Source organism: Maribacter caenipelagi, assembly GCF_004364175.1.
Lineage (GTDB): Bacteria > Bacteroidota > Bacteroidia > Flavobacteriales > Flavobacteriaceae > Maribacter > Maribacter caenipelagi.
This window is the reverse complement of the sequence record NZ_SNZW01000001.1, coordinates 1-115,343: the sequence shown is the minus strand read 5'-3', so window position 1 is coordinate 115,343 and position 115,343 is coordinate 1. Positions and strand designations below refer to the sequence as shown.

113 protein-coding genes and 1 tRNA gene (1 of these 114 running past the window's edge) are annotated in these 115,343 nt (G+C 34.3%); 52 read left to right on the top strand and 62 right to left on the bottom strand.

Annotation, left to right across the window (positions count from 1 at the left end; genetic code table 11):
- The 3 genes in view from fmt to DFQ03_RS00550 are tightly spaced (at most 1 nt apart) and all read right to left on the bottom strand, a layout consistent with a single transcriptional unit that may run on beyond the window.
- On the bottom strand, positions 1 to 117 hold the 5' portion of the coding sequence (gene fmt / locus DFQ03_RS00560; RefSeq protein ID WP_133671096.1) for a methionyl-tRNA formyltransferase. Its footprint begins 831 nt before the window's first position; only the first 117 of its 948 coding nucleotides appear in the window; it begins with the start codon at positions 115 to 117; its stop codon lies beyond the left edge, outside the window.
- A gap of 1 nt (position 118) precedes the next feature.
- Positions 119 to 2,014, bottom strand: a complete 1,896-nt coding sequence (locus DFQ03_RS00555; RefSeq protein ID WP_133671095.1) for a RecQ family ATP-dependent DNA helicase — start codon at positions 2,012 to 2,014, stop codon at positions 119 to 121.
- Positions 2,007 to 2,582, bottom strand: a complete 576-nt coding sequence (locus tag DFQ03_RS00550) for an AAA family ATPase (RefSeq protein WP_133671094.1) — start codon at positions 2,580 to 2,582, stop codon at positions 2,007 to 2,009. Before DFQ03_RS00550 ends, DFQ03_RS00555 begins: the two co-directional genes overlap by 8 nt.
- Before the next feature lie 81 nt (positions 2,583 to 2,663).
- Between DFQ03_RS00550 and DFQ03_RS00545 the strand changes: the two genes are divergently transcribed.
- The 3 genes from DFQ03_RS00545 to murA all read left to right on the top strand — a co-directional run bounded on the left by DFQ03_RS00545 (position 2,664) and on the right by murA (position 5,016).
- Complete coding sequence (locus DFQ03_RS00545; protein WP_133671093.1) at positions 2,664 to 2,951, top strand: DUF493 family protein; 288 nt, start codon at positions 2,664 to 2,666, stop codon at positions 2,949 to 2,951.
- An 81-nt stretch (positions 2,952 to 3,032) separates the two neighbouring features.
- Positions 3,033 to 3,692 (top strand): DUF4290 domain-containing protein, encoded by a 660-nt coding sequence (locus tag DFQ03_RS00540; protein WP_133671092.1) that lies wholly within the window; start codon positions 3,033 to 3,035, stop codon positions 3,690 to 3,692.
- Between the two features lie 16 nt (positions 3,693 to 3,708).
- Positions 3,709 to 5,016, top strand: a complete 1,308-nt coding sequence (murA, locus tag DFQ03_RS00535; RefSeq protein ID WP_133671091.1) for a UDP-N-acetylglucosamine 1-carboxyvinyltransferase — start codon at positions 3,709 to 3,711, stop codon at positions 5,014 to 5,016.
- Here murA and DFQ03_RS00530 read toward each other — a convergent pair.
- The 4 genes from DFQ03_RS00530 to DFQ03_RS00515 all read right to left on the bottom strand — a co-directional run bounded on the left by DFQ03_RS00530 (position 5,003) and on the right by DFQ03_RS00515 (position 8,397).
- Complete coding sequence (locus DFQ03_RS00530) at positions 5,003 to 5,419, bottom strand: hypothetical protein (RefSeq protein ID WP_133671090.1); 417 nt, start codon at positions 5,417 to 5,419, stop codon at positions 5,003 to 5,005. The two genes, murA and DFQ03_RS00530, sit on opposite strands and share 14 nt — an antisense overlap.
- Positions 5,420 to 6,418: a pirin family protein gene (locus tag DFQ03_RS00525; RefSeq protein WP_133671089.1), complete on the bottom strand. Its 999-nt coding sequence runs from the start codon at positions 6,416 to 6,418 to the stop codon at positions 5,420 to 5,422.
- A 9-nt stretch (positions 6,419 to 6,427) separates the two neighbouring features.
- Positions 6,428 to 6,886, bottom strand: a complete 459-nt coding sequence (locus tag DFQ03_RS00520) for a VOC family protein (RefSeq protein ID WP_133671088.1) — start codon at positions 6,884 to 6,886, stop codon at positions 6,428 to 6,430.
- An 83-nt stretch (positions 6,887 to 6,969) separates the two neighbouring features.
- A complete protein-coding gene (locus DFQ03_RS00515; RefSeq protein ID WP_133671087.1) occupies positions 6,970 to 8,397 on the bottom strand; it encodes an amidohydrolase in 1,428 nt (475 codons plus the stop codon).
- A 259-nt stretch (positions 8,398 to 8,656) separates the two neighbouring features.
- On the opposite strand from DFQ03_RS00515, the gene DFQ03_RS00510 reads away from it, so the two are divergent.
- Positions 8,657 to 9,706, top strand: coding sequence for a DUF6340 family protein (locus DFQ03_RS00510; protein WP_133671086.1), 1,050 nt, complete (start codon positions 8,657 to 8,659; stop codon positions 9,704 to 9,706).
- 2 nt (positions 9,707 to 9,708) lie between these two features.
- Here DFQ03_RS00510 and DFQ03_RS00505 read toward each other — a convergent pair whose 3' ends face one another.
- The 3 genes from DFQ03_RS00505 to DFQ03_RS00495 are packed head-to-tail and all read right to left on the bottom strand — an operon-like array spanning position 9,709 to position 12,207.
- On the bottom strand, positions 9,709 to 11,019 hold the full coding sequence (locus DFQ03_RS00505) for a cryptochrome/photolyase family protein (RefSeq protein ID WP_133671085.1): 1,311 nt from the start codon (positions 11,017 to 11,019) through the stop codon (positions 9,709 to 9,711).
- Entirely contained in the window at positions 11,020 to 11,709 is a 690-nt protein-coding gene (locus DFQ03_RS00500; RefSeq protein ID WP_133671084.1) for an SDR family NAD(P)-dependent oxidoreductase, read from the bottom strand. It lies immediately after the preceding gene.
- Positions 11,710 to 12,207, bottom strand: a complete 498-nt coding sequence (locus DFQ03_RS00495) for an SRPBCC family protein (RefSeq protein ID WP_133671083.1) — start codon at positions 12,205 to 12,207, stop codon at positions 11,710 to 11,712.
- Between the two features lie 172 nt (positions 12,208 to 12,379).
- Here DFQ03_RS00495 and DFQ03_RS00490 point away from each other — a divergent pair, with 172 nt between their 5' ends.
- Positions 12,380 to 13,561: a hypothetical protein gene (locus DFQ03_RS00490; protein ID WP_133671082.1), complete on the top strand. Its 1,182-nt coding sequence runs from the start codon at positions 12,380 to 12,382 to the stop codon at positions 13,559 to 13,561.
- A gap of 89 nt (positions 13,562 to 13,650) precedes the next feature.
- The gene (locus DFQ03_RS00485; RefSeq protein WP_133671081.1) at positions 13,651 to 14,496 is read left to right on the top strand and encodes a DUF2911 domain-containing protein; all 846 of its coding nucleotides are present in this window, start codon (positions 13,651 to 13,653) and stop codon (positions 14,494 to 14,496) included.
- Between the two features lie 72 nt (positions 14,497 to 14,568).
- Here the strand turns inward: DFQ03_RS00485 and galK are convergent, their stop codons facing one another.
- The 8 genes from galK to DFQ03_RS00445 form a co-directional block, all read right to left on the bottom strand.
- Positions 14,569 to 15,726 carry a galactokinase gene (gene galK, locus DFQ03_RS00480; protein ID WP_133671080.1) on the bottom strand — a complete coding sequence of 386 codons (1,158 nt, stop codon included), beginning with the start codon at positions 15,724 to 15,726 and terminating at the stop codon, positions 14,569 to 14,571.
- A gap of 26 nt (positions 15,727 to 15,752) precedes the next feature.
- Positions 15,753 to 17,489 carry a sodium:solute symporter gene (locus DFQ03_RS00475; RefSeq protein ID WP_133671079.1) on the bottom strand — a complete coding sequence of 579 codons (1,737 nt, stop codon included), beginning with the start codon at positions 17,487 to 17,489 and terminating at the stop codon, positions 15,753 to 15,755.
- Between the two features lie 111 nt (positions 17,490 to 17,600).
- Positions 17,601 to 20,132, bottom strand: a complete 2,532-nt coding sequence (locus DFQ03_RS00470) for a PIG-L family deacetylase (protein WP_133671078.1) — start codon at positions 20,130 to 20,132, stop codon at positions 17,601 to 17,603.
- Between the two features lie 80 nt (positions 20,133 to 20,212).
- Entirely contained in the window at positions 20,213 to 20,791 is a 579-nt protein-coding gene (locus DFQ03_RS00465) for a mechanosensitive ion channel domain-containing protein (RefSeq protein ID WP_133671077.1), read from the bottom strand.
- Positions 20,792 to 20,794: 3 nt separating this feature from the next.
- Entirely contained in the window at positions 20,795 to 21,742 is a 948-nt protein-coding gene (locus tag DFQ03_RS00460) for a septum formation inhibitor Maf (protein WP_133671076.1), read from the bottom strand.
- Between the two features lie 23 nt (positions 21,743 to 21,765).
- Positions 21,766 to 22,353, bottom strand: coding sequence for a Maf family nucleotide pyrophosphatase (locus DFQ03_RS00455; RefSeq protein ID WP_133671075.1), 588 nt, complete (start codon positions 22,351 to 22,353; stop codon positions 21,766 to 21,768).
- Positions 22,354 to 22,356: 3 nt separating this feature from the next.
- Positions 22,357 to 22,884 (bottom strand): KdsC family phosphatase, encoded by a 528-nt coding sequence (locus DFQ03_RS00450; RefSeq protein ID WP_133671074.1) that lies wholly within the window; start codon positions 22,882 to 22,884, stop codon positions 22,357 to 22,359.
- Complete coding sequence (locus DFQ03_RS00445) at positions 22,868 to 23,632, bottom strand: Rossmann-like and DUF2520 domain-containing protein (protein ID WP_133671073.1); 765 nt, start codon at positions 23,630 to 23,632, stop codon at positions 22,868 to 22,870. Before DFQ03_RS00445 ends, DFQ03_RS00450 begins: the two co-directional genes overlap by 17 nt.
- 138 nt (positions 23,633 to 23,770) lie before the next feature.
- Between DFQ03_RS00445 and ccsA the strand changes: the two genes are divergently transcribed.
- Complete coding sequence (ccsA, locus tag DFQ03_RS00440) at positions 23,771 to 26,950, top strand: cytochrome c biogenesis protein CcsA (protein ID WP_133671072.1); 3,180 nt, start codon at positions 23,771 to 23,773, stop codon at positions 26,948 to 26,950.
- A 72-nt stretch (positions 26,951 to 27,022) separates the two neighbouring features.
- Here the strand turns inward: ccsA and DFQ03_RS00435 are convergent, their stop codons facing one another.
- Positions 27,023 to 28,294, bottom strand: a complete 1,272-nt coding sequence (locus DFQ03_RS00435) for a M14 family metallopeptidase (protein WP_133671071.1) — start codon at positions 28,292 to 28,294, stop codon at positions 27,023 to 27,025.
- Between the two features lie 279 nt (positions 28,295 to 28,573).
- Here DFQ03_RS00435 and DFQ03_RS00430 point away from each other — a divergent pair, with 279 nt between their 5' ends.
- Entirely contained in the window at positions 28,574 to 29,725 is a 1,152-nt protein-coding gene (locus tag DFQ03_RS00430; RefSeq protein WP_133671070.1) for a trans-sulfuration enzyme family protein, read from the top strand.
- 25 nt (positions 29,726 to 29,750) lie between these two features.
- The gene (gene bshB1 / locus DFQ03_RS00425; protein ID WP_133671069.1) at positions 29,751 to 30,467 is read left to right on the top strand and encodes a bacillithiol biosynthesis deacetylase BshB1; all 717 of its coding nucleotides are present in this window, start codon (positions 29,751 to 29,753) and stop codon (positions 30,465 to 30,467) included.
- Here bshB1 and DFQ03_RS00420 read toward each other — a convergent pair.
- Both DFQ03_RS00420 and DFQ03_RS00415 read right to left on the bottom strand, forming a co-directional pair.
- Positions 30,464 to 32,554: a tetratricopeptide repeat-containing sensor histidine kinase gene (locus DFQ03_RS00420; protein WP_243834379.1), complete on the bottom strand. Its 2,091-nt coding sequence runs from the start codon at positions 32,552 to 32,554 to the stop codon at positions 30,464 to 30,466. The two genes, bshB1 and DFQ03_RS00420, sit on opposite strands and share 4 nt — an antisense overlap.
- 229 nt (positions 32,555 to 32,783) lie before the next feature.
- Positions 32,784 to 34,832 carry a tetratricopeptide repeat-containing sensor histidine kinase gene (locus DFQ03_RS00415; protein WP_133671068.1) on the bottom strand — a complete coding sequence of 683 codons (2,049 nt, stop codon included), beginning with the start codon at positions 34,830 to 34,832 and terminating at the stop codon, positions 32,784 to 32,786.
- Between the two features lie 157 nt (positions 34,833 to 34,989).
- On the opposite strand from DFQ03_RS00415, the gene DFQ03_RS00410 reads away from it, so the two are divergent.
- Positions 34,990 to 35,065 (top strand) — tRNA-His (locus DFQ03_RS00410).
- 139 nt (positions 35,066 to 35,204) lie between these two features.
- On the opposite strand, the gene DFQ03_RS00405 is transcribed toward DFQ03_RS00410, so the two are convergent.
- The 3 genes from DFQ03_RS00405 to DFQ03_RS00395 form a co-directional block, all read right to left on the bottom strand.
- The gene (locus DFQ03_RS00405; protein ID WP_133671067.1) at positions 35,205 to 36,758 is read right to left on the bottom strand and encodes a M28 family peptidase; all 1,554 of its coding nucleotides are present in this window, start codon (positions 36,756 to 36,758) and stop codon (positions 35,205 to 35,207) included.
- An 86-nt stretch (positions 36,759 to 36,844) separates the two neighbouring features.
- Complete coding sequence (locus tag DFQ03_RS00400) at positions 36,845 to 37,534, bottom strand: SGNH/GDSL hydrolase family protein (protein WP_133671066.1); 690 nt, start codon at positions 37,532 to 37,534, stop codon at positions 36,845 to 36,847.
- Positions 37,535 to 37,546: 12 nt separating this feature from the next.
- Positions 37,547 to 37,969 (bottom strand): hypothetical protein, encoded by a 423-nt coding sequence (locus DFQ03_RS00395; protein WP_133671065.1) that lies wholly within the window; start codon positions 37,967 to 37,969, stop codon positions 37,547 to 37,549.
- A gap of 148 nt (positions 37,970 to 38,117) precedes the next feature.
- Here DFQ03_RS00395 and DFQ03_RS00390 point away from each other — a divergent pair, with 148 nt between their 5' ends.
- Positions 38,118 to 38,573, top strand: a complete 456-nt coding sequence (locus DFQ03_RS00390) for a hypothetical protein (protein WP_208295871.1) — start codon at positions 38,118 to 38,120, stop codon at positions 38,571 to 38,573.
- Positions 38,574 to 38,576: 3 nt separating this feature from the next.
- On the opposite strand, the gene DFQ03_RS00385 is transcribed toward DFQ03_RS00390, so the two are convergent.
- Complete coding sequence (locus DFQ03_RS00385) at positions 38,577 to 40,061, bottom strand: S10 family peptidase (RefSeq protein ID WP_133671064.1); 1,485 nt, start codon at positions 40,059 to 40,061, stop codon at positions 38,577 to 38,579.
- A gap of 221 nt (positions 40,062 to 40,282) precedes the next feature.
- On the opposite strand from DFQ03_RS00385, the gene DFQ03_RS00380 reads away from it, so the two are divergent.
- From DFQ03_RS00380 to DFQ03_RS00370, 3 genes are all read left to right on the top strand, one after another.
- On the top strand, positions 40,283 to 41,419 hold the full coding sequence (locus DFQ03_RS00380) for a Gfo/Idh/MocA family protein (RefSeq protein WP_133671063.1): 1,137 nt from the start codon (positions 40,283 to 40,285) through the stop codon (positions 41,417 to 41,419).
- 190 nt (positions 41,420 to 41,609) lie between these two features.
- Positions 41,610 to 43,232: an alkaline phosphatase PhoX gene (locus DFQ03_RS00375; protein WP_133671062.1), complete on the top strand. Its 1,623-nt coding sequence runs from the start codon at positions 41,610 to 41,612 to the stop codon at positions 43,230 to 43,232.
- 78 nt (positions 43,233 to 43,310) lie between these two features.
- A complete protein-coding gene (locus tag DFQ03_RS00370) occupies positions 43,311 to 45,149 on the top strand; it encodes a cytochrome-c peroxidase (RefSeq protein ID WP_133671061.1) in 1,839 nt (612 codons plus the stop codon).
- On the opposite strand, the gene DFQ03_RS00365 is transcribed toward DFQ03_RS00370, so the two are convergent.
- From DFQ03_RS00365 to DFQ03_RS00355, 3 genes are read right to left on the bottom strand one after another with little or no spacing between them, the layout of a single operon-like run.
- Positions 45,146 to 45,910: a TIGR02757 family protein gene (locus tag DFQ03_RS00365; protein WP_133671060.1), complete on the bottom strand. Its 765-nt coding sequence runs from the start codon at positions 45,908 to 45,910 to the stop codon at positions 45,146 to 45,148. The genes DFQ03_RS00370 and DFQ03_RS00365 overlap by 4 nt on opposite strands.
- The gene (locus tag DFQ03_RS00360) at positions 45,907 to 46,464 is read right to left on the bottom strand and encodes a CPBP family intramembrane glutamic endopeptidase (protein ID WP_133671059.1); all 558 of its coding nucleotides are present in this window, start codon (positions 46,462 to 46,464) and stop codon (positions 45,907 to 45,909) included. Before DFQ03_RS00360 ends, DFQ03_RS00365 begins: the two co-directional genes overlap by 4 nt.
- A gap of 9 nt (positions 46,465 to 46,473) precedes the next feature.
- Positions 46,474 to 47,154 (bottom strand): ABC transporter ATP-binding protein, encoded by a 681-nt coding sequence (locus tag DFQ03_RS00355; RefSeq protein WP_133671058.1) that lies wholly within the window; start codon positions 47,152 to 47,154, stop codon positions 46,474 to 46,476.
- 220 nt (positions 47,155 to 47,374) lie between these two features.
- Here DFQ03_RS00355 and folE point away from each other — a divergent pair, with 220 nt between their 5' ends.
- From folE to DFQ03_RS00335, 4 genes are all read left to right on the top strand, one after another.
- Positions 47,375 to 47,974 carry a GTP cyclohydrolase I FolE gene (gene folE, locus DFQ03_RS00350; protein WP_133671057.1) on the top strand — a complete coding sequence of 200 codons (600 nt, stop codon included), beginning with the start codon at positions 47,375 to 47,377 and terminating at the stop codon, positions 47,972 to 47,974.
- Positions 47,975 to 48,055: 81 nt separating this feature from the next.
- Entirely contained in the window at positions 48,056 to 48,355 is a 300-nt protein-coding gene (locus tag DFQ03_RS00345) for a hypothetical protein (protein WP_133671056.1), read from the top strand.
- Between the two features lie 54 nt (positions 48,356 to 48,409).
- Positions 48,410 to 49,630, top strand: a complete 1,221-nt coding sequence (locus DFQ03_RS00340; protein ID WP_133671055.1) for a sulfite oxidase — start codon at positions 48,410 to 48,412, stop codon at positions 49,628 to 49,630.
- Positions 49,631 to 50,128 carry a monoheme cytochrome C gene (locus tag DFQ03_RS00335; RefSeq protein ID WP_133671054.1) on the top strand — a complete coding sequence of 166 codons (498 nt, stop codon included), beginning with the start codon at positions 49,631 to 49,633 and terminating at the stop codon, positions 50,126 to 50,128.
- A 62-nt stretch (positions 50,129 to 50,190) separates the two neighbouring features.
- Here the strand turns inward: DFQ03_RS00335 and DFQ03_RS00330 are convergent, their stop codons facing one another.
- The 8 genes from DFQ03_RS00330 to DFQ03_RS00295 form a co-directional block, all read right to left on the bottom strand.
- Positions 50,191 to 52,464 (bottom strand): TonB-dependent receptor, encoded by a 2,274-nt coding sequence (locus DFQ03_RS00330; protein WP_133671053.1) that lies wholly within the window; start codon positions 52,462 to 52,464, stop codon positions 50,191 to 50,193.
- A gap of 49 nt (positions 52,465 to 52,513) precedes the next feature.
- Entirely contained in the window at positions 52,514 to 52,840 is a 327-nt protein-coding gene (locus tag DFQ03_RS00325; protein WP_133671052.1) for a hypothetical protein, read from the bottom strand.
- A 51-nt stretch (positions 52,841 to 52,891) separates the two neighbouring features.
- Positions 52,892 to 53,209 (bottom strand): DUF6787 family protein, encoded by a 318-nt coding sequence (locus DFQ03_RS00320; RefSeq protein WP_133671051.1) that lies wholly within the window; start codon positions 53,207 to 53,209, stop codon positions 52,892 to 52,894.
- A 30-nt stretch (positions 53,210 to 53,239) separates the two neighbouring features.
- Positions 53,240 to 53,704: a DUF6146 family protein gene (locus DFQ03_RS00315; RefSeq protein WP_133671050.1), complete on the bottom strand. Its 465-nt coding sequence runs from the start codon at positions 53,702 to 53,704 to the stop codon at positions 53,240 to 53,242.
- A 68-nt stretch (positions 53,705 to 53,772) separates the two neighbouring features.
- Positions 53,773 to 54,405 (bottom strand): DUF937 domain-containing protein, encoded by a 633-nt coding sequence (locus DFQ03_RS00310; protein ID WP_133671049.1) that lies wholly within the window; start codon positions 54,403 to 54,405, stop codon positions 53,773 to 53,775.
- Positions 54,406 to 54,474: 69 nt separating this feature from the next.
- On the bottom strand, positions 54,475 to 55,425 hold the full coding sequence (locus DFQ03_RS00305) for a D-2-hydroxyacid dehydrogenase (protein WP_133671048.1): 951 nt from the start codon (positions 55,423 to 55,425) through the stop codon (positions 54,475 to 54,477).
- Positions 55,426 to 55,486: 61 nt separating this feature from the next.
- Positions 55,487 to 56,551 (bottom strand): 3-phosphoserine/phosphohydroxythreonine transaminase, encoded by a 1,065-nt coding sequence (gene serC / locus DFQ03_RS00300; protein WP_133671047.1) that lies wholly within the window; start codon positions 56,549 to 56,551, stop codon positions 55,487 to 55,489.
- A gap of 64 nt (positions 56,552 to 56,615) precedes the next feature.
- Entirely contained in the window at positions 56,616 to 57,686 is a 1,071-nt protein-coding gene (locus DFQ03_RS00295) for an acyl-CoA reductase (protein ID WP_133671046.1), read from the bottom strand.
- A gap of 89 nt (positions 57,687 to 57,775) precedes the next feature.
- Between DFQ03_RS00295 and DFQ03_RS00290 the strand changes: the two genes are divergently transcribed.
- The gene (locus DFQ03_RS00290; protein ID WP_133671045.1) at positions 57,776 to 58,126 is read left to right on the top strand and encodes a 4Fe-4S dicluster domain-containing protein; all 351 of its coding nucleotides are present in this window, start codon (positions 57,776 to 57,778) and stop codon (positions 58,124 to 58,126) included.
- Here DFQ03_RS00290 and DFQ03_RS00285 read toward each other — a convergent pair.
- Genes DFQ03_RS00285 through DFQ03_RS00270 form a run of 4 tightly spaced genes read right to left on the bottom strand, consistent with a single transcriptional unit; the run spans position 58,110 to position 63,705 of the window.
- The gene (locus DFQ03_RS00285) at positions 58,110 to 58,880 is read right to left on the bottom strand and encodes a class I SAM-dependent DNA methyltransferase (RefSeq protein ID WP_133671044.1); all 771 of its coding nucleotides are present in this window, start codon (positions 58,878 to 58,880) and stop codon (positions 58,110 to 58,112) included. The genes DFQ03_RS00290 and DFQ03_RS00285 overlap by 17 nt on opposite strands.
- 59 nt (positions 58,881 to 58,939) lie before the next feature.
- Entirely contained in the window at positions 58,940 to 62,041 is a 3,102-nt protein-coding gene (locus tag DFQ03_RS00280) for a TonB-dependent receptor (protein ID WP_262711546.1), read from the bottom strand.
- Positions 62,042 to 62,056: 15 nt separating this feature from the next.
- Positions 62,057 to 63,070: a FecR family protein gene (locus tag DFQ03_RS00275; RefSeq protein WP_133671043.1), complete on the bottom strand. Its 1,014-nt coding sequence runs from the start codon at positions 63,068 to 63,070 to the stop codon at positions 62,057 to 62,059.
- Positions 63,071 to 63,126: 56 nt separating this feature from the next.
- On the bottom strand, positions 63,127 to 63,705 hold the full coding sequence (locus DFQ03_RS00270) for an RNA polymerase sigma factor (protein WP_133671042.1): 579 nt from the start codon (positions 63,703 to 63,705) through the stop codon (positions 63,127 to 63,129).
- A gap of 202 nt (positions 63,706 to 63,907) precedes the next feature.
- Between DFQ03_RS00270 and ychF the strand changes: the two genes are divergently transcribed.
- Entirely contained in the window at positions 63,908 to 65,002 is a 1,095-nt protein-coding gene (gene ychF / locus DFQ03_RS00265) for a redox-regulated ATPase YchF (protein ID WP_133671041.1), read from the top strand.
- Here the strand turns inward: ychF and DFQ03_RS00260 are convergent.
- Together DFQ03_RS00260 and DFQ03_RS00255 are read right to left on the bottom strand one after the other, a co-directional pair.
- Positions 64,999 to 65,292, bottom strand: coding sequence for a chaperone modulator CbpM (locus tag DFQ03_RS00260; protein WP_133671040.1), 294 nt, complete (start codon positions 65,290 to 65,292; stop codon positions 64,999 to 65,001). The genes ychF and DFQ03_RS00260 overlap by 4 nt on opposite strands.
- 1 nt (position 65,293) lies before the next feature.
- Positions 65,294 to 66,193, bottom strand: a complete 900-nt coding sequence (locus tag DFQ03_RS00255; protein WP_133671039.1) for a DnaJ C-terminal domain-containing protein — start codon at positions 66,191 to 66,193, stop codon at positions 65,294 to 65,296.
- A 238-nt stretch (positions 66,194 to 66,431) separates the two neighbouring features.
- Here DFQ03_RS00255 and DFQ03_RS00250 point away from each other — a divergent pair, with 238 nt between their 5' ends.
- The 4 genes from DFQ03_RS00250 to DFQ03_RS00235 all read left to right on the top strand — a co-directional run bounded on the left by DFQ03_RS00250 (position 66,432) and on the right by DFQ03_RS00235 (position 72,485).
- Positions 66,432 to 68,297 (top strand): DNA topoisomerase IV subunit B, encoded by a 1,866-nt coding sequence (locus DFQ03_RS00250; protein ID WP_133671038.1) that lies wholly within the window; start codon positions 66,432 to 66,434, stop codon positions 68,295 to 68,297.
- Between the two features lie 25 nt (positions 68,298 to 68,322).
- Positions 68,323 to 70,983, top strand: coding sequence for a DNA gyrase/topoisomerase IV subunit A (locus DFQ03_RS00245; protein ID WP_133671037.1), 2,661 nt, complete (start codon positions 68,323 to 68,325; stop codon positions 70,981 to 70,983).
- Between the two features lie 8 nt (positions 70,984 to 70,991).
- Positions 70,992 to 71,420 carry a large-conductance mechanosensitive channel protein MscL gene (gene mscL / locus DFQ03_RS00240; RefSeq protein ID WP_133671036.1) on the top strand — a complete coding sequence of 143 codons (429 nt, stop codon included), beginning with the start codon at positions 70,992 to 70,994 and terminating at the stop codon, positions 71,418 to 71,420.
- A gap of 108 nt (positions 71,421 to 71,528) precedes the next feature.
- Positions 71,529 to 72,485, top strand: a complete 957-nt coding sequence (locus DFQ03_RS00235; protein ID WP_133671035.1) for a sterol desaturase family protein — start codon at positions 71,529 to 71,531, stop codon at positions 72,483 to 72,485.
- A gap of 117 nt (positions 72,486 to 72,602) precedes the next feature.
- Here DFQ03_RS00235 and DFQ03_RS00230 read toward each other — a convergent pair whose 3' ends face one another.
- The 3 genes from DFQ03_RS00230 to DFQ03_RS00220 all read right to left on the bottom strand — a co-directional run bounded on the left by DFQ03_RS00230 (position 72,603) and on the right by DFQ03_RS00220 (position 74,234).
- Positions 72,603 to 73,412, bottom strand: coding sequence for a TerC family protein (locus tag DFQ03_RS00230; RefSeq protein ID WP_133671034.1), 810 nt, complete (start codon positions 73,410 to 73,412; stop codon positions 72,603 to 72,605).
- 6 nt (positions 73,413 to 73,418) lie between these two features.
- On the bottom strand, positions 73,419 to 73,796 hold the full coding sequence (locus DFQ03_RS00225; protein ID WP_243834378.1) for a hypothetical protein: 378 nt from the start codon (positions 73,794 to 73,796) through the stop codon (positions 73,419 to 73,421).
- A 72-nt stretch (positions 73,797 to 73,868) separates the two neighbouring features.
- The gene (locus tag DFQ03_RS00220) at positions 73,869 to 74,234 is read right to left on the bottom strand and encodes a helix-turn-helix domain-containing protein (protein WP_133671033.1); all 366 of its coding nucleotides are present in this window, start codon (positions 74,232 to 74,234) and stop codon (positions 73,869 to 73,871) included.
- A gap of 258 nt (positions 74,235 to 74,492) precedes the next feature.
- On the opposite strand from DFQ03_RS00220, the gene DFQ03_RS00215 reads away from it, so the two are divergent.
- The 3 genes from DFQ03_RS00215 to DFQ03_RS00205 all read left to right on the top strand — a co-directional run bounded on the left by DFQ03_RS00215 (position 74,493) and on the right by DFQ03_RS00205 (position 76,800).
- Entirely contained in the window at positions 74,493 to 75,593 is a 1,101-nt protein-coding gene (locus DFQ03_RS00215) for a M14 family metallopeptidase (RefSeq protein ID WP_133671032.1), read from the top strand.
- 119 nt (positions 75,594 to 75,712) lie between these two features.
- Entirely contained in the window at positions 75,713 to 76,192 is a 480-nt protein-coding gene (locus tag DFQ03_RS00210) for an Lrp/AsnC family transcriptional regulator (protein WP_027066901.1), read from the top strand.
- Positions 76,193 to 76,278: 86 nt separating this feature from the next.
- Positions 76,279 to 76,800, top strand: a complete 522-nt coding sequence (locus DFQ03_RS00205) for a DinB family protein (protein ID WP_133671031.1) — start codon at positions 76,279 to 76,281, stop codon at positions 76,798 to 76,800.
- On the opposite strand, the gene DFQ03_RS00200 is transcribed toward DFQ03_RS00205, so the two are convergent.
- Positions 76,797 to 77,126 (bottom strand): hypothetical protein, encoded by a 330-nt coding sequence (locus DFQ03_RS00200; protein WP_133671030.1) that lies wholly within the window; start codon positions 77,124 to 77,126, stop codon positions 76,797 to 76,799. The two genes, DFQ03_RS00205 and DFQ03_RS00200, sit on opposite strands and share 4 nt — an antisense overlap.
- A gap of 108 nt (positions 77,127 to 77,234) precedes the next feature.
- Positions 77,235 to 78,296: a 3-dehydroquinate synthase gene (gene aroB, locus DFQ03_RS00195; protein WP_133671029.1), complete on the bottom strand. Its 1,062-nt coding sequence runs from the start codon at positions 78,294 to 78,296 to the stop codon at positions 77,235 to 77,237.
- Positions 78,297 to 78,407: 111 nt separating this feature from the next.
- On the opposite strand from aroB, the gene DFQ03_RS00190 reads away from it, so the two are divergent.
- Positions 78,408 to 79,574 (top strand): proline dehydrogenase family protein, encoded by a 1,167-nt coding sequence (locus DFQ03_RS00190; protein ID WP_133671028.1) that lies wholly within the window; start codon positions 78,408 to 78,410, stop codon positions 79,572 to 79,574.
- 6 nt (positions 79,575 to 79,580) lie between these two features.
- On the opposite strand, the gene DFQ03_RS00185 is transcribed toward DFQ03_RS00190, so the two are convergent.
- The 6 genes from DFQ03_RS00185 to porX form a co-directional block, all read right to left on the bottom strand.
- A complete protein-coding gene (locus tag DFQ03_RS00185) occupies positions 79,581 to 79,892 on the bottom strand; it encodes a DUF4258 domain-containing protein (protein ID WP_317128146.1) in 312 nt (103 codons plus the stop codon).
- 148 nt (positions 79,893 to 80,040) lie between these two features.
- The gene (locus tag DFQ03_RS00180; RefSeq protein ID WP_133671027.1) at positions 80,041 to 81,240 is read right to left on the bottom strand and encodes an alanine dehydrogenase; all 1,200 of its coding nucleotides are present in this window, start codon (positions 81,238 to 81,240) and stop codon (positions 80,041 to 80,043) included.
- Between the two features lie 97 nt (positions 81,241 to 81,337).
- Positions 81,338 to 82,009: a hypothetical protein gene (locus DFQ03_RS00175; RefSeq protein WP_133671026.1), complete on the bottom strand. Its 672-nt coding sequence runs from the start codon at positions 82,007 to 82,009 to the stop codon at positions 81,338 to 81,340.
- Positions 82,010 to 82,111: 102 nt separating this feature from the next.
- Positions 82,112 to 82,243: a hypothetical protein gene (locus DFQ03_RS19125; RefSeq protein WP_262711545.1), complete on the bottom strand. Its 132-nt coding sequence runs from the start codon at positions 82,241 to 82,243 to the stop codon at positions 82,112 to 82,114.
- Positions 82,244 to 82,471: 228 nt separating this feature from the next.
- On the bottom strand, positions 82,472 to 82,885 hold the full coding sequence (gene tsaE / locus DFQ03_RS00170) for a tRNA (adenosine(37)-N6)-threonylcarbamoyltransferase complex ATPase subunit type 1 TsaE (RefSeq protein WP_133671025.1): 414 nt from the start codon (positions 82,883 to 82,885) through the stop codon (positions 82,472 to 82,474).
- A 10-nt stretch (positions 82,886 to 82,895) separates the two neighbouring features.
- Positions 82,896 to 84,440 (bottom strand): T9SS response regulator signal transducer PorX, encoded by a 1,545-nt coding sequence (gene porX / locus DFQ03_RS00165; protein WP_133671024.1) that lies wholly within the window; start codon positions 84,438 to 84,440, stop codon positions 82,896 to 82,898.
- Between the two features lie 86 nt (positions 84,441 to 84,526).
- On the opposite strand from porX, the gene DFQ03_RS00160 reads away from it, so the two are divergent.
- The 21 genes from DFQ03_RS00160 to hisIE all read left to right on the top strand — a co-directional run bounded on the left by DFQ03_RS00160 (position 84,527) and on the right by hisIE (position 104,822).
- A complete protein-coding gene (locus DFQ03_RS00160; protein WP_133671023.1) occupies positions 84,527 to 85,756 on the top strand; it encodes an HD domain-containing protein in 1,230 nt (409 codons plus the stop codon).
- A 23-nt stretch (positions 85,757 to 85,779) separates the two neighbouring features.
- Positions 85,780 to 86,796 carry a UDP-3-O-(3-hydroxymyristoyl)glucosamine N-acyltransferase gene (lpxD, locus tag DFQ03_RS00155; RefSeq protein ID WP_133671022.1) on the top strand — a complete coding sequence of 339 codons (1,017 nt, stop codon included), beginning with the start codon at positions 85,780 to 85,782 and terminating at the stop codon, positions 86,794 to 86,796.
- A gap of 2 nt (positions 86,797 to 86,798) precedes the next feature.
- On the top strand, positions 86,799 to 88,199 hold the full coding sequence (locus DFQ03_RS00150; RefSeq protein ID WP_133671021.1) for a bifunctional UDP-3-O-[3-hydroxymyristoyl] N-acetylglucosamine deacetylase/3-hydroxyacyl-ACP dehydratase: 1,401 nt from the start codon (positions 86,799 to 86,801) through the stop codon (positions 88,197 to 88,199).
- 1 nt (position 88,200) lies between these two features.
- Positions 88,201 to 88,986 carry an acyl-ACP--UDP-N-acetylglucosamine O-acyltransferase gene (gene lpxA, locus DFQ03_RS00145; protein ID WP_133671020.1) on the top strand — a complete coding sequence of 262 codons (786 nt, stop codon included), beginning with the start codon at positions 88,201 to 88,203 and terminating at the stop codon, positions 88,984 to 88,986.
- A 44-nt stretch (positions 88,987 to 89,030) separates the two neighbouring features.
- Positions 89,031 to 89,597, top strand: a complete 567-nt coding sequence (gene efp, locus DFQ03_RS00140; RefSeq protein ID WP_133671019.1) for an elongation factor P — start codon at positions 89,031 to 89,033, stop codon at positions 89,595 to 89,597.
- Between the two features lie 33 nt (positions 89,598 to 89,630).
- Positions 89,631 to 90,566, top strand: a complete 936-nt coding sequence (locus DFQ03_RS00135) for a UDP-3-O-(3-hydroxymyristoyl)glucosamine N-acyltransferase (RefSeq protein WP_133671018.1) — start codon at positions 89,631 to 89,633, stop codon at positions 90,564 to 90,566.
- Positions 90,567 to 90,637: 71 nt separating this feature from the next.
- Positions 90,638 to 91,510 (top strand): succinate--CoA ligase subunit alpha, encoded by an 873-nt coding sequence (gene sucD / locus DFQ03_RS00130; RefSeq protein ID WP_133671017.1) that lies wholly within the window; start codon positions 90,638 to 90,640, stop codon positions 91,508 to 91,510.
- 106 nt (positions 91,511 to 91,616) lie between these two features.
- Positions 91,617 to 92,366, top strand: coding sequence for a 3-oxoacyl-[acyl-carrier-protein] reductase (fabG, locus tag DFQ03_RS00125; protein WP_133671016.1), 750 nt, complete (start codon positions 91,617 to 91,619; stop codon positions 92,364 to 92,366).
- Positions 92,367 to 92,430: 64 nt separating this feature from the next.
- The gene (locus DFQ03_RS00120; RefSeq protein ID WP_133671015.1) at positions 92,431 to 94,458 is read left to right on the top strand and encodes a VWA domain-containing protein; all 2,028 of its coding nucleotides are present in this window, start codon (positions 92,431 to 92,433) and stop codon (positions 94,456 to 94,458) included.
- Between the two features lie 9 nt (positions 94,459 to 94,467).
- Entirely contained in the window at positions 94,468 to 95,283 is an 816-nt protein-coding gene (locus DFQ03_RS00115) for a prohibitin family protein (RefSeq protein WP_133671014.1), read from the top strand.
- A gap of 235 nt (positions 95,284 to 95,518) precedes the next feature.
- Entirely contained in the window at positions 95,519 to 96,376 is an 858-nt protein-coding gene (gene hisG, locus DFQ03_RS00110) for an ATP phosphoribosyltransferase (RefSeq protein ID WP_133671013.1), read from the top strand.
- 90 nt (positions 96,377 to 96,466) lie between these two features.
- Positions 96,467 to 97,750: a histidinol dehydrogenase gene (gene hisD, locus DFQ03_RS00105; RefSeq protein WP_133671012.1), complete on the top strand. Its 1,284-nt coding sequence runs from the start codon at positions 96,467 to 96,469 to the stop codon at positions 97,748 to 97,750.
- Between the two features lie 45 nt (positions 97,751 to 97,795).
- Positions 97,796 to 98,842: a histidinol-phosphate transaminase gene (gene hisC, locus DFQ03_RS00100; protein ID WP_133671011.1), complete on the top strand. Its 1,047-nt coding sequence runs from the start codon at positions 97,796 to 97,798 to the stop codon at positions 98,840 to 98,842.
- Between the two features lies 1 nt (position 98,843).
- Positions 98,844 to 99,986 (top strand): bifunctional histidinol-phosphatase/imidazoleglycerol-phosphate dehydratase HisB, encoded by a 1,143-nt coding sequence (gene hisB / locus DFQ03_RS00095; RefSeq protein ID WP_133671010.1) that lies wholly within the window; start codon positions 98,844 to 98,846, stop codon positions 99,984 to 99,986.
- 43 nt (positions 99,987 to 100,029) lie between these two features.
- Entirely contained in the window at positions 100,030 to 100,662 is a 633-nt protein-coding gene (gene hisH / locus DFQ03_RS00090) for an imidazole glycerol phosphate synthase subunit HisH (protein WP_133671009.1), read from the top strand.
- The gene (locus tag DFQ03_RS00085; RefSeq protein ID WP_133671008.1) at positions 100,662 to 101,084 is read left to right on the top strand and encodes a GNAT family N-acetyltransferase; all 423 of its coding nucleotides are present in this window, start codon (positions 100,662 to 100,664) and stop codon (positions 101,082 to 101,084) included. Before hisH ends, DFQ03_RS00085 begins: the two co-directional genes overlap by 1 nt.
- A gap of 4 nt (positions 101,085 to 101,088) precedes the next feature.
- On the top strand, positions 101,089 to 101,817 hold the full coding sequence (gene hisA / locus DFQ03_RS00080) for a 1-(5-phosphoribosyl)-5-[(5-phosphoribosylamino)methylideneamino]imidazole-4-carboxamide isomerase (RefSeq protein WP_133671007.1): 729 nt from the start codon (positions 101,089 to 101,091) through the stop codon (positions 101,815 to 101,817).
- Positions 101,810 to 102,379, top strand: a complete 570-nt coding sequence (locus DFQ03_RS00075) for a DinB family protein (protein ID WP_133671006.1) — start codon at positions 101,810 to 101,812, stop codon at positions 102,377 to 102,379. Before hisA ends, DFQ03_RS00075 begins: the two co-directional genes overlap by 8 nt.
- A 48-nt stretch (positions 102,380 to 102,427) precedes the next feature.
- Complete coding sequence (hisF, locus tag DFQ03_RS00070; protein WP_133671005.1) at positions 102,428 to 103,183, top strand: imidazole glycerol phosphate synthase subunit HisF; 756 nt, start codon at positions 102,428 to 102,430, stop codon at positions 103,181 to 103,183.
- Between the two features lie 145 nt (positions 103,184 to 103,328).
- On the top strand, positions 103,329 to 104,021 hold the full coding sequence (locus DFQ03_RS00065; protein ID WP_133671004.1) for an aspartate/glutamate racemase family protein: 693 nt from the start codon (positions 103,329 to 103,331) through the stop codon (positions 104,019 to 104,021).
- 192 nt (positions 104,022 to 104,213) lie between these two features.
- On the top strand, positions 104,214 to 104,822 hold the full coding sequence (hisIE, locus tag DFQ03_RS00060) for a bifunctional phosphoribosyl-AMP cyclohydrolase/phosphoribosyl-ATP diphosphatase HisIE (RefSeq protein ID WP_133671003.1): 609 nt from the start codon (positions 104,214 to 104,216) through the stop codon (positions 104,820 to 104,822).
- 11 nt (positions 104,823 to 104,833) lie between these two features.
- On the opposite strand, the gene DFQ03_RS00055 is transcribed toward hisIE, so the two are convergent.
- From DFQ03_RS00055 to DFQ03_RS00035, 5 genes are all read right to left on the bottom strand, one after another.
- Positions 104,834 to 105,562, bottom strand: coding sequence for a class I SAM-dependent methyltransferase (locus tag DFQ03_RS00055; RefSeq protein ID WP_133671002.1), 729 nt, complete (start codon positions 105,560 to 105,562; stop codon positions 104,834 to 104,836).
- Positions 105,563 to 105,569: 7 nt separating this feature from the next.
- Positions 105,570 to 105,983: a GNAT family N-acetyltransferase gene (locus DFQ03_RS00050; RefSeq protein ID WP_133671001.1), complete on the bottom strand. Its 414-nt coding sequence runs from the start codon at positions 105,981 to 105,983 to the stop codon at positions 105,570 to 105,572.
- A 43-nt stretch (positions 105,984 to 106,026) separates the two neighbouring features.
- Positions 106,027 to 106,206 carry a hypothetical protein gene (locus tag DFQ03_RS00045; protein WP_133671000.1) on the bottom strand — a complete coding sequence of 60 codons (180 nt, stop codon included), beginning with the start codon at positions 106,204 to 106,206 and terminating at the stop codon, positions 106,027 to 106,029.
- Positions 106,203 to 106,871 carry a hypothetical protein gene (locus tag DFQ03_RS00040; RefSeq protein ID WP_133670999.1) on the bottom strand — a complete coding sequence of 223 codons (669 nt, stop codon included), beginning with the start codon at positions 106,869 to 106,871 and terminating at the stop codon, positions 106,203 to 106,205. The genes DFQ03_RS00045 and DFQ03_RS00040 overlap by 4 nt, the downstream gene beginning before the upstream one ends.
- Positions 106,872 to 107,000: 129 nt before the next feature.
- Positions 107,001 to 107,321: a winged helix-turn-helix transcriptional regulator gene (locus DFQ03_RS00035; protein ID WP_133670998.1), complete on the bottom strand. Its 321-nt coding sequence runs from the start codon at positions 107,319 to 107,321 to the stop codon at positions 107,001 to 107,003.
- A gap of 118 nt (positions 107,322 to 107,439) precedes the next feature.
- Here DFQ03_RS00035 and DFQ03_RS00030 point away from each other — a divergent pair, with 118 nt between their 5' ends.
- The gene (locus tag DFQ03_RS00030; RefSeq protein ID WP_133670997.1) at positions 107,440 to 107,952 is read left to right on the top strand and encodes a VOC family protein; all 513 of its coding nucleotides are present in this window, start codon (positions 107,440 to 107,442) and stop codon (positions 107,950 to 107,952) included.
- Positions 107,953 to 108,031: 79 nt separating this feature from the next.
- Here the strand turns inward: DFQ03_RS00030 and DFQ03_RS00025 are convergent, their stop codons facing one another.
- Entirely contained in the window at positions 108,032 to 109,840 is a 1,809-nt protein-coding gene (locus DFQ03_RS00025) for a glycoside hydrolase family 2 protein (protein WP_133670996.1), read from the bottom strand.
- Between the two features lie 192 nt (positions 109,841 to 110,032).
- Between DFQ03_RS00025 and DFQ03_RS00020 the strand changes: the two genes are divergently transcribed.
- Together DFQ03_RS00020 and DFQ03_RS00015 are read left to right on the top strand one after the other, a co-directional pair.
- A complete protein-coding gene (locus DFQ03_RS00020; RefSeq protein WP_133670995.1) occupies positions 110,033 to 112,441 on the top strand; it encodes a TonB-dependent receptor in 2,409 nt (802 codons plus the stop codon).
- A gap of 4 nt (positions 112,442 to 112,445) precedes the next feature.
- A complete protein-coding gene (locus tag DFQ03_RS00015; protein WP_133670994.1) occupies positions 112,446 to 113,285 on the top strand; it encodes a DUF4249 family protein in 840 nt (279 codons plus the stop codon).
- A gap of 241 nt (positions 113,286 to 113,526) precedes the next feature.
- Here DFQ03_RS00015 and DFQ03_RS00010 read toward each other — a convergent pair whose 3' ends face one another.
- From DFQ03_RS00010 to DFQ03_RS18700, 3 genes are all read right to left on the bottom strand, one after another.
- On the bottom strand, positions 113,527 to 113,943 hold the full coding sequence (locus DFQ03_RS00010; protein ID WP_133670993.1) for a hypothetical protein: 417 nt from the start codon (positions 113,941 to 113,943) through the stop codon (positions 113,527 to 113,529).
- 363 nt (positions 113,944 to 114,306) lie between these two features.
- Entirely contained in the window at positions 114,307 to 115,053 is a 747-nt protein-coding gene (locus DFQ03_RS00005; protein ID WP_133670992.1) for a DUF3667 domain-containing protein, read from the bottom strand.
- Between the two features lies 1 nt (position 115,054).
- Positions 115,055 to 115,222, bottom strand: coding sequence for a hypothetical protein (locus DFQ03_RS18700; protein WP_166637412.1), 168 nt, complete (start codon positions 115,220 to 115,222; stop codon positions 115,055 to 115,057).
- Positions 115,223 to 115,343 lie beyond the last annotated feature (121 nt).

The following is a 115,343-nucleotide window of genomic DNA, read 5'->3' as shown; positions in this document are numbered from 1 at the left end:
TGGTCTGTCTGGGGCCGTAATAACACCCACTATGTTATATTTCTTTTTTACCAACATGTCTAAAATGCCCACGGCAAAATCTGGAGTTCCCATAAATACAATTCTCAATGCTTCCATATTATAATAGTTGGTATTCGTTTATAGCGTTTAATGATACGTAATTGTCTTCTAATAATTCTTGTAAGGCTGCAATAACAATGTCTTGATTAATGTTTAGACGTTTTTCTAATTCTTGCGAACTTGTAGTATTCTGCTTTAAGAGTTGAATGATTTTTATTTTGGCGTGTACAACATCCGTATTACCAAGTTTCTGGCTGATGCATACATCACATATGCCGCATTCTTTTTCTTGAACTTCCCCGAAATAACTTAATAACTGAATACTTCTGCAAACAGTGTCATTTTCAATATAGTTCAACATTTTCGTCACCTTATCAATTTTGAGTTCATTTTGCTCTTCAATATTTCTTGCAAACATATTAATGGTGCGATCATCATCTCGTGGTACTAAAAAAAGCATTTCTAAATCACTAGAAACACTGGTATATTCAATAATTTCATCTTTTGCCAGTTGTTCAAAATTTTGATGTAACAATGATTCTGATATAGCTGTTTTTTTAGATAATAAGTACATATTTATTTGTGTGTCGAATTCAAAGAGTCCGCCGTAAGTTCGTAATACTACTTTTATGAAATCGGCAAGTTTTGAATTTTTGTCAATATACCTATGTAGGGTATCCTTATCTGTTATGAATTTGATCGTAATTTTTTTCGAAAAATTTTCGGACAGTGATATCACCGAGTTTCTATCTAGTAGCTGCAATGCATTATAGGTTAAAAAAGTATTCAGCTTATATATGTTACAAAATTCATTGAAATTTAGATAGAACTTTGCTTCTGTAAATTCTCCGTAGCCAATTTGAAAAAATGTATTTAATTTTTTGTAAATCATTTTTACATAGGCTACATCTGGTAAAATTTCAATGAATTGCTTTTTTACCAACACTTTGTCGGTTGTATTGGTAAGTAGAATTGCTTTAGCAAAGTCTCCGTTTCTACCGGCTCTGCCTGCTTCTTGAAAGTAATTTTCTACACTATCGGGTATTTGAAAATGAACTACCAATTCAACATCTGGTTTATCTATACCCATACCAAAAGCATTGGTGGCGACCATAACTTGAACTTTATCTTCTAACCAAAGATTAAGCCGTTCTGTTTTCATTTTTTGATCAACGCCCCCATGATAGAACGCTGCCTTTACATTATTCTTTACTAAAAACTTAGAGAGTTCTTCTGCTTTTCTTCTACTTCTAACATAAACTATTGCACTGTGTTTTATTTGCTGGCAGTATTGTTTTAAACGACCATTTTTATCTTCGGTCTGTATGACTCCAAATCCTATATTTTTTCTAAAAAAAGAATCTTTTACTACAAATGGATAGTTAAGGTCTAATGAAGATATGATATCATCGCTAACTCTTTTCGTTGCAGTTGCGGTTAATGCAACCATTGGTGGGGTAGGGTGTAATTCGCGTAATATAGAACAGCTTAAATATGCTGGCCTAAAATCGTGACCCCATTGAGAAATACAATGTGCCTCGTCAATAACGAACATAGATACGTTCATGGCCTTTATACGTTCTTGAACCAATTCTTGCTGTAAACGCTCAGGCGATAAATACAAAAACTTATAACTGCCGTAAATACAATTATCCAATAATTTATCTACTTCGGTGAATTTGAGTCCGCCTTTTAGACCTATCGCTTTAATGCCTAGTTTTTGAAGATTGTCTACTTGATTTTCTATTAAAGCAACTAACGGAGATATTACGATACAAATACCTTCTTTCATTAATGCCGGTACCTGAAAACATAGCGATTTGCCGCCTCCTGTAGGTAACAAACCTAAAACATCCTGACCATTAGAAATGGCATTGATGATTTCTTCTTGAGAGCCTCTAAAGCTGTCAAAACCCCAATATTTTGATAAAATTTCTTTTGGTGTATTATTCACCCGTTTTATTTATAAAATCAACTACAAATTGCATACGATTTTCAATAGTGCCAAATGGAACTTCTATCGGAGTATACCCTAAGTCAATATACGCTTTTTCAAGCTTTTCGTGAATGCCACAAGCTTGTTCGAAATTTTCCATTCGTTCATTGTCCTGCACATAAATTTCTTTCCAAGGTGGTAGTATCAATACTTCGTCATACCTATGTTCTAAACATAAATTAGCATAACGTTCTTCTGCAGCTTGACCAAAATAATCCATATAGGCTATAACATCTGGTAACCCGCGATCATAAAATAAATGGTCTTTATGAATATTTTGTCCATTAATGAAATGTTGTAAACGGGCATTGATCAGTTCGTCATTAAAACTTTTAGAATCTTTGACAAAATCAATTGGATTCACTAATTGGTCATCTAATGATACATCGCCTAATGCATCTAATGTCATCGTTCGTATTACTTCATGAAAACAATGGTATCCATTTTCTTCAAGTGATGATATCAATACCGTTTTGCCCGTTCCCGGTCCTCCTGTTACAACAATTCTCTTGCTTTTCAAACTCATGATTTAATTAAGCAAAAGTACATAAACCAACAGTATTAAAAAACTGGTTCATTACACTTATCTTTGCATAAAACACTAGTGATGGACGAAAATAACCCAGTTGAATTCTATAAGAAATTAAAGGAGCAATTAACAGAAACCTCAAAATGGCCTTCTGACTATCTATATAAATTTATTGTAGAGACGAATACAGATAAAGTTGATAAAATAAATACCATTTTTGATAATATGGGAGCGGTTGTTAATTTAAAAGAATCTAAAAATGGTAAATATACCAGTGTTTCTATAACGGTAAACTTAAAGAGCCCAGACGAGGTTATAGAAAAATATAAAAAAGTAGGTGAAATTGAGGGTGTAATATCATTGTAAAATAGCATTTCATCTATAATTTTCTTAATTTGGCATCGTTATAAGAATACTTCTCAAACACATTAAGCTAAAATTTTCAATTTGCAATTAGTAGAAAACCTAGAATATAATACCGAGCGTGAACATTTGATTATACCAGAGTATGGTCGTCATTTTCAAAAAATGGTGAACCATGCGATATCAATTGAAGACCGCGAAGAAAGAAATAAAGTTGCGCAAGCAATCATTAGCGTAATGGGAAATATACAACCCCATTTGCGCGATGTGCCCGATTTTCAACATAAACTTTGGGATCAGCTGTTTATTATGTCTGATTTTAAGTTGGATGTAGATTCTCCTTTTCCTATTACCTCTAAAGAGGTTTTAAGAAAAAGACCAGATCCTTTAGAGTATCCTCAAAATTTTCCTAAATATCGTTTTTACGGGAACAACATTAAACGTATGATCGATGTTGCCGTAGAGTGGGAGAAAGGTGATAAGCGTTCTGGCTTGGAATATGCGATTGCCAATCACATGAAAAAATGCTACTTGAATTGGAATAAAGATGTAGTTGATGATAAAGCTATTTTTAAACATTTATTTGAATTAAGTGATGGTCGCATAGATTTAGCTGCTGAAGGTGAAAGTTTGACAGATAGCGGACAGTTTCTTAAAAATCGAGTTGCTAAAACTCCTCGATCGAGTAATTCAGGAAAGAAAAATCAAAGAAATAATAATAACCGCGGTAAAAAACGCTATTAAATTTCCACTTCTCTAGATGGGGACATTCAAAATTGAAGGAGGGCATCAGTTATCTGGTGAAATAACACCTCAAGGAGCAAAGAACGAAGCACTTCAAATACTTTGCGCAGTATTACTTACAGATGAAAAAGTAACCATTACCAATATTCCAGATATTGTTGATGTAAACAAACTTTTAGCTCTTTTAGAAGATTTAGGCGTAAAAATTCAAAAGAAAGGCAAAGGCGCTTACACTTTTAATGCCGATGATATAAACCTTGAATATTTACAATCTGATCAATTTAAACAAGATGGTAGAGGCTTAAGAGGCTCTATTATGTTGGTTGGACCATTATTGGCACGTTTTGGTAAAGGATATATTCCGAAACCTGGTGGTGACAAAATTGGTCGTAGACGTTTAGATACACACTTTGAAGGATTTATAAAATTAGGTGCCAAATTTCGCTACAACCGAGAAGAATATTTCTACGGGGTTGAAGCAGATAAGTTGAAAGGTACGTACATGTTGTTAGATGAGGCTTCCGTTACCGGAACTGCAAACATTGTTATGGCAGCAGTTTTAGCTGAAGGGCAAACTACCATTTACAATGCGGCATGTGAACCTTATTTACAGCAACTTTGTAAAATGTTGAATAGAATGGGCGCCAAAATATCGGGTGTGGGTTCTAATCTATTGGTTATTGATGGTGTAGATAAATTAGGCGGTACGGATCACCGTATGTTACCTGATATGATTGAAATAGGTAGCTGGATCGGTTTGGCTGCTATGACCAAAAGTGAATTAACTATTAAAGATGTTAGTTGGGACGATTTAGGTCAGATACCAACAGTATTCGGTAAATTGGGCATCACTCTAGAAAGAAAAGGTGATGATATTTATATTCCCGCTCATAAAAATGGATATGAAATACAAAATTATATAGATGGTTCTATTTTAACCATTGCCGATGCACCATGGCCAGGTTTGACTCCTGATTTATTAAGTATTATTCTAGTTGTTGCAACACAATCTAGAGGAGAAGTGCTTATACACCAAAAGATGTTTGAAAGCCGCTTATTTTTCGTAGACAAGTTGTTAGATATGGGAGCAAAAGTTATTCTTTGCGATCCACATAGAGCTACGGTAATAGGGCACGATTTTCAATCTACTCTGAAAGCCACTACAATGACCTCACCAGATATTAGAGCAGGTGTTTCATTGTTGATTGCTGCGTTATCTGCAAAAGGGACTTCTACTATTCATAATATTGAACAGATCGATCGTGGTTACGAGAATATAGATGAAAGACTACGTGCCATAGGTGCTAAAATTATAAGGATGTAAATTTTAAGTAACAGGTAAGCATAAAAATTAAACTCCATAATACGGTTCTTAACCAATTATGGAGTTTTAACTTTTTAATAGATTTTTCTACATCTCTTTCTTTAGATATATTTTCATGTAATGGCACGAACATTACGAAGGTTGAAAGCCATGCGCCTATAACTAATAGACAATATAGAATACTGTTAAAATCAGGAGTTGTAAAAACTTGAACCATACTTATGATCAATTGTGCGATCATTAATGGTATTACTACAACTGCAATTCTTTTGGTGTAGCTACTGTGCCATTGAAAAAGATCTTCATTTTTGTAATAAGAGAAACTCGGATATATAATTAATTGTACCATCCAAATGAGAACCAATAAACCACTATCGCAAATTAAACGTATTGTCTCTAGCATTTATTTTTCAATTAAAGTGCCGTCGGGATATTTTGCAAAACGCCCTTTGTTTTTTTCATGAACTTGATCAGGATATCTCCAAGGCCAACCACCAAATTGCGTAGTTCTAAACTCGCTCATTGCATTTTCCAATTCTTCATCGGTATTCATAACAAACGGACCATACTTAGCCACAGGCTCGTCAATGGGTTTGCCCTGTAATACAAGAATACTAGCCTCTTTTTCAAATGCTTTCAATGTAATTTCAGCATTTGCGTCTACATCAATACCATGGTTCGGAGTTATTGTTTCATCGAAGATTTCTAAAGATTGCCCTTCATAGAAATATATAGTTCTCGTTGAATTTTTATTAGCTTTAGGTAAAGTTACAGTGCCATTAGCTTCAATTTTTATATTCCAAATAGCAACATCGTTTTCTATGGCTGAAGCCCATGAATTAGGTGCAGCTTCTAATGCTTGTTGAGAACCAAAACTGCCGGCAATTATTTTTACTGTCGACTGCTCTAATTCTAATACCGGAATATCTTCATGCCAAAGCATTTTAAAGTGTGGATCTACAAATTTGCTTTTAGCTGGTAGATTTAGCCATATTTGAAAAAGCTCTAAGGTATTTTCTTTATCGGTATGAATTAGGGGAAACATTTCTGAATGTTGTACGCCGCTACCAGCGGTCATCCATTGTACATCTCCTTCTCCAAATCTTCCTGCAGCACCTAATGAATCAGAGTGATCACAAAATCCTTTATTTACTATGGTTATTGTTTCAAAGCCGCGATGTGGATGTGCGGGAAATCCTGGTATAGTTGTACCATGATACATTCTATAGCCATCTTTAATTTGAAAATCGTTTCCTAAATTTCTTTCAGATAAAGAATCAGCCGGACCTAACTCACCATTTCCTTTAGGGTAGTGGTCCAAGTGATACACACAGAACAAAAAAGGATCTTGTGTTTGCCATGGAAAATCTAATTGAAAAATTTTATTTATTGTCTTATGCATAAGTATGTATCAATTATTCTTAATTAAATGTACCGCGTCGTTGATTTCTACCCAATTATTTTCTGGGTCTTTTAGATATATCTGTCTTACTCCGTCCGCTCTAAGGGTAACTGTATTCTCTTTTCCTGGCCAGTCGTAATACGTTATATTTTTTTCTTCAAGAGAAGCTATTAATTCATCTAATTTCTGAGTAGCTAGACAAAGGTGTACACTTTTACTATGTTCCATAGCAACACTATCCTTACCAATTAAATGTAATTGCGAGTTTCCCTTAATTACAAACCACTTAAAACCTGATGGGGCAGAAGGGTGTGGAATCTCTTTTAAGTTCAACACATCTTTATAAAATGCACCTACTTTATCTAAATCTTTTACGATTACCGAGTAATGGTCATATTGAAAATCGAATGATTGTGCCGAGGCAAAAGTGCCAGTGATCAAGATGAATAATGCAATAATATTTTTCATTGTTGTTGTTTATGTTTGATGGTTCAAGTTACTTAAAAATGAAAGAAGCTAACTGTTAAGATAGCTTCTTTATTAATAATGTTTTATTCTCCATCTAATGGTGGTGGACCATCTATCATTGGTTCATAGACTTCGTCACCTTTTCGGGTTTTGAACTCTTCTTTGACCTTAGTTACTAATTTCGGATTTTGAAATAAGTCTAGCATCGTCATAGCCATTGCTTTAGATGCATGGATCATTCCCTTATGTCCAATAGACATTCCGCCACAGGCAACAACTGCCCAAGAATGCCAAGGTGTACCTGTTGGTGCAACGGAAACACTAAGGTTAATATTCGGTACATTCCAACTAACATCGCCAACATCGGTAGAACCACCGCCTGGGTTTTCTAATGTTTCTCTTAAAGGGTGAACTGTACCATCAAAACCAACTTCAGGTTTACCTGTAGCTTTTTGAATTGCTTTACCAAAAATAGTTTCTTCTTCGGTATAGGTTATTGGTCCTAATAATTCAAGGTTATTCTGCATGATCTCTCCGCCAGAACGGTTTACCAAAGTTTCGTAAATACCAGAAACCAATGAGATTTTATAATCTACATTCGCCATAATCGCAGCGCCTTCAGCCATGGCTTTTACACGCTCGTAGGTAGGTAACATTTTTGATCTTTTAGGATCCCTAACACGAACCCAAAGTTTAGCGTAATCTGGTACCACGTTTACAACCTGACCACCATCTTGTATGTGATAATGAATTCTAGAAGATGGTAAAATATGTTCTCTGTAATAGTTGATTCCTGTTGTGTATAATTCTAAAGCATCAGATGCGCTACGACCGTTCCAAGGATCCATAGATGCGTGTGCGGCCTGGCCATAAAATTCCACAACGAAATCAATTAGTGATAATCCACTTTGTACATCTGCTTCTATACCTGCCCCTGGGTGCCAGCTTACATTAACATCTACATCATCCCATAATCCTGCTTTTACCATCCATACTTTTGCAAAATATTTTTCTTCAGCAGGTGTACCTAAGAATTTTACGGTACCTTTTATTTTACCGGCATCCATTAATTCTTTTATAGCAATAGCAGATCCTAAACTTGCCGTACCAAACATATTATGACCGCAACCGTGACCGGCAGCTCCTTCTTTAAAAGGCTCCTTTACCGGAGATGTTTTTTGAGAAATTCCCGGTAAGGCATCGAATTCCCCAAGAATACTAATTACTGGGCTACCAGATCCATACGTTGCCGTAAATGCTGTTGGTATATCTGCTACACCCCTTGTAACGGTCATTCCATTTTTCTCGGCATAATCTGCTAGTATTCTTGAAGATTCTGTTTCGTCAAAAGCGGTTTCGGCAAGTGCCCAAATGGAATCACTGATTTTTATAAGTTCTTCTTTGTGTTTTTCTACAGAAGAAATAATTAGATTTTTGTCCTTACTCATTTTCTGGGCAAAAACAGGTGCACTCATACATAGACAGAGTGCAATTAATAATGTTTTTTTCATTTTAGTCGTTTTGGTTGTTAGAACTCGAATTTTAAAAAGAGGAAGAATTCTTAGATTGAAATCCTAGTAAATATACCAAAATATAACAGAATATGTAACTCGGTAGATGATTGCTCTAATTGAGTATGCCGAAGTTCAACTCATTTTAAATTAATTTTTTGGAATCATAAATTATGAGTACAATCGCTTGTAAATAATATAATTTAATGCCTCATTTTTCGTTATTACTCAAATTCCAAAGTTTTAAAAATTACGAATTATGAAAAATCTAGCCTATAAAGTACTCTTGACCACAGCATTTTTTTCATTAATGGCGTGCAGTTCTACCAATAGAATGACAATGGGTATAACCCAACCTGCTATAGTACCGATACCAAAAGATGTAATTAACATAGGTATTGTAAATAGAAGCAGTGCTTCGGAAAAGAACAAGGTTGTAGATAATATTGATAAAATTTTATCTTTAGAGGGACTTAATTTGGATAGGGAAGGCGCTCAATATGCCGTTACGGGACTCAAATATGAATTAGAGCGTAGTAATCGATTTGATGCTGTTAAAGTTATTGATAATCAAAAGGATATAGAAAAGGGATTAAGTGTTTTTCCTTCAGAAATCTCTTGGGATATAGTCGATAGAATATGTAAAGAAAATGATGTGGACGTTCTATTTTCATTAGAATTTTATGACACTGATACTGCTGTTGATTATGAATTGACCACGGTTAAAATCCTTAATAATCTGGGTATTGATGCAAATGTACCAGGACATAGAATAAAACTTAATACAGTTATTAAAAACGGATGGAGAATCTATGATCCTTCTACTAGAACAATTATTGATGAGTATGTTTCTAACGACAGGCTATTTTCTTCGGGTGAAGGAATTAATCCTGTAAAGGGGTTGGAGGCTGTTGTTGGTAGAAAAGAAGCTGTTCTTAGTGTTAGCTCTAAATTAGGCACGAACTATGCGCTTTTCACCAGACCTGAAAAAGTACGTATAGCAAGAGATTATTTTATTAGAGGAAGCAATAATTTAGAAATTGCCGATAGACGCGCAAAAGCCGGTGATTGGGATGGTGCCGCAGATTTATGGTATGCCGATTTAAATAATGTAAAAAATAAAGTTGCCGGTAGAGCATATTACAATATGGCAATTAGTAATGAAATTAACGGTAACCTGAACAAAGCAGTAGAATATGCTTCTAAAGCCTATACAGACTACGAAAATAAAGATGCTTTGCGTTATTTAAATATGCTAAAAAGAAGGGTTGTTAATCAACAAGAACTAAATCGTCAATTGGCGAAATAGTTTTAGCTAACAGCTTCTTTGTACGTTGTTAAACAGCGTTCTCTAGCCATTTTATGGTCAACCATTTTTTCTGGGTATTTGTCGGTGCCAAATTCTTTAATCCAGGTTTTTATATATGCTTTGTTCTTGTCGAACTTATCGACTTGTGTCATCGGGTTAAAAATTCTAAAATAGGGTGCAGCATCAACACCGCTGCCTGCTGCCCATTGCCAATTACCAACATTTGAACTCATTTCATAATCTAGTAGCTTTTCAGCAAAATAGGTTTCTCCCCAACGCCAATCTATTAAAAGGTGCTTACATAAAAAACTAGCTACTAGCATTCTAACACGATTATGCATGTAACCTGTTTCATTTAGTTCTCGCATGCCGGCATCAACCAAAAGATATCCTGTAGTACCAGTTTTCCATTTTTCGAATTCCTCTTCATTATTTCGCCATTCTATACGGTCGTATTTAGCTCTAAAAGCATTATCTACGGTATGTGGAAAGTGGTATAGAATAGTCATAAAAAATTCTCTCCATATCAATTCGCTCCAAAAAACTTTATTATTTTCGGCGATTGCTTTTTTCATCATCTTACGAACCGATACCGTACCAAATCGTAAATGCGGACCTAAGTGTGATGTTCCATTCTCTTTTGCTGGAAAATTACGTATGTCTTCATAATTATCAATTAGAGTAGGGGTAACGTCATATTCAGGAACCATTATTTTAGATTTCTCAAAACCAATATCGCTCAATGATAAATTTGGTAATCGTGAATTTTTAATCAGGTTAGATAAATGTTGACTTGTGTAGTGAATCTTTAAATCTTTATCGGCATCAAATTGCTCTTGCCATTTATTCTTGTAAGGTGTATAAACTACATATGGATCTCCGTCACCCTTGACAATCTCTGATTTTTCAAAAATAACTTGATCTTTGAATGTTCTAAATTCAATAGAATTCTTCTTTAAGAAACTTGCAATCTTTTCATCTCTTTCTTTTGCATAAGGCTCATAATCTCTATTGGTGAATACAGACATTACTTCATATTCTTGTGTCAAACTTTTTAAAATATCTATAGGTTTGCCAAAATACATAGCTAACGAGCTATCGTGTTCTTTTTGTAATTGATTTCGCATGTTCTGCAGGGTCTCATGTATGAATGTAAGCCTTGCATCATCTTTCGGTAATTTTGAAAGAATTTCTTTATCAAATATAAAAATAGGTAGTACTTGGTAGTCGCCTTTTAAAGCTTCAAGAAATCCGATATTGTCGTCTAATCTTAAATCTCTTCTAAACCAAAATATAGATACTTTTTTAGACATTTAATTAATGTTTAAAGTTGAGAGTCCGCCATCTACCCCTATAATCTGTCCGGTCATCCAAGTACTTTTATCACTTAAAAGAAACACTGCTGCATTAGCAATATCTTCAGGATTACCGACTCTTTTTAACGGATGACGTTCACTCATCATTTCACGTTTTTTATCATTGTTTAAAAGTCGTTTTGCTAATGGTGTATCTACCAAAGAAGGGGCTATAACATTAACTCGAATTTTAGGTGCGTACTCTGCTGCCATAGATTTTGCAAAACCCTCAATAGCTCCTTTAGCAGCAGCTACACTAGTATGAAACGGCATACCTGTACCTACTGCAATAGTACTAAAAAAGACCATGCTTGCCCCTTCGTTCATTAATGAAATTATTCCTTTAACGATTTTTAGCATAGCAAAGAAATTTAGTTCCATGTCATCTTTAATGGTTTCTAATGACATCATTTTAAATGGCTTTAGATTTATACTGCCTGGGCAATATACAAATCCGTCAAGTTTTTCGGGTAGTTGAGAAACATCAAGTTCGTCTTTAGTAACATCGAATTCGATATGAGTTATATTTTCATGTTGTAAGGCTTCATCTGTTCGCGATGCAACAAATAATTTATGCGTTTCTTGTAATTCTTTTACCATAGATAACCCAATACCATGAGACCCACCTATTAATAATATATTTTTCATTTAAAAAGATTTTAGTTGAAGTTCATTAGGGATGGAATCTACTGTACCGAAAAGCTCTTTCAATTTGTCTTCTCTGAACTTAAATATTTCCATCAACTGTTTTTTTACGATAATAGGATGTGCTAACTGACCTAAAATTCCTAAGGGAATTTTATAATCTATAATATCTTCCATAATAACACCCTCGTCAATTTCTTTTATAAAGTGCTTGTGGTGCCAAAGTGCGTATGGTCCGAACCTTTGCTCATCGACGAAATAATTGCCTTTATCTACGTGGGTTATTTCAGTTACCCACTTTGTAGTATAACCGGGGAATGGAGATACTTTATACTGAATAATCTGCCCAGGAAACATTTCTCTATCTGCTCCAGATAAAATATTGAAGCCCATATGTTCAGGGGTAATAACTTTTAGGTTGGCTGGATCTGATAAAAACTCCCACGCTTGTTTTTTGCTAATAGGTAGGGCTTGTTTTGAATGTAATTGATATAATTTCATACATGCACTTTTAATAAAAGATAAACTATTTAAATGTCTAACAATAATCAAAAATAGTTAAACAATATTAAAAATGCTTTGTTATACCTTTAAAAATTGACTTTATCGATTAAATTGATTTTAGGTCGCTTAAATACAGGTAATTAACATTTTTCTAGCTTATTTTGCAATAATGAAATTATTTGTTCGACAGTTCAGTCTAATTATTTTATGCATTTGTACTGCTACTTTAACTGCACAAGAAAATGTGCAAGTTGTTGGTGAGTTGCCTAATGATGTTTTTGAGACATCTGGGCTAATATTTTTCAACGGTAATTTAATTACCCATAATGATTCTGGTAATGAAGCTGTGCTTTATGAGTTAGATACATTGACCCTTTCGATACAGCGAAGAGTGACTGTTACCAATATTTCTAATGTTGATTGGGAAGCGATTTCTCAAGATGATGAATATATCTATGTTGGCGATTTTGGAAATAACGTGGGTACAAGAACCGATTTGGCTGTTCATAGAATTTTAAAAGAAGAGTATCTGAATTCTGATAATGTAACTGCAACCACTATAAACTTTTCTTACGAAAATCAGCAAATGTTAGAGAATAATGGAAATAGTGATTGGGATGCAGAAGCTTTTTTTGTTGTCGATGATCGTATAGTGGTATTGACCAAGCAATGGCAATCTCTTGGTTCTGTTGCTTATGAATTTTCTAAATTGCCAGGAACCTATGTTGCAAATAGCATTGGAACTATTGAGAATGTAGGTTTGATCACCGATGCAACTTATGATACTGAATTAAACAAATTAGTCGTAATTGGGTATTCTTCCATATTGAGTCCGTTTTTAGGTGTAGTGGAAAATTTAAATTTTAATGCTGTTTTTGAAGGATACGCACAACAATCTTTAGGCCTTAATTTTATTCAATCGGAAGGATTAACGCAAACTAGTTCTAGTAGTTATTTCTTTTCATCGGAATATTATTCTAGACAAACTCCTACCATTGAATCTCCTTCACGGATATTTTCTTTTCAGATTCCGGATGTTGAGATAGAAGAACCAGAAAACCCAGAGGAACCTGAAAACCCGACAATACCCGAAGTTCCTGAGAATTCTGGTGATGAGGATAAATTGATTATCTATAGAGATAATTCTTCAAGTCTCTATTACTATTCTATCGCCACCGACAAAACTGTTTTCGGACAGGCTATTTATGATTTGTCTGGCAAGGAAGTATGGCAAAAATCAGGTGAAATAAGTAAAAAGGGCTTCATCTCTCACCATTTAGAATCCTCTATATATTATTTAGCTTTGTATTTAGAAGATGGTGTAATTGCTACTTCTTTTGCCGTTTATTAATAGCATGTTTCGTATTTAAGAATTTGTTAACATTTCAACCTGCCCTTTATAAGTAGTTTTGCTATAAATAACTAATTAGCAAAATTATTATGAACAAAGTAGTACTATTTTTATTGGCAATTGTTGCTTCCTTAACTGTTGAGGCACAAATAAATACACCAGCACCAAGTCCGGCAGCTAAACTAATGCAGACTGTTGGTTTAACAGAAGTGAGCATTGACTATTCTAGACCTTCTATGAGAGGTAGAAAAGTATTTGGTAACCTAGTACCTTTTGATAAATTATGGAGAACAGGAGCGAACGGATACACGTTAGTAACTTTTGGCTCTGACGTAACTATTAGTGGTAAAGAAGTTAAAGCAGGCACATATTCTATTTTTACTAAGCCGGGTGCTTCTAATTGGGAAGTTTTTATCTACACTGATACTGTTGGTGGTGGTACTCCAAGTAATTGGGAAGAAAGTAAAGTTGCTGCTCAATTGACTGTGCCTGTTTATCCGATTGAAATGCCAATTGAAACTTTTACAATTTCAATTGATGATGTTACTAGTAGCGGAGCTAATATTGGTATAATGTGGGAGAACACTTATGTAGCCATCCCTTTTACTGTAGGTACTGATGCTGTTGTAATGAGTAGTATTGACAAAGCTTTAAACGGACCAACTGCTGGTGATTACTATGCTGCAGCAGTATACTATTCTAGTGAAGGAAAAGATATTAATAAAGCAAAAGAGTGGATGGACAAAGCAATGTCTATGACAGAAAAACCAGCATTTTGGCAACTAAGACAACAATCTTTGATCTTAGCAAAAGCAGGTGACAAGAAAGGAGCTATAGAAGCTGCTAAAAAATCATTGGCAGGTGCTACTGCAGCTGGTAATAATGATTACATTAAAATGAACAACGAGTCTATTAAAGAATGGAGTTCTAAATAATTAGAATCTATATAAAACTTAAAAAGTCCGTGTAGTAAAACACGGACTTTTTTATAGAAAATATTTAAAATCTTATTCAAATACTTTTACACCATCATCGATAGCCAAATGATAGTATTCAGCATCGATACCAGTTTGTTCTTTGTACTGTTCTAGCAAAGATTTTATACTTGTATCTAATTTTTCTGTCTTCATTAAATTAATCGTGCAACCACCAAAGCCACCACCCATCATTCTAGAACCAAGCACACCGTCTAAGCTTTCGCCAATTTTAACCAAAGTATCTAATTCGCTTGTGGTTATTTCATATTGTGATGACATGGCCCAATGGCCTTCTTTGAGTACATTGCCAACGGCATTGGCATCGCCAGCAGATAAAACCTTTATCATTTTACGAACACGATTATTTTCTTCGATAATATAATTTGCACGCTTAATATCGATAGCATTGGCAACATCTGTAACCTGTTCTAAATCTTCTAATGTAACATCGCGTAACGAAGTAATTTCTGGTCTTTTTTTCTTAACTTCTTTCACAATATTTTCGCAGGATACCCGACGTTTATTGTATTCAGAATCAACTGCTAAATTGTGTTTTATATTTGAATTTACCAATACCCAACTATAACCTTCTAGATTAATGGGAATGTAGTTATGACTTAAATCTTTACAGTCTAAAAAAAATGCATTTCCCTTTTTTCCAAAGAGTACTGCATATTGATCCATTAATCCGCAGTTAAGTCCGATTTTGTGTTCTGCTTCTTGTGCGATTAAAGCAATTTCTTCTCTTGAAATCTCTTTTCCAGATACTTTAGTTAGGGCGTAAATAAAACCGCAGCACAATGCGGCAGAAGATGATAGTCCTGACCCGATAGGTATATCACCTCCAAAAACACAATTCATTCCTTTTAAGGGATAGTTTTTTTTGATTAGGACTTCAATAATAGCCTTAAAATAGTTGCCCCAAAAAGATTCAAATTTTTGATGTTCGCCGTTTAGTTGAAATACAATTTTTTCTGGTTGGGTTAAAAAAGTTTCAATTTGAATATTATTTTGGTCATTGCCCAAAACAGCAAAATAAATCCCTTTTTCTATAGAGGCAGGTAATACCAAACCTTCATTATAATCAGTATGTTCACCAATTATATTAATTCGTCCCGGAGCTTTTATTAATGTAGGCTGTTTATTATATTTTTCAATAAAATATGACGCAACTTGTTTGTGTACCATTAATATTTTTATAAAATCTATTGTTCTTAGCTTCTAGGTAAGGGCTTTTTCAGCATTCGGTCAAAAGCTTCAAATATAAATGATATTATAATAACTAATGCCGCACCGAAAAAGTTAAGCCATAGATAACCTAATTTTTCTTGACCAGAAGGGTAAATATGAATCAGATAATAATAGATAATACAAATAATAATCTGTGTAACTACTGCTGCAAAGAAAACGGCATTTCCTTTTATGAACTTAAAGAAAAATGCAATCAAAAATATACCCAGTACATTACCATAGAAAATACTGCCAATGATATTTACCAGTTGTATTAAGTTATCAAATAGGTTCGCAACGCAGGCAATTAGTATGGCTATAATACCCCAAATTAAAGTGAAGAATTTAGAAGCTTTTACATAATGCTTTTCTGAAAGATTTTCAGTTTTTCTATTACGCTTATATAAATCTAAAGCGGTAATTGTACCTAGCGCATTTAACTCTGAAGCTGTTGATGACATTGCCGCAGATAAAATTACAGCTAGTAATAGCCCTACTAAACCTGTGGGTAGATTATTTAGTATGAAATGGATAAAGACATAATCTTTATCATTGGTTTCTACAACATCATTTGCTTGACTAATTAATGCCTTTGCAGCTATTCGGTTGGTGCTATCTTTCTGATTAATGCGTATAATTTGTTTTTTTGCCTCTTCAACAGCTGTATATTCTTTTATCTCTAAAGCCGCTGAAAACTTATTTTGAGCAATTCTTTTTTCTGCTTCTAATGCTATTTGTCCTTCTTGAAGTAGCTTGTAATCTTCGGCATAAGTTGACTCCATCACAGCCTGAGTTGCAGACGGATTAAAGTTTAATGGTGATGGATTGTATTGATAAAAAACAAATACCATAACACCAACTAAAAGAATAAAGAACTGCATGGGTATTTTAAGAACTGCATTAAAAATAAGACCCAGTTGACTTTCTCTTACAGATTTACCAGAAAGATATCGTTGTACCTGACTTTGATCTGTACCGAAATAGGCTAGAAACAAGAAAAGCCCGCCTGTTATACCACTCCAAAATGTATATCTGCTAGAAGTATCTAAGTCAAAATTTAATATTTCTAATTTATTACTGGCACCAGCTATTTTCATTGCTTTGCTAAAGGTAATATCGGAAGGTAAGTAGCCTAATATAAAAAAGAAGGTGATGAACATGCCTGTCATGATAATAAACATCTGTTGTTTTTGGGTAACACTGACAGCTTTTGTTCCACCGGATACGGTATATATAATTACGAGGGTACCAAGAATAATATTTAATGTTCGCAGATCCCAACCAAGTACTGCCGATAAAATAATAGAAGGGGCGAAAATGGTTATACCTGCCGCTAGACCTCTTTGTATTAAAAATAGCACTGCAGCTAAAGAACGTGTTTTAAGATCAAAACGACCTTCTAAAAATTCATAGGCGGTGTATACCTTCATCTTATGGTATAGCGGAACAAATACCATACAAATGATAATCATTGCCAAGGGTAGTCCAAAATAGAACTGAACAAAGCCCATACCGTCATGAAAGGCTTGACCCGGAGTAGATAAAAAGGTAATAGCACTAGCTTGAGTGGCCATTACAGATAGACCTATTGTCCACCATTTAGATTCATTGCCGCCACGAACGTAGTCATCGACGTTCTTACTTCCTTTGGTTTTCCAAACTCCGTATATTACTATAAAAAGAAGTGTGCCGGCAAGAATAATCCAATCTAATCCTTCCATATTAATTAAATGAAGTCATTACGTAATAGAAAATAAGAACATATATAAGATTGAGTACCAACACTATGGTGTACTCTTTTTTCCAAGTTTTATTTTCATCCCGTTCTTTGCTCATCCTTTAATTTTGGCTTTTGTTTCAACTTTATCTTTTCCAACAGAAAGCATATTAGAAAATAGCTTGTAAGCTCCAGGAACACCAACCGGTAATTCTCTGAAAAAGCTCAGTCCGGTATAAATATAGTTTCCCTTTCCGTACGGGGCAATTAAAAGACTACCTTTTGTTGGTTCTTCCCCATCATCATGCATTTCTAAAACAGGTGTAAATTCTGCACTCCATTTATTAGGAAAATATAAACCTCGTTCTTGAACCCAACCGTCAAAATCACTCTCGCTTATTTCATTCGGAAAATGTACGAGTGAATTATCTTTTGCAATGATTTCTACATTAGAATTCTCATTCGTTACACGATCTCTTGAAATTTCCAGGTCATAAGGCGCTATATTTTCAAATTGAGAAGCCCATCTACTTGCAGTGTTATATTGCACAATTACTGTACCACCATTTTTAGCATAATCTAAAATAAATCGTTGTTTAAATTTTAGCTCATCAACTACGTTATATGCTCTAATACCTAAAACAATGGCATCATAATTTTTCAATGATTCTTTTGTAATAGTTGCAGGGTCAATCAGTTGAACATTGTATCCTATTTGTTTTAAACTCGTAGGTACTTCATCACCAGCACCCATAATATAACCTATATTTTCTCCTGCTTTCTGAATATTTAATCGAACAACTTTAGTTTCTGCAGGAAGTAAAATAGTTTGCGTTGGAACATGGTCATATGCTATGGTCACTAACTCTTTACTAATTTCGTTACCGTTCAATTTTATAATAGGAGAGATGCTACTTTCGTTTTCGGTAGCTGGCGGACTCAATGTAAAATATACCGTTTGCTCATCGCCTTTTTTGGTGATAGAGAACGGTTGCGATTTTTTATCTACTTGCCACCCTTTGCCATATTTTAATTCTAAAGTACCTGAGATACTATCTTTGTGTGCCTTTATAGTAACAGGAATTCTTTTTTGTGATGCATCGGCAAATATTAAGACCTTGTCTGTAAAGCTCGCTGTTGCCTCTGGTACTACTTCAAATGGTTGATATATTTCTCCTTTATCAGGTTTTGCATATTTATAAACGACAGGTTTTGTAATAGGAATCAAAACGCCGTTTATATTCAAATTAAAAGTAGCCTTAAACGCTCGTGGTGTTTCTGGTTTTCCTATTAAGTTGGTATTCTTAACAGTGTATGTTCCTAAAGTTCCTTTTTCCATAAGCCAATACGGACTGGTAAAATCTGTGGAAGCCGGAATGTTTAAATCAACTTTCTTTTCAAACAATTCATTATTGTTTAAAACAATATTGTCAATGTTACTATTCTGATTATTTAGAAATAATGATTTTAGTTCAATGTTAATACCACTTCTATTAAGTGCTTGAATTTGAACCTCTACATTTTGCCCAGGGTTGGTATATGATGTTTTCGAAGAAGCTTCTAAATGTAAGCCAATTATTGCTGAAATGATTGTAGTTAATTCTGTAGTTTTCAAATTTTTCCAATGTTCGTCAGAGACCTTCTGTATTAACTGATATGCCTCAAGCAATTTTGGCAAGTGTGATGTAGGGTCTTTAAAATTAAAATTATCCTGTACATCGTAAAGAATTTCACCGATTACTTTTCCTCCCTCAATTCTAGACCAACTAGTATCGATACCATCAAAAAGGTTTGACTTGTCTTTTGGTAAATCTCCTTTTAATAATTCAACATATTCGTCTTCTGTGCCTCTAGAACTTAGTCTTCCAAAACCTTGGCATAAGTGTTGACTGCTTGCTAATGAAGCTATTTCGTTGTTAGACATGCCTAGCATAGGGTAGTAGGTGCCTACATCCACATGCAACATGTTAGATTTATCTGCTTTTTTAAATTTTTCTTCGCTACCGTAAAACCACCACGATGTATTAAAAAATAATCGTTTAGGTTGCCAGGTATTTGTCGATGATAATTGCTCAGGGTAGGCATTTGAATCATTTGCAAGGTCGAATGCCTCAAAACTCAACATTGCCGAAGAGGTATGATGCCCATGTGTAGTTCCGGGAGATCTGTGGTCAAATCTATTTATGATTACATCTGGCTTAAACTTGCGTATAGTTCTAACAACATCGCCAAGAATAGCTTCTTTATTCCAGATTTTTAAGGTTTCGCTTGGTTGTTTTGAGTAGCCAAAATCATTAGCGCGACTAAAGAACTGTTCGCCACCATCAACTCTACGTGCGGCAAGCAATTCTTGAGTTCTTAGCACACCTAGAAGTTCACGTAATTCAGGACCAATTAAATTCTGACCTCCATCACCTCTGGTGAGTGATAAATAACCTGTTCTTGCTTTGACATCGTTAGATAAAAATGAGATCAAACGGGTGTTTTCGTCATCTGGGTGTGCCGCTATATATAGCGCGGTGCCTAAAAAATTGAGTTTTTCAATGGAGTGGTAAATGTCTGTTGCTGAACTATTCTTGGGAGTTTGGGCTTGTAGGGTACCTAGCACAAAGATACTGCAGGTTATTAACCCTAATAAATATCGCATTTCAAGTTGGTTTTGGTAGTAATTTCAAATATAACAAGATTAGTACCTAAGCTTGCTTTTTTACGACTTCTTTAACAAAATCAAATGATTTGCTCTTCCTCTTCTTCAGTATTAATAAATTCACCTTGTTGATAGGTAGAGATTAGTATAACACCTTTTTGTAGTACAAGGTTATTCGGGTACGTTAAAATTTCGCCGTTACTTCTTCTCAAATGTAAATGGAAAGCTCTAATGTCTTCTATTACAAATTTGTCCAAATCGGAATTGTTCGGATCCAATAATTCTTTATCTAAAATTCGAATGGTGTTTCCTATTTTAAAAGGAAATGAAAAGAAGATGATAACACCTGCAGTAATGTTGCTCAAAATTGACCATTGAGCAAATAATGCTACACCAATTACAGCAAATACCGATGATAGCATTACACCTAAATCTTGGTAGTTTACACTCCAGATCAGGGTTAATATTACCACTGCAATAATAGTAAGTGCAATGTTTGTAAACTTGAGTATAAGGTTAGTACGAACAGGATTATAATCACTGATTTTACTCACCTTTCTAATTGCCGTGGTAAATAAAAATTTTAAAATCAGAATCACAATTAAAACAATGAGACTATATATTAATTCATTGTAATGCTCATTAATAAATTCTTTCATACGCTATAACCCTAAACTATCGCGCAAAGATAAATCCTTATTCGAATTCTGCTGCCAATAGGGTGTTGTAATCCTGTTAATTCTTGTTGCTTTAGAAGTTAAAACTTTTTTGTTGCTGCCAAATCCTTCAAGAAAGGTGTCTGACCAACTTTCAATCATATAAGGAAACTTGTTTTCAAAGTTTATTTTTAAGGTGCGCTCTAACACAGGATAATTTACTTCATAGGTGTTTACACCATTCACTTCAGTCAAAGAGGTTGTTGCTTCATAAGCTTTTAATTCTTTATGGCTCAATCTAATAAATTCTAAAGAGGGAATCATACTGATTTCTCCTATTGGCAAATCTGACGGATTAATTCTTATTTTATTCCATATTTCGTTTTCTAATGCCACTTTATTTAAATGTAAACTTTGATCGCCTTCAGATTCAAAATAAGAATGACTTATAATTTCAAAATCATCTTTGTTATTTAGTTGTGCATACACATGACCACACCATTCCTGTGAGGAAAAGGATAATTTAAGCGCATGCTGATTATCATGTACAGGGTAAAAGCTACTTGTCATAATAGAGTAGGGGTAAATACCCGTAAGATAATTTTTAGTGGAGTTCAACTTTAAAACAGGAATGTTGCTTTTATTACTATTATCTGCCTTTACTTGAGCTTCTGGTAAAAATGGTTCGGTTACATAAATCAATACAGCACTACCTTCTCTAATTTCACCGTATCTAGCTTGTTCTAAATTGTAAGAAGTGATTTCTGCAGTACCATTATACCAATAGTTTTTAAATTCTTGAGAAAGCTCTTTTTTAGGAGCCTCTGTTTTTGTTTTAGTGTTTGACAAAGCTAAAGTGTCACTATTATTTTCAGGTTTTTCTTTGCAGCTAGAAATGAATATTACTAATCCGAAAATGCTGTAAACTGCCTTGTTTAGTTTTAATAGTTTCATACCTGTCATAATTTTAAATTATTCTATGTTACCAATAGAGATAAAGTTTCGTAAACCAATTGTGTTGGTAAACCAACTACATTAGTGTACGATCCTTTTATTTTTTCAATACCTATGAGTCCTATCCATTCTTGAATACCATATGCACCTGCTTTATCGAAAGGTTGATATTCTTTTATATAGTGTCGAATTTCTTCTTCCGATAAATTCTTGAACTTGACTTCTGTTATGGAATGCTGTACTATCTGTCGTTCAGTTGTTGTAAAACAAACAGATGAAATTACTTGATGCCAATCGCCTGAAAGTTTTTTAAGCATATGTTCAGCTTCATCGCTATCTTCAGCTTTGGCTAAAGATTCATTTTTATGCCAAACAACGGTATCAGAGGTTATTAAAATATCTTTTGGCTGTAAATCTATTTTAAAAACTTCTGCCTTTAATTTTGCTAGGTAATCTGATATTTCAGCTCCTTTTAATTCTGACGGATATACTTCATCTATAGATTTTATACGTACTTCAAAATCGAGCTCCATATCTTTAAAGAACTGATGTCTTCTTGGTGAGCCCGATGCTAGAATTAAATGATAATCTTTTAATTTTTGCTTCAACATAAACTAATCGTTTGCGGCACTAAAATGGTTCGACCAATCTCCACGTACTTTTAATACTTGTTCGATGACATCACGTACACAGCCATGACCACCATTAATATGCGAAATGTATTGACTTACACTTTTAACTTCTGCAACTGCATTTTGCGGACAAGTAGCTAAAGCAACCGCTTGCATTGGTGGAATGTCTGGTATGTCATCACCCATATACAAAACGTTTTCTGCATCAATATGATAGATGTCCATATATTCTTCTAACGCATCCATCTTATAATGTGCTCCCATATAAATATCTGTTACACCAAGAGCACGTAATCTAGTGCGAACACCTTCATTTGTTCCTCCGGTAATAATACATACATTATATCCTTTCTTTAAGGCTACTTTTAAAGCATAACCATCTTTAACACTCATTTTACGTAACAACTCTCCTTCGCTGGTAACTAAAAGACTACCGTCTGTAAATACGCCATCAACATCAAAAATAAATGTGGTAATGTTTTTTAAATACTCCTTATAACTCTTTTCCATGCTTTTCTTTAATTGCGTTGCTTAATAGGGTGTAAAGTTCCCTTTGGTGTTTGTCTTTTATGATTTGTAAATGATTGTGTAATGTTTGTTGGTCACCACGTTTTGCAGGTCCCGTTTGTGCCTGTAGGGGTGTAAGAGCGTCTAATTTTGCTGCTGTTTCTTTTATTAACGGCTGTAGTAATGAGAAGTCAAGGTTGTGTTCCACACAAATATCTGACCCCATGGTATACATGTAATTCGTAAAATTATTTACAAATACCGCTGCTATGTGAAGGGCTTTTCGTTGTTCAGAATTTATTTCAACTACCGTATTGCTTAATGCATTGCCAAGTTGTTTTAATAAATTGAGGTCGTTCTCATTTGTTGCCTCTACACACATAGGAATATCATCAAATGAAATAATCTTACCTTTTGTAAATGTCTGTAAAGGATAAAAAATACCTGGTCGTAGTACAGATTTTAAGGCTTTTACTGAAGTCGCTCCAGAAGTATGCACTAAAAGTCCGTCAACATCTTTAAAGTATTCTGCAACAGTGCTAATAGCATCATCAGATATAGCTAGTATATATACATCTGCAGTAATATCACTTGTAAATTCAGTGCTGATAAGCGCATCATCCTTCACAAATGCCAAATGTTCTTTATTTCTGCCAATTACCTGTTTTACGTTTACATCTGCAGACTTTTGGAATGCATGAAACAGATTCTGTGCTACATTACCGGTACCAACTATAACTACTGATATCATGCTGCAAAAGTACAAAGTTTATAGAAGTCTTGTTGTATTAAAATTAACAGTTTCAATGAAGTTTTAAAGCTGTAAAAGTCATTCGTAAATGGTGAAAAGGCCTTATTTTTGCATCTTGAAAATCAACTCCTATCTTCCATGACGGAAATGTTCAAAAAAATATTCTTTTCTACACGCTTAATGTCCATCTTATTTATCGTTTTTGCTACCGCAATGGCATTCGGTACTTTTATTGAAAGTTGGTACAGTACCGAGACAGCACGAATCTGGATCTATAATGCCTGGTGGTTCGAAGTTATTATGGTATTCTTTGTTATTAACTTTTTTGGTAACATCTCTAGATACCGTCTTCTACGATTAGAGAAATGGCCTGTATTGGTTCTGCATTTGTCTTGGGTGTTAATTATTATAGGTGCTTTTGTAACACGTTATATAAGTTTTGAAGGTATGATGCCTATACGTGAAGGAAAAACGGAAAAGGTATTCTATTCTGATAAAACATATCTAACAGTTTATGTTGATGGTGAAATTGAAGGTGAAGCTCGAAGAAAAGTACTGGAAGATGATTTAATCGTTACTCCAGAAGCTATAAAATCTAATTTACCATGGAAAGCTGATTTCAATGGTGAAGATTTCGAAGTTTCTTATGTTGAATTTATTAAAGGTGCTAAACAGGGTCTATTGCCAGATTCTAATGGGACTAAGTTTTTAAAGATTGTAGAGGCGGGCGATGGTGAACGCCATGATCACTATTTAGAAGATGGGAAGGTAGCCAGTATACATAATGTTCTTTTTGCTCTAAATAACAAAACCGACGGAGCGATTAATATAATGACCACAGATTCGGTTTATCAAATTCACGCGCCTTTTGATGGTAATTTTATGCGTATGGCAGACCAATTTCAAGGGTTATTAGTAAAAGATAGTTTGCAACCCTTACAACTTCGGTCGTTATACAATACCGCTGGTATGCAGTTTGTTATTCCAGATTCTGTTACACAAGGTTCATATGGTATTGTTGAAATACCTGATGCTGAGAAATCTAAAATCGATCAAGATGCTATAGTTTTTGATGTTACTGCTAACGGAGAAACAAAACAAATTAAGTTATTAGGTAATAAGGGACCTTCTGATTTTAGTGAAAAAGTAACTATTGGCGGACTCAATTTTTCTATTAGATACGGATCAAAAGTATATGACTTGCCCTTTGGTATTAAGTTGAATGATTTTATCGCCGAGAAATACCCTGGTACCGAGAAAGGGTATTCTTCATATATGAGTAGAGTAACTATTGAAGATGAAAGACCTTTTGACTATGATATTTTTATGAACCATGTTTTAGACCATCAGGGTTATCGCTTTTTTCAATCGAGCTTTGATCCCGATGAAAAAGGTACTGTTTTATCTGTTAACCATGATTTTTGGGGAACTTGGATTACCTACATAGGTTATTTTCTATTATACATAGGATTAATGGGAATAATGTTTTTTGGTAAAACTCGCTTCAAGGACTTGGCTAATTCTTTAGATGAATTGAAAATCAAGAAGAAGAAAATGTTTGGCGTTATCGCTGTTTTAATGGCATTTTCATTCTCATCTTTTGCACAAGAACAACATACGCCAGAAGAAGGTCATCAACAAGCACCAAGTAAAACACAAATAGATTCTTTGCTTGAGTCTAGTATGGTCAGTAAAGAGCATGCCGATAAATTTGGTAAGCTGGTCATACAAGATGAAGGTGGTCGAATGAAGCCTATTAATACCTTTTCATCAGAACTACTTCGTAAGCTAAGCCTGAAAGATACCTATTTAGAATATAATTCTGACCAGATTTTACTTTCTATGATGATGAATCCGGCGGTTTGGTATAATACTGAGTTCATAGCTTTAGATAAGAAATCACAGAACGATAGTATTAGAAATGTAATAGGAATTCCGTCAGGTCAGGAATATGTAAAGGCCACAGATTTCTTTGATTCTAAAGGTCAATATAAATTAGAGCCTTTTTTAAGGGAGGCAACAGCCACAACCAATCCGAATAAGTTTCAACAAGATTTTAAAGATGCGAATATTCGGTTGAGTTTATTGAATCAGGCTCTAGGGCAAGACATCGTTAAGATATTTCCGCTGTTAGATGATGAAAATAATAAATGGATATCAGCGGTAGAATATAGAGGAGGTCAGTATGAAATAAGAGATTCGCTGTATTCTAACTTTGTAAAAAATGCAATGCCGTATTATTTAATGACCTTAGGTAAAGCACAACAAAGCGGAGATTATGCTTCTGCAGATAAACTATTGGCTGCATTTCACCAAAATCAACTTAATCATGGTAGTGAAGTTTTGCCTTCTCAACAGAAAGTAGATCTTGAGGTGATCTATAATAAACTTAACATTTTCAATAGGTTGTATCGGTTTTATGCGCTTGTTGGTTTGTTGATGTTTTTCACCTTAATATTCCAAATATTTAAAGATCGTTCTATTTGGCGGGTGGCAATATATTTCTTTAAAGGAACTATTATGCTTTTATTCTTGTGGCATACTGCTGGTTTGGTCATGCGTTGGTATATTTCTGGGCATGCACCTTGGAGTAATGCTTATGAGAGTATTTTGTACGTGGCGTGGGCAACCATGGGTATTGGTTGGGCATTAGGGCGTAAAAGTGATATGACTTTTGCCGCATCTGCCTTTGTAACTTCTATGCTCTTATGGATTGCACACCAAAGCTGGATAGATCCTTCTATAGCCAACCTACAGCCTGTGTTAGATAGTTACTGGTTAATGATTCACGTTGCAGTTATCGTGGGCAGTTACGGACCTCTAACAGTTGGTATGATCTTAGGTTTGGTTTCATTGATTTTGATGATTTTGACGACTAAGAAGAACAAGAAACGTATGGCAATCAACATAAAAGAATTGACCATAATCAATGAATTAGCTTTGACCACAGGACTTGTGATGCTTACCATTGGTAACTTCTTAGGAGGACAATGGGCCAATGAAAGTTGGGGTCGCTATTGGGGCTGGGATCCAAAAGAAACTTGGGCACTTGTGTCTATTATGATTTATGCTTTTGTAATTCACACAAGATTAGTACCGGGATTAAGAGGTAAATGGACATTCAACTTTATGAGCGTCGTTGCTTTCGGTAGTATAATGATGACCTATTTCGGAGTAAACTTTTACTTAGTTGGTCTACATAGTTATGCCAGTGGCGCACAAGTAATAACACCCACATTTATATACTATTTGGTTGCCGGTGTACTAGTGTTAGGGGGAATTAGCTATTGGAGATACAAGGCTAACTATAGTAAATAAGATAGAAAACATAGTAATGAAAAGCCTCATGGAACTTTCATGATGCTTTTCTATTTAATGGCTTGTATGTCTTCACCTTTGACCATCAAGTAAATCCATAAGTTCTTCAGCTGCTACTTGACCTTTTAGCTTTAAGAAATCTCTCGGTGTATTATCACCCAATTCAAAAACAATGGCTGGCATATCGTGATTTACATAAAAATAATTGCGTGATACCATCGTTGGTTTAATATCTATAGAAGGCTTTACATTAGTGTGTTTTTGAGGTAATCTACTAGTAATGTTATTAATCCAGTCAAAAACAATTTTTCCTTTCTCTCCCGTAATCGTAGTGTCAATAGGGTAGTAGATATCGTCCCAAGTAGAGTGAAAATCTGCACCGAAGACAAATTCATAACCTTCAGATTCTTTTTTTACTAAAAAGTCTCTAACACTTCTCGTTTCTGGTTGATTAAAATCTTGCCAATCTCTGTTCAAATCTATTCCACCCATATTATGACGCCAATTGCCGTTATCTACACCATCAGGATTCATTAACGGTACTACAAACAAATCATAGTTTTCTCTAAATTTTTGAGCTTTTGGTGAGTCTCCGCTTAAGGTCTCAATAAAAGATTTCATGGCAAGAAACCCCGTTACTTCTGGTGGGTGTTGTCTAGAAATGACCATTACAGCCTTTTTGTGATTACCAGTACTAACGGCAATTAAGTTCATTGCTCTTTTTTCCCTACTTTTTCCAATTTCATATGTAGATATAAAGGCTTTGGACGATAAAGAATCTATCCAGCTTTTTACTCTTGTGGATCCGTAAAGTTCTTGGGCGGTAATGAATGTATGCTTTTCGCTAATATTTACTTTTATTTCGACAAACTCTGGTACTGCCTTTATGCCGAAATCGCCTGTACCTTTATTTATTCCTGTAAAATTGGCACTATCCAAAGGAGTAAAATTTTTACCATCAGTACTTATTTTAGGGAAATACCTACTTCTGGAATCTTGGTAAGTCATTTTAATAGTGATAGTTTTTGGCGTTTTTGACCAAACTTTAAACGCATACCACGGACTCACGTTTACCGGAGTATTTTCAGCGGTTATTAAGGTTGTGTAGTGATTGTTTCCATCAGCTGTTATTCCGTTTAATCTTCCGCTTTCAAAATCATTGCTAAAGAAGGTAGTTTCATCATCAAACGTCCAAATGCCTTTCCATTGTTTTTGTACTGGTTTGGATAAGGTAGAAACAACTGCACTTTTTCCCTGACCTTGATACCCTTGAGCAGCGGGTTTTTGGTTTTTACATGCAATTATGAATATTATTAGAAGTGCTGTATAAAAGGCTTTTTTCATGTTTGGAATATAAGTTAGTTTGAAAGCTTGGTAGTTTGTATTATAAATCTATCAACTATAAATGAAAAGTTTCTACGTTTAATGGTAAAATTTATGAAGTATTCCATATTTCTTAATACATGTATTCTTTTATTGAGGTATTTGTGAGATTGATGTTTTTGAAAGGTTCATACTAATTTTAAGACATAAATAGAGATTATAAAATTAGAGTATCAGTGAAGTTGAGTAAGATTCATTTACATTCTAATTCCTTACCTTTATTTTTTATAAATTTTGTACATGAATTCGAAGAAAAAAGGCTTGAACACCATTTGTACCCACGTTGGTGAATTGGAAGATAAACAACATAAGGGGGCTGTGTCTCCATTATATATGAGTACATCTTATGCTTACGAAGATGTTGACGTAAAAAGGTATCCTAGATATTTTAATACACCTAATCAAGAAGCACTTTGTAAGAAGGTAGCAGCATTAGAGCATGCGGAATCTGCACTTATATTTGGTAGTGGTATGGCTGCTGTAAGTACTTCATTATTGGCTTTTTTAAGAGCTGGGGACCATGTGGTTTTACAACAGACCTTATATGGAGGAACATATAATTTAGTAAACGAAGAGTTTTCTAAATACGGAATCGAGTATTCTTTTACCAATGGGTGGCAGGCAGATGCTTTTGAGGCACAAATTAAAGAGAATACAAAGGTTATTTATATAGAAACACCTTCTAATCCGCTATTGACCATTACCGACTTACAAGCAGTTGCCACCATTGCAAAAAAACACGGAATCATTACTTTGATTGATAATACGTTCGCAAGTCCTGTGAATCAGAATCCTATAGATTTTGGTATTGATGTGGTTATACATAGTGCTACGAAATATATGGGTGGTCATTCTGACATATGTGCAGGTGCTGTTGCTTCGACTACTGAAAATATGGAGCGTATATTTCATCTAGCTAAAAATTTTGGTGGTAGCCTTAGTGATTATACCGTTTGGCTATTGGAAAGAAGTATGAAGACCATGGGTATTCGCGTACGAGCACAGAATGAGAATGCCTTGGCTATGGCACATTTTCTTAATGATTTGGCTGATATTGAGAAAGTATATTACCCAGGGTTGCCAACGCATTCAGATCATGAGATAGCTAAAAAACAAATGAAAGGCTTCGGCGGTATGTTATCTTTTGAATTAAATTCAAATTTGAATTCGTCTCAATTTCAGAAAGCATTACAATTAATAAAACCTTCAATGAGTTTGGCAGGGGTAGAGAGTACTGTTTTATCACCTACACAAACATCTCACGCATTAATGAGTGCAGAAGTTAGAGCAGAACAAGGTATAGCAGACGGTTTAATTCGTTTTTCTGTAGGTATCGAAGAAGTAGAAGATTTAAAGCAAGATATATTACAAGCTATAGCGAAAATAAAATAATAGCATCAATTACAATTAGGATAAAATGAAGTTGGATATATTAGTATTTGGAGCGCATCCTGATGATGCAGAACTAGGAGCAGGTGGTACCATAGCCAAGGAAATAGCTTTAGGTAAAAAAGTAGGTATCATAGATTTAACTCGTGGTGAATTAGGAACGAGAGGCTCAGCGGAAATTCGTGATAAAGAATCTGCTAACGCAGGAAAAATTTTAGGCGTAGCGGTACGAGAAAATTTAAGATTTAGAGACGGATTTTTTATCAATGATGAGAAACACCAGCTAGAAATTATAAAAATGATTCGCAAATACAAGCCAAATACGGTTTTGTGTAATGCTATTGACGATAGACACATTGATCACGGTAAAGGTAGTAAGCTTGTCAGCGACGCTTGTTTTTTAAGCGGATTAAGACGTATTGAAACAAATATAGGAGAGGATAGTCAGCAAGAATGGAGACCTAAATTGGTATATCATTACATACAATGGAAAAATATTACACCTGATTTTGTAGTAGATATCAGTGATTATATTGAAGCTAAGACCGATGCGATTTTAGCATATACATCTCAGTTTCATGATCCAAAAAGTAACGAACCAGAAACGCCAATTAGTAGTAAAACTTTTATTGAAAGTGTACACTATAGAGCCAAAGATTTAGGTAGATTGGTAGGCGTTGATTATGCAGAAGGCTTTACTGTCGAAAGAATGGTAGCGGTCGATTCTCTTGACCATTTAATTTAAGCAGATTCTTTATATCTCTTTTGCATTCTTGGTATGGTAAAGTAAAAGCTTGACCCTTTACCTAAGGCACTATGTACCCATATTTTACCATTATTTTTCTCGACCATTTCTTTACATAGCGAGAGTCCGAGTCCAGTACCTTTTTCGTTATTAGTACCGTAAGTGGTGTGATTAGAATCTTTCTCGAATAACTTGCTAATGATATCTTCGCTCATGCCCATTCCGTTATCTTTCACGTATATCTCGCAAGTTTTGATTTTTTGAATGGCACCAATGATAATTTGTCCGTTATTAGGAGTAAATTTCAAAGCATTGCTTAAAAGATTTCGAATTATAATATCTATTTGATTTGGGTCTGACCAAATTTGACAATTAGGTTCAATTCTATTAACCAATGTAATATTCTTGGCTTCGGCAATTTCAGACAAAAGTGCTATATTTTCCTCTACAATACAATCTAAATTAGTTACAGAATGTCTGGTGATTGATCCATTCATTTGTGTTTGTCCCCAAGATAGTAAGTTGTTAAGGGTAAATGATATAGTGTCAATATCTACTTTTAATTTCGGAACAAAATTTAAGAATTCATCTTTGGTCATTTCTCCTTCTTTGAATAATTTTAAAAGTCCCTGAAATGCACCTATTGGTCCTCTTAAATCATGACCGATAATAGAGAATAATTTATTCTTTGTTTGGTTTAAATCATTTAAATAAGCTTGTTTTTCCTCTAAGTCAGTTTTGTTATTACGAAGCTCTAGATTTAACCTTTTCTGTTCTTGTTCATTTCTATGAATAAGAAAGGTGATAATCGCGAAAATGAATAGTATAACTATAAATATGTAAATGTATATCTTTTGTTCTGCGAGGGCTTTTTCGTTATCAAGAATTAATTGCTGCTTTTGCTGGTCATAGGCCACTCTCGTTTTAAGCATGTTCAATGCTTTTTCATTACTTGTTGCAGATAATGACTCATATGTTGTCTGATAAATCTCATGATACCACAGCGATTTTTCAAAATCCTTTTTTTGTTTGAAAATTTTAGCCAGTTTTTGTGTGCTGTTCTTTATTCCGGCTCTTAAACCTATTTTTTTCGATAAGTCAAATGCGTTTAAAGCATATACTTCAGCTATACTGTCTTTTTTAAGATTTAAATAAGCCTCGGTCATGCCATTTAATAAATCTATTTTGCCACGATCATCTTCTATTTCTTTATGAAGTAATTCACTTTGTTTATACCAGTATAAAGCCCAAGTATTTTTATTTTTTTTGAGATATATCTTCCCTTTTATTTCATAACAGTATGCTAGCCATTCTAATATTTTTTCTTTTTCAAAAGTAGCTATGCTTATGTTTATATTATACATTGCATAATCTAATTCGTTCATGTCTGCATATGTAGAGGCGATATTACTAAGAGTCTCTGCCAAAAAAACAGGATTGCCAATTTGTTCGTGAATAGCCTTTGATCTTTTTAAAAATACCATAGCTTGTTCATAATCTTTTTGTTCAAGATATAAATGTGCAATATTGTCGTTTACAATCGATATGATATTTTTATAATCATATTTTTCTGCAATCTCTATGGCAGACAAATACCATTTCAAAGCTTTGGAGTATTCACCTTTATAACCGTACTCTTTTGCTAAATCATTTAAGGTGCTAGCCTTTAAAAAATTTTGCTCATGTTCGGCTGCAAGGTTATATGCCTTCGTAAAATATGCAATGGCTTGATCTATCTTTCCTTTATCTGAATAATAGCCGCCAAAAGTATGGTAAGAGCTAATTTCACCATTAATATAACCTGCTTTTTTACTGAGATCTAGACTTTTTTTACTCAAAATCATTAAGCTATCTAGATTAAGAAAACGATACTCGTTGGCTAAGGCTAGAAGATTGTCTATGTAAAGGGTGTCCTTAGTGCTAAAATTGGTCGAATTCTTAATTTGCTCAATTTCGCTTAAAATAGTGTCTCGATTGGAATTTTGAGCTGTTACGGTATCTATTGTGATATTTAAAATTAAGAACATAAGCATGCAACCTTTAACAAGGTTGTACCATTTATTATGCTTTAATTTTCTAATATTCATAAATATCACTAAAATGTGATTCTAAAATTAGTTTAGAAGTTTAGTGATTGGGAATAAATGTTGTGAAATGCGTTTTATTGTGTGTTTTAACGTTCTAAAGATGTAGTTCGTCGATAATTTGGAATATATAGAATGAATTATTAACGGAATTTGAGCAATCTAGCTTAAAGAGATAACCAAATGATTTTTTTACCTTACTTATGCTCTTTTTAAAAGAACAATATTAATTTTACACTGTATCAAAAGGCAGTTGTATTATAAATTGACTGCCCTTGTTTGGTTGGCTATTTACCATAATTTCTCCGTTATTTTTTATAACCATTGCTTTAACTAAGCGTAGTCCCAGACCGGTTCCTTTTTCAAAATTTGTACCGTATTTAGAGAAATTTTCGGTATTGCTAAAAAGTTTTAGTACATCGGCTTCGGTCATACCAACACCAGTGTCTGTAACTTGTATCACCAGATTTTTATCTTTTATTTCTGTAGATATTGTAATCATTCCCTCGTTGGGAGTAAATTTAATAGCGTTGTTTATTAAATTTCTAAAAATAATATTGAATTGCTGTTGATCAGCAAATACTTTATGGTTAGTAGCAACTTGGTTATTAATTACTATAGATTTTTTGTTTATCTCATTTCGATACAATTGTAATATGGTATCTAACTCATACTTTACAGAAATGCTTCTTATGTTAATAGTACTACCTTGCATTTGTGTTTTCCCCCAATGTAATAGATTGTCCATTGTAAATTGAACTTGTTCAAGGTCTTCCTTTAGTTGTGGAGCAAATTTTTCAAAATATACTTTTCCTTCAGGATCTTCTATATAAAGTTTTAGAATTTCATTTAGTGAATTAATAGGTCCTCTTAAGTCATGACCGACAACGGAAAATAGATGATCTTGATTGGTATTTATTTGGGTAAGTGCTTTTTGGTTATCATTTAATACTTCTGCTTGTTTAGCTAGTTTTTTATTAAGTATTTTTTCTCGTTGATTGACTTTCAAGATTAGAAATACTATTACCATTAAAGTAAATAGTGCAACTAAAGACAATTTTACATATTTGCGTTGTTGATTTAACGCCAATGTACTCTTAGCTTTTAAATTTTTAGTTTCTTTTTCAAAATTCAATTTAGCATTAAGCATCACTAAATTTCGTCTATTCTTTTTCTTAAAATTATCGTTAGAAAGTTTTTCGGTTAATTCAAGATATTTTAAGGATTCTGCTACATTATCTAAACGCTTGTTTATTTCGTATAGTGTTCTGTATGCTTTTTCAAGACCTTTATCATAATTAGAAGATGCATATAGCGCTACGCTTTCATTTATAATTTCCTCAGCTTTTACTAAATTATTTAGGCCTAAATAAGATCTTGATAGGCCATATTTAATATCAGCCTTGGCTTTTACATCATTAAAGTCATTATGCATGTCATAAGCCTTTTGATAGTTCATTAAAGCATTTTCATGATTATTTAGTTTTAAATAGTATAGGCCTAAGGTAGAATAGGTCCATGCTAACCAAGTGGTATGCTTGTATTTTTCAAAGAGTGCGAATGTCTGGTCTAATTCAATTTTCGCTTGCTCTAAATTGCCTAACTCAATGTTTAAGAATGCCATATTACTTAGCATCATAACCTCTTTAGTAGGGTCATTTAATTTTTTAACATGTTTAAAGGCAACAGCATAATATTTTAGAGCCTCGTCATTATCATCTAGTCGACTAAATATAGTGCCTAAATTCATGTTCATTCGAAACAAGTGAAATTGATCACTATGCTTTTCTGCTATAGCAAGAGTATGCAAAAAATGAGTATATGTGGAAGGGTAGTCATTTTTGAAATAATATCCTTGTCCAAGAATATTATAAATTTTCATTTCTGTTTTAGGAAAACTGCTTAATTCAGAATTTTTAATAGTCTCTAATGAGAAATTAATTGACTTATCTGTTTGACCTGTATACAGATATAAAGTTGCAAGATTTGCTAATGCTTCGAGTTCACCTTGTTTATAATTGTTTTTCTTGCTAAGCTCAAGTGCTCTCTCTGAGTTTATTAACATGGAATCTTGCTCAATTAATCTTTGATAATAAGAGAGCTGATTTAAATTGTCAATATATTCTGGTGAGTTTTCAGAAAAATTAGGAGAATTATTTAATTGCGAAATTTTTTGATGATAAAACTTAACACTGTCCTTTTGTGCTAAAGCGGTAAAATAGCTAAAACATACCAATGCGAAGAGTAAAAAATTACGTTTATAATTTGATATATAATGCATTATGAATGTTAGGGGTGCTTAGTAGGTTGTTTTAAATAAAACAACAAGTTAAAAATAAATACAGTAAACTTCGCTCAAAATTAAATTTTTCTTCAAATTTTAATTTATTATTTGTTAGAACTGTTTAAAAAAATTATCTTTGCACTCGCTTACAAATGGTGGTTGTAGCTCAGCTGGTTAGAGCATCGGTTTGTGGTACCGAGGGTCGCCGGTTCGAACCCGGTCTTCCACCCAAAAGCAGATAAAAAGTCTTAGATTCATTTCTAAGACTTTTTTGTTTTAGACCATTTACATACTTTAGGTATAAAGCATAAAAAAGCCTTGTAAAACATTGAGATTACAAGGCTTTTAAAAATTTTAAGAAATTGATTACTAGTCTACTTTTAACTTATTCTCTCTATTAGTAATTTCCCAAGCAGTATGAAAAATTAATCTAGATCTATTTTCTAATAGGTCGTAGTTTATTTTATCTGGTGTATCACTTGGTCTGTGATAATCGGCGTGAGTACCGTTAAAATAAAATATGATAGGAATGTTGTTTTTAGCGAAGTTATAATGGTCACTTCTATAGTAGAAACGATTTGGGTCATTCTCATCATTATAGGTATAATCCAATTCAATATTCGCGAATTTTTTATTTACTTCTTCAGAAAGATTATGAAGTTCTAAACTCAATTTATCTGAACCTATAAGATAGATATAGTTTCTGTTTCCTTCACGTTTTGGATCTATTCTACCAATCATATCAATATTTAAATTTGCCACAGTATTCGTAAGTGGAACAATTGGGTCTACATCGGTGTAATATTGAGAACCTAACAATCCTTTTTCTTCACCGGTAACATGTAAGAATACAATGGATCTTTTAGGACCGTTACCTTCATCTGCCGCCTTCTTAAATGCTTCTGCAATTTCTAATAGTGCGACAGTACCAGAACCATCATCATCTGCACCGTTGTTTATTTCACCATTGCCAGTGATACCTATATGATCTAAATGCGAAGAAATTACTAAATACTCATTCGGCTTCTCTGATCCTTTTAAAATAGCAGCAACATTTTCTGATGAAATTTTATCATTAGAACTTTCAAAACTCAATTGTAATTTTTTACTCAGAATTTGTGGCTTATCATCTGTATCAATAGTTGATAAAAAGCTTTTAGCAAGAGTTTGATCGATAAATAAATTGTAGAATTCAGGGGTACTATTATCTACTACTTCCATTCTGCCACTATTATTTTTTTTCATTGATTCAAATCTGCGTTTAAATCTGCTGAAATTATCGGCATCGTAATATAGTACACCAATAGCGCCTTTATCCATAGCAATTTGAACTCTCTTTGTCAATGACTCTGACATATTACTCCAGTTAGAAGTTTCGGCAGTACCAGAGATTACAAAGGTGCCATCAGCGTTTTTTGGTTCGCCAGATTTCATTAGAACAATCTTACCTTTAACATCAAGTTCATTGTAGTTTGAGTAATTATCGTCATCAATACCATATGCAACATATACGATGTCATCTGTAAAAGTGTTGGCTGCGGAAAAGGTTAATACATGTTCTCCAACGGCAAAGTCTGTACCATTAACAGTTAATTTACCAATGGGAAGTTTACTTACCTCTAACGGGACTTCTTGAAAATAGTTACCATCTTTTTTAGCTGCTGGTATGCCTAATTTTTCATATTCGGCTTTCAAATAAGCTACTGCCTTTTTTTGACCTGGTTGACCGGTTTCTCTTCCTTCGAATTCATCTGAGGCATAGATATACAAATGATCTTTTAATTCTGCTTCTGTAATAGTTTCGGCAAATGAAATTTCAGATGTAACAGTTGATGCTTCTTCTGTTACGACATCGGTAACTGTTTTTTGAGAAGAATTGCATGACATGGCCCCAGCGACCAAAAGAAATAGTGTTTTTTTCATTTTATAGTAATCAGATTTTTTCAAAAATAATCAAATCTTATCTAGATTTAATAGGTAGGTTTTAGAATCAATTTTTTAATAGAATTTTATTTGTTTAAAGCTTTAGTAATTGCAGCTTCTACTAATGGCTCCATTACCATATAACCTTCAACTGTAGGGTGCACTTCATCTCTTGCGTATTTCTTTGGTAATCCATTTCGTTCGTCTACCATAGCAGAGAAATAGTCCAAGTAAATATGGCCTTTCGCGTCTGCATATTCTTTTATCCTTTTGTTTAACGCAATTATTTTATTTGATGGTTCTAAACCTGGTTTCCACGGGTAATCGTAAGCGGGTAATGTAGAAGATAAAATTACTTTGATGTCGTTCGCTTCGGCTAGTTCTGCCATACCCTTTATGTTGTCCATAATCATTTCTAAAGTTGATGGACCAGTATTGCCGGCAATATCATTTGTACCTGCAAGTATGGTCACTACTTTCGGATTCAGGTTAATTACATCTTGCCTAAAACGAATTAGCATCTGTGGTGTAGTTTGCCCACTAATACCCCTGTTAATATAAGGTTTCCCTTCAAAAAACTCAGGTCGACTATTTAACCAACCAATTGTAATTGAGTTACCCATAAATATAATGCGATCTTCATTGTCTTGCACTGCTGGTACTGCCGCATTAGCTTTTTCGAAATGTTTTAAATCTGCCCAGTCTTGCGCATTAATTGTAGTTAAACCTAATAATGATAACATACAAGCTAAAATTAATGTGTTTGCTTTTTTCATTTTATTCGTGGATTATGCTTTTTGAATTTGAATTTGTTCTTCTGGTATTAAGGGTACATTTTTAATGATATTTTCTTTATTCGGTCTTTGTACCGCTAAATAGGCTAATAGGCAAATTGATATGACTAGTGGTAAAGCGTTACCTGTATTGTAATAGGCAAAAAGCCCAATAAAAGCAGGTATTTCTATAAGTGCATATTTTAAATGCAATGCTGATTGATATTTTTTTAATTTCTCTTCTAATCTAATATTCAATTGAATTTTAGAAGTCATTTTTTTGAACACCCATTGACTGCCAAAATAACCTAACATAGCAAATACGGGTACTGCGTATAGAAATATACTCTCTCCGTTACTGCTTGTGTTGAAGGTATTGATTTGAAAAATCACCCAAATTGTAAAAATACTTAGCCCTGCGAGCAAGAATAAATGCATAATTGATAGGCTTTTGATAAAATTCTTTAGTTCCATATAATTTTTAAAATTGTAAGATAATATAAAATATAGCTACAGAGAATTTAACCAACTAATAGTAACGATTTTTATGCCTAATGCATCAGATAGAATTTTATCTTTGCGCGGTATGAAAAATATACTCATAATTATCCTTTTTACTTTATCTCTGCAAAGTGCACATAGCCAAATAGAACAAGATAAAGTACTTCACTTCTTGGGCGGTAATCTTTATGGATTGGTAGGGGCTGGGGTTGCCAATGAAATTTCAGACGGTGATAGAACGTGGACGTTTATTGGGGCTGTAGGTGGAAGTTTGTTAATTGGGTTGGCAAAAGAAAGTATTGACCAAAAGCAATACGGCGGTTGGAGCAATGAAGATTTATTGGCTACAGTATTGGGTGGTGCAACTGTTGGGGTTACAATTGATATCTTTAAAAAGAAAAAACAACGTAAAAGAGAACAACTTTATAAGGACGCTATTAAATCGGCAGATCTTAGATTTCAAAAGAAATTCCCAATAGAAACAAAAGAAATAAATTCGTTGCTTGTATTGGGAATGTCTAGTTCGGTTTTAGAAAAATAACTTTTAATACTTGGCACTTCTATCGGTTGCGATGGTACGTTTGATAAAATCGCGAATATCGTCATTAGCCGTTTTTAAATCTTCTCTCCTCAAATACATCATGTGCCCAGATCGGTACCCTTTAAAGCTGAATCTATCTTTCATGCGTCCGCTTGGGTCTACTTGCCACATCGTATATTTTGCATTAAAATAAGTTGTTGCACCATCGTAGTAACCAGATTGAATCATCACATTCAAATATGGATTTTGCGCCATTGCCTGTCTTAAATCATCTCTAGTATTATCATTTTCATTGTTCCAGGGGTGTACAGGACCAAAAAGGTTGTATTTCACATCTGTTTTAAAGTTCAATTCTTCTTGTAGGTAGTAGTTGATTGCTGGTGTAAAACTATGTAGCCATGATGTTAATTCTGAATTGTAATCTGGCTTCATACCTGCTAATTGCTTATCTATACCCAAGTATCTTGAGTCTAAACGCCCAACGGTATACCCATTTTTATCTTTTAAAAGATTCTTCCAAAAGAACGATGTTGGTATTACAAGGTTTTGGTCTAGAATGTCTGTTTTGTTTAATCCGGAATAATACGCCATTTTATCTGCAATGGCCTCTTTTTCAGTGGTGTCTAAGAATCCTCCTTTTGCTAATGCAGGTATTAATTTATCTATGGTATAAGCTTCTGATTCCGGTAAAATTTCCAGTAAATCTTTACTTTGTAATACTGGAGGTAAAGCCTTATGATGCCAAGCTGCAGCGGTAAAATAGGGTAGATTGATCGCTTCAGCTACAGGGCCCGAATTACGAATCACTTTATAATCTGCCGGAGAAACCATAATGACCCCATTAAGATACATCCACTGCTGATTTTGTAATGCTAAAGAAAGTCCCATTACACGTGTTCCACCATAGCTTTCTCCAATAATATATTTGGGAGAACGCCATTTATTGTTTCTGGTAACAAAAGTGTTGAGCCATTCTGCCAAATACTTTATATCGGCATTTATTCCGAAGAACTTATCCCTGTCTACTTCTTTACCACTTGCTGGTATTGTTCTGCTGTATCCGGTGTTAACAGGATTTACATAAACAATATCTGCAATATCTAAAACCGAATGCGGATTTGCGCTTACCCCATAAGGTTGAACAGGATAACCTTCATCGTCGATTTTTAAAATTTTCGGTCCGGTATAAGCTAAGTGCATCCATACAGAACCTGATCCTGGTCCGCCATTAAACGATATTAATAAAGGTCTTGCGGCGGAATCTTTAATATTGTTTCTGGTATAATAGGTGTAATGTAAAGATGCTATAGGCTTTGCATTCTCATCCCATACTGGTTGGGTACCGGTTTGTGCAGTGTATGAGAAAGTAGATCCATTAATAGTGGCAGTATGCTGTGTTATAATTACGGTGTCTATAGGTAGTTCCCTAGACTGTGCAATGGCAAACGTAGCTGTCAAACAAATTGATAGTTGTATAATTTTTTTCATGGTTTGATAAGGTTCTGTTGTAGAACGAAAATAAGAATAAAAGCTTAATATTTACTTTAACTATAATTGATTGAACTACTAATATCAATTAATCATTTTAGTCAACTATTCTAAAGAATTAGCTATCTTATAGTCCTGTATATTCTTAATATAAAAATCACAAAAGGTTTGATGAAGTTCAATGATTTTTATTTAAATTTCTAAAGCATTAAAAAAGAATTATGAAGAAATTATCAAGACGCTCATTTAGTACTATAGCTACTAAAGGAATTTTAGGAACAACACTGTTGGGTAATATGCCATTGGCAAACGCATTTAGTATAGAACAAAAGAATAAAAAATTAGGTGTTGCCTTAGTAGGTTTAGGAAGTTATAGTACATATCAATTGGCACCGTCGTTATTAGAAACGGAGTATTGTTATTTGGCAGGAATTGTAACAGGTACTAAGGATAAAGAGGCTTTATGGCAAGAGAAATATAACATACCAAAGAAGAACGTTTATAATTACGATAATTTTGACACCATACTTAACAATGAAGATATTGATGTTGTTTATGTAGTATTACCCAATAGTATGCATGCGGATTTCTGTATTCGTGCAGCAAAAGCTGGTAAACACGTTATTTGCGAAAAACCAATGGCAGTAAGCGTTGAAGAATGTGATGATATTATAAATGCTTGTAAAGAGAATAACGTAAAATTAAGTGTTGGGTATAGAATGCAAAGTGATCTTTATACTCATGAGGTGAAGAAATACGTAAAAGAGAAAACTTTTGGCGATGTACTTTTTGTTTCGTCTGATGCCGGATATATATCTAAAGGTAATCCTGATCAATGGCGATTAGATAAATCTCTTTCTGGCGGTGGTGCATTAATGAATATGGGTGTATATGCAATACAAACCAGCATATATGGTACAGGACAAAATCCTATTTCTGTTTCTGCACAAGAGTTTAGTACAAGACCAGAGTATTTTAAAGATACCGACGAAACAATTACTGCGCAATTTAAATTTGATAATGGAGCGGTTGCACATATGATGACTTCGCACAATGCCAATGGAAACAGATTAAAATGTCATTGTAGCAAGGGTTGGTTTGAGCTAGATCCTGCTCATAGCTACGGACCAATAAGCGGTAGAACATCAAACGGAAATACGTTAGAATTTCCTTTTAAAAAACAACAAGCGCTACAGATGGACGACTTTTCAAAGCATATATTGTTGGGCACCAAAAACGTAGCTCCAGGAGAAATGGGAAAAAGAGATATGATAATTGTGGAGGCTATTTATAAATCTATCTACGAAGGTGGTAAAGAGCAATTATTATCTTTAGGTGATATAGGTATAGTGTATTAACCTATTGTTAATTAAATAGTTAGTATTTAATTTAAACTTAAATTCAAGATTTGATCACCTCAATTTCAAGTTAAGTTTACATGTTAACTTTAACATAAAGTTTAGTTCATTCATTGCTAATTTTTAGAATACCTTTTTTAAAGGTTGTCTGTATAGTTTTGGAATTCATAACCTAAAAACTATATTGATAATGAAAAAATCGAAAAATTTACTATTTAAAGCCCTTTTCCTTTCTTGCTTAGGAATAGCTGTAATAAGCTGTGAAGGAGAAGATGGTGCTGATGGTACAAATGGAACTAACGGTATCGATGGTGTAGATGGTGCCGATGGTGTTGACGGTGAAGATGGTGCTGACGGTCAAGATTTAACTTTGGCAGAATCAATACCTTTAACAAGTTCTGTAACTCCGAATGAATTATTCGAACTTAAAGGTGCATTTGCAGGATCTGCCGAATTGAACATGATTATGTCATCTGCAGATATTTTAGAATCTGATTCTACATTTGTATATGGTTCTTATATGGATGGTGCTGCACTTTACCCTGCTGAAGATGGTAATTATGCTTTGATCAACAACTTAGAAGCAGATTACTCTATCGCAAGAATTATGTTGAATTCTGAACTTCAACCTTTGCAAGGAGATTATATTGTAAATTCTACGGCAACTGCTTTTACAGCTATGTGTTCTGGTTCTTCAATTACTGTTGAAGAGCATGGTTTTGGCCCACTTTACCTTTCTGGTGGAGAATGGGGCGGTAACGCTAAAGGCGTATTCAAAGTAAATCCTTTTAGAGCTACAGAAGATAGAGTAGAGGTAGAAAGACTTCCTGCACTTGGAGAATGGTCTACTGAGAATGCCGTTGTTATCGGTAAAGATGCATATGCTTCACAGACAGTTGTATTCATGGGTGATGATCATAGTGACAATACGTACCCTCAAGCTCATTTTGGAATGTATGTAGGTCAAAGAGGTGATCTTGACGGAGGTAAATTGTATGTGTTAAAAGGTGCAAACCCTGTAGAGTCTGCTCCTGGTGATGGTGGTCAGTTATTTGAAATGGGTATGTCTCAAGATATTGAATATGATGTTGAATGGGTAGAAGTTACCGAAAGAACAATTGACGAATTAAACCAAGAAGCGATTGATTTAGGTGCTATTGGTTTTCAGAGAATTGAAGATATCGATTGGAGAAGAGGTACGGCCGAAGCTCAAAGAGAAGTTTACTTTAATGCAACCGGTAGAATTCGTGGAGATAACCCAGATCTAAACTTAAGAGGTACAGGTTTTGGACGTGTTTACAAGTTAGTTCTTGATTCTGAAGATCCAACGGCTCCTGCTAAATTAACTGTTGTTGTAGATGGTGATTTAGAAGGTGGTAAAGGTGACGGTATGCATTCTCCTGATAATATTTTGGTTACAGAAAACTATGCTTACGTTCAAGAAGATCCAAATGGTTATGCTGATTTGAATCCTGATATTACAGGTTTTGCTAAACTATGGCAATTAAACTTGAACACGGGTGATTTTGTAGAAGTGATGGAATGTGACCAAACTTATGCGTCAAGTGTTGGTATTGGTAATACTGATAGTATGTGGGAAATTACAGGTTTAATAGATGTTACTGATATTATCGGTGCTTCTGAGCCGACATTTATTGGTGGCGCTCAGGTGCATGGATGGAATTTTAGTACAACCCCTGATACTGCAGTAAGAGCAGACGGACTTAAGTTTGTTGATCCAACTGCAATTAGTGAAGGTAGTGCTAGGTTAGAAGGTTCTGTTTTGTTCAAATTGACAGGATTGCCTAGATAAGTGATATAATTATACCAAATTTAAAGGTTCCCTTAACTGGGAACCTTTTTCTATTCAAAATAATTTTTAAAAAATAACATGAGAATATTGCATTATAAATGGATTTTTGTTGGGTTGGTTAGCTTTTTTCTTTCTTGTAAAAATCAAGAAACCAAACCGTTGTTGGCTATAAATACAGATGATCAATCAATGTTCAACGATGCTATTCGGGAATATTATTTTATTGCATTGGATAGTACTTCTTATTTTATCCAGCAAATAGATACTTCTAATACCCTGTCAAAGAATAAAAGTCTTTTTCTTAAAAGTAGAGAATGGTATAAAAGAGTAGAACCAATGCTGATAGCTTATGACTATGAGAATTATATTTCAATGAATGCACCCAATTTACTAAAAGTTGAAATTGATGACCATCAAGATATTAAAATCCTTAAACCGAAGAGTTTTCAAGTTTTAGAAGAGTTGTTATATGGTGAAGAAGGGTTCACAAACAAAGAATTACATACTGTTTTAGAATATTTAAAAATAAGAATTCCATTTGTACGTAAAAATCATATTCTCATCACACAAAGAGATAGGCATCATTTAAAAATGATTCGCGATGCTATTGTAAATATCGCTACAAAAGGTATTACTGGGTTTGACTCCCCTATGTTGGCTAATTCCCTAAATGAAGCCATTTATAATTATGAAACCTTACAGATTGTTTTAGCTATCTACAAAGATGCTTTTGCAAATAAAAAATTGTACACGCAATGGGAAGATGAAATTACTGCTACCATTGATGTACTTAAAAATGGAAATTTTGATGATTTTGATCGTTATGCTTTCATAAAACTACACACAAATAATCAATTGGACTTAGTGGCTAAAACCGCGAAAGATTGGAATATTGAATTGAGTGAGTCTAGGGCATTAGATCCCAAAGTTACTAGTTTATTCGATAAGAATTTCTTTAACATGAAAATGTTCTCTACCCAAAGAGCACCAGATATTACAGAAGAAAGAATTGAGCTAGGAAGACAGTTGTTCAATGATAAAGATTTATCTGGCTCAGGTACTATAAGTTGTGCCACTTGCCATATTAAAGAGAAAGCATTTACTGATGGTTATAAAATTGCCAAGGGAATAAACGGACAAGATTTACTACGCAATTCACCTACGTTAACCTATGCCGTTTACCAGCGTTCTTTATTTTATGATGGTAGGGCAGATGGACTTGAGGATCAAATTGTTGGTGTTACCAATAATCAAAATGAGTTTCATATTGATTTAGATCAACTAGAAGAGAAAATTCAAGGGAAAACAGCATATAAAGTTCAATTTGATTCTCTTTACGATGGAAAAATTACCGATATGAACGTACGCAATGCTATTGCTACATATATAAGAAGTTTAGCTCCGTTCGATTCTAAATTTGACCGAAATATGAACAATCTTGAAGAAAGCATGACTAGCGAAGAGATAACCGGTTTTAATCTTTTTATGGGTAAAGCAGCATGTGCTACGTGTCATTTTCCACCGGCTTTTAATGGTACCGTTCCACCAAAATATATGGAGAGCGAATTTGAAAATCTAGGAGTGCCAAAAAATGCAAGTTTTGAGAATCCTGTTTTAGATGATGATTGGGGACAGTACTATCCTTACGAAGTAGAGGAGAAGAAACATTTCTTTAAAACATCAACGGTACGTAATGTTGATTTAACGGGACCATATATGCACAACGGGGTGTATAAAACATTAGAAGAAGTTGTTGAATTCTACAATGTTGGCGGTGGTCAAGGAATGGGCTTAGATGTGCCTTACCAAACATTGCCTCCAGATTCTTTACATCTAACCACTACAGAATCAAAGGCGATTATTGCTTTTATGAAGACATTGACCGATAAAAGATTTGAAAAAGAAGCCGTAAACTAGAATTTCTCGAACACACCTAAACCAAAGAGGGCAAAATCATATTTAACTGGATCCAACGGGTCCAGTTTTCTAAGATTTTTATCTAGCTCGGCTAGTGCTTTTGCATCGTTTTGTTTCCTTTTTAGTAATCCTAGTTTTCTAGCCACATTTCCAGAATGAACGTCTAATGGGCAAGATAATTTTGAGGGAGGTATGTCTTTCCATATGCCAAAATCTACATTGGTGGTGGCATCTCTAACCATCCAGCGTAAAAACATATTTATTCTTTTTGCTGCAGAACCTTTCAAAGGATCTGAAACATGCTTCGTTGTACGTTGCTCATATGGTAGTTCAAAAAATATTTTCTTGAATTCTGAAATTGTGGGCTGTAAACTATCTTTTGTTTGATGTGTCGTAAAAACACCTTCCAATCCATTGTGATTATTGTAAATGTTTTTTAAACTCAGAATAAAATAGTTAAGGTCGATGTCATTGAAAGTTCTATGAACAAATCCAGCTAAATTTTCCAAATTTTCATCGGTATGATTGAGTATAAAATCATACGGACTTTGCCCCATTCTTTCCATAAGTTTATGCGAATTATTGATGATGCTCTTTCTGTTGCCCCAAGCTATGGTTGCAGTTAAAAATGCACTAATTTCAATATCCTCCTTTTCAGTAAAAAGATGCGGAATCTGTATAGGGTCAGTTTCTAAAAATTCAGGATTATTATACTGAATAACCTTTTCGTCTAAAAATACTTTTAACTCACTTCTTGTCATTGAATGGGTATATCTAAAAATTGCATAATCAATACGGGTATTATAAGCACCATGTTGTAGCAAGCATGTAAAGCCATTGACCAAACCAACCCGAATTTAACGCGTATAAATCCTAGTATAAAACCAACACCAATTTGCGGAGCGACCAATAATGGTGAAAACAATAATACTTGGGTGCTCATTTCAAAATTACTAATGTGCATGAACCCGAAAGCAGTGGTAAATGCATAAAAGACTATTTTGAAAGAGTTGGAATTTTTAAAAAATAAAAGTGGTCCCCTAAATAGCAGTTCTTCAAAAAAAGGAGCCACTACTACCGCTAAGAAGAAAATAAGTAAAGGGGAGTAGTTATCGAACAAATCGTCCATTGCATGTTTGCCCATCTCTAGTTGAAGTAAATTTTCAACTACACTAGCAATCAGTAATAGCACAATGCTTGTGCATAATGCTATAATCAATAGTTTAATAAATGTTTTTAATTTGTTGGTGAATGGATTAGTGATATCCTGTTCATAAACCGGATTCTTTGCAAATAATAAAAGTTCTTCTAGCATCTGTTTTACTTATGCTAAAATGATTTCTTTATCTACAATTTTACCATCTACCATAGTTAATTTTCGATCCGCCATTTCTGCCAGTTCGCTATTATGGGTTACGATAACAAATGTTTGTCCGAATTTTTCTCGTAATTCAAAAAATAACTTGTGAAGATTATCGGCACTTTCAGAATCTAAATTACCACTAGGTTCATCGGCAAAAATAATTGACGGATTATTGATCAAAGCTCTTGCAACAGCAACGCGTTGTTGTTCACCACCTGATAATTCTGATGGTTTATGATTATAACGATGCGATAATCCTAAAAAATCTAATAGCTCTTTTGCTCTTACCTCGGCATCAGCTTTAGGTGTTTTTTTTATGAATGCAGGTAAGCATACGTTTTCAATGGCTGTAAACTCAGGTAATAATTGATGAAATTGAAAAATGAAACCTATATGCTCATTTCTGAATTTTGCTAAATCTTTATCATTAAGATTAGTTGTTTCAATATTATTGATTAATAGTGTGCTGTCATTTCGATTAGACTGTACATCTAAGGTTCCTAAAATTTGTAATAACGTAGTTTTGCCCGCGCCAGATGCACCTACTATAGAAACAATTTCTCCCTTCTTTATATGGAGGTCGACACCTTTTAAAACTTCTAATTCTCCGTAATACTTATGAATGTTAGAAGCTTTTATCATGAGAGAATCTTAGTTTAAACATTGTTAAATTGAAATTCAAAATTAATGAAAAAGGAGCATGGTAAAAATAGTATTTATCTTTTAGTTCTATTTCATGCTTATATAAAGCGTAATTTGTTTGAGGATAAATTTATTTATGAAATATTTATGTTGGATGATAAAAGAAAATATTAAATTTGTTCAACTTAAATTTAATTAGGTTAAACACAAAATATAATTTATGTCCCCGTATAAAAATTTAGAAGAATATAATCTTGAAATTACCGATGAAGTTAAAAGCAGATATTCATCTATTATCGATGAAATTGGTGAAGATGTAGAAAGGGAAGGTTTAGTCAAAACACCTGAACGTGCAGCAAAAGCGATGTTGTTTTTAACACAAGGGTATCAGCAAGATGCTGTAGAGATTTTAAAAGGGGCAATGTTCAAAGAAGATTACGATGATATGGTAATCATAAAAGATATAGAATTATACTCATTATGTGAACACCATATGTTGCCATTTTTTGGTAAAGCACATATAGCCTATATACCTAATGGTCATATTGTTGGTCTAAGTAAAATACCAAGAGTAGTGGATGTTTTCGCTAGAAGATTGCAGGTGCAAGAAAGGCTAACACATGACATTTTAGAGTGTATTAACAATACACTGAAACCTAAAGGGGTGGCTGTTGTTATTGAGGCTTCGCACATGTGCATGATGATGCGCGGTGTTCAAAAACAAAACTCGGTAACTACAACCTCTGGATTTAGAGGACAGTTTGAAAAAATTGAGACTAGAAACGAGTTCTTGAAATTAATCAGTGCAAAACTTTCTTAATAGCTTCTAAATCCTCTTTTGTTTTTTCAAAAATTTGGCATCTTTGTTGCATTCTTAAGTTAGAATAACTAATTTTTCAATATGTCAATTTTAAAAGATAAAAAATATAAGCAACTATTTATGGGGTTGCTTTTTGACGGCATAGGCATGCTGTCATTCGTTATACCATTTGTAGGTGAATTTTCAGATATAGTATGGGCACCCTTGTCCGCTTGGCTAATGACCCGAATGTATAAAGGTAAGGTAGGACAAGCTGCAGGAGCATTTACTTTCTTAGAAGAGATTATACCAGGGTTTGATATTATACCATCTTTTACATTAATGTGGTTGTATACCTACGTTTTTAAAGGTGCTAAAAAAGGGCAAACAATAGAAGTGTAAATCTTACTTTTAGTTTTATTAAATATCTTAACTTTAGCTCAAATCACGTGAGTTTTGAAGAGAAGAAGTTTTGTCGCAAAATCTAGTTTAGGTGGCTTAGCAACCTTGCTAGGTGTAGATATAGTTTATAAAAATGTAATGCCAGAGGGCTATACTCCATTAGCCTTACAAGATTTAGATCCTTTTAAATTATTCAATAAAGACAAGGGGATGGTCGTTTTGAACGACAAACCTTGGAATATTGAGGCTCAAGCTCATCTCCTAGATGATAAAGTAACACCGAACAAATCTATATTTATTAGAAATAACGGACTCATTCCTGAGGATATCGATGTAGAAAAATGGACACTTACCATTGATGGCGAATCGGTAAAACAGGAAAAAACCTATTCACTTGTCGAGCTCAAATCCAAATTTGAACATCACACCTATAAATTAACTCTTGAATGCGGTGGTAATGGTAGAAGTGAATTTGATCCCCCTGCGAAGGGTAATCAATGGACAATTGGAGCGGTATATTGTGCAAGTTGGACGGGTATTAGGTTACGCGATGTTTTAGAAGATGTAGGTATAAAAGACGATGCTGTATATTTTGGTTATCATGCTGCAGATGTACATTTAAGTAGAGACCCTAGTAAAGAGCCTATTTCTAGAGGTGCGCCAATGTCTAAAGCAATGCAAGACGAAACCATTTTAGCATTTAAAATGAATGGAGAAGATATTCCTTTAGCGCATGGTTATCCTTTAAGGGTGATTGCTGGTGGATGGCCTGCTTCCGTTTCTGGAAAATGGTTGCAACGAATCAGTATAAGAAATATTGTTCATGATGGCACCAAAATGACAGGTACAGCCTATAGAGTACCTTGTAAACCGGTTGCGCCTGGTGAGAAAGTGGCAGATAAAGATATGTGTATTATAGAATCTATGCCAGTCAAGTCTTTAATTACTTACCCTAAATCTGGGGCAACGTTGTCCAAAAGTAAGAAGTTGAATATTAGAGGTCATGCGTGGGCAGGTGAACTTGAAGTTGCGAAAATGGAATATTCTATAGATTTTGGTGCTACCTGGTCATCTTGTAATTTAGAAAAACCTGCTAACCGTTTAGCTTGGCAGCATTTTTCTGCAGAAATCTCATTTCCTCAAGAAGGGTATTATGAAGTTTGGGCAAGAGCTACCGATTCAAACGGTGTAAGCCAACCTATGTTGCTGCCTGGTTGGAATCCAAAAGGTTATTTGAACAATGCTTGTCATAGAATAGCTGTAAAAATCGCATAGATGAAAAAGCAAAATCATGACAAATTAAAAAACGATTTTAAAGAATTATATAAAAAATTCATACTTGCTAGCATAGTTATAGCAATTGTGGGTATTGGGTTACTTTATTTTATTTTCGATTTTAGTCTATCTATTTTTAATTCAAACGAACCAGAAACAGAAATTGTTGAAATACCTGTTGAAATACCTGTTGAAGATGACTTTGATAAGATAGAAAATGGAATTCATATTAAAACAGGTTTTATTGAAGCACCTGGTATGATGGAGACTATTCAAAATTGTACCAACTGTCACTCATCTAAACTTGTTATTCAGAATAGAATGAATGCAGAACGATGGAAATCGACTATTAAATGGATGCAAGAAACCCAAAACTTGTGGGATTTGGGAGCGAATGAAACCGTTATTATTAAATATTTAGTAACAAATTATCCGCCAAAAAAAGTGGGTAGGAGAGCGGTACTCAAAGATATTGAGTGGTATCGATTAGAAGAGTAATATAAAAAAAGAGCTTGATAAACTAAATACAGTATCAAGCTCTTAATTTATTTGTAATATGATTATAGAGGTATGCTTATACCTAAATTAATGTTTCTTCCAATATTTGATATACCGTCTGTTTTAAGTCTAGATAGGTGCGAAATATATTTTTTATCTAAGATGTTATTTGCACTAAGCTTAAACTCAATAGGCTGATTTGAAATAGTTATGGTAGCTCCAAATCCTAAATTTAAAAGGGAATAACCATCTGAGGAAGTTTCAAAATCACTTACTTTATTCTGTTCGAAATAAGATTTTAAGGTTATAAATCCGTATCCGTTGTTAAAGCTATGACTGATTTTATTAAATTCTAATCGTAAGGTATTTGCCCAATTGTTAGCAGGTATTAGTGGAAGATTACCATTGCTCTTTAGTTTTCCGGTAACGGTCGAGAAGTTACTTTCCATATGTAACCAATCTAATGGGTGTGGGTGATAATGTATACCTGCTTCACCACCAAACAGATTAGCGTCTTGTTGTTGATATAGAAAAACAGCATCACCTTCTAAAGTAGTTCCATTTGGTTCTAAATAAATATAGTCTGAAATGGAATTATAAAATCCGTTGACATAAAATTCAAAATGCTCATTTGAGAATTCAAAAGACAAATCGGTCTGAATATTTCTCTCATTATTTAAATTGGCATTACCTATTTCAAATCTATTTGTTCCTTCGTGTGCACCGTTAGAAGTTAATTCGGCTAGGTTAGGGGCTCTAAATCCAGAGGCAATATTTATACGGGTAATAAAGTTTTTTGACACATTTAACTTGTATCCCGCAGCAATATTAAAGCTATTGAAATTTCTGTCTACTGTTTCTATATACCCTTCTTCACCCACAGTGCCAGACGCTTCTGCTTGAATACTTCTTCTGTCGTAACGTACACCGAGCTGGAAATCACTTTTGTTTAGATGAATATGAGAAGTAGCTAAAAGACCAATATCATTTGTAGTAGCATCTGGTATTAATAGTTCTTCACCGAAGTTACTATTTTTCTGGTTCATACCTTGAAGACCTACTATAGTCTCTACTGCACCTACTTTTGGTAAATTGTATTGTAGATTATAACTTAAGGTTTCAAGTTTCATATCTAAAGCAGCACCTTCTTCTTCATTTTCCTCATCCTCATGTTCATCTTCACCCTCTTCATGTTCTTCTTCGTGATGATGATCTTCAAATTCTTTTCTGTCATTTCGTGTATACCCAATTATAGCTTGAAGACTAGAGTTGTTAAAGTAGAAATTGGATTTAGAACTTATAATATGGCTGGTAATGTCTTGAAACGGTTCAACAGCAGTTCGACTGGTGCTTTGTTCGCCAATTTCTTCTGGTATACCTAATTCAGAATTATTGTAATTGTATCGTAACTCGGTTTTAAAATGCGCTAATTGATATGCCAAACCTGTTTTTAAATCTTTTTCATTGAATCTGGAATTGGTAACTCTCTGATTGTTGCCAGTTTTGTAATCAACATGAGAACTGCCACCTGTACGAAGTAGAAATTTTAGCTTTTCTGAAGAAGCCTTAAATCCGGCATTACCATTATAGCCTTGAGTATTGGTAAAGTAATTTAAATTAACATCACCTTCCACTTCATTAGAATTTGCAAACTTTTCAGGATTTAAATATAAAACTCCACCGAGTGCATCTGAACCGTATAATAAAGAGGCTGGACCTTTTATAACCTCTACACTTTCGATACCGGCATCACTAATTCCTAAACCATGTTCATCACCAAATTGCTGATTTTCTAAACGAATACCTTGCGTATACGTTAGTACTCTATTAGAACTTAAACCTCTAATAACGGGTTTTCCGATTCCAACCCCTGTAGATACACTTTCTACACCAGGTATAATCGTAATACCTTCAGAGAGATTTATGGCACCAGAAGATTTTAAATCTTTAATGCTGGTTCTTTCAACTTTCATAACATTTTCACGTTGAAGTTTGTGAAATGGTGTAGAAACAATTACCTCTTCCATTTCTATAGCACTTGGAGCCAAATTGAGAGATAGTTGGGTGTTATTTTCATTAATTTCAACCGTTTGAGAATAAGTTTGAAAGCCTATATATGAAATAACAATCTTAAACTTACCCAAAGGTAAATTGTTGATTTCATAATAACCATCAGCATTTGTAACTGTCCCTTTTTCTAATTGAGGAAAATAAATGGCGACCTGTTCTAATGGTTTTTGGTCATCTTGACTATTAATAGTGCCCTGTAATGTGTTCTGTGCGTATGTAAATTGCACCAACAATGCGAATAGCATTGTTATAGAAATATTTTTCATATAAAATTGTATTAAGATTTTTAGACTTTACCGTGTTTGAAATGAAATCTTAACAAGTAGGTGGTCCTCTTAATACGAAATGAAGTTGCTGATATTTGCTTAGAAAATGGTAATTGTTAATGATAGCCTCTGTAATAGGAGTCAATGCTATAAATTCCGGATAATCAAAATCTGGGTAAAAAAACGAAGCTAAATGATAATGTTCGAAATCGCAATCGAACTCAACAGAATGAATATGTAGTTCTTTAGAAATACAATGAAACTCTTCATGCTCATTCAATGCATGCGAAATCTTCATAAAATAAGGTCCCAACAAGCCTGCCAGTAACAATACGGCAATCATTGGGTAAATTATGTGGTCTTTCACAAAACTCATGATTGCAAATCTAATTAATGCAGGTAGGTAAGGTGTTAAAGAATTATTAAATTAATTAAATAAGAATCCGAGCCCTAATCTTTTAAGCATCTTTTTTTCAAATGCCCAAAAGAATTTGAATTGCCCAAATAACCAGCCATATATTACCAATAGAATTTGATAAAAGGGAAAAATTAATAGAATTCGTAAAATCCAATAGATTGTAGTTCCCCACCATGTTTCTGGAAAATTAGCTTGTTCTAAGCCAATTAAATTTAAAAAAGGTTTAGCCACATATACTGAAGACGATCCGGTAATGGAAAAAACAATAAAAATAATAATTAATTGAAAATTGCTGGTAACTCCCCAGCGCTCTTTTAATTTTTGCATGACAATTTTTGAATGCCGCAAATATACTTTTTAAATACGGGGTACAAAAGGACCTAAACGTTGATTGTATTTTCTTTGAAAATATATGAAGTAATTATAAAGTTTGTAATTAACCTCATACCCGTAATCTATTTGTTGAGAGTAATCTATACGCAGTTCATATAAATTTGGATCGAATCGAGAAGGTTGCATTACTCTGTTGTTCCACTCTACAACCATGATGTAATTTCTATTTTCAAGAAAATTTTGAGAATAATAACCTTCAGGTTTGGCAATTGAACTAAGCCAAGTATTGAAGCCGGGCTCAATAATTATAATTTCGTATGCTGTTTTATCGCTAGAAATTGTAATGGTGTCGCCCGCTACTTGATTAAAAACTTGTTCTTCATTATTTGAAATAGCCAATGATTCTTTTGAGGAGCTACAATTCATCATAAGAAATGAAAAAGCACTTATAATCAGTATGTTTAAAAAAATGGTGTAATCCGCTTTCATAGAATATAAGATACAAAAAAACCCGCTTGCAACTGCAAGCGGGTTATATAAATAGAAATTTAAAAATCTTATTTACCGAAAAGACCTCCTAAAAGACCTCCTAGTCCGCCTTTACTTTTATTGCCACCCATTACCATGCCTGCAACGTCATCAAGAATACTACCATCACCATCTGCATCTAATAAAGAAGTAATTAAACTTTGGTTTTCTTGTGGTTGACCACCAAGCATGCTACCTAAAAGAGCATTCATACCGTTACCGTCACTCACGTTACTTTGTGCAGTTTGCTTTCCTATCATTCCCATAACGATTGGAGCGGCTATTTTTAATATTTGAGCAACAGAACCTGCATCTAAACCAGATTTTTGACTTAAAGCATTCTCTACTTGTGGCTGTTTGTTGCCAAAAACATGACCTAATATACCCGCGCCATCAGCCATTACACTATCGTCTACCCCGCCGCCAAAAAGACCACCTAAGTTGTCTAAAATACTACCATTGTGATTACTAGATAATGCACTCATTAAACCTTGAGCACCTTCTGGAGTAGAAACGTTTTTTTTCATTGCACCAAGTATAAGTGGCATAGCCATACTTAGTACGTTTGCTGTTTTATCTGTGGGTTGATTTGTCTGACCTGCAACACCGCTAATCAATTGTTGCCCCATTGGGCTATTTAATAAATCTAATAATCCTGCCATTGTAATAGTTAATTTAATGTTTATGCCGTAAAATACAAAAAAGAGTCAAGAATATTGCCTTTTAAGCACCTATTTTAATAAGGAAATGATTTGTTCAGCCAATTCAAGTCCGATTCTTTCTTGAGCCTCAAGAGTGGCAGCTCCAATATGTGGTGTTAATGATATGCTAGAATGCATTAATATCTTTATTTCTGGCTTTGGTTCTGACTCGTACACATCTAACCCGGCAAAGGCAACAGATCCATTTTCTAATGCATCAATTAGGGCAACTTCATCTAATACACCTCCTCGTGCCGCATTTACGATGCCTACACCTTTTTTCATCTGAGCAAATTCAGATTTCCCAAGAACATAATTATCTTGACCTGGAATATGCATGGAGATGTAATCTGCTTTTTTAAGTAAATCTTCTTTCTTAGTGTTTTTTAAATTGAAAGTAACTTTCTGACCATCAAAAAAAGAAAGTTCAATATCGGTTGACTCAACTTCTGGATCGCAATACACTACATTCATACCTGCGCCAATAGCAAGTTTAGCAGTTGCTTGACCAATGTTGCCAAAACCGAAAATACCTAAAGTTTTACCTCGTAGTTCGGTACCCTTTGAATACGACTTTTTAAGACCTTTAAAGTTGCTGTCACCTTCTAAAGGCATATTTCTATTTGCATCATATAAAAAACGTGCTCCACCAAAAAGATGTGCAAATACTAACTCTGCAACCGATTCTGAAGATGCCGCAGGTGTGTTTATGATATGAATGTCTTTAGATTTTGCGTAATCAACATCAATATTATCCATACCAACACCGCCTCTGCCTATTAATTTTAGGGTAGGGCAGGCGTCAATTAAATCTTTTCTGACCTTAGTTGCACTGCGTACAAGTAAGGCATCAATTTTATGCTCGTTTATATAATTGGCTAGCTGTTCTTGCGCAACAGTTGTCGTTAAAACTTCAAATCCTGATTTCTCTAAAGCGTCAATACCGTTTTGAGAAATACCGTCATTTGCTAATATCTTCATGTTTTTATTAAAATTTGAATGAGGAAAAAGAATATAAACTGTAAATTTTAATTCTACTAGCTTATCCTTTGCGCTCCATTTCACTCATTACATCTACCAATACACCAACGCTTTCTAGTGAAAGTGCGTTGTACATACTGGCTCTGTAACCACCAACTGAACGGTGCCCGTTTAAGCCATTAATACCAGCTTCTTTTAACATGTTATCAAATGTTGTTTTCAAAACTTCATCTGTAATGTTAAAAGTTGCATTCATTAACGATCTATCTTCAATATTTGCATAACCTTCAAATACTGGATTTAAATCTATTTCAGAATATAACAATCTTGCTTTTTTCTCATTTACTTCTTCAATGGCAGCAATACCCCCAAGGTTTTTAAGCCATTCTAACGTTAGCATAGAAGTATAAACAGCAAATACGGACGGAGTATTGAACATACTATCTTTGGCAATATGCGTTTGATAATTAAGCATAGAAGGAATTTTTCTAGATACTTTTCCTAAAATATCATCTTTGACAATTACCAAAGTTGTACCTGCAGGACCCATATTTTTCTGTGCTCCAGCATATATTAGATCAAACTGAGAAAAATCCATAGTTCTAGAGAAAATATCAGAACTCATGTCGCAAATTAATGGACAATCGGTTTTTGGAAATTTCTTAAACTGCGTTCCGTATATGGTATTGTTTGAAGTAATATGTAAGTAATCTAACCCAGATGGTACTGAATAACCTTTTGGAATATATTTAAAGTTTTCATCTTTAGAAGAACCAACTTCAACAACTTCTCCGAAAAGTTGAGCTTCTTTAATTGCTTTGTCGCTCCAAGTACCTGTATTTAAGTAACCAGCTTTGGTTTCCAACAAATTATATGCAACCATCAAAAACTCTAAGCTTGCACCACCTTGAAGAAAAAGTGCAGTATAGCCTTTATCTTTTAAGTCAAGAAGCTCTAGTGCCAATGATCTTGCGTTTTCCATTACGGCAACAAAATCTTTACTTCTGTGCGAAATTTCAATAAGAGAAAGTCCCGAACCGTTGAAGTCCATAACTGCTTCAGAAGCTTTTAACAATACTTCTTTTGGTAATATACAAGGACCAGCGCTAAAATTATGTTTTTTCATTTTGTGTGTAATTTAAGGATGCAAATGTCAGGATTTTTTAAGAATTTATGGGTAGTATGCCTATTTAATTCAAGGATGTTCTCAACAAGAAATCAACCGTATCTATACCATCTGCATAATCGTTTAACGAAGGCTTTTGTGTTTGTCCAAATGATATCTCATCTTCTATGAAGCCAGATGAGACTATACATTGAATTTTATCTTCCTCGTTATGTAAATATTTTTTTAAAGCAGGAATATCTTCATAATACTCATAAAACAAAGACGCAATAGGGGATCCAAAGCTTTTTTCTTCTTTTAAAATCAAGAATCCATTATCTAAAATTTTGAATTCGCTCATCAAATAAACTGCCTTATTGTAATCATAATTGTTTGCGTATTTATTATGATTTATGATATCTTTATATGGAAACATGGCTTTGAAAAATGTATCAATGTTGTAATCTTTCGGAATATAGATTTTAGATACACTTCTGCAGCCTAGTCCAAAATACCTAAAAATATCTTCGCCAAGAGCAGTTAATTCTTCAGTAGTTTCATTGCCAGTTAATACGGCAACCGAATTTCTGTTTTTACGAATAATGTTCGGTTTTTTACCAAAATAATATTCAAAGTATCTGGCGGTATTGTTGCTGCCAGTTGCAATTACTGCATCGTAGTTTTCAAGCTTTTCTTTTGTAAACGTAACCCTATCTTTAAAAAAGGGTTCAATTTCTACAAGATAATCAATAAGCAAGGGAATCAGCTTTTGATCATTACTAGATAACTTTACTAAAGCTTTGTTGCCTGTAACCAAAACGCAAAGAAGATCGTGAAACCCAACTAAAGGAATATTACCAGCCATTATCAGTGCTACTGTCTTTTCTTCATTAGAATTAATATCATATTCATTTAACCAATTTTCTAACTTATTTTGGGTTAATACATTTGACCATTCTTGAAAAGCATGAACACAATTTTCTTCTGAAAACCAACCATTAAAATGTTGAGCCCTTTCGGCTTCAGTTTTAAAACGTTCGATCCATTTGTCATTTAAATGTTTAGAAATGGTGTTTGATGCGACTAATTCACAAAATGTACTTAGAAAATTTCCAAGTTTAACAAAAGCTTCTATACTAAGGTTGCTATGGGTCATTATATTTGTATACTAATTCAGTAGGAATTACCTTTGTGCAAAAATAAGCATGCCCGTTCTTTTTTGGGCATTTTAATGTAGAAGAAATTATGGCAATAATAATAACAGACGAATGTATAAATTGTGGGGCTTGTGAACCAGAATGTCCGAACACTGCAATTTATGAAGGTGCAGATGAATGGCGTTATAGTGATGGTACCTCTTTAAAAGGTGATATCGTATTGCCTGATGGTAAAGAAGTTAATGCCGATGAAGTTCAAGAGCCTATAAGTGATGAAGTTTATTACATCTCTCCAGATAAATGTACCGAATGTATGGGGTTTCATGAAGAGCCGCAATGTGCTGCTGTTTGTCCTGTAGATTGTTGTGTGCCCGATGATGACCATGTAGAAACTGAAGAAGTGCTTTTGGCGAAGCAACGTTTTATGCACCCTGAATAGAGACTTTTTTCGCTATTTTTCTGCAGACATATACTTTAGTGTTGAAAGCATATGTTTTTCTGTCTATGGTATGTAGTAGTTCGAAATTGGATAATAATAAATTTGTATGAATTTCTTTATCTGTGAAGGTTCTAAATATAGCTGAATCTTCACCTATTAGATTTCTGTCGGTTTTGTTCGTATCGTAATATTTTGATTTCCAAAAAACTAAATGACTTTTAGTCGATTCTTGTTTTTGCCATGTAGAATCTCTTTCAAAGGTTTTATTATTGACGTTAGAATAATGAGTGATGTTTTTATTTTTTAATATGTATGGCATAAAATGCTCTGCATCTATACAGTCAAAAATAAATATTCCATTCCCTTGCAAAGCTTTGTACACAGAATTGAAGGTATTTCGTATATCTGTATCTTCAATTAAGTAGCTTGTCGATCGCCCTGTAATAAGAATTGTACTAAACTGAGAGGTGAAATTCAAATTTCTCATATCACCTTGCAAAAAATTTCCTTTTTTAAATTTTGTTTTGGCAATTTCTAACATTGCCTCGCTATAATCTAAACCTGTGTAATTTAAAAAATCGTTCGTGAATGATTCAGATAAGTTACCTGAACCACAGGCAATCTCTAAAATTGAGGTGGTATTATGCGTTTGACATAATTTTTTGTAGAAATCATACTCAGCTTTATAATCTATAAAACCTTGATAAATTTCATCGTATACCCAGGCGAGATTCTTTTCGTATAAGCTGTTCATAATCCAAAAAAAAAGCTACCTAAAAATAGGTAGCTTTTTACAAATAAAACTAAATCAAACTAAAATTTATAATTCAATGATAAATTGAACATTGTACCCAATTGGCTAAAGTGATATCCATCATACGTCATTTGAGAATAACGTTGATTGAAAGTAATCAAGTTAGATTGGTTTTGTGTTTGAGCAGCATCAGCTAAAATAGCGTCACCAGCAGCATTTTTAGACTTGAAACTCCATTCAGGTAAAACATTCAATAAATTATTTATGTTTAATGCTAAAGTTAATTTGTCGGTAGCGCTGAAGTTAATACCTAAGTCAGTAACAATTTTTGGTGTAAACTCAGTAAATAAGTTATTATCCAATCCTTGTTGTTGAAAGGTAGTCTTACCGAAGTACGTGTTATTTAAAGAGAAACCAAATTTGTTAATATCATAGTTTGCTCCTAAAATCCATTTAGTTTCTGGTCTCGAAGTAAAGAATAAAGCTTCTTGAGTTTCGTTCACTACAGACTGACCTGAGTTAGCTACTAATGGCACATCTTTTACAGCTCCATCTCTTTCGTTTTGGATAGTATAATTACCAGATAAATTTAAATCAAGTTTACCTTCACCAATTTCGATTCCTTTATATGCAAGTACGACATCAATACCAGAGGTTTTAGTGTCAATTGCATTCGAAAAGAAACTTACGTCACTTAAATTATTGTTCGTTAATAAAATATCAAGTGGGTTTGCAGCATCACCGCTTGGTCCTATTTCAGATCCTAAAACAATTCTGTCTTTTACAGAAATATTGTAGTAATCAAAAGTATAACTGAATTTGTTGTCAATTTTACCACCAAAACCAATAGTAAAGTTTGTTGATGTTTCAGCATCTAATTGAGGTATACCTAATAATTTAGCTTGCGTAGACACATTGTTTATTAAACCACCAACTTGTATACCTTGACCCGGTACAAAACTATACTGAGCTTTTTGAGTGTAAATTTGGTGCAGGGTAGGAGCTCTGAAACCTGAAGAGATAGAACCTCTTAATGTGAAAGCGTCACTAAATTTATAACGTGAACTGAACTTGTAAACAAAAGCATTACCAAAATCAGAATAATTTTCAGTTCTAATAGTACCGCTTAATAAGAACGCATCAGAAACATCATAATCCAAACTTAGGTATCCACCAATGTTATAACGGTTGAATTTACCAGCATTTTGTGGAGAAGCACCTGCAAATGAATCTGCACCACCACCATCATAAGAAGCTAGTTCTCCTTCGATAACCTCAAAAGTTTCTGTTCTAAACTCAGCACCTAAACCAATACTTACTTTATCAGAAAGTAATCTTGATATATCAATGTTACCTACGTTGTGTGAAAATCTCGTTCCTCCTGGATCGAAAGATTGCTGACTATTTTCTCTATATAATTCAGAACCTTCAGTGATTTCACCATCATCAACAACACCATTTCCATTTGCATCAACCCAAGTTGATGGAGAATAAACAACATTTCTGTTGTGGGTGTTGTTCACTTTATATGTTTGAGTGTTTCCACCAGTTGTAAAACTTCCATCAAGATTCCAATCGTTAATAACTGATTTAAAACCAATTGTTGCGTTGTAATCACTAAGTTCTCCTTCAAATGTTGGGACATAACCATCATAACCTCCAGCTGTGTTTGGATTGTCACCAGGGAAGAAATCAGCTAAATAAGGAAAATCATCTACTGTTCTCCAGTAAGGAGTTCTGTAATTTGCAAAACTATTTACAGCCTTGTAAACATATGCTGCATTTCCATACATAGATGTATTTTCACTTAAGTCATATCCAAGGTTTACCGAGAATTTAGCAGCCGCCGTTTCTGGGGAACCATTGATATTTCCTGCATCTGGTCTTCTAGAAAGAAATTCTTGAACATCTGCAATATCAGCACCGAAATCTGCAGCTTCACCAGCAGCGTTTACAGTACCTGGTCTATTTGCTTGATTAACTTTTGATAAATCAATTGTGTAGTTTATAAAACCTTTGTCCTCACCAATTGATGAACCATTGTTCAAAGCAACACCAAACATTTCGCCATCCCCTTCAGAAGTTATTCCTGTTCTAATAGTTGCAGAACCTTCGTTAGGAGAATCTTTTAAAATGATGTTCATTACACCAGCAATTGCATCTGATCCGTATTGTGCAGAAGCACCATCTCTAAGTATTTCAACTCTTTTGATTGCATCTGTAGGTATTGCAGAAATATCTGCACCTGTCTCACCACGACCTGGAGATGTTTGTGTATATAATAATGCACTTAAGTTCTTACGCTTACCATTAATCAAAATCAACGTTCTAGATGGGCCCATGTTTCTAATTTCATAAGGATCTAGTAAAGAAGTTGCATCGTTTACCGGTGTTTGTACCGTATTAAATGATGGAATTCTATACTGTAAGGCTTTGTCAAAAGTTGCTTGTCCTGTTGAGCTCAAATCTTTGGCACCAATAACATCTACTGGTAAAGGAGTGTCTGCGTTACTTCTAGGAGCGGTACGAGAACCAACAACAATAAATTCATCTAGTTGCATTCCTTCAGTTAACTGAACATTAATCGTATTTTTACCTATTGTTGAAACTTCTTGCGTAGCAAAACCGATATAGCTAAATACTAATTTAGTATCATCAGTAATGTTAATTGAATAGTTACCATCAAAATCAGAAGTAGTACCGTTAGTAGTACCTTTCTCGATAATGTTAACTCCTGCCAATGGCATTCCAGAATCATCAGTTACTGTACCGGTAATAGTGTTTTGAATCTTTTCATTCAAAGTCAAAGCAGTAATACCGTTATTTGAAGAATTTATCTTAAGAACTTTAGCTCTTTCTGGTTTCTTATGATAAACCACATAATATTTGTTACCAAGATATTCAAAATCAAAACTTGTTTTACGTTCTAATTTATTAATAATCTTGTCTAATACTGGGAATTTATATTCCTCAGGATTTAAACTGGTGCTTGAAACCAGTGTAGGGTTGTACGTAAAAAACACTTCGTGTTTTGCACTGATCTCATTTAGAAACTCGCTTAGGGTTACGTTTTCTTTGAGTTCATTAGCTGCCGTTGCACTGGTGATGCTTGAAAAAAGCATTACTGCAAGCAGCAATCTCATTAGTTTGTTCGTTCTCATAAATAAATAGTTTAGTTAATAAATAGGGTTTTCTTGTATGCGTAATATTTTTCCTTTCTTAATAATTCTAGTGCCAGTGGCCTTTTCTATAGCGGCTATACATATTTGCAAATTCTGATTTGGAATTCCACCAGAAATAGGTAAATTCTTTAAATCTTCTGTTTTATACTCCACTTCAAGGCCGTAAGTCGTTTCTAAGTTGAACATTACTTCTTTTAGGGGAATTCCGTTGAAAGCATAGGTGCCACCACGCCATAGGGCATATGGGGTTTCAATATCAACTTTTTTATGGGTCAGTTCTTTGCTTTCGTTTGAAAAGGAAACCATTTCACCGGGTATCATTTTAGTGACTTCTCCGTTCTTAAGTTCTAAGTGTATAGAACCCTCGTCTAGCACAACATTTGTTTTCTGCTTTCTAGTATTTACATGAAATTGTGTACCAAGTACTTCGACTTTTAAGTCTTCTGTAATTACCCAGAATTTTGCATTAGTGCTTGGTATTGATTTAACTTTGAAATATGCTTCTCCTTTTAAATTGATTAGACGCGGATTGTCTTTTTCATACCATATTTCAGAATTTCCATTAAGCACAACAGAGGTGCCATCTGGTAATTGTAAGTCGATTATTTCGCCATAATTCGTTTTGTGTATGGTTGTGGTTTCATTATTTAGAAACGAATAACTTGTCCAGCTTATTAAAATTAGTAATACTGCAGCTGCAGCAGTTAGCAACGAACTATTTACTGTTTGCGTTTTTTTAAGGATTTTCTTTGGTGTGGGTTCTAACTTTATTTTTGGTAAAACTTTAGCTAAGGCTTCATTTACCATTTCATTGCTAGGCTTTTGTTGATTGAAATTGATGCCTATAATAACAGACTTGGCATTTTCTACCGTTTCTATATGTGTAGGATTGTTTTGAATCCAATTATTCCAATAAGCGATATCATTTTTATTTAAGCCTTTCGCCCAATTTTTAAATGATGCATCCGATACGAAGTAATCTAAGTCGAATTTATTATTGTTGTTCATATAGTAGGGTGTTCCATTAATAAGAGGATTAGTTCTTAAAAATATACCCTATTTTTTTAATTTTTTTTCAAAATAGATTTAATCTGTTGATTTTCAGATAGTTTACGAAGTTTGCTCAAGGCTTTTTGTAATGTATTTAAAACACTTTGGTAGTTCATATCCATTACTTCGGCGATATCTGAACTATTCATTCCACTGTAATATTTTAAATAGATAACCTCTTTTTGTCTTGGAGATAGTTGATTGATAAGACTTGCTAGGGTAGAGGTGCAAAGAAATTGAATTTCTTGGTTGATGGATATTTCTTCAGACGAAAACGTAAAATTGGTTTTAATTAGCTGTGCTTCTGAAATAGGAATATTATTTTGATTCTTTTGTAACTGTTTTATTAGTCTTCTTTTAAAAGAAACAAACAGATATGCTTTTAAGCTATTTATGTGGCCTAATTTTTCTCTACTTTCAAATAATTGAATAAAAAAGTTTTGAAGGCAATCTTCTGTAATTTCTGGACTGTTGCTCAACTTTAATCCATACACATGTAATTGCGGATAATACTTTTTAAAAAGCAAGCTGAACCCGTGGGATTCGCCCTTTTTAAAAAAATACCATATAGTCTCATCTGAATGAAGTTCCATAAATTCTTACATGTTCTACAGCCAAAGTAAGAATTATTTCTTAAAATATGTTAAAAAACTATATTTTAACTGTCATCAAGCTAAAAAGTTTGATTTTAATTTAAATTAATTGTATGAAATTTTCATTATAGTTATTGATGGAAAATTGAATGTAAAATCTGTAACTAAAAACTATATTTGCACCCTTGAAATATTCTAAATTATGAAAGCAGGTATTGTAGGATTGCCAAACGTAGGTAAATCAACACTTTTTAATTGTTTATCTAATGCTAAGGCGCAAAGTGCAAATTTTCCTTTTTGTACAATTGAACCTAATATAGGTGTTGTGAATGTGCCAGATGCACGATTAGAAAAATTAGAAGAGTTGGTTGATCCAGAAAGGGTGTTGCCTGCTACTGTTGAGATTGTTGATATTGCCGGTCTTGTGAAAGGTGCTAGTAAAGGAGAAGGATTAGGAAATCAGTTTTTAGGAAATATTCGTGAAACTGATGCTATATTACATGTATTGCGTTGTTTTGATAATGATAACATAGTGCATGTCGACGGTAGTGTAGATCCTATTAGAGATAAAGAAACGATAGACATGGAGCTTCAATTGAAAGATTTGGAGACGGTAGATAAAAAATTAGAAAAAGTAAAGAGAGCTTCTAGAACGGGCAATAAAGATGCTCAAAAAGAAGAAGCTGTTTTACTGGCAGTAAAAACCGGATTAGAATCAGGTACCTCTGTTAGAGCTATCAAAATTGACGATGAATCGAGACTTGAGTTTGTTAAGCCACTTCAATTTATTACAGATAAGCCGGTTATGTATGTTTGTAATGTTGACGAAGATGCAGCTGTCTCTGGTAATGCCTATGTTGAAAAAGTAAAAGAAATGGTAGCTTCTGAAAATGCAGAAGTTATTTTCTTGGCCGTAGGCACCGAAGCTGATATTACGGAGTTGGAAACGTACGAGGAGCGCCAAATGTTTTTAGAAGATTTAGGCTTAGAGGAGCCTGGTTCTGCTAAACTTATTCGTGGAGCTTACAAATTATTAGACCTAGAGACTTACTTTACAGCAGGTGTGAAAGAGGTTCGTGCTTGGACAATTCCTATTGGTGCAACTGCACCACAAGCAGCGGGTGTTATACATACCGATTTTGAAAAGGGTTTCATTAGGGCAGAAGTTATTGCGTATGATGATTATGTTGCTTTTGGTAGCGAATCAAAAGTAAAAGAAGCCGGTAAAATGAGGGTAGAAGGTAAGGAGTACATCGTTAAAGATGGTGATGTAATGCATTTTCGTTTCAACGTTTAATGTTCATATATAGTCAACCGGTCGCGCAGAAGTTTTAACTCTTGCTCTAATCGGTTGACTTTTTTTATCATATGGTTTAAGGTGTCTATGCCTTCCATATTTATACCAAGGTCTTCTCGTAACCTATATATACGTTCTATCTCAACAATGTATTCTGGTTCAACATATATTTTATTTTCAATTTGCCGTACCTCGATCATATCGAACTCTAAAAGATCGTCTATAAATTCTCTAGGAGTTTGTGTTCGTTCGCAGTATACTTCTATTTGTATGTAATTTTCTGAATTCATATTATCGTAATTCTGAAAGTTGTTTGAATAATTCTTTCTCTTTTTCTGAAAGTTGTACAGGCATGGTTACTTTATAGGTGATGTATAAATCTCCATAAGTACCTTTTTTCTTATAAACCGGCATACCTTTTCCTTTTAGTTTTACCTTGGTGTCATTTTGGGTTTCGGGTTTTACCTTTAGCTTCACTTTTCCTGTTAGCGTTTCTACCTCAATTGTACTACCTAAAATGGCATCATATAAAGAGATAGATTCATTTTTATATAAATCATTGCCAACACGCTTAAAATTCGTGTTGTTTAAAATTTCAAAGTTTAGATATAGATCACCTTTAGGTCCGCCATTAACACCATCTCCGCCGTAGCCAGATATTTTTATGGTTTGCCCATCTTCTACACCTGCCGGTATGGTAATTCTAATTTTTTTAGCACCTAGGTCCAATGTTTGTTTTTGGTCTTCTAGAATGTCTAAAAGGTTTAGTTTTAATGTAGCATTTAGGTCTTGCCCTTTAAATTGGGTAGACCTACGACTTCCACCACCGCTAAATCCTTCGCCACCGAACATAGACTCGAAAAAATCTGAAAAATCCTTTTGTGATCCTCCAGTGCTTGAATATGTTCTTCTACCGCCGCGGGTTGAGCTGCGCTGATTTCTTTTGGCTTCTTCAAAAGCATCGGCATGTTCCCAATCCTTACCATACTGGTCGTATTTCTTTCTTTTTTCAGGATCACTTAAAACCTCATTGGCCTCGTTTACACGTTGAAATTTCTCTTGCGCAGTTTTATCATTCGGATTTAGATCTGGATGAAGTTTGCGCGCTAATTTTCGATATGCCTTTTTAATATCGGCTTGTGAAGCTTTCTTGTCAATTTCAAGAATTTTGTAGTAATCAATAAAATCCATAGCTTTTCAAAATCTAACTTAAAGATATAAAAAGGATAAAATTATTTCTATGATACATGTCATCATATAAACAGTCTTTTTTATTAATTTTCTGTACATGAATTTTATTATATTTAAAGAATACCCTTTCGGCTATCAACAAACTGGCGTAGTTTATTGTTAATTACTTTAACAGATAGGTGTTTTATCTTTTGCCGAGTGGTGCTATCTTTAACGCAACTTTCTTAAATTTTTTTAAATGTCCCAAGACACAACTCAATATACTGAAGATAATATACGCTCGCTCGATTGGAAAGAACATATTCGATTACGACCTGGTATGTATATTGGTAAATTGGGTGATGGCTCATCTGCAGATGATGGTATCTATATTCTCTTAAAAGAGGTTATTGATAACTGTATAGATGAATTTGTAATGGGTGCCGGAAAAACCATAGAAATTTCTATTAAAGATAAAGTGGTCAAGGTTAGAGACTACGGTCGTGGTATACCTTTGGGTAAAGTGGTCGATGTAGTTTCTAAAATGAACACAGGTGGTAAGTACGATAGTCGTGCTTTTAAAAAATCTGTAGGGTTGAACGGTGTGGGTACCAAAGCGGTAAATGCATTGTCGAGTTTTTTTGAAGTGCAATCTTCTAGAGAAAATCAATTAAAAACGGCACAGTTTAGTTCTGGTAATTTAGAGAACGAAATTGGTCCTGAGGAAACAGGAAAGAGAAAAGGAACCAAGGTTACCTTTATACCGGATGAGGCCATTTTTAAAAATTATAAATATAGAAATGAGTATGTAGAACGCATGCTTAAGAACTATGTATATCTGAATCCGGGATTGACCATCGTATTTAACGGAGAAAAATTTCATTCTGAAAACGGACTTAAAGATCTTTTAGAGGATAATAATAATGTGGATGATATGCTTTATCCTGTTATTCATTTAAAAGGTGATGATATAGAGGTTGCTATCACGCATAGTAGAACCCAATATAGCGAAGAGTATCACTCTTTCGTAAATGGTCAACATACAACACACGGTGGTACGCATCAAGCTGCTTTTAGAGAGGCTATCGTAAAAACTATTCGTGATTTTTATGGAAAAACATATGATGCATCAGATATTAGAAAGTCTATAATCTCTGCTATCTCTATTAAAGTAATGGAGCCTGTCTTTGAAAGTCAGACGAAAACAAAATTAGGGTCTACCGATATGGGAGGAAATTTTCCAACGGTACGAACTTATATTAATGATTTCGTCGGTAAATATCTAGATAATTACCTTCATAAGAATACTGATACCGCAGAAAAGCTTCAGCGTAAGATTATGATGGCAGAGAAGGAGCGTAAAGAACTTTCTGGTATTCGAAAGTTGGCACGCGACCGAGCTAAGAAAGCTAGTCTTCATAACAAGAAATTACGTGACTGCAGGGTGCATTTAGGCGATATAAAACATGATCGCAGATTAGAGACTTCCTTGTTCATAACTGAGGGGGATTCTGCTTCTGGTTCTATTACCAAATCTAGAGATGTTAATACGCAGGCAGTATTTAGTCTGAAAGGTAAACCGTTGAATTCTTATGGCATGTCTAAAAAGATTGTTTACGAGAACGAAGAATTCAATCTTTTACAGGCAGCATTGAATATAGAGGAGTCTATTGAAGATTTGCGTTACAATAATATCATAATTGCAACTGATGCCGATGTCGATGGAATGCACATTCGTTTACTATTGATTACATTTTTCTTGCAGTTTTTTCCAGAACTAATAAAAGAGAATCATTTGTATATTTTGCAAACTCCATTGTTTAGGGTTAGAAACAAAAAAGAAACAATTTATTGCTACAGTGATGAAGAACGTCAGCATGCAATTAACAAGCTAAGCGGTAAACCTGAGATTACCCGATTTAAAGGATTGGGTGAAATTTCGCCAGATGAGTTTAGACATTTCATCGGCGATGATATTAGGATAGAACCTATTATGCTTGACAAGGCAATGTCCATTGAAGAACTGTTAAGTTTTTACATGGGTAAAAATACACCCGATAGACAAAAATTTATTATCAACAACCTTAAAGTTGAAGTTGATTTAATTGAAGATAAAGTAGTATAAACGAGATTAATACGATTGCTTCTGAATGGAAGAAAATGACGATTTGAACGAAGAAATAAACGAAAACCTTTCCGAAGAGAATAACGACAATACAGATTCTTCTGAAGCATTGACTAGAGTATCTGGTATGTATAAAGATTGGTTCTTAGATTACGCGTCTTATGTAATTTTAGAGCGAGCGGTACCTGCTATTGAAGACGGATTCAAACCTGTGCAGCGACGTATTATGCATTCCTTAAAGGAGCTTGATGATGGTCGTTACAACAAAGTGGCTAACGTCGTAGGTCATACCATGCAGTATCATCCTCATGGTGATGCTAGTATTGCAGATGCTATGGTGCAAATTGGTCAAAAAGACCTTTTGATTGACACTCAGGGTAACTGGGGTAACATTCTAACAGGCGATAGGGCTGCAGCATCAAGATATATTGAAGCCAGACTTTCTAAATTTGCCTTAGAGGTTATTTTTAGTCCAAAAATTACAGAATGGCAAGCTTCTTATGATGGCAGAAAAAAAGAGCCTGTAAACTTACCTGTAAAGTTTCCTTTGCTTTTAGCTCAAGGAGCAGAAGGTATAGCTGTGGGTTTATCTACAAAAGTATTGGCTCATAACTTTATTGAACTTATAGATGCTTCTATTAAACATTTAAAGGGACAACGATTTAAGATCTATCCAGATTTTCCGACAGCTGGTATAATAGATGTTACAAATTATAATGACGGACTCAGAGGAGGTAAAATTAGAGTTCGAGCAAAGATATCTCAATTAGATAAAAATACATTGATAATCAATGAGATACCTTATGGAACTAATACAGGAAGTTTAATTGATTCTATCTTGAAAGCCAATGATAAAGGCAAGATAAAAATCAAAAAAATTGAGGATAATACGGCTGCAGATGTTGAGATTTTAATTCATCTTCCTTCAGGTATTTCTCCAGATAGAACCATCGATGCATTATATGCTTTTACCGCATGTGAATCTTCTATTTCTCCTCTAGGTTGTATTATTGAAGATAATAAGCCTTTGTTTATCGGGGTGACCGAAATGCTAAAAAGATCAACCGATTCCACGGTAGATTTGTTGAAACAAGAGTTAGAAATTCAACTTAAAGAACTTGAAGAGCAATGGCACTTTGCTTCTTTAGAGCGCATATTTATTGAAAATCGAATCTATCGAGATATTGAAGAAGAGGAAACTTGGGAAGGTGTAATTTCTGCTATAGATGCAGGTTTAGCGCCATTTACAAAGCATCTAAAGCGTGCCGTAACTGTAGAAGATATTACTAGGCTTACCGAAATTCGAATTAAAAGAATATCAAAATTCGATTTAGATAAAGCTCAGCAGCATTTAGAGAGTTTGCAAGAGCGTATAGAAGAGGTAAAGCATCATTTGGCTAATCTTATTGAATTTGCCATCAACTACTTCAAGAACCTTAAAGAAACATATGGAAAAGATAGGGGTCGTTTAACTGAAATTCGAGTTTTTGATGATATAGAAGCTACCAAGGTTGCTATCAGGAACACTAAGCTTTATGTAAATAGAGAAGAGGGTTTTGTCGGTACATCTTTAAAGAAAGATGAATATGTTACCGATTGTAGTGATATCGATGATATTATTATGATTACCAACGAAGGTAAGATGATGGTCTCAAAAGTTGATTCTAAAATATTTGTGGGTAAAGGTATTATTCATGTTGCCGTATTTAAGAAAAAAGATAAACGAACTACCTATAACCTTGTATATAAAGACGGCAAAGGTGGTGCTACATATATAAAACGCTTTAATGTTACCAGTATTACCAGAGATAGAGAGTACGATTTAACTACGGGCAAAGCTGGTTCTCAGGTGTTATATTTTTCTGCTAATCCGAATGGAGAAGCCGAAGTAATAACGGTTTTACTCCGCCAGGTGGGCAGTGTTAAGAAATTAAAATGGGATATTGATTTTTCTGATGTCTTGATTAAAGGAAGAGCTTCGAAAGGTAATATTGTAACGAAGTATTCTGTTAAGCGAATTGAGTTAAAAGAAAAAGGAGTATCTACATTAAAACCAAGAAAAATCTGGTTTGATGATGTCGTGCGTAGATTAAATGTTGATGGCAGGGGAGAATTGCTAGGGGAATTCAAAGGCGAAGACTTAATATTGGTTATTAATCAGAAAGGTATAGCAAAAACCTTTTTACCTGTGCTGACTTCTCATTTCGATGATGATATGATTGTATTGGAGAAGTGGATACCAAAAAAACCGATTTCTGCTATTTATTGGGAGGGTGAAAAAGAACGTTTTTATATTAAAAGATTTTTAATTGAAAGTGAAAATAAAGAAGAATTATTTATTTCAGAGCATCCAAAATCATATCTAGAGCTTGTTTCTACGGACTGGAAACCAATGGTTGAAATTGAATTTCCGAAGCCAAGGGGTAAAGCAGCTAAGGATAATGAATCTGTTGATGTTGAAGATTTTATATCGATTAAGGGTATTAAAGCTTTAGGTAATCAATTTATTACCGAAAAGGTTAAAAACATCAATCTTCTTGATCCATTGCCTTATGAACCAGAGGTTCCTGAAGAAGTTGAAAATATTGAAGTTGTAGATGAAGAATCTGTAACATCTGGTGGCGATGTAGTAAAGCCTAAGGGTGAAAAAGGTGCATCTGGAGATGAACCATCATTGTTTGATTAGTCAGAATTATGAGAAAATTTTACGAAGAGTTCAAGAACTTTGCCATTAAAGGTAATATGATAGACTTAGCTGTCGGTATTATCATAGGTACTGCATTTAATAAGGTAGTGAGCACTATTGTTTCTGCTGTTATTATGCCCCCACTTTCCTTATTGACCGACGATGTTAATCTTTCAAATAAAAAGTGGGTACTTAGAGAGGCGGCAGATTCGGTAGAAGAAGTTGCAATAGGATATGGCGAACTTATTGAATCGCTTTTAGATTTTGGAATAATAGCCTTTACCATATTTGTTATGGTGAAATTTATAAACAGGTTTAAAGAGAAATCTGAAGATCCGGCAAATAAAGAAGTTGAAACTCCAAAAAATATAGCCTTACTATCTAGTATGGAGCAGCTATTGAAGGAGCAAAACGCCATACTTAAAAATAAAAAGTGATTAATCTGTTTAATTATTGAGAAGTCTTATCACGAGATAGAATGTTAAGATTAGACAAATGAAAAGAATAATTGCTTTTATAACTACCTTTACAAAAATTTTGAATTAATGGATTTCACTAACCCTCTGGTGTATGGCGCACCAGCTTTTATTGCCTTTATTTTATTAGAATTGACCTACAGCAAAACTCACGGAGATGATGATCTTTATGATTGGAAAGACTTTGCAGCTAGTAGTGTTATGGGAATTGGATCTGCCATTATAGGTCCTTTGCTTAAAGTAATTTTATTGGTAGTTCTCTTTGAGTACGCCTACGAGCTTTTTAACCCATTGGTTGATGGTGTAAGAACTAATATTATGGGGTATAAGTCGTTCGGCTATGCTTGGTATGTTTGGTTATTGTGTCAATTAGCAGATGATTTTACTTACTACTGGTTTCATAGAGCAAACCATGAAATTCGTATTCTATGGGCGGCACATATAGTGCATCACTCTTCAGATAATTTTAATCTTGGGACTGCTATTCGTAATGGTTGGTTCACTTTATTGTACAAGCCTTTTTTTTATGTTTGGATGCCTATTATTGGTTTTCCGGTAGAAATGGTTGTGGTTTGTTTGGCTATTGAGTCTTTTTGGCAGTTTCAACTGCACTCACAATATGTTCCAAAAATGGGATTCATTGAGAAAATATTCAACACGCATACGATGCACCAGGTACATCACGCTCAAAATGTGGAGTATTTAGATAAGAATCACGGTGGATTTCTAAATTTCTTTGACAAGATTTTTGGTACATGGAAAGAGTATGATGAAAATATCGATGTAAAATTTGGTGTAATTCATGCTCCTAATTCTAATAACCCAATAGTTATTCTTACTCATGAGTTTAAAGATATTTGGGCAGATACAAAGAAATCAAAAAAACTAAGTCATAAGTTAATGTACATATTTGGCCCTCCGGGATGGAGTCATGATGGTAGTACTATGACCGTAAAACAGCAACAGCGATTGTTTGAGAAACAAAAACAAGCTAACCCTGGTATTTCCTTTGATAGACCTAATTAAAGTTCTAAAAGGGCTTAAAGAGATTTAAATATCACTTTAGGTCAACTATTAGCGAAAAAAAAGCTTCAATTAGGTATTTGCCTAATTGAAGCTTTTTTTTTGAAGTTGTAGTAATTATTAATCTTCTATTTCAGTTACAGGTTTTTTGTTTTTTTTCATTCGTAGATCAAAGAACTCTACCATTAAAGAAAATGCAATAGAAAAGTATAGGTAGCCTTTCGGTATGGTGCCGACTTCGTTGCCAAATACGATTAAATGACATAAATGTGCTGATTCTGCAATTAGCATAAAGCCTATAAGTATTAAGAAAGACAGACCTAGAATTTGTATTGAAGGGTGTCGATTAACAAACTCGCCTACAGGATTTGCGAAAAGCATCATGATAATAACAGAGATAACTACTGCGACTATCATCAAAACCAAAGCATCGTTTGGGTTAGGTGAAATTCCATTGGTCATTCCTATAGCGGTCAGTATTGAGTCAAATGAGAAGACAATGTTGATTACCGTTATTTGAAGTATAGCATTGGTTAGGGAAGTTGATCTTGCTTTTTTTACTTCGCGTTCATCATGACCTTTGTCTTCAACTTTTTCATGAATTTCTTTGGTGCTTTTGTAAAGTAAGAACAAGCCACCAAGAAAAAGAATAATACCTTGTCCGCTTATGCCGCCAGTGATCCAGTCGCTGTCAAATACCCAAAACGGTTTCTTCATTGAAGTTAACAGTGAAATACCGAATAACAGCACTATGCGCATAACCATTGCAAGTACTAAGCCCAAACTAGTGGCTTTCTTTCTTTGACCTGATTCAAGTTTGCCGGCAGCAATAGAAATGAAGATAATGTTGTCAATACCTAAAACTATTTCTAAAAAAGTTAGGGTTAATAAGGCAATCCAGGCATCTGGATTTGTGAAAATTTCGAACATGGTTATTTAGTTAGTTTTTATTGCTGTTCCAGTTTTTATGATCAGTTTTTTATTCGGATCTTTTACGGCGCTTTTGTATTGAAAAGTGTATGATGAGTCTGTAGTGCTAATAATTTTATAATGAATTGCTGTTTTGCTATGAATGTCTTGTAATACAAATTCGCAATCATTAAACCAGCGTACAGTAGCACTATCTATTTTATTCTCGTAATAGTCAATACTGTAGTCTTTGTTTCTTGTAAATTTTCCTTCTTTTATGGTGTCACCAACTTCATAGATGAACTTAAATGACCCCGTTTTGTATTTTTCGCAATCACGTTCAGGTTCGTAACATGAGCAAAGTATAAAGCCCAGAGCAGCTGTCATAATCATATTTTTCTTCATACTGCAAAATAAAGAAAATAGGAGTCAAGTGGTTATAAAAATGCGAGAATAGTTTGTGGTTAAAAATAGAATTTAATGCTCAGTGTACGTTTTAAAAGTACCATCGGTATAAAACATAACTATTCGTTCTAATTTTTTTTCATCCTTCTTTTTTGCAACTTTATCTATAGCATCTTCTCTGTCTTTAGGTTCGGGAGTAGGGTTGGTTTTGGTTCTAGGAAAAGTTCCTTTTCCATATAATAACCATTGTAAATCTACTTCAGCAAAGGCTTCATCTATTTTAATAATAAACTCTAAGCTTGGTTTGTTTCTTCCGTTTAGAAGGTGAGAAATGCTAGATCGTTGCACTTGTATTAAATCTGCAAATGCAGCAGATGATAGTTCATTGTGCGCTAAAAGAGTATTTAACCTTGATAGAAAAGAAGAGGTGTCTAGCATGTTTACAAAGTTAATGTATTCTTTAATATAGAATCTAAAACGGTTTATGTTATAATGGTTAAAATGGAAAAAACATAAAGTCTATCTTTATATTATATATTATAACTTACTGAATAATAATGTATTAAATTGAATTTATGATAAAAAGTTAAAATTGTAAATTGTACCGAGGGCATTTAGGAAATATAGGGTTGTAATATGTTTACAATTGTAAACATAGGCTGTAGTATTTTTGCATAGTATTAATGCATCAGTAGAATGAAAGATTTGGATTATAATAAAATAATGGTACCTACTATTTCTGGAAGGTATATTAACTATGATCATGTAAATGACTTTTTGAAAACGCTACCGGTTTCTTTTAAAATTGAAGTAGTTGGCGAATCTGTTAGAAAAGAACCCATAAAAAGTATTACGTTAGGTAGCGGTCCAAATAAGATTTTAATGTGGTCTCAAATGCACGGCAACGAATCGACAACTACAAAAGCGGTCGTTGATTTATTGAATTACTTAAAACAAGATATTGTCGAAGTATTAGAAATTTCGAAATCATGTACTTTAAAAATTATTCCAATACTAAGTCCTGATGGAGCTCGCGATTATACTAGAATCAATGCTAATGAAATTGACCTTAATAGAGATGCACAAGACCTGTCTCAACCAGAGAGCCGAGTTCTAAAAGAAGTTTATGAAGAATTTAAACCTAACTATTGTTTTAATCTACATGACCAACGAACAATATTTAATGTAGGCGATACTAATAAGGCTGCTACGGTTTCTTTTTTGGCGCCTGCTTTTGATGAAGATCGGAACATTTCGCCATCTCGAAAATTAAGTATGCAACTTATTGCGGCAATGAACGATAAATTGCAAAAAGAAATACCAGGGCAAGTAGGCAGATATGATGATGGTTTTAATGCGAATTGTGTTGGCGATGCTTTTCAAATGAGAAAAACACCGACAATACTATTTGAAGCAGGTCACTATGCAGGTGATTACCATAGGGATAAAACAAGGGAGTTTATTTACAAGGCTATTTTAAAAGGTATTATGGTGATATCAAAGAATCTTGTCTCAAATTATACAATTGAGCAATATTTGTCTATTCCTGAGAATGGGAAACAATTTGTAGATATCTTAATTGTAAATGATGATTATATCAAAAATAAGATTACTAAAAGCCAACTTGTAGCAATACAGTATAAAGAGCTATTAGATGAGGACAAGGTAACATTTAAACCAGAATTATATCATTTTGAAAAGCAACCCGCAGAGATTTTCGGACATAAGACATTGAACTGCAATGATGAAAATGATATGTTATGGCTTAAAGAAAATGATTTATTGCATCTGCTTTAGTGATATTTATTGTCTTATTTCTTTGAAAATGTAAAATTGTTTACGTTTTTATTAAAAAAAATCAAGTTTCAATGAGTTTAATGTGATTATTTTTTATTTTTGGCAAAAATTTTACAACTATGGGCAAAGTCAAATTAGACGAAATAGACCACCAAATTCTAGATATGTTGATTGACAACACTAGAACTCCTTTTACTGATATTGCAAAAAAACTTCTTATATCTGCCGGTACGGTACACGTAAGAGTTAAGAAAATGGAAGAAGCGGGAATCATAAAAGGTTCTTCACTTACTTTAGATTATGTGAAACTTGGCTATGCATTTATAGCATATGTTGGTATTTTTCTTGAAAAAACACACCAAACTAAATTTGTACTTGAACGCTTAAATCAAATACCAAACGTTACCATCGCACATATAACTACAGGTAAATTCAATATTTTCTGTAAAATTAGAGCAAAAGATACTACGCATGCCAAAAACATTATCTTTAAAATAGATGATATTGATGGTATTAGTAGAACTGAAACGATGATTTCATTAGAAGAAAGTTTTAATGATAAAAAACGTTTGATGCATACTATTTTTAATGAGTTATAAAAAGTAGGTTATTCAACTAACTTAAGTTAAGCCCGGTTATTTTATATGATTGGGCTTTTTTTGTTTTTATTTTCTAAATTTTCAGAATGACAGTTAAAGATTTAAAAGGAGAAGAATTACAATTTTTTTATGGTACTTATTTGAAAACTCTTGATGAACAAGAAGATTTAAAGGTTGCGCTTTTAAAAGGTAGAAAAAGTTTTGAAGATTTAGTTCAGGGCTTAACCGATGAACAATTTCTCTATAGTTACGGAGAAGGTAAATGGACCGTAGCTGAAGTTTTGGTTCACTTAATCGATACTGAACGTGTATTTCAATATCGTGCTTTTAGAATATCTAGAAATGATAAAACAGCATTACCGGGTTTTGATCATAATACCTTCGTTACAGAAAGTAATGCCAACCAGCGTACAAAGGAAGATATATTGAAAGAATATCTTCATGTTCGTGATTCTTCAATTAGTTTGTTCGATACGATGTTAAATGAACATCTAAAAAGAATGGGTACCGCTAGTGATATACCCTGGTCTGTAGCTGCATTAGGTTTGGTGATAAGTGGTCATCAAAAACATCATGAAAATATTTTACAAGAACGCTACTTTAATTAATCTAGCTCTTCTTCAGATTCCATTTCGAAGTTTAGGTAAAGTGCTTTCGTCATTTCTTCAGATTGCATAACCTCTTCTGCTGTTTTGTTTTCTAGCTCCTTTTCTATGTTCTCTTCAAAATTTGCGATGAAATTAGAAAGGCTTTTACTTATCTTAACTAGGTATAAGGTGTCTGTTGTTTTTAGTTCAACTGCTTCAACATAATCTCCTTTAATATTTTTAAAACTGATGATGTCTTCATCACCATATCCATAAGGATAGGTTTCTATTAAAAGTGCTGCTAATTGGTGGTCTAGTTTCCGGTAATCAATAAGGCGTTTGGTCATAACTTATTTATTTATAGAAGGTTGTATTTATCTATAACTAAACTAGTAATAATACTAAGTTTTCAATTTTTAGAGTTGTGAAAGTATCATTTTAAGTATGTGAACTTTTTAAACTTTGTAGTAAGCGAACGCTTCAGGGAATAATTCTATGGGGATTTCAATATCATATTTCGGGTTGCCAATAGATTTTAACAACACAAAATTCACTTTACCATGAGAGTTTTTCTTATCGTACTTCATTAATTTAAGAATATTTTCGATATCCTCATCTGAAAATTCTACCTTATTATACCTGTTTAAAAAGGTAGATTTAATATCCGCTAAAAATTCATCTGATAATTCTAACAGCTTATTAGATAGGTAAGCTTCTAGAATCATGCCGATGGCAATAGCCTCTCCGTGTAATAGCATTTCTTTTGAATCGCTCTCTAAAAAATAAGATTCGATTGCATGACCAAGTGTGTGTCCGTAATTTAGAATCTTACGAATGTTCTGCTCTGTTGGGTCTTGAAGAACCACCTTGTTCTTAATTTGGATAGATGTAAGAATGTGCTTTTTCATATCCTCTAAACCCTTAGCTTTTTTCAATGCTTCCCAATAGGTGGTGTCTTGAATAAGACCATGTTTTAGCATTTCTGCAAAGCCGCTTATAACCTGTCTATTTTCTAGTGTATCAAGAAAATCAGGAACTACAAGTACCATTACTGGCTGATTAATTACACCAATTTGATTTTTTAATGAACCTAGGTCTATGCCGGTTTTACCGCCAACAGAGGCGTCTACCATAGATAATAGGGTAGTTGGTACATTTATAAAGTCTATGCCCCGTTTAAAGGTTGAAGCAATGAATCCTCCCATATCCGTAAGCACTCCACCACCTAAATTTATCATGACGCTTTTTCTGTCGGCACCTAATTCAGATAATGCTTCCCAAACACCAACACAGGTTTCGATGTTTTTATTTATTTCTCCAGATTCAATTTCAATAATTTCAAATTGATAGTCACCGTTAATTTCTGCCATAAAATTTGGCAAGCAAAGCTCATGGGTATTTTCATCCACTAAAATAAAAATAGTAGAATATTTTTTTTCTGAAAGGTGATTGTTCAATGCTTGAAAAGCATTTTCGTTAAAATGTACTGCGTAAGAATCTGAAATTATAGAATCCATCGAAAATATGGCTTAGTATTAATGACTATTTAACCGCAAAATAAAGGTTATTTTTAGTCTTAGGATTATAAATTCTGTGATTATATTTGATCGTTATAGAAATTATAAAAAATGAACCAAATATTTGAAAATACTGCAACGGCATTTGCCTTAAAATCAGATTCAGAATTAGAAAGAGCTTATTTTCTTTTTAAGATGATTTCAAATGAACCTTTGGTAAAAATGGGTTCATTTATCACCAATTTTGCGTTTAAGGCCCATTTACCTGTAGAGGGTTTGATTAGGGCAACTGTTTTTGATCATTTCTGTGGTGGCGTAAATGAACGTGATTGTATACCCGTGGTTGACCGAATGTGGGAAAAGGGAGTCTGTTCGGTTTTAGATTATTCTGTAGAAGGTAAAGATGAAGAGGATCCTTTTGATTCTGCTACCGAAATGATTTTAACCATTTTAGATTTTGTCAAGGAGAAAGAGGCTATACCTTTTGCTGTTTTTAAACCAACAGGTTTTGGTCGTTTTGCTTTGTATCAAAAGATCAGTGAGAAAATAGAACTCACCAAAGATGAAGAAGCAGAATGGCAACGTGTTGTCAAAAGGTTTGATAAAGTTTGTAAAAAAGCCCATGACCTTGAAGTCTCATTACTGATTGATGGTGAAGAAAGCTGGATGCAAGATGCAGCAGATAACCTTGTTGAAGAGATGATGCGTAAATACAATAAAAAGAAAAGGATTGTATTTAATACATTACAAACGTATAGATGGGATCGGTTACCATATCTAAAATCGTTACATGAACGTGCAACGAGAGATGGATTTTTAGTTGGTATGAAAGTAGTTCGCGGTGCTTATATGGAAAAGGAAAATGAACGCGCAAAAGAAAATGGGTATACTTCGCCAATTTGTAAAACAAAAGCGGAGACCGATGATAACTTTAATGCAACTATTGAATATATGATAGATAATCTAGATTCGTTATCTATTTTCTCTGGCACACATAATGAAGATAGTTGTTACCGTTTAATGGAATTGATGGAGCAAAAAGGTATTGCAAAAAATAACACCCATATCTGGTTCGGTCAGCTATATGGTATGAGTGATCATATCTCTTATAACTTGGCTGCCAATGGATATAATGTAGCCAAATATTTACCATTCGGACCCGTGCGTGATGTTATGCCTTACTTAATTAGAAGAGCCGATGAGAATACTTCGGTTGCAGGGCAAACTAGTAGAGAATTGTCTTTATTAAAGAAAGAAAGAAAACGTAGAAAAATATAAACAAGCTTATTGTCGTTCTACTTTTTCAATTGAAGCTTTTTCTCTACAATTTCGTACGGTAAATATATAATCTTGTTCCTTGTATTCAGATTCTACTATGTAGGTTTTACAGGGAACGGATTTTGTGTCACTTTTACTAAAATCAACATCTCCTTCGGTTAAAATGTAAGTGATGCCTATAGAATCTAATTCAAACTCTTTAAGTTTTTGCTTTGCTTCATCGCTATAGTACATAGATTTTGAGCGAATATCTTTCAATGTTCTACAGTCTGGTAGGTAGCAAAAATATACTCCGGTTTCTTGAGATTTCTTTTTCATAAAAAAAGTAAGAAACACAATGCCAATCGATAAGCCAACCAAGAAAAAACCTAACCTTTTAATAAAATCCATGTTCATACTTCCATACTTTTAAGAGCGCAAAATTATGTCTTTTAAAATGGATAGGAAAAGGAAAGTCTTTAGTATTCTAAAAAATAAGGAAATTTATATCACTGTATTGTAAATCGAACCATTCTCCAACAGACTTATTGGTCAAAATGCCATGGTACATATAAAGTCCGTTACGTAAACCTTTGTCAAACCGAAGTGAGTTTTCTAAGCCGCCATCTTCTCCAATTTTCAGTAAATAAGGAGTGAAAATGTTACTTATACTAACCGATGCTGTTTTTGGATATCTAGACGGAATATTTGGTACGCCATAGTGAATAACATCAAATTTCTTTCTAGTGGGCTTATTGTGGTCGGTTATTTCACTAGTTTCAAAACATCCGCCAGTATCAATACTGACATCAATAATAACTGCACCTTTTTTCATGTGCTCGACCATTGAGCTAGTTACCACAACGGGAGATCGATCTTTACCTCTAGTTGCTCCGATAGCTACATCGCAACGTTTTAATGCTTTTAATAGGTTTTTAGGTTGAATGGTAGATGTATAGACCGTTTGTTTTAAGTTGGTCTGTATATTTCTAAGTTTGGTAATAGAATTGTCAAAAACCTTGACATTTGCTCCGATACCTATAGCAGATCGTGCTGCAAACTCACCGACAGTTCCTGCGCCGATAATTACCACTTCTACAGGTGGTACACCACTGATGTTTCCAAACATTAGTCCATTACCATTGTTGTTGGCAGCCATTAATTCTGCGGCAATTAATACCGATGAAATTCCTGCAATTTCACTTAATGAACGTACTGCAGGGTATTTACCCTCTTCATCTCTAATGTATTCAAATGCAATAGCGGTAATTCGCTTTCGTGCTAGTTCTTCAAAATATTCTTTGTATTGCGTTTTGATTTGAAGGGCAGATATGATTGTTGTCTGCGGATTAATGTATTCTATTTCTGTTAGGGTAGGAGGCTCTACTTTAAGAATTAACGGACAAGCGAAAACTTTCTTAGTATCCCGAGTAATTTCTCCGCCAGCAGTAACATAATCAGCATCGGAATAATGCGCGCCTTCACCAGCGCCAGATTCTATTAAAACACGATGACCATTTGCTGTAATAGCATTTACAGCATCTGGAGTAAGGCATATTCTTTTTTCTTGATATTGGTTCTCTTTAGGAATACCAATGTGCAATTCTCCTTTTTGACGCAAAACCTCTAGGGTTTCCTCTTGTGGAATTAATTGGTGCTTACTAAAAGGGGAAGTGGGTTGGTCCATATCTTAATAATGAGTTGTTCAAATCAATGATTTGAAACTCAAATGTACAATTTTTAAAGAAATGAATATTTTGATATATACTTTAAAATATAGATACTTAGGTTTTAATATGTAACAAGCTTTGAATACGTTCTTGAACATTCTTAAATATATTTTCTAAGTTTCCTGTAGATAGTTTAGAATTGATATCTTCTGAAATGGTTGGAATTTCAATGTGTTCAACGTGTTGTTCGACTTCGCTTTTATCATCTGTATCAAGATTAACTTTATTATCAAACCCTTTGTTTTTAAGTTCTTCTAATTCAGCCTCAATTGCCTCCAAATCAATTCCATTAACGTGTTTGTCATATAATTTAATCCGGATAAAATATACTGATGGAATTGTTATCATGCATATAGGAATTAGCCACCAAATATTGTCAGTATCAATCATGTTGTCTGAGTCATAGAAAACTTCAAACATTTGAAAGGCATACATTGCAATTGGGATAATGATAATATGATACCACCAATCACGAGAGGTAAGAAACCAAAAAATCATTAAATAAAGAGGAACAATTTTAGAAGTTAAATACCATAAGTAGGTAGAAGTGTCTGGAAAACCATTGTTTCCTAAGGTTAGTCCAAAAAATACTCCATCTCCATCTAGGTCATATGGTATATAGTCATATATTTTATATAAAAAAGGAGATATAGCTATGAAAAAGACCAAAAGGGATTCTAAAAAAATCTTCTTTTTAGCTTTTTTTCTTTTTACTCTATTAATCATTTGCATATAAGTATTACTATATGCTAACGAAGTAAATTGCTAAATATTATAAACAATAAGAGAGCATTAAAATGCTCTCTTATTTTTAACATTTACATAAAATTATATTTTTTTAGTCAATTTTCTTTTATCAACATTAAGGTCTTGATTATCAATATCGATAATCGGAGCAGTCATTGCTAAAAGAAATACACCTAAGGCGATTGAAGCTAGTAGAGTTTTTTTGTTTTTCATTTTCAAGGGATTTTTGGTTATACTAAATATTTAGTTCTCTTACAAACGTAAGAAAAAATATACAACTAAAACTCCTTTAATCGTTAAAATTATGTGTTTTAACTGATTTATTGTTCGTTTTGTCGAATTATTGGTTTTTCATCGAAAAAATGCAATAAATATTCAGTTAGAACGATGCTTATTTCACAAATTCGAAATCAGTTTATATTATTACCTAATCTTTGCTCCTTATTCTGAGATGATTAGCCTTCTTGTAACTTCATCCAAAATTTCAATTGTTATGTTCTGAATATCATTAGGTATTAAACTTGGAATTTTCTCTGGCCATTCCATAAAAATCCAATTACCTGAGGACAAGTAATCATCAAGTCCCATATCCATTGCTTCTTCTTCATCATCCAAACGATAAAAATCAAAATGATAGCCCAAGAGCTCGCCCGATTCCAAAGCGTATTCATTCACTAAACCAAATGTAGGGCTACTTACATTATCGCTACTTCCCAATTCTTTTACAATGGCTTTTATTAAAGTAGTTTTACCAGCACCCATAGGGGCATAAAATGCAAGCGACTTACTATGTGAGTGTTCAATTATCTGCTTGGCAATATTTTTTAATTCACTTTGTTTATAAATGAATTCCATATTTCTAAATCTATTTAGGTTCCAAAACTACAAAAGGTATAATCATTTCTTCCAGCGAAACGCCACCATGTTGGTAGGTGTTTCTATAGTAACTAACATAGTGATTGTAGTTATTAGGGTAGGCAAAAAACAAATCGTTCTTTGCAAAGATATAGGAGCTGCTCATGTTTATACTTGGTAAGTAAATAGATTTTGGGTCTTTTGCGGCAAGGACATCATTCTTTTCGTAGGTAAGGCTTCTCCCTGTTTTATAACGTAGGTTTAGACTGGTGTCTCTGTCGCCTACCACTTTAGAAGGGGATTTTACATTTATAGTTCCATGGTCCGTTGTAATAATCAGTTTCATTCCTAAAGTTTGGGCTTGCTGTATGATTTCTAACATCGGCGAATTCTTAAACCAACTGGTAGTCAATGACCTGTAAGATTTATCATTTGACGCCAACTCTTTAATTACTTCCATTTCTGTTTTTGAATGAGAAAGCATATCAACAAAATTGTATACAATTACGGTTAGGTCGTTGTCTTTTTGACCTTTAAAATTCTGACTTAAATGTTTTCCTTGTTTTAGACTACTAATCTTGTGGTATTCCCATTTTAAATCTAAGCCCAGTCTTTTTAACTGCGCACCTAAAAACTTGTCTTCAAATAAATTTTTACCACCTTCATCGGTATCATTCTTCCACCATTCTGGATATTTCTTTTCCATGTCAAGCGGAGTCAGCCCTGAGAATATAGCATTACGCGCATATTGGGTAGCTGTTGGTAATATGCTATAATATGAGTCTTCCTTTTTCTTTTTATAAAATGAGTTGACCGTATCTTCAAAAGCGTACCACTGATCGTAACGCAAGTTATCTACTACTATCAACAAGGTCTTCTGGTCCTTAATTTCAGGTACAATCCATTCTTTAAATAGGGTATGAGACATTACAGGCGCATCGGTATCTGTAAACCAATCTTCATAATTTCTATCTACAAACTTTCCGAATTGTTGATTTGCTTCCGTCTTTTGAGATTCTAGAATTTCGAACATCCCGCTATCTTCAATTTCTTCTAATTGCAATTCCCAATAAATCAATTTTTTATATAAATCTGCCCATTCTTGGTAGGTGCTTACCATGGATAGATCCATCGCTATCTTTCTAAATTCTTGTTGATAGTTACTGGTAGTCTTCTCAGAAACCAATCTTGAGTGGTCTAAATTCTTTTTTAGCGAAAGAAGAATCTGATTTGGATTCACTGGTTTTATAAGATAATCGGCAATTTTAGAACCGATAGCATCTTCCATTATAGATTCTTCCTCACTTTTTGTAATCATTACAACGGGTAAAGAATTGTCTATTATTTTAATTTCTGAAAGTGTTTCTAAGCCAGATATACCTGGCATATTCTCATCTAAAAAGACAATATCTACTCTGGTCTCGGCTAATTCTTCTAATGCTTCTTGTCCGCTTCGGCAAGTGATAACACTGTAGTTTTTTGATTCTAAAAAGATGATATGGGGCTTGAGCAAATCGATTTCATCATCTACCCACAATATTTTTATTTTGTTCATTGAATTATTATTTGACGATAATCAAATTCTATACTAATGCTTTTGTATAACTTTGAAATGTTAATTTCAGAAAAGACGACGTTATCTTGAAGACATCAAATAAATTGAAAATCTTTAATGATCCAATTTACGGATTTATTAGAATTCCCAATGCGCTCATTTTTGACCTCATTGCCGATCCTTACTTTCAAAGGCTTCGTAGAATCTCTCAAATGGGATTGTCCTATTTAGTTTATCCTGGGGCACACCATACTCGATTTCATCATGCATTAGGCTGTATGTATTTAATGCAAAAATCTATTCAAGTGCTTCGTTTTAAGGGTGTTGAAATAACTGAAATCGAGGAAGAAGGACTTTTGTGCGCTATTCTTTTGCATGATATTGGACACGGACCTTTTTCTCACGCTATGGAACATAGTATTGTAGAAGGGGTAAGTCATGAATTTATTTCGCTTCAATTTATGCGAGATTTGAATGAGCGATTTAACGGAAGTTTAACGGAAGCCATATCTATATTCACTGGCAATCATTCTAAAAAATTCTTAAATCAGCTGGTATCTAGTCAATTAGACATGGATCGCCTAGATTATTTAAAAAGAGATAGTTTCTATACCGGGGTTGCCGAAGGTAATACGAATGCCGAGCGACTTATAACCATGCTTAATGTAGTTGATGGTAATTTGGTTGTTGAAGAAAAGGGAATCTATTCTGTTGAGAAATTTTTAATGGCACGACGTTTTATGTATTGGCAAGTTTACCTACATAAAACAGCTGTAGTTGCCGAACGTTTGCTCATTAGTATTTTAAAGAGGGCTCGTTTCTTAATTGAAAAAGGTGATACTTTAAATACTAGTAAGGCATTAGATTATTTTCTCACGCATCATATCGATATAAATAATTTTGATAATGAAACGTTGGCAAAGTTTGCAAAACTTGATGATGTAGATATTCTTGCCGCGTTAAAAGAATGGCAATATTCAGATGATTTTGTATTAGCCTCTTTATGTGAAATGATCATCAACCGAAAACTACTTCATATTAAGGTAAAGAAAGAGCCAATTACTGAAAGCAAGTTTTTAATGCACTTAAATAAGGTGAAAACTCAGTATAATCTTACAGATGAAGATGCATCCTATTTTGTATTTAAAGGTGAACTTAAAAATAAAGCATACGATAGGCAACATCAGACTATCAACATTTTAAGGAAAAACGGAAAGATTACCGATGTTGCTAAATTATCTGACCACCTTAATTTAAATGCGCTTTCAAAAACGGTAACCAAATATTATATGTGCTATCCTAAAGAACGGGTTTAACAATTTTTCTTACTTTTACGCTCATGAAATTTACAGCAGGTCAGATTGCAGGTATCTTAGAAGGAGAAGTGCATGGAAATCCAGAAATAGCCGTACATAAACTTGCTAAAATCGAGGAAGGCGAAGAAGGTTCCCTTACTTTTTTAGCTAATCCGAAATATACTTCATTCATTTACAAGACAAAGGCATCGGTAACGATAGTCAATAAGAGTTTTGTTCCAGAACAAGATTTACAGACCACTTTAATAAAGGTCGAAGATGCTTATAAGTCATTTTCTAAATTACTAGAATATTATAACCAGGTCAAAAACAATAAGGTAGGCATTGAAGAGCCTATTTTTAAGTCGGATACCGCAACCTTTGGTACTGATGTTTACATTGGTGCTTTTGCTTATTTAGGTAATAACGTTACCCTAGGAGATAATGTGAAAGTTTACCCTAATGTCTACATTGGCGATAATGTAAAAATTGGTAACAACGTAATACTTTTTGCAGGAGCCAAGGTATATTCAGAAACCGTTATAGGTAATAATTGTGTAGTTAATAGCGGTGCAGTTCTAGGTGCTGACGGATTTGGGTTCGCTCCAAATGAAAATGGTGAGTTTGTGAAAGTACCACAAACCGGTAATGTTATTTTAGAAGATAATGTTGATATAGGTGCTGGTACCACGATAGACAGAGCTACTCTAGGTTCTACGATTTTAAGAAAAGGAGTGAAGCTAGACAATCAAATACAGATTGCGCATAATGTTGAAATTGGCGAGCATACTGTTATTGCTGCACAAACCGGTATTGCAGGTTCTACAAAAATAGGCAAGCATTGTATGATCGGTGGGCAAGTTGGTATTGTTGGTCATATCGTTATTGGTGACCGTGTAAAAATTCAGGCACAATCGGGTATAGGAAGAAATGTGAAGGATAATGAAGTGCTACAAGGTTCACCTGCATTAAATTATGGGGATTACAATAAATCATATGTTCATTTTAAGAATTTACCGAGAATAATAAGTAGAATCGACACCTTAGAAAAGAAAGATTGACGATGAGTACAACAAACAGCAAACAAAGAACAATTAGTAAAGAGGTAAGCCTAACGGGAGTTGGTTTACATACTGGAAGCAATGTTACTATTAAATTTTTACCTGCAGATGAAAATCACGGTTACGCATTTAAAAGGGTAGATTTAGAAGGGGAGCCGATAATTCCAGCTGATGCTAACCTAGTTATAAACACACAAAGAGGTACCAATTTAGAAAAGAATGGTGTAAAAATTCAGACTTCAGAGCACGTTTTGGCAGCTTTGGTTGGACTTGAAATAGATAATGTATTAATAGAGCTAGATGCGGCCGAGCCGCCAATTATGGATGGTTCTTCTAAATTCTTTGTAGAAGTTTTAGAGAATGCAGGTATTGTTGAGCAAGAAGCTGAGCGTGAAGAATACATTGTTAAAGATGTCATTTCTTATAAAGATGAAGAAACTGGTAGTGAAATAACCATTATACCATCAGACGAATATCAATTGATGACGATGGTTGATTTTGGTACTAAAGTCTTAGGAACCCAAAACGCTACCTTAGAAAAGCTTTCTGATTTCAAATCTGAAATTTCAAATGCCCGTACTTTTAGTTTTCTTCATGAGTTAGAAATGCTTTTAGAAAACGGACTAATAAAAGGTGGTGATTTAAACAATGCTATCGTTTATGTGGATAAGGAGATTTCTCAAGCCACCATGACGAAATTAGAGAAGGCTTTTAATAAAAAGAAACTTTCTGTAAAAGCAAATGGTATTCTAGATAACTTAACATTACACCAACCTAACGAGGCCGCAAGACATAAATTGTTAGATGTAATTGGTGATTTAGCATTAATTGGCACACGTATACGAGGTAAGGTAATAGCCAATAAACCTGGTCATTATGTAAACAACCAATTTGCAAAGAAACTTTCGCAAATCATCAAATTAGAAAAACGAAATAAAGTTCCGAAGTACGATTTAAGCTTACCTCCTCTAATGGATATCCATAAAATAATGGATATGCTACCTCATAGACCACCTTTCTTATTAATAGACCGTATAATTGAGCTATCAAATAAGCATGTTGTTGGTATGAAAAATGTGACGATGAACGAACCTTTCTTCGTAGGTCACTTTCCAGGCGCTCCAGTAATGCCAGGTGTGCTTCAAGTTGAAGCTATGGCGCAAACAGGTGGTATTTTAGTTTTAAGTACTGTACCGGATCCAGAAAATTATTTGACTTTATTCATGAAAATTGATAAAGTAAAATTTAAAAGGCAAGTATTGCCAGGCGATACATTAATATTTCACTGTAGTTTAATTACACCGATCAGAAGAGGTATTTGCCACATGCAAGCATATGCATACGCAAATGATAAATTGGTAAGTGAAGCTGAATTAATGGCGCAAATAGTAAAAAGAACATAGAATGAATCAACCTTTAGCCTATATACATCCGGGAGCTAAAATTGCTAAGAATGTAGTAGTTGAACCGTTTACAACTATACACAATAATGTTATCATTGGCGATGGTACTTGGATCGGGTCTAACGTGACCATAATGGAAGGTGCTCGCATTGGTAAAAATTGTAATATTTTTCCTGGCGCTGTAATATCAGCATCTCCACAAGATTTAAAATACGACGGTGAAGAGACTACTGTGGTAATTGGCGATAATACGACTATCAGAGAATGTGCCACCATACATAAAGGTACCTCTGATCGTATGAAAACCGTTATCGGTAAAAATTGTCTAATCATGGCATATTGCCATGTTGCACATGATTGCCTAGTAGGTGACAACTGTATTTTTTCAAACAACTCTACATTAGCAGGTCATGTTACTATTGGTGACAATGTAATATTGGCTGGCTTGGTTGCTGTACATCAATTTGTATCGGTTGGTCAACATGCTTTTGTAACCGGAGGTTCTTTAGTGAGAAAAGATGTTCCACCTTATGTTAAAGCAGCAAGAGAGCCTTTATCTTATGTTGGAATCAATTCTGTAGGATTAAGAAGAAGAGGATTTGTATCTGATAAAATTAGAGAAATTCAGAACATATATAGAATTCTTTATCAGAAGAACTATAACAACTCGCAAGCGGTTCAAATTATTGAGGCAGAAATGGAAGCAACTCCTGAACGTGACGAAATATTACAATTTATTCGCGATTCTCAACGTGGAATTATGAAAGGATATTTCAGCAATAACTAAATAACACACTAAACTTAAGTTAACAACATTAATACATATTACGAATGGCATCTACATCAGATATACGAAAAGGACTATGCATCAGATATAACAATGATATCTATAAGATAATTGAATTTTTACACGTAAAACCGGGTAAAGGTCCTGCTTTTGTTCGTACCAAATTAAAAAGTGTTACGTCTGGTAAAGTATTGGACAATACGTTTTCAGCAGGTCATAAAATAGAAGATGTACGTGTAGAAACACGTTCTTACCAATATCTATACCCTGAAGGTGAAACATATCACTTTATGAACACCGATGATTATAATCAAATTACGCTTCAAGAGAGTTCTCTTGACGCACCGGGACTTTTAAAAGAAGGTGAAGTGGTTAAAATTATGTTCAATACGGAAGATAGTATGCCATTATCTGTAGAGATGCCTGCAAGTGTAATTTTAGAGATTACATATACTGAACCTGGTGTAAAAGGTAATACTGCTACAAACGCTACTAAACCTGCAACAGTTGAAACTGGCGCAGAGGTAAATGTACCGTTGTTTATCAATGAAGGTGATAAAGTTAAGATAGATACTTCTACAGGTTCTTATATGGAACGTGTAAAAGAATAGTATATATTCATTAATTAGAATTAAGCGAATTAATTGAAATTTCCAACTACTTTTTCATTAAAACAGATTGCAGATATTATATCTAGCGAATATGTTGGGGTTGATGATTTTCCTGTTTTGGGCATGAACGAAATACATGTCGTGCAAAACGGTGATATTGTTTTTGTGGATCATCCAAAGTACTATGATAAAGCTTTACAGTCTAAAGCTACCGTAATCTTAATCAATAAAAATGTTGAATGTCCAGAAGGGAAGGCGTTATTGATATCAGATGATCCGTTTCGAGATTTTAATAAATTAACTACATTTTTTCAGCCGTTTGTACCGAGTAGTCAGAACATTGCTGTTACTGCAAAAATCGGTAAAGATACTGTTGTTCAGCCTAATACGTTCATAGGTAACAATGTAGAAATAGGTGATAATTGCCTTATTCACTCGAACGTTACTATTTACGATAATTGCATTATCGGTAATAATGTTACCATACATGCAGGTAGTGTTTTAGGTGCAGATGCTTTTTATTATAAAAAACGCCCTGAAGGTTTCGATAAACTAATTTCTGGTGGAAGAGTCGTTTTGAAAGATAATGTTGATATTGGAGCTCTTTGTACGATTGATAGAGGTGTGACAGGTGATACTACAATCGGATTTGGAACCAAATTAGACAATCAAGTTCATGTTGGTCATGATACCGTTATTGGCGAGAAGTGTTTAATTGCTTCGCAAACCGGTATCGCTGGCTGTGTTATTATTGAAGATGAAGTAACGATATGGGGACAAGTAGGAACTAATAGCGGAATTACAATTGGTGCCAAAGCGATAATTATGGGTCAAACCGGAGTTACAAAATCAGTGAAAGGTGGCAAGAGTTATTTCGGTACCCCTATCGAAGAATCACGTGAAAAATTGAAACAATTAGCTTATTTAAAGAAGATTCCAGAAATAATTAAAAAAATGGATAAGAAATAAGGGTGTATATGCTATAAAAGTCATTAACAACTTATATTTTTGTTCTAATCAAAAAATAAAACTACAGTAGTATGAGCGTATTAGTAAATAAGGATTCCAAAATAATCGTACAAGGTTTCACGGGTAGTGAAGGTACTTTCCATGCCGGACAGATGATTGAGTACGGTACTAATATCGTTGGTGGTGTTACTCCCGGTAAAGGAGGGCAAGAGCATTTAGGAAAACCTGTTTTCAACACGGTTTCTGAAGCTGTTGAGAAAGTAGGTGCAGATACTACGATTATATTTGTTCCACCAGCTTTTGCTGCAGATGCTATTATGGAAGCTGCAGAGGCAGGTATTAAAGTTATTATTACAATTACAGAAGGTATTCCTGTTGCCGATATGGTGAAGGTTGCCAACTATATTAAAAATAGAGATTGTCGTTTAATCGGTCCTAACTGCCCTGGTGTTATTACTCCAGGTGAGGCAAAAGTTGGTATTATGCCAGGTTTCGTTTTTAAAGAAGGTAATGTTGGTATCGTATCTAAATCAGGTACATTGACTTATGAGGCTGCTGATCAAGTAGTACGTCAAGGTTTAGGTATTACAACTGCAATCGGTATTGGTGGTGATCCAATTATTGGTACAACTACTAAAGAAGCTGTAGAGCTTTTGATCAATGACCCAGAAACAAAGTGTGTGGTTATGATCGGTGAAATTGGAGGTCAATTAGAAGCAGATGCTGCACAGTGGTACAAAGCTAGTGGTAGTAAAAAACCAGTTGTTGGTTTTATTGCTGGTGAAACAGCACCTGCTGGTAGAACAATGGGTCATGCTGGCGCAATTGTTGGTGGTAGCGATGATACTGCTCAGGCTAAAAAACGCATCATGAGAGAATGTGGAATTCACGTTGTAGATTCTCCTGCTGAAATAGGCTTGAAAGTAAAAGAAGTAATGGGTTAAGAACTCATATTTTTCATATAAAATCCCGTTTATAGCGGGATTTTTTTTAGCCTATAAATTAAACAAAAGGTATATTTGGTAAACTTCGGTTTTAAATAACGGACTTATGAAATTATTAGAAGATAAAAACGTCATCATTACAGGAGCAAGTAGAGGAATTGGTATGGGTATTGCCAAAGTTTTTGCCGATCACGGTGCAAACGTTGCATTTACATATAGCTCTAGTGAAGCTCCAGCTTTAGAATTGGAGAAAGAATTAAAGTCAAAGGGAGTTAATGCCAAGGCTTATAAAAGTAATGCGGCTAGTTTTCAAGAAGCAGAAGAATTGGTAGCTAAGGTTTTAGAAGATTTTGGTGGTAGAATTGATGTATTGATTAATAACGCGGGTATTACAAAAGATAATCTGTTAATGCGTATGTCAGAAGCGGATTTCGATGCCGTTATCGATATCAATTTAAAATCTGTTTTCAATATGACGAAAGCAGTACAACGAACTTTATTAAAGCAACGTAATGGCTCTATTATCAACATGAGTAGTGTTGTAGGGGTAAAAGGTAACGCTGGTCAAACAAATTATGCCGCTTCTAAAGCGGGTATGATCGGTTTCACGAAATCTGTAGCCCTTGAATTAGGTTCTAGAAATATTAGATGTAATGCTATCGCACCTGGTTTCATTGAAACTGAAATGACCGATAAGTTAGACGAGAAAACTGTTCAAGGTTGGAGAGACGGTATTCCTCTAAAACGTGGTGGTTCTACTGAAGATATAGCAAACGCTTGTCTTTTCTTTGCATCAGATTTGTCTGGTTATGTTACTGGGCAGGTATTGAATGTTGATGGTGGTATGTTGACCTAAATCAAAATAATTCGGGAGGAAGGCTATTATTTGATTCCTTTTTAAGAACATCTTTAGTTTATACATGGAAAGCATAACGGTATTGTATATTATTCTTGCTGCGATAGTAGCATTGGGTATCGTTGTTTTTCAATACATATATAAGCAGAAGGCTAAAAGCAAGATTCATTGGCTTTTAGCCTTTTTGCGTTTTACAGGTATTTTCGGGTTATTACTTTTGCTTATCAATCCGCAGTTCTCACAAAAATCATACACCCTAGAGAAACCTAATTTGGTCATATTGGCTGATAATTCTACATCTATTGCCGAGAATGGAACGCAACTAAGTGAAATAATATCTGAAATTAAGTCATCAGATAATATTTCAGATAGATTTAAAATTGCCGATTATAGTTTTGGGGCTGAATTACAGATTTTTGACAGTCTTTCTTTTTTAGAAAAAAATACAAACATCTATAAATCGCTGTCTTCATTGAAAGATGTGTATGCGCGCGAACAGACGGTTACCATTCTGTTATCTGATGGAAATCAGACAATTGGGCAAGATTATAGCTATTTTAAATCCAATCAAAATAATAGTGTCTACACGGTAGTTTTAGGTGACACTACTAAGTATAAGGATATTTCGGTTGGGTCTATTCAAACCAATAAATACGCTTTTCTAAAGAATAAATTTCCGTTAGAAACCTATGTTTCATACCAAGGTAACACTGCCGTATCGGCTACTGTATCTATTAAAATGAATTCTAAAGTTGTTCATAAGGAGAACGTGAAACTAAATTCTCAGAACAATTATAAACCCATTTCTATTGAGGTGGAGGCAAATGCGGTAGGAATAAAAAATTTGGTTGTTGAAGTTTCACAATTGCCAGAAGAAAGAAATATTAAAAACAATAAAAGAACTACAAGTATTGAAGTAATCGATGAGAAAACTAAGATTGCTTTAATAGCAGATATTTTACATCCAGATTTGGGTGCTCTTAAAAAGGCTATTGAAAGTAATGAGCAACGAGAAGTATCTATTTTAAAATCTAATGCAGCAAATAGTATTTTAGAGGAAAATGATTTGTTTATTTTTTATCAGCCTACGGCTAGATTCAAGAATTCTTTTGAATATGCCAAAAGTAAAAACGTAAATACAATTATAATAACTGGCACACAAACAGATTATTCATTTTTGAATAACGCCAATTTGGCTTTTGAAATAGAGAATGGATATCCTGAGCAAGAGGTATTTGGGTTGCTGAACAACGGATTTACAAAATATGATATTACAGATTTTGACCTTACCGATTTTCCTCCATTAGTAAGTGATGCCGGTCCTATATTAATAACAGCTCAATATGAAACTTTACTCGGTACTCAGATAAAAGGTTTAGATGTGCAGCAACCACTAATGGCGGTTATAGAACGTAATGCCAGTAAGCATGCACTCTTACTAGGGGAGAACCTTTGGAAATGGAGAGTGCAGACGTTTAGAAATACAAATGAATTTATCAATTTCGATGAGTTCATTGGCAATCTAATTCGCTATCTAACTAGCTCAAAGAACAAATCTAGACTAAACGTTGATTATGAAAAGGTGTACGAGGGTAGTAGTAATACCGTTATAACGGTTACGTATTTTGATGAAGCATTTTTATTTGACCCAAACGCAAAGGTGAAAATTAAAGTAACGAATAAGGAAACTAAAAAGGTCCAAACGTACCCAATGATCTTGAAAAATGGGTACTTCGAAGCTGATTTATCTAACTTAATAGCTGGGTCTTATGAATTTGTGGCTTCTGTTGATAATGAGTCAAAAGTTGAAACTGGAAAATTTGTAATTTCTGAATTTGATATGGAGAATCAGTTTGTATCAAGCGATAATGTAAAGTTAGAAAAGTTGGCCGTCAACTCTAGAGGAAAAATGTTTTACCCCTCTCAAATTGAAGAACTACTAACAGATTTAAAAGAAAATGATGCTTACGTGCCTACCGAGAAAAGCACTGAAAATATCGTATCTTTGATTGATTTCAGAATGCTTTTGGCAATTATAGTTTTTGCCTTTGGAGCAGAATGGTTTATCAGAAAATATAACGGATTAATTTAAATAGACATAATGGATAAGTTACCTAAGATTGCGTTACCCGCAATATTTATTTTTATTGTAGTAATTATTGCAATTTCAAAATCAACAGTTACAATAGACTCTGGTCAAGCAGGTGTTTTGTATAAAACTTTTGGAGGAGGTGTTGTAACCGATGAGCCACCTATGGGTGAAGGATTTCATTTAGTAGCACCTTGGAATAGAGTAACGGTTTACGAAGTAAGACAACAAGAAGTACTTGAAAAAATGAATGTACTTTCTAGTAATGGCCTTGATATAAAATTAGAAGCATCTGCTTGGTTCGAGCCAATTAGAAATGATTTAGGAAAATTACATCAAGAAAAAGGTGAAGACTATATTTCTAGAGTGCTTTTACCAACCATTCGTTCTGCGGCACGTTCAGTAGTTGGTCGTTATACGCCAGAGCAATTATATTCAAGTAAAAGAGATGCCATTCAGCAAGAAATATTTGATGAGACTCAAAAAATAGTTTCAGGTCAGTATATTCAATTGAATGAAATTTTGGTAAGAGATGTTACCTTGCCACCTACTATTAAAGATGCTATCGAGAGAAAGTTAAAGCAAGAACAGGAGTCTTTAGAATATGAATTTAGACTGGTTACTGCTAAGAAAGAAGCTGAAAAAGTAACTATCGAAGCACAAGGTAAGGCAGATGCGAACAGAATTTTAAGTGCTTCTTTAACAGATAAAATTCTTCAAGATAAGGGTATCGATGCGACATTGAAATTGTCTGAATCACCAAACTCTAAAGTAATTGTTGTTGGGGGTGGAGACTCAGGTTTACCTTTAATTTTAGGAAATAACTAAAACACGGACTTATTTATTTTTGTTTCATTTTAAACTTTTGTTTTGTGAAATGAAAAATACCTTTTACTTTTACGAAATAATGAAAAACAGAACTACACATCATCATTTCCATATTCACGCTCAGGCGAGGTAGGAATGTATTGTAGTAGAACAACATATTTTAAAAACCCGTTTGAGCAATCAAACGGGTTTTGTATTTAAATCTCTTTTGGTTGCCAAGCATTAAATTAAGAAAATGACTAAAATTAGAATTGCTATTCAGAAATCGGGAAGACTAAATGAGGAATCCCTTCAAATTTTAAAAGACTGCGGAATTTCCATTGATAATGGCAAAGATCAGTTGAAGGCTTCATCAAGAAATTTCCCTATGGAAGTTTTCTATTTAAGGAATGGAGATATCCCTCAATACTTAAGAGATGGTGTGGTAGATATTGCTATTATTGGTGAAAATGTATTAATTGAAAAAGGTGAAGATATTTCAATTGCCGAGAAGTTAGGCTTTTCAAAATGTAAAGTATCCTTGGCGGTGCCAAAGTCAGTTAAGTACAATTCAGTAAAAGATTTTGAAGGTAAGCGTATTGCAACATCTTACCCAAATACAGTATTGAATTATTTGAAAGACAAAGGGGTTAAGGCAGATTTACATATTATTAATGGTTCTGTTGAAATTGCGCCGAATATTGGACTTGCAGATGCTATTTGTGATATTGTTTCCAGTGGTAGTACTTTATTCAAAAACAACTTAAAAGAAGTAGAAGTAATGCTTACTAGTGAAGCCGTATTGGCTGTCTCTCCAAAAATAACAGCTGAGCGAAAAGAATTGCTGGAAAAGCTACAGTTTAGAATTCAGTCTGTTTTAAGGGCTAGAGGATCTAAGTATGTGTTGCTTAATGCACCAAATGAGAAATTAGACGGCATTCTAAAACTATTACCAGGCATGAGAAGTCCGACTGTATTGCCATTGGCAGATGAAGGTTGGAGCTCAGTACACACGGTAATCAACAAAGATAAATTTTGGGAAGTAATTGATGAGTTAAAGAAAGCAGGAGCAGAAGGTATTCTTGTTTGCGCAATTGAAAAGATGGTATTGTAAAAAAAGCTTCTAGCCTTTTGCCATTAGCTAAATTAAATGTTTGTGTTTTGCCAAAAGCCAAAAGCTTAGGGCTAATAGCTAAATTAAGAAATGAATAAAATATATAACCCCAAGAGAGCAGATTGGAAAGACGTTTTAAAACGCCCAACCCAAACGGTTGCCGATATTGAACGATTGGTCAACGGTATTTTTGAAGAGGTAAGATCAAACGGTGACGGAACGTTAAAAAAGTATACCGAGCAATTTGATAAGGTGGTTTTGGAAAATATGCTTGTTTCAGAGGCTGAAATTGAAGCTGCAAAGTCTTTAGTTTCCAATGATTTAAAAGAGGCTATAAAACTTGCTAAATCTAATATAGAAGTATTTCACAATGCTCAAAAAACCGACCGGGTAGAAGTTGAAACTGCAGCGGGTGTGACTTGTTGGCAAGAAAAAAGACCCATTCAGAAGGTTGGTCTGTATATTCCGGGAGGAACTGCTCCTTTATTTTCTACCATTTTAATGTTGGCAGTACCAGCTACCATTGCCGGCTGTAAAGAGATAGTATTGTGTTCTCCTCCAGACAAGGAAGGGAAATTGAACCCTGCTATTTTATACGCTGCTAATTTATGCGGAGTAACCAAAATTGTAAAAGTAGGTGGTATTCAGGCTATTGCAGGAATGACATTCGGTACGGAGACAATTCCTCAGGTATATAAAATATTCGGACCAGGAAATCAGTATGTAACTGTTGCAAAACAAATAGCTACAAAGTATGGTGTTGCTATTGATATGCCTGCAGGTCCTTCAGAATTACTGGTCGTTGCCGATGACTCTGCTAACGCCGCTTTTGTTGCTTCCGACTTGTTGAGTCAGGCTGAACACGGGGTAGATAGTCAGGTGATATTGGTTTCCACTTCCAAGAGCATGATAGATGCTGTAGAGAAAGAAGTAGCCCAACAATTAGAAGAGTTACCACGTAAGGAAATAGCAAAACAAGCAATTGCCAATAGTAAACTGATTTATGTTGAAAATGACCAAGAGGCTTTAGATCTCATCAATGAATACGGACCGGAACATTACATTGTTTGTGTAGAAAATGAAGATTTTTATATCGAAAACACCTATAATGCAGGTTCTGTGTTTATAGGGAATTATACGCCTGAAAGTGCTGGAGATTATGCATCAGGAACCAATCATACCTTACCAACAAATGGCTATGCTAAACAGTATAGTGGAGTGAATTTAGATAGTTTTCTGAAAAGCATGACTTTTCAGAAAATCAATGAACAAGGAATACAAAACATTGGCAAGGCTATAGAGTTAATGGCAGAAGCCGAAGGATTACAGGCACACAAGAATGCAGTGACCTTAAGATTAAATAGTTTAAAATAATGTCATTTCGGCTACGCTCAATGACACCAATACAGAATTGAAGTAATGAGTTTCAATCTAGATAGTTTAACAAGAGAGAATGTAAAGGGCTTGAGTCCGTATTCCTCTGCACGAGACGAGTATGTTTCCGATGGTTCTACCATGGTTTTTTTAGATGCCAATGAGAATCCGTTTGAGAATGGAGTCAATAGATACCCTGATCCTCAACAGCGAGGTCTAAAGGCTATTTTAGCGGAACAGAAAGGTATTAAAGAAAAAAATATTCTTTTAGGAAATGGTAGCGATGAAGTCCTAGATTTATTGTTCAGGGCGTTCTGTGAGCCTAAGCAAGATAACATTGTTACATTGCCACCTACATACGGAATGTACAAAGTGCTTTCCGGAATTAATCTGGTTGAAAACCGAGAAGTATTATTAACCAATGATTTTCAACCTAACGTTGAGGGAATTTTAAGTACAATTGATAGCAGTACGAAATTATTATTTATCTGCTCGCCCAACAATCCTACAGGCAATAGCTTTTCGACTTCAATTATAGAAAAGCTATTGACCTCGTTTAACGGACTAGTGGTAATTGATGAAGCCTATATCGACTTTTCATCCGAAGAAAGCTGGACATCTAAATTGGTAGATTACCCTAATTTAATTGTGACCCAAACCTTGTCCAAAGCATATGGTATGGCAGGTATTCGACTTGGATTGTGTATAGCATCAGATGAAATTATTGCTGTTTTAAATAAGATTAAACCTCCGTACAATGTAAATCAATTAACTCAGGATAAAGCCATAGAACGAGTGTTGGATATAAAAGGGGTTAAAGAAGAAGTTGCTGCAATTTTAACGGAAAGAAGCAACCTCACGGAGGCTTTTAAAGCAGTTTCATTTGTTGAAACAATCTATCCGACAGATGCCAATTTTATACTGGCTAAAGTTGATAATGCAACCCTTAGATATAATCAATTATTGGAAAAAGGAATTGTAGTACGTAATCGTACAACACAACCTTTATGTGAAAATACCCTGAGATTTACCGTTGGTACATCTAAAGAAAACAATAGTGTAATTACTGCTTTAAAAGAATTATCCAAGTAATATGGAAAGTAAAAAACGAGTACTATTTATAGACCGTGACGGAACTATAATTAAAGAAACAATAGATGAGCAAATAGATGCTTTCGAGAAAATGATTTTTTATCCAAAAGCATTTACTTTTCTAGGTAAAATTGCAAAAGAATTGGATTATGAATTGGTAATGATTACTAACCAAGACGGGTTGGGAACAGATGTTTTTCCTGAGGACACCTTTTGGCCGGTTCATAATTTTATTCTTAAATCTTTCGAAAATGAAGGCGTGGTTTTCGATAAGGTATTTCTTGATAGAACTTTTCCGCATGAAAATGCCAACACTAGAAAACCTGGAACAGGGCTGTTGACCGAATATTTTTCCGATGATTATGATTTGGAAAATTCTTTTGTTATTGGTGATCGATTAACCGATATGGAATTGGCTAAAAACTTAGGTTCAAAAGGTATATTCATTAATGATGAAACCAATTTGGGTACTGGCGAAATCACTGTTAAACGTGATGAATTGGATAGCCATATTGCTATTGAAAGTAATGATTGGGAGAAGATTTATGAATTCTTAAAGTTGAATGATAGAACGGCTGAAATTCATAGAAAAACCAATGAAACTGATATTGCCATAAAACTGAACCTAGATGGTACTGGTAAAAGTGATATTAAAACCGGACTGGCATTCTTTGACCACATGCTAGATCAATTGGCTCGTCATGGGCAAATGGATTTAATGATCAAAGTCGATGGTGACCTAGAAGTAGATGAGCACCATACAATAGAAGATACCGGTATTGCATTAGGCGAGGTATTTCATTCAGCTTTAGGAAATAAACTAGGTATAGAACGCTACGGATTCTGCCTGCCAATGGATGATTGTTTAGCACAATCCGCTATAGATTTTGGTGGTAGAAATTGGCTGGTATGGAATGCAGACTTTAAGCGTGAAATGGTAGGAGACATGCCTACGGAAATGTTTCACCATTTCTTTAAATCGTTTACTGACGGCGCCAAGGCTAATTTAAATATAAAAGCAGAGGGCACGAACGAACATCATAAGATTGAAGCCATTTTTAAAGCCTTTGCCAAGAGTATTAAAATGGCAGTGAAAAGGGATGTGGAAAAAATGGTTTTACCAAGTACGAAAGGAGTATTGTAAAAGCCCCCTAACCCCCAAAGGGGGAATTCTTAAGTTTTATATTATGAATACAGAAAAAAATAAAGCATCTATCAGCACCCCTTTTGGGGACGGGGGGGGCATTGTAATTATAAATTACGGAGCGGGAAATATACAGAGCATTAAGTTTGCTATAAAACGATTAGGTTACGAAGCTGTTTTAAGCAATGATGTTTCTGAAATACAGCGTGCCGATAAAGTTATTTTTCCAGGGGTTGGTGAGGCAAGTAGTGCTATGAAAATGCTTTTGAACAGTGGTTTGGATAAAGTTATTCCGACTTTAAAACAGCCTGTATTGGGTATTTGTTTGGGGATGCAATTAATGTGTAATTCATCTGAAGAAGGCAATACAACAGGACTAGGAATTTTTGATGTAGATGTTGTTAAGTTCGATAATACAGTAAAAGTTCCGCAGATAGGGTGGAATCAAATCACAAATCTGAAATCTAGACTATTTGAAGGTATAGCAGAAAATGAGCATATTTATTTAGTGCATAGTTTTTATGCGCCATTATGTACTGAAACAATTGCCGAATGTAATTATGGTATAGAATATAGTGCTGCTTTGAAAAAAGATAATTTTTATGGTACTCAGTTTCATCCAGAGAAATCCAGTGATGTTGGGGAAAAGATATTAGAAAACTTTTTGAAAATGTAATGGAGCAGGATTACTTTATTTCTAAAAATAAGGATTTGTTGAATGTAGAAGAAATTCAACAGTTTATTGCATCATCCTATTGGGGTAAGGGTAGAACTATAGATGATGTGAAAACCACCATAGAGAATTCATATTGTTTTGGTATTTACACATTGGATAACACGCAAATTGGATTTGCACGGGTTGTTACGGATTATATTTATTTCGGCTACTTCATGGATGTGATAATTTTTGATAAGTTTCAAGGTAAAGGTTATGGTAAAATATTGGTAGAAGCTATTTTGGCAGATACTACCATAAAAAACCTTAAAACACTTGCTTTAAAAACCAAAGATGCGCATCAATTATATGAGCGATACGGATTCAATAAAATTGGAGATTCATCATTATGGATGTCTGTAGATAAACAAATATTAGAGTAAAAACATGAGAATTATTCCTGCAATTGATATTATAGATGGAAAATGTGTACGTCTTTCAAAAGGCGACTATGATACTAAAAAAATATACAATGAAAATCCGTTAGAGGTTGCAAAAGAGTTTGAAGCGCACGGAATTAAACATTTACATTTGGTAGATTTAGATGGTGCAAAATCAAAACATATTGTAAATCATAAGGTTTTGGAACAAATTGCTACCAAGACCGGTCTGCAGATAGATTTTGGAGGCGGATTAAAAACTGATGATGATTTGCGTATCGCTTTTGAAAGTGGTGCCAAGCAAATTACTGGTGGTAGTATTGCAGTTAAGGATGCTGAAACATTTCTCGGTTGGATAGAAAAGCATGGTGCTGATAAAATAATATTAGGTGCAGATGCCATGGATGAAAAAGTTGCTGTATCAGGTTGGTTAGAAGAGTCAAAAGAAGAATTGATTCCTTTTATTCAGAGTTATCAATCAAAAGGGATTCAATATGTAATTTGTACAGATATCAGTAAAGACGGTATGTTAGAAGGTCCGTCGTTTGAGCTTTATTCAAGAATACTATCACAAACTACAGATCTTAAATTAATTGCTTCTGGCGGAATTTCAACTTTTGACGAGTTGCCAAAGCTTGCTGAAATGGGTTGCGAAGGAACTATTATTGGTAAAGCTATTTATGAAAATAGAATTAGCCTAAAGCAATTGGAATCTTATATTTTAAACAATGGATAAGGAATTTCAAATTATAGAAGAGTTAAAGCAGAATGCTCTCTATCGTATAGATGAAAGCACGCGTATGATCAAGAAAAGTCTTGCTGATATATCTGAAGAAGAAGTATGGCAAAAACCGAACGATGCTTTAAATAGCATTGCAAATTTAATGCTTCATCTATGTGGTAATATTTCACAATATGCTATTTCATCGTTAGGAGAAACTGAAGATACAAGAAATCGCGATGTAGAATTTGCTACCTCCGGCGGTTTTACAAAAGAGGAACTGATGAAGAAGTTAGATATTGTTGTAGACTCGGCAAAAAGAATCATTTTTGATGCTACACCAGAGCAATTAGTCCGTAAACGTTCTGTACAAGGCTTTTCCTTTTCGGGAATAGGTATTATTCTCCATGTGGTCGAGCATTATTCGTATCATACCGGGCAAATAGCCTTTTGGGTGAAACAGTTGAAGAATAAAGACCTGGGATTTTACGACGGGGTAGATTTGAACGTGAAAAGCCCCCTAACCCCCAAAGGGGAACACCTTGATTACAAAGAAACGAATTATGAGAAACTATAAAATATTTAATTTTAATTCTCCCCTTTTGGGGGAGCTAGAGGGGGAAACATGTTAGCAAAAAGAATAATTCCTTGTTTGGACATCAAAGACGGTAGAACCGTAAAAGGTATCAATTTCGTTGATTTGCGTGATGCTGGTGACCCAGTTGAACTTGCTGAAATATATAGTAAAGAAGGTGCAGATGAATTGGTCTTTTTAGACATTTCTGCTACCGAGCAAAAACGTAAAACTTTGGCGGACTTAGTATATCGTGTTGCCGAAAAAGTAAATATACCGTTTACCGTTGGTGGCGGAATTTCTTCTGTTGAAGACGTTGATATTCTCCTTCAAAACGGGGCGGATAAAGTGTCTATAAATTCATCTGCAGTAAAGAATCCGCAATTGATTAACGATTTGGTTGCAAAATTTGGCTCGCAATGTATTGTAGTTGCCATAGATGCCAAACAGATCGATGGAGAATGGATTGTTCATTTAGTAGGAGGTAAGGTGCCAACGGAACGAAAGTTGTTTGAATGGGCTAAGGAGGTAGAAGAGCGTGGAGCGGGAGAAATCTTATTCACCTCTATGGATAATGATGGTACAAAAGACGGGTTTGCGAATGAAGCCTTGGCACTTTTATCGACAGAATTGAATATTCCTATCATTGCATCGGGTGGTGCTGGCAATAAGCAGCATTTTACAGATACTTTTATAGAAGGTAAGGCAGATGCCGCCTTAGCAGCAAGTGTTTTCCATTTTAAGGAAATAGAAATTCAGGAATTGAAACTTGAGTTACAGGGGAACGGGATTCCGGTGAGGGTTTAGTTTGCAGTATCAGTTTTCAGTAGTCAGAATGACTCTTGAGTTTACCTGCCGAGGCGGGCGCTTTCAAAGGCTTTGGGACATGATTTTCACTTCGGCTACGCTTATGAACTGATTAAAATAAGAGACAACAAGAAAAAATTATACAATGAAAAAAATAGGTCTTATCGGTGGTATTACTTGGCAGTCTACTCAATTATATTACCAATTATTGAATACTAAAGTTGCGGAGGTACTTGGTGGTCAAAGTTCTTGTTCATGTATAATTGAGTCTGTAAATTTCGCCGATATATCTGCAAAACAAGCAGCAGGAGATTGGGACACTTTACACCAACAAATGACTGAAATTGCGGTTCGGTTAGAAAAAGCGGGTGCAGATATTATTCTTGTTTGTGCCAATACTATGCATTTAAGTGTGCCTGCGATTAAAGAAGCTATTAATGTGCCTCTGCTACATATCGCTGAAGTAGCCGGTGCTGTTGTTAAAGAAAAAGGGAGCCAAAAGGTTTTATTGCTAGGTACAAAGTATACTATGGAACTTGATTTCTATAAAGATGTCTTACAGAAGCAATTTGCTATAGACGTAATTATACCAAATGAACAAGATCGTGAGATTGTGCATTCCATTATTTATACAGAATTGGCAAAAGGAATAATTACAGAAAAATCTAAGCAGCAATATTTAGAGATTATTAAAAAGGCTGAAAAAGATGGAGTAGATGCTGTTATTTTAGGTTGTACAGAGATACCTTTGTTAATACAACAAGATGATTGCGATGTATTGATTATCGATACCACTAAAGAACATGCTTTTGCTGCAGTGAAGTTTGCTCTTGATTAGTTTAGAGTAGATAGTGTTCAGTTTGCAGTACCAGTTTTCAGTATCAGGTGACAGTGACAGACATTAGATAGAATGTCGCCCTGAGCGCAGTCGAAGGCTTTGGGACACGATTTTCACTTCGACTACGCTCTGTGATCAGGACATTACTAAAGACTTAGAAAAGAATAAAAAAATAATTAGAATACAATACATATGGAGTTTAAAACACCGGATTGGGATAAAACGAACGACGGATTAATACCTGCAATCATTCAAGATGCACGTACAAAAAACGTATTAATGTTAGGCTATATGAATGCTGAGGCATTAACTAAAACTGCCGAAACGGGTAAGGTAACTTTCTTTAGTAGATCTAAGAATAGATTATGGACCAAAGGAGAAGAAAGCGGTAATTTTCTAAATTTGGTTTCTATAAAAAATGACTGTGATCAAGATTCATTACTTATCACGGTAAACCCTGTGGGTCCAACCTGCCATACAGGCTCTGATACGTGTTGGAACGAGGCTAACGATTCTAACTTCGGATTTTTATCTGAGCTTGAGTCAACTATTGAGCAAAGACGTACTGCTGCCGATGGTAAAAAATCATATGTAGCTTCTTTATTTGGAAAAGGGATCAATAAAATTGCCCAAAAAGTAGGGGAGGAAGCGGTTGAAACGGTTATTGAGGCTATGGATAGTAATGATGAACTGTTCTTATACGAAAGTGCAGATTTATTGTTTCACTACTTAATGTTATTGCAGGCAAAAGGCTTTACGCTTAAAGATATTGAGGCGGAGTTAATGAAGAGAAAAAAGTAATTTGACACTTTTTACTTCAAAACAGTATACGCAGTTAAATACGTATTTGCTTTTAGCGTGATATTTTCAGATTCCAATTTGTTTTGTAATTGCTGTATAAGTCGTTCGAATAAATTTTCTGGTCCAAAAGTGTTAGATAACTTAGCATAATCTTCTTTTGAGGAAAGTAATAGATGTGCCAGATCAGGTATTGTTATTTCAAGGTCAATAGCTTGTTTATATTGCTCATTAAGAGTTATTGCTGCTGTTTGTAAGCCAGTAAAGTTTTCCTTATGATTATAATTGCTTGCTATGTGCGTTTCTTCACTGACTCCAAGAAGCTTGAATATCGGTGATAAAAGTATTTCAAAATCATAGGCTATGACTTTGGCATTTGTTTTACTCACTCTAATGCTCTCATCTAATATTTCTTGTGATTTGGCATAGAATAAAGAACCTGCAAACGTTATGAAATCAAAACTATCATCATTAAAATCTAGCAGGTTGTTTTTCATCGTTTGGTAAGTTACAGAAGGGTGCTCAATAGACTTCTGTATCATTTCTTGGCTTGGGTCAACACCTATTACCTTTTTACAAAATGCAGATAAACTAATGGCAGATTGCCCTGTTCCACAACCAATATCTAAACCTAAATCAACCTTTTCATGATTTGGCAAATAGCTTTCTAAAATCTTTGTGTGTAATAGAGGTCTGTACGATGCGTAGTGATAGGCAGTAATTTGGTCGTAATCTTTAATCATACTACTCTTATTGAAAAATCCGTTCCATGATTACAAAATCAATTCCGCCTTTAACATAGGTTGTATTTGTTTTGGTCATATTAAATTTAGTGTAATATTCGCTTTTGTTTTGTCTGGCATTACACCAAATTCTTTTAAGTTTTTTGGTATGGGCAATGTGCATGATTTCATTTAATAGCATACTACCAAAGCCTTGACCTTGATAAGTTTCTAAAGTTGCAAATTTTCTGAATTGGGCTTCTTTACCATTTATGAATAACGAAATTATTGAGGTAAGTTGGTCGTCTACATAAAGTCCGTAATGCAGACCTTTATCGTCTTCCGTTAGTTTTACAAACTCCAATGGCTGGTTTGGCCACATGACCTTATGTCTTATGGGGATAGTTTGCTCTGCGGTTATCTCAATTATTTTTGTGGTCATTGGTTGCGCTTGTACCTGACTTCAAATATAACGAGCTTCTTCATTATTTAAGCACCAAAGTCTCTTGTACTTTTGCAATCGATACCCATTTAAATGGAATAGGAGACCATACTGTTCTTGTACTCTTTTTGTATGAAGATTCGTTCTTTATAAAAACTTGATTGTTTTCGGTAAATACGTGTTGTGTCTCTATGACTTTTTTAGATTTCTTTTTTCTGATCATTGCACGTTTTTCTTATATCGGTTACGTCCCATATTAAAAATGCCCACTTTAATGCCTATACCGGCAGAAAATCCGTTTATTCTAGAAATTCTGGTGGGTGGAAGTTCTGTTCTGCTTGAAAAGCGATATTTTATTCCTGCTTCTAATTGTAAGTATCTTGAAATATTGAAAAGAGCATTTATTCCTGGTTCGGCTACAAACACTTCATCAAAGTCATCCTCATCAAGTTCTTCTTCAAAATTATCATCATGTTTTACCTTGTCGTCTATATACCCCACAGCACCAGCACCCAATAATAGCGGAAAGGATAGATTAACACGACTTTTGCTGAAAAAAATGGGTTCTAAATGTAGACCTCCATAAACAGCAATAAGGTCTTCATATCTAGAAAGGCTATTGTTGTATATATCTTGTTCGGAATAAAGAAAGTTACCTACAAAACCAACCTCAAATTGTTGATTCGCGACATAGGCTATTTTTAAACCTCCTATATAAGCGTTCTCTCCGTCAATTTCACCTAATCCCATATTTATGCCCACATACACACCATGTACAACATTATTACGGTCATTAAATTCAAGGTATTCATCGGTTTCATCTTGCCCATAGCTCACAAAAGCGGACAGGAACAATGTAAATAAAAGAGTTATTTGAAGTGGTTTCATTACTGTTTGATTTTTTGATTGATTATCTAATAGACAACCTAAGGAACAAATAGTTGCATCAAAAACCATTATTTTTTTATAAAACCTAAAATTCTATATTTTGTTGTGTAAAAATAGGGCTAATTGCTTTTAAACGTGCTGGTTAACCGTGTCATTGGCTCCCCAAGAATCTAAACTGAGTAAAATAGGCTTTAGTGATTTTCCACGTTTCGTTAATCCGTATTCTACTTTTGGTGGCACAACGGGAAAGACCTCTCTTTTTACCAATCCGTCTTTTTCCAATTCACGTACGGTTTGGGTAAACATTTTATTGGAGATTCCCGGTACCTTTTTTTGTAGCACTCCAGAGCGTAATGCACCGTCTAAAAGATGAAAAAGTACAATGGGTTTCCATTTGGTACCAATTAAGTTCATGGTATGATCTAAAGGGCAATATTTATTAGAATTCATTTTAAATGTAAATAACTGAAAATTAGTATAATACTCCTTTTGGTAACTATAATACTTTTAGGTAAGTTATTGTTAATAAGGCAAATATATATTTATTTTGTGCCATAAAATAATTGTTATGAAAACAAATACAGCATACCCAAAATCATTTTCACATATTGGTATTACCGTGCCAGATTTAGAGAAAGCGGTAGCATTTTACTCAGAGGTAATGGGATGGTACGTCATCATGAAACCTTCAAAAATCAAAAAAGAGAAAGAAACAGCAATAGGAATTATGTGCATTGATGTTTTTGGCGATGATTGGGAAGAGTTTGAAATTGCACATATGTCTACATCAGATGGCATTGGTGTAGAATTGTTCTCTTTTCCTCACGGAGTAAAAGAAGCACCGGACTTCAACCCTTTCAATACAGGGCTATTTCACTTTTGTATACAAGACCCGAATATTGAGGACTTAGTTGCTAAACTTGTAGAATATGGTGGTAAACAACGTATGCCAATACGTTCTTATTATCCTAACGATAAGCCATACAAAATGTGTTATGTAGAAGATCCATTCGGAATCGTTTTTGAGATATACACACACAGTTATGAATTAACGTATTCTTCTGGAGCGTATACCGAATAACTAGAAGGTTTAAAATTAAAAAAGGGATTGATTACGCAGCTGTAATCAATCCCTTTTTTAATATAGCGTTTTATCAATTTTATTTCTCATCCATGTCATGATAATACTCTTGTAAAGTGAAAAAAGCTTTCTTTTTCATGCCTTGTTCAGAAATCAATCCTTTTCTGTTGAAATCATCTTGTATTCTACGTAAAGGACGTCTTGATGAACGGAAATCCATCAAAATCCATGGAGATAATCCTACCATAAAATCGATATTTTTCATCATCTCAATATTAGACTTAAATAGTTCATCTTGGTATTCTTCTGTCCATCTTTCATTTTTATCACCATGTAAACCGTACAAAGCTCCACCACCAATTTCACTCATGATCATTGGTTTATTGTAAGCACTTGCCCATTTAATGCTACTGCACGAATTTACATCGCCATAGTACCATCCGCAGTAATTGTTAATTCCGATAACATCTACAACTTCACCTAATGGGTCTTCGATTAAATTTCCATCATCACCCTTGCCTTGGGTGTCTAAAGCAGCGGTAATTAATCTTGTATCATCTAATTGTCGTGCTTTCTTGGCTAAACTTCCTATAAAAGATAGACGTGGCTTACTTTCAGGCGTTTCATTGGCCATAGACCATAAAACTACCGAAGCTCTGTTTTTATCTCGGGAAATCATCTCGGTCAGCTGATTTTCAGCATTGGCATAGGTATCTTCATTTTCGAACTGAATAGTCCAATACACGGGAATTTCTGACCATATTAAAAAGCCCATTTTCTCTGCTTCTTTCACCATTGCCTCAGAATGTGGATAATGCGCCAATCGTAGAAAATTACAACCCAATTCTTTTGCCCAATTCAATAGTACTTTACATTCTTCTGCAGACACAATACGACCTGTTTTGAAGGCTGCCTCTTCATGAATACTAATACCTTTAAGAAAAGTTTCTTCTCCATTAATCAATATTTTAGAACCGTCTGTGGTTATCGTTCTAAATCCTATTTGATCGACTACTTTATCAGTACTGGTTTCAATTATTACCTCATATAATTTAGGCAATTCTGGTGACCATAATTTTGGTTTGGCTTTGATTGAAAAAGAAGCTTTTCCTTCGGTAACAGTTGCTTTTGCAGATTCTTTAAGTTCAGGAATTTGAATGTTAACCGTTTCGCCATCAGCAGAATTGGCTACAGCTACCCAGCCTTTAATGGTATTGTATTTTCCCTTCTCAAATTTTATCGAATAATCGGAAATATGCTTTTTAGGAACAGAAATTAAATGAACAGACCTAGTTATGCCACCATAGTTCCACCAATCTTGGTTTACGGTAGGTACATTTTCTTTTTTACGTTTGTTATCGACTTTTACGACAACAAAGTTATTTCCTTCTACAAGTTTATCTGTGACATTAAATTGAAACGGAGTGTAACCACCAATGTGTTTACCTATTTTTTCACCATTTAAATAAACAATTGCTTCATAATTTACGGCTTCAAAGTATAAAAAGCTTTCTTGATTAGAAGTAGGAGTATAGTTGAAATCTTTCTTGTACCACAATGTACCTTCATAGTAGTAAAGTTTGTCCATTTGCGTATTCCAATCACCGGGTACATTTAACTGAAGGCTGGTATCGAAATTATATTCTATAAGGTCAGAAGGCGATTGCATTTTTGCATTCTTAAAATACCCTTTATCATACTCTTGTAGTCTGTGATTGTAAAATCCGTTTTCTAATGGATCTACGATAATATCCCATTTTCCATTTAATGATGTCTTTTGTCTAGCATCTATATTTTGAAGTAGATTAGCGTATTCAGTTTTTTGAGCAGTAATGGATATGCTGAAAAATATAAAGAAAACTATCGCAATGTTGTTTAGGTTTTTCATTTGGTAAGCTGAGTTTTAAGTTAGACCTGAAATTTACCGTTTTAATTAAAAAACAGTGTAAATTTTTAAAACAATATGGATTTTAATTCTTGTTTGTCAATGTTAGTATTTTCTTAAATATTCACTTTTGGTGTAACATTTTTAAAAGGATATAGTCATATTGCGGTATTCATCAATCAATTATACAAACACATGATTAAAAAAGGAAAGCGTAAAGTGCGCTTAAGGTGGCTTAGCGTCACAAGTATTATTATTTTATTACTTAGTTACACTCCAGTTTTAGCTCAAGAAAGCTATACCATAAGTGGTAAAATATCTGACATAGAAAACGGAGAAACCCTTTTTGGGGCATCTGTTTTTTTAGAGGGAACCACAATTGGTGTAGTAACCAACGAATATGGGTTTTATTCTATTACCGCTCCAAAAGGCGAATATCGCTTACTTATTACTTATATGGGGTATGCCGATATTAAACAAGATGTAAATCTTGATCGAAACCAAAACTTCAATTTTGAACTATCGGAAATATCTACACAGCTAGATGAAGTAGAAGTTACGGCAGAAGAGTCTGAAATTGCCGTGCTGCGTAAACCCGAAATGAGTGTTCTTAAAATGAACATTGAAACCGTAAAGCAAATGCCGGTGGTTTTGGGCGAAGTAGATATTCTAAAGTCCTTACAAATGCTTCCGGGTGTTACCAATAATGGTGAAGGTACCGGCGGTTTTCATGTACGTGGCGGTGCTGGTGATCAAAACCTGGTGCTGTTAGATGAGGCTATTATTTACAACACATCGCACATGTTCGGTTTCTTCTCGGTCTTCAATGCAGATGCCATAAAAGATGTAAAACTGTATAAAGGTGGTATTCCCGCACGTTACGGTGGTCGTGTTTCTTCGGTTTTAGATGTGAGACAAAAGGATGGAAACAGCAAGAGGTTTGCCGCCACGGGTGGTATTGGCATTATATCTAGCCGTTTGGCGCTTGAAGCTCCATTATTCAAAGAAAAGGGCTCTTTTTTAATTGCGGGTAGACGTTCGTATGCCGATTTATTATTGAAAGCTGCCGGACAAGATAATAGTGTGAGCTTTTACGATTTAAACCTTAAAACGAATTATAAGATCAATACGAACAACCGACTTTTTCTTTCCGGATATTTTGGTAGGGATGCTTTTGAGCTGGGAGAAAACTTTAGCAGTTCGTATGGAAACTCCACCGCAAACCTTCGTTGGAATCATATTTTTAACGAAAAACTGTTTTCTAATCTTTCCCTTATCTATAGCAAGTATGATTATGAATTGGGCATTACTTCGGCGGAGTTTAATTGGGTGTCGTCCATTACCAATTACAATATTAAATACGACCTAAAATACTACTTTAGTGATAAGTTCAAGCTAGATTTTGGTGCAAGCGGAATCCACTATGAGTTTGATCCCGGTGAAATTATACCAACGACCGAAACATCATCGGTCAACCCTTTGTTATTGGATAAAAAGAAAGCTTTGGAAACGGGAGTGTATGTAAATGCAGAGCATAAATTAACGGAAAAATTGACCGCACAATACGGCTTGCGCTACAGTGCATTTTCTAGACTTGGTGGTCAACCTATGACCGAATATGAGAATGATCAACCCGTGGTCTACAATGAAGATTTGGGCATTTATGAGCGGGGAACGGCAATAGGGGAGACGGTTTATGAAAAAGGCGATGCCATTAAAACCTTTGGCAATTTAGAGCCAAGGGCGTCTTTGGCATATACCTTAAATGATAATTCTTCTTTAAAAGCGGGCTTTTCTAGGGTGGCGCAGTACATTCATTTATTGACCAACACCTCTTCTGCCACGCCGTTAGATGTTTGGGCACCTAGCGGGCAGTATATTAATCCGCAATTGTCTAATCAATATGCTTTGGGCTACTTCCGTAATTTTAAGAACAAAGCCTATTCCATGGAGGCGGAAATCTATTTTAAGAATACCGATAATAGAATCGATTATATAGATGGTTCTGACCTTATTGGTCAAAATACCATTGAGACCGAAATACTAAAAGGGGAATCTAGAGCATACGGACTGGAGCTATTGTTCCGTAAGAACGAAGGTAAATTCACGGGATGGATTTCTTACACCCTTTCCAAATCTGAACAGCGTACCCCTGGTGGAAATGCTGGCGGACTCGGTATTAACGATGGTAATTGGTACAACACGCCATATGATAGAACACATGATGTTTCTATTTCGGGGTCATATAAATTAAACGAAAAATGGAGTTTTGGTACCAATTTGGTATTTCAAACAGGTAGACCCGTTACGTATCCTAATGGGCAATATGAATATGAGGGTGTTTCCATCGCCAGTTATTCCGACAGAAATTCCGATAGATTGCCGGCGTATCATCGTTTAGACCTATCGGTGAACTATAAACCGAACAGAAAACCAAATGCAAAATTAAAAGGCGAGTGGGTATTGGGTATTTACAATGCCTATAACCGTAAAAATGCGGCATCGGTCTCCTTTGGTCAGAATGTAGAAACGGGAGCCAATGAAGCTACTAGAACCGCCATTTTCGGTATAGTACCATCCATCACCTATAATTTTAAATTTTAATTCCATGAAAAACTATATAAAACTATTGCTAGCCCTGTTCACGGTTGCTTTAACTGGCTGTGAAGATGTTATTGATGTTGATGTACAGACCGATACTTTACGTTTGGTGGTTGAGGCATCCTTAGATTGGGAAAAGGGTACTACCGGTAATGAGCAGTTGATTACCCTACGTACGTCAACACCTTTTTTTGATACCGAAAGCACCAATGTTACAGGGGCGGAAGTTTCTGTGACCAATAACGCTACGGGAGAAGTCTTTCTTTTTACCGATCAGAATAACGGCACATATACCACAAGTACCTTTGAACCACAATTAGAAGCGACCTATACTTTAGAGATTTTGTATGATGGCGAACGATATATTGCCGAAGACACCATGAACCCCGTGCCTGATATTACCGATATTTACCAGGATACCGAAGACGGATTTGATGATGAAACCATTGAGTTGCATATCGTATTTACCGATTTTGAGGAAGAGGGCGATAATTACCTTTTTAAGTTTGAAAGACCACAAGACCTGTTGCCGACATTGGAAACAGGCGATGATGAATTCATTAACGGTAACGAGGTTGATTGGTGGTATGAAATTGATGATGATGAGGATGAAGAAATACAACCATTATTACCTGGCGATGTAGTAAATATCAGCATGCACGGTATTTCTAGATCATATTTTAACTATATAGATATTGTTATAGACCAAATGGGCGGGGTAGGTATTTTTGAAGCTACACCGGTTGATGTAAAAGGGAACTGCATTAACACCACCAACCCAGATAATTATGCCCACGGCTACTTTAGGGTTACCCAAACCAATAAAGCGACGTATACGGTACAGTAGTTGGGAATTTTGAAATCAAAAGAAAACCAAGCGCTAAAGAATAATTTAGGGCTTGGTTTTTTAGTTTTTATTACTAACGTATTTGGGTTATAGTTATGTTTTGACTACAATTTAATATCAAAAATGAGGTAAATATTATTGTCGTGAGTTTCTTTTTTTAATTTGGTAGCTACTGTTAGTATATGAAGCGTAGTGACCGAACGGGAGCTATGATTTCATATACATTGTTGCATGGTCGTTCTTATTCTTGTTTTCTCCAATCTTCGATAACTTCTTGGTTATTTTCAAAATAAGTGAAAGTCGCCAGATTGTCTGTAATTCGAAACTCATATGATTTTTGAGTATTATCGAATTCAAAATGAATTAAGTTATTTAGCGTGTTTAATTCAAATGCTCCATTTGTTTCATATTCTTCACCAGTAGCCATGAACTCTCCTTTTAGGTCATTCAGTTCACTATCTGTTTTGAAATCAATATAATCGCAACATTGATTTGATGAATCTGTAATCCCATTTATTGTTTTTGTCTCAAGTTTCCATTTTCCAAGGATTCCAAATGGGTCTAAATTATCTGTTTGTTCAATTTCATCTTTTTCACAACCTGCAAACATTATGAAGATAGCTAAAAGCAACACTAGCAAATTTTTACAATGTCCCATTAGTGTTTTATTTTATAAAGTTCTCAGTAAAGTTAATTTTGAAAATTTGTGGATTATTACTTTATATATTATTTTTTTGTGAACTTTTACTAACGTTGTTTTTACGGTCACGACTATGGCAAGTAAGGCGGTAGGAAGATGTACACAGACCTTTCGTTTTTGCCCTGAAGTCCACATTACGTTTAGGTTTTGTGGCTGTTGCACAACCATAAAATAAGCTTAAAAATCTATTTTTTAAGTTTATAAAAATCATAAACAGTTGGTTGTAAGATATTTAATTTTGTCAAACCATCTGAAAATCATCTATTTATTTTATAAAAGGAGTTGTGCAACGGTTACTTTTGTTGTGTTTAGTATTCTTTCTCACATTGCAAACGATTTAAGGGTAAAAGCTATTAGAAATATAGATACAAAAACTACATATAAAATATAAGAAAGAAATAATCTGAAAATGATTATAAATCCTTTTGTATTAGAATAAAATTGAGAAAAAGTCCAATAATTAAATATTGCACAAATTATAACCGCTGCTAAAACAGTAATATCTTCTTTATCAATCAACACTCCAATAATCATGAAAAATGAGTAAATAATCGCTTGTTGTCCTGTTATATAGGAGTTAATTACAATATGCTCAAGATAATTTTGTCCTAGTCCATTGAAGGAGAGGTATGTCGCAAAAGAAAAAAGTGGAAGTAAAAGTAAAGTGGTATAAGCATAGTTATCGGATAACCAATTTAAAATAGGGGATGAATTGGTTTCCAACCCGTGTTCTTCGCCTCCATTTGAATATCCAGCTAGGAAGTTGTCAATTAATGTGGCATTGTCAGATAATTGAGAAATAAAGAAATAAATTGTTGACAAGGTCAATACGTACGCAATTGGTTTAAAATATTCTTTTCTTCTACCTTGTATAAAACCTCTAATCGTATGACCTGGTCTAGCGAATAACTCTTTAATTGTGTAAAAGAGTCCACGATTTAGCTGAAAAACATTATCCGAAATTTCAGTTAAGAAATTTGGGAGATTTAATTTGTCAACTCTAGTGTTTTGTCCACAATTAGCACAAAATTTTCCACTAGTTAAATTATCGCAGTTTTTACAATTCATTTTATTTTTTGAGTCCGTTAAAAATTGCCATAATAACAACCGCCAAAATTGCCGTAACTATTGCTCTTATCCAATCGACTTGTCCGTCAGCAAAGTAATCATAAATAGCAAAACCTGTTGCAAACCCAAGTACCATTTTGAGATTTTTAATGTTCAAAAAGTTTTTCATTAGCTCGATTATTTAATTTGAGTAATATGTTCGTTAATATACATGGTTTACAAAAGTTATAGATTATGGTTTACACTAAATTAGTTTCTAACCTCACTGATTGTTCTTTTTTTCTAAATAC

What these genes read in the sequence shown, in the direction of transcription:
- hisA (WP_133671007.1), top strand. Translation starts at nt 101,089, where the DNA reads ATGAGAATTATTCCTGCAATTGATATTATAGATGGAAAATGTGTACGT.
- DFQ03_RS00025 (WP_133670996.1), bottom strand. Translation starts at nt 109,840, where the DNA reads ATGAAAAACCTAAACAACATTGCGATAGTTTTCTTTATATTTTTCAGC.
- tsaE (WP_133671025.1), bottom strand. Translation starts at nt 82,885, where the DNA reads ATGGAATTCATTTATAAACAAAGTGAATTAAAAAATATTGCCAAGCAG.
- DFQ03_RS00465 (WP_133671077.1), bottom strand. Translation starts at nt 20,791, where the DNA reads ATGAAAGAATTTATTAATGAGCATTACAATGAATTAATATATAGTCTC.
- efp (WP_133671019.1), top strand. Translation starts at nt 89,031, where the DNA reads ATGGCATCTACATCAGATATACGAAAAGGACTATGCATCAGATATAAC.
- DFQ03_RS00530 (WP_133671090.1), bottom strand. Translation starts at nt 5,419, where the DNA reads ATGCTAGAGACAATACGTTTAATTTGCGATAGTGGTTTATTGGTTCTC.
- hisF (WP_133671005.1), top strand. Translation starts at nt 102,428, where the DNA reads ATGTTAGCAAAAAGAATAATTCCTTGTTTGGACATCAAAGACGGTAGA.
- DFQ03_RS00420 (WP_243834379.1), bottom strand. Translation starts at nt 32,554, where the DNA reads ATGAATATTAGAAAATTAAAGCATAATAAATGGTACAACCTTGTTAAA.
- DFQ03_RS00030 (WP_133670997.1), top strand. Translation starts at nt 107,440, where the DNA reads ATGAAAACAAATACAGCATACCCAAAATCATTTTCACATATTGGTATT.
- DFQ03_RS00370 (WP_133671061.1), top strand. Translation starts at nt 43,311, where the DNA reads ATGAGAATATTGCATTATAAATGGATTTTTGTTGGGTTGGTTAGCTTT.
- DFQ03_RS00205 (WP_133671031.1), top strand. Translation starts at nt 76,279, where the DNA reads ATGACAGTTAAAGATTTAAAAGGAGAAGAATTACAATTTTTTTATGGT.
- DFQ03_RS00330 (WP_133671053.1), bottom strand. Translation starts at nt 52,464, where the DNA reads ATGAAAAATATTTCTATAACAATGCTATTCGCATTGTTGGTGCAATTT.
- bshB1 (WP_133671069.1), top strand. Translation starts at nt 29,751, where the DNA reads ATGAAGTTGGATATATTAGTATTTGGAGCGCATCCTGATGATGCAGAA.
- DFQ03_RS00515 (WP_133671087.1), bottom strand. Translation starts at nt 8,397, where the DNA reads ATGAAAAAAACATTATTAATTGCACTCTGTCTATGTATGAGTGCACCT.
- DFQ03_RS00295 (WP_133671046.1), bottom strand. Translation starts at nt 57,686, where the DNA reads ATGACCCATAGCAACCTTAGTATAGAAGCTTTTGTTAAACTTGGAAAT.
- DFQ03_RS00220 (WP_133671033.1), bottom strand. Translation starts at nt 74,234, where the DNA reads ATGCTAGACACCTCTTCTTTTCTATCAAGGTTAAATACTCTTTTAGCG.
- lpxD (WP_133671022.1), top strand. Translation starts at nt 85,780, where the DNA reads ATGAAATTTACAGCAGGTCAGATTGCAGGTATCTTAGAAGGAGAAGTG.
- DFQ03_RS00020 (WP_133670995.1), top strand. Translation starts at nt 110,033, where the DNA reads ATGATTAAAAAAGGAAAGCGTAAAGTGCGCTTAAGGTGGCTTAGCGTC.
- DFQ03_RS00050 (WP_133671001.1), bottom strand. Translation starts at nt 105,983, where the DNA reads ATGACCACAAAAATAATTGAGATAACCGCAGAGCAAACTATCCCCATA.
- DFQ03_RS00455 (WP_133671075.1), bottom strand. Translation starts at nt 22,353, where the DNA reads ATGTTGAAGCAAAAATTAAAAGATTATCATTTAATTCTAGCATCGGGC.
- hisB (WP_133671010.1), top strand. Translation starts at nt 98,844, where the DNA reads ATGGAAAGTAAAAAACGAGTACTATTTATAGACCGTGACGGAACTATA.
- DFQ03_RS00010 (WP_133670993.1), bottom strand. Translation starts at nt 113,943, where the DNA reads ATGGGACATTGTAAAAATTTGCTAGTGTTGCTTTTAGCTATCTTCATA.
- DFQ03_RS00385 (WP_133671064.1), bottom strand. Translation starts at nt 40,061, where the DNA reads ATGAAAAAAATTATACAACTATCAATTTGTTTGACAGCTACGTTTGCC.
- DFQ03_RS00445 (WP_133671073.1), bottom strand. Translation starts at nt 23,632, where the DNA reads ATGATATCAGTAGTTATAGTTGGTACCGGTAATGTAGCACAGAATCTG.
- aroB (WP_133671029.1), bottom strand. Translation starts at nt 78,296, where the DNA reads ATGGATTCTATAATTTCAGATTCTTACGCAGTACATTTTAACGAAAAT.
- DFQ03_RS00510 (WP_133671086.1), top strand. Translation starts at nt 8,657, where the DNA reads ATGAAAAATCTAGCCTATAAAGTACTCTTGACCACAGCATTTTTTTCA.
- DFQ03_RS00035 (WP_133670998.1), bottom strand. Translation starts at nt 107,321, where the DNA reads ATGAATTCTAATAAATATTGCCCTTTAGATCATACCATGAACTTAATT.
- DFQ03_RS00015 (WP_133670994.1), top strand. Translation starts at nt 112,446, where the DNA reads ATGAAAAACTATATAAAACTATTGCTAGCCCTGTTCACGGTTGCTTTA.
- DFQ03_RS00470 (WP_133671078.1), bottom strand. Translation starts at nt 20,132, where the DNA reads ATGCGATATTTATTAGGGTTAATAACCTGCAGTATCTTTGTGCTAGGT.
- DFQ03_RS00150 (WP_133671021.1), top strand. Translation starts at nt 86,799, where the DNA reads ATGAGTACAACAAACAGCAAACAAAGAACAATTAGTAAAGAGGTAAGC.
- DFQ03_RS00320 (WP_133671051.1), bottom strand. Translation starts at nt 53,209, where the DNA reads ATGCAAAAATTAAAAGAGCGCTGGGGAGTTACCAGCAATTTTCAATTA.
- DFQ03_RS00475 (WP_133671079.1), bottom strand. Translation starts at nt 17,489, where the DNA reads ATGGAAGGATTAGATTGGATTATTCTTGCCGGCACACTTCTTTTTATA.
- DFQ03_RS00485 (WP_133671081.1), top strand. Translation starts at nt 13,651, where the DNA reads ATGAACAAAGTAGTACTATTTTTATTGGCAATTGTTGCTTCCTTAACT.
- DFQ03_RS18700 (WP_166637412.1), bottom strand. Translation starts at nt 115,222, where the DNA reads ATGAAAAACTTTTTGAACATTAAAAATCTCAAAATGGTACTTGGGTTT.
- lpxA (WP_133671020.1), top strand. Translation starts at nt 88,201, where the DNA reads ATGAATCAACCTTTAGCCTATATACATCCGGGAGCTAAAATTGCTAAG.
- DFQ03_RS00450 (WP_133671074.1), bottom strand. Translation starts at nt 22,884, where the DNA reads ATGGAAAAGAGTTATAAGGAGTATTTAAAAAACATTACCACATTTATT.
- DFQ03_RS00185 (WP_317128146.1), bottom strand. Translation starts at nt 79,892, where the DNA reads ATGAAAAAGAAATCTCAAGAAACCGGAGTATATTTTTGCTACCTACCA.
- DFQ03_RS00180 (WP_133671027.1), bottom strand. Translation starts at nt 81,240, where the DNA reads ATGGACCAACCCACTTCCCCTTTTAGTAAGCACCAATTAATTCCACAA.
- DFQ03_RS00270 (WP_133671042.1), bottom strand. Translation starts at nt 63,705, where the DNA reads ATGGAACTTCATTCAGATGAGACTATATGGTATTTTTTTAAAAAGGGC.
- DFQ03_RS00310 (WP_133671049.1), bottom strand. Translation starts at nt 54,405, where the DNA reads ATGGCAGGATTATTAGATTTATTAAATAGCCCAATGGGGCAACAATTG.
- DFQ03_RS00290 (WP_133671045.1), top strand. Translation starts at nt 57,776, where the DNA reads ATGGCAATAATAATAACAGACGAATGTATAAATTGTGGGGCTTGTGAA.
- DFQ03_RS00280 (WP_262711546.1), bottom strand. Translation starts at nt 62,041, where the DNA reads ATGAGAACGAACAAACTAATGAGATTGCTGCTTGCAGTAATGCTTTTT.
- mscL (WP_133671036.1), top strand. Translation starts at nt 70,992, where the DNA reads ATGAGAAAATTTTACGAAGAGTTCAAGAACTTTGCCATTAAAGGTAAT.
- porX (WP_133671024.1), bottom strand. Translation starts at nt 84,440, where the DNA reads ATGAACAAAATAAAAATATTGTGGGTAGATGATGAAATCGATTTGCTC.
- DFQ03_RS00250 (WP_133671038.1), top strand. Translation starts at nt 66,432, where the DNA reads ATGTCCCAAGACACAACTCAATATACTGAAGATAATATACGCTCGCTC.
- DFQ03_RS00200 (WP_133671030.1), bottom strand. Translation starts at nt 77,126, where the DNA reads ATGACCAAACGCCTTATTGATTACCGGAAACTAGACCACCAATTAGCA.
- DFQ03_RS00210 (WP_027066901.1), top strand. Translation starts at nt 75,713, where the DNA reads ATGGGCAAAGTCAAATTAGACGAAATAGACCACCAAATTCTAGATATG.
- DFQ03_RS00400 (WP_133671066.1), bottom strand. Translation starts at nt 37,534, where the DNA reads ATGAAAAAAGCAAACACATTAATTTTAGCTTGTATGTTATCATTATTA.
- DFQ03_RS00335 (WP_133671054.1), top strand. Translation starts at nt 49,631, where the DNA reads ATGAAAAAGCAAAATCATGACAAATTAAAAAACGATTTTAAAGAATTA.
- DFQ03_RS00505 (WP_133671085.1), bottom strand. Translation starts at nt 11,019, where the DNA reads ATGTCTAAAAAAGTATCTATATTTTGGTTTAGAAGAGATTTAAGATTA.
- DFQ03_RS00375 (WP_133671062.1), top strand. Translation starts at nt 41,610, where the DNA reads ATGAAAAAATCGAAAAATTTACTATTTAAAGCCCTTTTCCTTTCTTGC.
- ychF (WP_133671041.1), top strand. Translation starts at nt 63,908, where the DNA reads ATGAAAGCAGGTATTGTAGGATTGCCAAACGTAGGTAAATCAACACTT.
- DFQ03_RS00360 (WP_133671059.1), bottom strand. Translation starts at nt 46,464, where the DNA reads ATGCTAGAAGAACTTTTATTATTTGCAAAGAATCCGGTTTATGAACAG.
- DFQ03_RS00395 (WP_133671065.1), bottom strand. Translation starts at nt 37,969, where the DNA reads ATGCATTTATTCTTGCTCGCAGGGCTAAGTATTTTTACAATTTGGGTG.
- DFQ03_RS00230 (WP_133671034.1), bottom strand. Translation starts at nt 73,412, where the DNA reads ATGTTCGAAATTTTCACAAATCCAGATGCCTGGATTGCCTTATTAACC.
- ccsA (WP_133671072.1), top strand. Translation starts at nt 23,771, where the DNA reads ATGACGGAAATGTTCAAAAAAATATTCTTTTCTACACGCTTAATGTCC.
- fabG (WP_133671016.1), top strand. Translation starts at nt 91,617, where the DNA reads ATGAAATTATTAGAAGATAAAAACGTCATCATTACAGGAGCAAGTAGA.
- DFQ03_RS00380 (WP_133671063.1), top strand. Translation starts at nt 40,283, where the DNA reads ATGAAGAAATTATCAAGACGCTCATTTAGTACTATAGCTACTAAAGGA.
- DFQ03_RS00235 (WP_133671035.1), top strand. Translation starts at nt 71,529, where the DNA reads ATGGATTTCACTAACCCTCTGGTGTATGGCGCACCAGCTTTTATTGCC.
- DFQ03_RS00550 (WP_133671094.1), bottom strand. Translation starts at nt 2,582, where the DNA reads ATGAGTTTGAAAAGCAAGAGAATTGTTGTAACAGGAGGACCGGGAACG.
- DFQ03_RS00190 (WP_133671028.1), top strand. Translation starts at nt 78,408, where the DNA reads ATGAACCAAATATTTGAAAATACTGCAACGGCATTTGCCTTAAAATCA.
- hisC (WP_133671011.1), top strand. Translation starts at nt 97,796, where the DNA reads ATGAGTTTCAATCTAGATAGTTTAACAAGAGAGAATGTAAAGGGCTTG.
- DFQ03_RS00285 (WP_133671044.1), bottom strand. Translation starts at nt 58,880, where the DNA reads ATGAACAGCTTATACGAAAAGAATCTCGCCTGGGTATACGATGAAATT.
- hisD (WP_133671012.1), top strand. Translation starts at nt 96,467, where the DNA reads ATGAATAAAATATATAACCCCAAGAGAGCAGATTGGAAAGACGTTTTA.
- DFQ03_RS00215 (WP_133671032.1), top strand. Translation starts at nt 74,493, where the DNA reads ATGAAAGATTTGGATTATAATAAAATAATGGTACCTACTATTTCTGGA.
- DFQ03_RS00045 (WP_133671000.1), bottom strand. Translation starts at nt 106,206, where the DNA reads ATGATCAGAAAAAAGAAATCTAAAAAAGTCATAGAGACACAACACGTA.
- DFQ03_RS00365 (WP_133671060.1), bottom strand. Translation starts at nt 45,910, where the DNA reads ATGACAAGAAGTGAGTTAAAAGTATTTTTAGACGAAAAGGTTATTCAG.
- murA (WP_133671091.1), top strand. Translation starts at nt 3,709, where the DNA reads ATGGGGACATTCAAAATTGAAGGAGGGCATCAGTTATCTGGTGAAATA.
- DFQ03_RS00495 (WP_133671083.1), bottom strand. Translation starts at nt 12,207, where the DNA reads ATGAAATTATATCAATTACATTCAAAACAAGCCCTACCTATTAGCAAA.
- DFQ03_RS00260 (WP_133671040.1), bottom strand. Translation starts at nt 65,292, where the DNA reads ATGAATTCAGAAAATTACATACAAATAGAAGTATACTGCGAACGAACA.
- DFQ03_RS00520 (WP_133671088.1), bottom strand. Translation starts at nt 6,886, where the DNA reads ATGAAAAATATTATTGCATTATTCATCTTGATCACTGGCACTTTTGCC.
- DFQ03_RS00500 (WP_133671084.1), bottom strand. Translation starts at nt 11,709, where the DNA reads ATGAAAAATATATTATTAATAGGTGGGTCTCATGGTATTGGGTTATCT.
- DFQ03_RS00525 (WP_133671089.1), bottom strand. Translation starts at nt 6,418, where the DNA reads ATGCATAAGACAATAAATAAAATTTTTCAATTAGATTTTCCATGGCAA.
- DFQ03_RS00430 (WP_133671070.1), top strand. Translation starts at nt 28,574, where the DNA reads ATGAATTCGAAGAAAAAAGGCTTGAACACCATTTGTACCCACGTTGGT.
- DFQ03_RS00435 (WP_133671071.1), bottom strand. Translation starts at nt 28,294, where the DNA reads ATGAAAAAAGCCTTTTATACAGCACTTCTAATAATATTCATAATTGCA.
- DFQ03_RS00065 (WP_133671004.1), top strand. Translation starts at nt 103,329, where the DNA reads ATGAAAAAAATAGGTCTTATCGGTGGTATTACTTGGCAGTCTACTCAA.
- DFQ03_RS00120 (WP_133671015.1), top strand. Translation starts at nt 92,431, where the DNA reads ATGGAAAGCATAACGGTATTGTATATTATTCTTGCTGCGATAGTAGCA.
- serC (WP_133671047.1), bottom strand. Translation starts at nt 56,551, where the DNA reads ATGAAAAAACATAATTTTAGCGCTGGTCCTTGTATATTACCAAAAGAA.
- DFQ03_RS00085 (WP_133671008.1), top strand. Translation starts at nt 100,662, where the DNA reads ATGGAGCAGGATTACTTTATTTCTAAAAATAAGGATTTGTTGAATGTA.
- DFQ03_RS00315 (WP_133671050.1), bottom strand. Translation starts at nt 53,704, where the DNA reads ATGAAAGCGGATTACACCATTTTTTTAAACATACTGATTATAAGTGCT.
- folE (WP_133671057.1), top strand. Translation starts at nt 47,375, where the DNA reads ATGTCCCCGTATAAAAATTTAGAAGAATATAATCTTGAAATTACCGAT.
- DFQ03_RS00345 (WP_133671056.1), top strand. Translation starts at nt 48,056, where the DNA reads ATGTCAATTTTAAAAGATAAAAAATATAAGCAACTATTTATGGGGTTG.
- DFQ03_RS00245 (WP_133671037.1), top strand. Translation starts at nt 68,323, where the DNA reads ATGGAAGAAAATGACGATTTGAACGAAGAAATAAACGAAAACCTTTCC.
- DFQ03_RS00405 (WP_133671067.1), bottom strand. Translation starts at nt 36,758, where the DNA reads ATGAAAAAAACACTATTTCTTTTGGTCGCTGGGGCCATGTCATGCAAT.
- hisG (WP_133671013.1), top strand. Translation starts at nt 95,519, where the DNA reads ATGACTAAAATTAGAATTGCTATTCAGAAATCGGGAAGACTAAATGAG.
- DFQ03_RS00225 (WP_243834378.1), bottom strand. Translation starts at nt 73,796, where the DNA reads ATGAAGAAAAATATGATTATGACAGCTGCTCTGGGCTTTATACTTTGC.
- DFQ03_RS00175 (WP_133671026.1), bottom strand. Translation starts at nt 82,009, where the DNA reads ATGATTAATAGAGTAAAAAGAAAAAAAGCTAAAAAGAAGATTTTTTTA.
- DFQ03_RS00075 (WP_133671006.1), top strand. Translation starts at nt 101,810, where the DNA reads ATGGATAAGGAATTTCAAATTATAGAAGAGTTAAAGCAGAATGCTCTC.
- galK (WP_133671080.1), bottom strand. Translation starts at nt 15,726, where the DNA reads ATGGTACACAAACAAGTTGCGTCATATTTTATTGAAAAATATAATAAA.
- DFQ03_RS00460 (WP_133671076.1), bottom strand. Translation starts at nt 21,742, where the DNA reads ATGAAACTATTAAAACTAAACAAGGCAGTTTACAGCATTTTCGGATTA.
- DFQ03_RS00545 (WP_133671093.1), top strand. Translation starts at nt 2,664, where the DNA reads ATGGACGAAAATAACCCAGTTGAATTCTATAAGAAATTAAAGGAGCAA.
- DFQ03_RS00355 (WP_133671058.1), bottom strand. Translation starts at nt 47,154, where the DNA reads ATGATAAAAGCTTCTAACATTCATAAGTATTACGGAGAATTAGAAGTT.
- DFQ03_RS00415 (WP_133671068.1), bottom strand. Translation starts at nt 34,832, where the DNA reads ATGCATTATATATCAAATTATAAACGTAATTTTTTACTCTTCGCATTG.
- DFQ03_RS00390 (WP_208295871.1), top strand. Translation starts at nt 38,118, where the DNA reads ATGAAAAATATACTCATAATTATCCTTTTTACTTTATCTCTGCAAAGT.
- DFQ03_RS00275 (WP_133671043.1), bottom strand. Translation starts at nt 63,070, where the DNA reads ATGAACAACAATAATAAATTCGACTTAGATTACTTCGTATCGGATGCA.
- DFQ03_RS00005 (WP_133670992.1), bottom strand. Translation starts at nt 115,053, where the DNA reads ATGAATTGTAAAAACTGCGATAATTTAACTAGTGGAAAATTTTGTGCT.
- DFQ03_RS00115 (WP_133671014.1), top strand. Translation starts at nt 94,468, where the DNA reads ATGGATAAGTTACCTAAGATTGCGTTACCCGCAATATTTATTTTTATT.
- DFQ03_RS00255 (WP_133671039.1), bottom strand. Translation starts at nt 66,193, where the DNA reads ATGGATTTTATTGATTACTACAAAATTCTTGAAATTGACAAGAAAGCT.
- DFQ03_RS00490 (WP_133671082.1), top strand. Translation starts at nt 12,380, where the DNA reads ATGAAATTATTTGTTCGACAGTTCAGTCTAATTATTTTATGCATTTGT.
- DFQ03_RS00040 (WP_133670999.1), bottom strand. Translation starts at nt 106,871, where the DNA reads ATGAAACCACTTCAAATAACTCTTTTATTTACATTGTTCCTGTCCGCT.
- DFQ03_RS19125 (WP_262711545.1), bottom strand. Translation starts at nt 82,243, where the DNA reads ATGAAAAACAAAAAAACTCTACTAGCTTCAATCGCCTTAGGTGTATTT.
- DFQ03_RS00325 (WP_133671052.1), bottom strand. Translation starts at nt 52,840, where the DNA reads ATGAGTTTTGTGAAAGACCACATAATTTACCCAATGATTGCCGTATTG.
- DFQ03_RS00305 (WP_133671048.1), bottom strand. Translation starts at nt 55,425, where the DNA reads ATGAAGATATTAGCAAATGACGGTATTTCTCAAAACGGTATTGACGCT.
- hisH (WP_133671009.1), top strand. Translation starts at nt 100,030, where the DNA reads ATGAATACAGAAAAAAATAAAGCATCTATCAGCACCCCTTTTGGGGAC.
- sucD (WP_133671017.1), top strand. Translation starts at nt 90,638, where the DNA reads ATGAGCGTATTAGTAAATAAGGATTCCAAAATAATCGTACAAGGTTTC.
- DFQ03_RS00055 (WP_133671002.1), bottom strand. Translation starts at nt 105,562, where the DNA reads ATGATTAAAGATTACGACCAAATTACTGCCTATCACTACGCATCGTAC.
- hisIE (WP_133671003.1), top strand. Translation starts at nt 104,214, where the DNA reads ATGGAGTTTAAAACACCGGATTGGGATAAAACGAACGACGGATTAATA.